The 113424-nt window shown below is 67.7% G+C and carries 102 protein-coding genes, 1 tRNA gene and 3 pseudogenes (2 of these 106 cut by a window edge); 43 read left to right on the top strand and 63 right to left on the bottom strand.

Translation table 11 applies throughout. The annotated features are described in order from the left end of the window. Window positions 1–860, bottom strand: the 5' portion of a protein-coding gene (locus tag ACNQVK_RS18295; RefSeq protein ID WP_418030624.1) for an adenylate/guanylate cyclase domain-containing protein. The gene continues 28 nt to the left of window position 1, outside the view; the window shows 860 of its 888 coding nt (coding positions 1–860); it begins with the start codon at window positions 858–860; its stop codon lies off the left edge, out of view. A gap of 228 nt (window positions 861–1088) precedes the next feature. On the opposite strand from ACNQVK_RS18295, the gene ACNQVK_RS18290 reads away from it, so the two are divergent. Then, window positions 1089–2108, top strand: coding sequence for an oxygenase MpaB family protein (locus ACNQVK_RS18290; RefSeq protein WP_418030623.1), 1020 nt, complete (start codon window positions 1089–1091; stop codon window positions 2106–2108). A gap of 27 nt (window positions 2109–2135) precedes the next feature. Beyond that, window positions 2136–3377, top strand: coding sequence for an acyl-CoA dehydrogenase family protein (locus tag ACNQVK_RS18285; RefSeq protein WP_418030622.1), 1242 nt, complete (start codon window positions 2136–2138; stop codon window positions 3375–3377). Here ACNQVK_RS18285 and ACNQVK_RS18280 read toward each other — a convergent pair. Genes ACNQVK_RS18280 through ACNQVK_RS18270 form a run of 3 tightly spaced genes read right to left on the bottom strand, consistent with a single transcriptional unit; the run spans window position 3374 to window position 5658 of the window. Continuing rightward, complete coding sequence (locus tag ACNQVK_RS18280; RefSeq protein ID WP_418030621.1) at window positions 3374–3778, bottom strand: RidA family protein; 405 nt, start codon at window positions 3776–3778, stop codon at window positions 3374–3376. The two genes, ACNQVK_RS18285 and ACNQVK_RS18280, sit on opposite strands and share 4 nt — an antisense overlap. Before the next feature lie 48 nt (window positions 3779–3826). Beyond that, window positions 3827–4573 (bottom strand): IclR family transcriptional regulator, encoded by a 747-nt coding sequence (locus ACNQVK_RS18275; protein WP_418030620.1) that lies wholly within the window; start codon window positions 4571–4573, stop codon window positions 3827–3829. Continuing rightward, window positions 4570–5658 (bottom strand): sugar kinase, encoded by a 1089-nt coding sequence (locus tag ACNQVK_RS18270; protein ID WP_418030619.1) that lies wholly within the window; start codon window positions 5656–5658, stop codon window positions 4570–4572. The genes ACNQVK_RS18275 and ACNQVK_RS18270 overlap by 4 nt, the downstream gene beginning before the upstream one ends. A gap of 170 nt (window positions 5659–5828) precedes the next feature. Here ACNQVK_RS18270 and ACNQVK_RS18265 point away from each other — a divergent pair, with 170 nt between their 5' ends. From ACNQVK_RS18265 to ACNQVK_RS18250, 4 genes are read left to right on the top strand one after another with little or no spacing between them, the layout of a single operon-like run. Beyond that, a complete protein-coding gene (locus tag ACNQVK_RS18265; protein WP_418034209.1) occupies window positions 5829–7136 on the top strand; it encodes an amino acid deaminase in 1308 nt (435 codons plus the stop codon). 12 nt (window positions 7137–7148) lie between these two features. Next, the gene (locus tag ACNQVK_RS18260; RefSeq protein ID WP_418030618.1) at window positions 7149–8756 is read left to right on the top strand and encodes an N-acyl-D-amino-acid deacylase family protein; all 1608 of its coding nucleotides are present in this window, start codon (window positions 7149–7151) and stop codon (window positions 8754–8756) included. Next, entirely contained in the window at window positions 8753–9382 is a 630-nt protein-coding gene (locus ACNQVK_RS18255) for a bifunctional 4-hydroxy-2-oxoglutarate aldolase/2-dehydro-3-deoxy-phosphogluconate aldolase (protein WP_418030617.1), read from the top strand. The genes ACNQVK_RS18260 and ACNQVK_RS18255 overlap by 4 nt, the downstream gene beginning before the upstream one ends. 44 nt (window positions 9383–9426) lie before the next feature. Further along, window positions 9427–10818, top strand: coding sequence for a GntP family permease (locus ACNQVK_RS18250; protein WP_418030616.1), 1392 nt, complete (start codon window positions 9427–9429; stop codon window positions 10816–10818). Between the two features lie 15 nt (window positions 10819–10833). On the opposite strand, the gene ACNQVK_RS18245 is transcribed toward ACNQVK_RS18250, so the two are convergent. Genes ACNQVK_RS18245 through infC form a run of 5 tightly spaced genes read right to left on the bottom strand, consistent with a single transcriptional unit; the run spans window position 10834 to window position 13336 of the window. Continuing rightward, window positions 10834–11274, bottom strand: coding sequence for a hemerythrin domain-containing protein (locus ACNQVK_RS18245; protein WP_418030615.1), 441 nt, complete (start codon window positions 11272–11274; stop codon window positions 10834–10836). Window positions 11275–11303: 29 nt separating this feature from the next. Continuing rightward, window positions 11304–12056, bottom strand: coding sequence for a TrmH family RNA methyltransferase (locus tag ACNQVK_RS18240; RefSeq protein WP_418030614.1), 753 nt, complete (start codon window positions 12054–12056; stop codon window positions 11304–11306). A 23-nt stretch (window positions 12057–12079) separates the two neighbouring features. After that, window positions 12080–12469 carry a 50S ribosomal protein L20 gene (gene rplT / locus ACNQVK_RS18235; protein WP_003885175.1) on the bottom strand — a complete coding sequence of 130 codons (390 nt, stop codon included), beginning with the start codon at window positions 12467–12469 and terminating at the stop codon, window positions 12080–12082. A 40-nt stretch (window positions 12470–12509) separates the two neighbouring features. Beyond that, complete coding sequence (gene rpmI / locus ACNQVK_RS18230; RefSeq protein WP_036449598.1) at window positions 12510–12704, bottom strand: 50S ribosomal protein L35; 195 nt, start codon at window positions 12702–12704, stop codon at window positions 12510–12512. Window positions 12705–12727: 23 nt separating this feature from the next. Beyond that, on the bottom strand, window positions 12728–13336 hold the full coding sequence (gene infC, locus ACNQVK_RS18225; protein WP_409550764.1) for a translation initiation factor IF-3: 609 nt from the start codon (window positions 13334–13336) through the stop codon (window positions 12728–12730). Window positions 13337–13600: 264 nt separating this feature from the next. Between infC and ACNQVK_RS18220 the strand changes: the two genes are divergently transcribed. The 3 genes from ACNQVK_RS18220 (at window position 13601) to ACNQVK_RS18210 (ending at window position 18763) form a co-directional block, all read left to right on the top strand. Beyond that, window positions 13601–13960 carry a DUF1844 domain-containing protein gene (locus ACNQVK_RS18220; protein WP_044524055.1) on the top strand — a complete coding sequence of 120 codons (360 nt, stop codon included), beginning with the start codon at window positions 13601–13603 and terminating at the stop codon, window positions 13958–13960. A gap of 67 nt (window positions 13961–14027) precedes the next feature. Continuing rightward, on the top strand, window positions 14028–17354 hold the full coding sequence (gene lysX / locus ACNQVK_RS18215; protein WP_418030613.1) for a bifunctional lysylphosphatidylglycerol synthetase/lysine--tRNA ligase LysX: 3327 nt from the start codon (window positions 14028–14030) through the stop codon (window positions 17352–17354). Between the two features lie 74 nt (window positions 17355–17428). Then, window positions 17429–18763, top strand: a complete 1335-nt coding sequence (locus ACNQVK_RS18210; protein WP_418034208.1) for an alpha/beta hydrolase — start codon at window positions 17429–17431, stop codon at window positions 18761–18763. A gap of 3 nt (window positions 18764–18766) precedes the next feature. On the opposite strand, the gene ACNQVK_RS18205 is transcribed toward ACNQVK_RS18210, so the two are convergent. Beyond that, window positions 18767–19858, bottom strand: a complete 1092-nt coding sequence (locus ACNQVK_RS18205; RefSeq protein WP_418030612.1) for a hypothetical protein — start codon at window positions 19856–19858, stop codon at window positions 18767–18769. Continuing rightward, window positions 19855–21196: pseudogene (locus ACNQVK_RS18200) on the bottom strand (hypothetical protein). Before ACNQVK_RS18200 ends, ACNQVK_RS18205 begins: the two are co-directional and overlap by 4 nt. A 62-nt stretch (window positions 21197–21258) precedes the next feature. Between ACNQVK_RS18200 and ACNQVK_RS18195 the strand changes: the two are divergent. After that, a complete protein-coding gene (locus tag ACNQVK_RS18195) occupies window positions 21259–21702 on the top strand; it encodes a hypothetical protein (RefSeq protein ID WP_418030611.1) in 444 nt (147 codons plus the stop codon). Between the two features lies 1 nt (window position 21703). Here ACNQVK_RS18195 and ACNQVK_RS18190 read toward each other — a convergent pair whose 3' ends face one another. From ACNQVK_RS18190 to ACNQVK_RS18180, 3 genes are all read right to left on the bottom strand, one after another. After that, window positions 21704–22900 carry a CHAT domain-containing protein gene (locus ACNQVK_RS18190; RefSeq protein ID WP_418030610.1) on the bottom strand — a complete coding sequence of 399 codons (1197 nt, stop codon included), beginning with the start codon at window positions 22898–22900 and terminating at the stop codon, window positions 21704–21706. Then, complete coding sequence (locus ACNQVK_RS18185; RefSeq protein ID WP_418030609.1) at window positions 22897–24642, bottom strand: hypothetical protein; 1746 nt, start codon at window positions 24640–24642, stop codon at window positions 22897–22899. Before ACNQVK_RS18185 ends, ACNQVK_RS18190 begins: the two co-directional genes overlap by 4 nt. A 71-nt stretch (window positions 24643–24713) precedes the next feature. Beyond that, window positions 24714–25208: a lipoprotein LpqH gene (locus ACNQVK_RS18180; RefSeq protein WP_418034207.1), complete on the bottom strand. Its 495-nt coding sequence runs from the start codon at window positions 25206–25208 to the stop codon at window positions 24714–24716. Window positions 25209–25301: 93 nt separating this feature from the next. Between ACNQVK_RS18180 and ACNQVK_RS18175 the strand changes: the two genes are divergently transcribed. The 3 genes from ACNQVK_RS18175 to ACNQVK_RS18165 are packed head-to-tail and all read left to right on the top strand — an operon-like array spanning window position 25302 to window position 27409. Beyond that, the gene (locus tag ACNQVK_RS18175; protein WP_418030608.1) at window positions 25302–25679 is read left to right on the top strand and encodes a hypothetical protein; all 378 of its coding nucleotides are present in this window, start codon (window positions 25302–25304) and stop codon (window positions 25677–25679) included. A 3-nt stretch (window positions 25680–25682) separates the two neighbouring features. Further along, a complete protein-coding gene (locus tag ACNQVK_RS18170; protein WP_418030607.1) occupies window positions 25683–26843 on the top strand; it encodes a winged helix DNA-binding domain-containing protein in 1161 nt (386 codons plus the stop codon). After that, the gene (locus ACNQVK_RS18165) at window positions 26843–27409 is read left to right on the top strand and encodes a hypothetical protein (protein WP_418030606.1); all 567 of its coding nucleotides are present in this window, start codon (window positions 26843–26845) and stop codon (window positions 27407–27409) included. Before ACNQVK_RS18170 ends, ACNQVK_RS18165 begins: the two co-directional genes overlap by 1 nt. A 9-nt stretch (window positions 27410–27418) precedes the next feature. On the opposite strand, the gene uvrA is transcribed toward ACNQVK_RS18165, so the two are convergent. After that, window positions 27419–30313: an excinuclease ABC subunit UvrA gene (gene uvrA, locus ACNQVK_RS18160; protein ID WP_418030605.1), complete on the bottom strand. Its 2895-nt coding sequence runs from the start codon at window positions 30311–30313 to the stop codon at window positions 27419–27421. Between the two features lie 73 nt (window positions 30314–30386). Here uvrA and ACNQVK_RS18155 point away from each other — a divergent pair, with 73 nt between their 5' ends. Next, window positions 30387–31070 (top strand): MBL fold metallo-hydrolase, encoded by a 684-nt coding sequence (locus tag ACNQVK_RS18155; protein ID WP_418030604.1) that lies wholly within the window; start codon window positions 30387–30389, stop codon window positions 31068–31070. Between the two features lie 19 nt (window positions 31071–31089). Here the strand turns inward: ACNQVK_RS18155 and ACNQVK_RS18150 are convergent, their stop codons facing one another. Next, the gene (locus ACNQVK_RS18150; protein WP_044524035.1) at window positions 31090–31533 is read right to left on the bottom strand and encodes a universal stress protein; all 444 of its coding nucleotides are present in this window, start codon (window positions 31531–31533) and stop codon (window positions 31090–31092) included. A gap of 356 nt (window positions 31534–31889) precedes the next feature. Here ACNQVK_RS18150 and ACNQVK_RS18145 point away from each other — a divergent pair, with 356 nt between their 5' ends. Continuing rightward, window positions 31890–33425 (top strand): glycosyltransferase family 39 protein, encoded by a 1536-nt coding sequence (locus ACNQVK_RS18145; protein ID WP_418030603.1) that lies wholly within the window; start codon window positions 31890–31892, stop codon window positions 33423–33425. Window position 33426: 1 nt separating this feature from the next. Here ACNQVK_RS18145 and ACNQVK_RS18140 read toward each other — a convergent pair whose 3' ends face one another. The 5 genes from ACNQVK_RS18140 to uvrB form a co-directional block, all read right to left on the bottom strand. Next, window positions 33427–34272 carry an acyl-CoA thioesterase gene (locus ACNQVK_RS18140; protein WP_418034206.1) on the bottom strand — a complete coding sequence of 282 codons (846 nt, stop codon included), beginning with the start codon at window positions 34270–34272 and terminating at the stop codon, window positions 33427–33429. Between the two features lie 60 nt (window positions 34273–34332). Further along, window positions 34333–34403: transfer RNA gene (locus ACNQVK_RS18135), tRNA-Cys, on the bottom strand. Between the two features lie 61 nt (window positions 34404–34464). After that, complete coding sequence (locus tag ACNQVK_RS18130) at window positions 34465–35232, bottom strand: DUF899 domain-containing protein (RefSeq protein WP_418030602.1); 768 nt, start codon at window positions 35230–35232, stop codon at window positions 34465–34467. 178 nt (window positions 35233–35410) lie between these two features. Continuing rightward, complete coding sequence (locus ACNQVK_RS18125; protein ID WP_418030601.1) at window positions 35411–36802, bottom strand: MFS transporter; 1392 nt, start codon at window positions 36800–36802, stop codon at window positions 35411–35413. Window positions 36803–36847: 45 nt separating this feature from the next. Further along, window positions 36848–39007 carry an excinuclease ABC subunit UvrB gene (uvrB, locus tag ACNQVK_RS18120; protein WP_418030600.1) on the bottom strand — a complete coding sequence of 720 codons (2160 nt, stop codon included), beginning with the start codon at window positions 39005–39007 and terminating at the stop codon, window positions 36848–36850. A 68-nt stretch (window positions 39008–39075) separates the two neighbouring features. Between uvrB and ACNQVK_RS18115 the strand changes: the two genes are divergently transcribed. Both ACNQVK_RS18115 and ACNQVK_RS18110 read left to right on the top strand, forming a co-directional pair. Further along, a complete protein-coding gene (locus ACNQVK_RS18115) occupies window positions 39076–39582 on the top strand; it encodes a DUF402 domain-containing protein (RefSeq protein WP_418034205.1) in 507 nt (168 codons plus the stop codon). Between the two features lie 11 nt (window positions 39583–39593). Next, window positions 39594–40169, top strand: coding sequence for a hypothetical protein (locus ACNQVK_RS18110; protein ID WP_418030599.1), 576 nt, complete (start codon window positions 39594–39596; stop codon window positions 40167–40169). Window positions 40170–40171: 2 nt separating this feature from the next. On the opposite strand, the gene ACNQVK_RS18105 is transcribed toward ACNQVK_RS18110, so the two are convergent. From ACNQVK_RS18105 to rpsA, 3 genes are all read right to left on the bottom strand, one after another. Continuing rightward, window positions 40172–40906 carry a FadR/GntR family transcriptional regulator gene (locus tag ACNQVK_RS18105; protein WP_418030598.1) on the bottom strand — a complete coding sequence of 245 codons (735 nt, stop codon included), beginning with the start codon at window positions 40904–40906 and terminating at the stop codon, window positions 40172–40174. A 106-nt stretch (window positions 40907–41012) separates the two neighbouring features. Beyond that, window positions 41013–42176, bottom strand: a complete 1164-nt coding sequence (coaE, locus tag ACNQVK_RS18100; protein ID WP_418030597.1) for a dephospho-CoA kinase — start codon at window positions 42174–42176, stop codon at window positions 41013–41015. Between the two features lie 75 nt (window positions 42177–42251). Then, complete coding sequence (gene rpsA, locus ACNQVK_RS18095; RefSeq protein ID WP_055114791.1) at window positions 42252–43697, bottom strand: 30S ribosomal protein S1; 1446 nt, start codon at window positions 43695–43697, stop codon at window positions 42252–42254. Window positions 43698–43936: 239 nt separating this feature from the next. Here rpsA and ACNQVK_RS18090 point away from each other — a divergent pair, with 239 nt between their 5' ends. Further along, a complete protein-coding gene (locus tag ACNQVK_RS18090) occupies window positions 43937–45127 on the top strand; it encodes a PrsW family intramembrane metalloprotease (RefSeq protein ID WP_418030596.1) in 1191 nt (396 codons plus the stop codon). 10 nt (window positions 45128–45137) lie between these two features. Here ACNQVK_RS18090 and polA read toward each other — a convergent pair whose 3' ends face one another. Together polA and ACNQVK_RS18080 are read right to left on the bottom strand one after the other, a co-directional pair. Continuing rightward, window positions 45138–47810, bottom strand: a complete 2673-nt coding sequence (polA, locus tag ACNQVK_RS18085) for a DNA polymerase I (RefSeq protein WP_418034204.1) — start codon at window positions 47808–47810, stop codon at window positions 45138–45140. Between the two features lie 76 nt (window positions 47811–47886). After that, window positions 47887–48774, bottom strand: coding sequence for a LysR family transcriptional regulator (locus ACNQVK_RS18080; protein ID WP_418030595.1), 888 nt, complete (start codon window positions 48772–48774; stop codon window positions 47887–47889). A 70-nt stretch (window positions 48775–48844) separates the two neighbouring features. Between ACNQVK_RS18080 and ACNQVK_RS18075 the strand changes: the two genes are divergently transcribed. Both ACNQVK_RS18075 and ACNQVK_RS18070 read left to right on the top strand, forming a co-directional pair. Further along, window positions 48845–49975: an FAD-dependent monooxygenase gene (locus tag ACNQVK_RS18075; RefSeq protein ID WP_418030594.1), complete on the top strand. Its 1131-nt coding sequence runs from the start codon at window positions 48845–48847 to the stop codon at window positions 49973–49975. After that, a complete protein-coding gene (locus ACNQVK_RS18070; RefSeq protein ID WP_418030593.1) occupies window positions 49972–50667 on the top strand; it encodes an alpha/beta fold hydrolase in 696 nt (231 codons plus the stop codon). The genes ACNQVK_RS18075 and ACNQVK_RS18070 overlap by 4 nt, the downstream gene beginning before the upstream one ends. Here ACNQVK_RS18070 and ACNQVK_RS18065 read toward each other — a convergent pair. Together ACNQVK_RS18065 and ACNQVK_RS18060 are read right to left on the bottom strand one after the other, a co-directional pair. Then, a complete protein-coding gene (locus ACNQVK_RS18065; RefSeq protein ID WP_418030592.1) occupies window positions 50582–52051 on the bottom strand; it encodes an FAD-dependent monooxygenase in 1470 nt (489 codons plus the stop codon). The two genes, ACNQVK_RS18070 and ACNQVK_RS18065, sit on opposite strands and share 86 nt — an antisense overlap. Then, window positions 52048–52617, bottom strand: a complete 570-nt coding sequence (locus tag ACNQVK_RS18060; protein WP_418030591.1) for a TetR/AcrR family transcriptional regulator — start codon at window positions 52615–52617, stop codon at window positions 52048–52050. The genes ACNQVK_RS18065 and ACNQVK_RS18060 overlap by 4 nt, the downstream gene beginning before the upstream one ends. A 109-nt stretch (window positions 52618–52726) precedes the next feature. Here ACNQVK_RS18060 and ACNQVK_RS18055 point away from each other — a divergent pair, with 109 nt between their 5' ends. From ACNQVK_RS18055 to ACNQVK_RS18045, 3 genes are read left to right on the top strand one after another with little or no spacing between them, the layout of a single operon-like run. Continuing rightward, window positions 52727–53164, top strand: coding sequence for a Zn-ribbon domain-containing OB-fold protein (locus ACNQVK_RS18055; protein WP_418030590.1), 438 nt, complete (start codon window positions 52727–52729; stop codon window positions 53162–53164). Next, the gene (locus ACNQVK_RS18050; protein WP_418030589.1) at window positions 53161–54363 is read left to right on the top strand and encodes a lipid-transfer protein; all 1203 of its coding nucleotides are present in this window, start codon (window positions 53161–53163) and stop codon (window positions 54361–54363) included. Before ACNQVK_RS18055 ends, ACNQVK_RS18050 begins: the two co-directional genes overlap by 4 nt. A 12-nt stretch (window positions 54364–54375) precedes the next feature. Continuing rightward, window positions 54376–54603, top strand: coding sequence for a DUF167 domain-containing protein (locus ACNQVK_RS18045; RefSeq protein WP_418030588.1), 228 nt, complete (start codon window positions 54376–54378; stop codon window positions 54601–54603). Here ACNQVK_RS18045 and ACNQVK_RS18040 read toward each other — a convergent pair. The 3 genes from ACNQVK_RS18040 to ACNQVK_RS18030 all read right to left on the bottom strand — a co-directional run bounded on the left by ACNQVK_RS18040 (window position 54581) and on the right by ACNQVK_RS18030 (window position 60186). Next, a complete protein-coding gene (locus tag ACNQVK_RS18040) occupies window positions 54581–56590 on the bottom strand; it encodes a phosphotransferase (protein ID WP_418030587.1) in 2010 nt (669 codons plus the stop codon). The two genes, ACNQVK_RS18045 and ACNQVK_RS18040, sit on opposite strands and share 23 nt — an antisense overlap. A 45-nt stretch (window positions 56591–56635) precedes the next feature. After that, window positions 56636–58573, bottom strand: a complete 1938-nt coding sequence (locus ACNQVK_RS18035; protein WP_418030586.1) for a primary-amine oxidase — start codon at window positions 58571–58573, stop codon at window positions 56636–56638. A 74-nt stretch (window positions 58574–58647) separates the two neighbouring features. Next, complete coding sequence (locus ACNQVK_RS18030) at window positions 58648–60186, bottom strand: carboxylesterase/lipase family protein (RefSeq protein ID WP_418030585.1); 1539 nt, start codon at window positions 60184–60186, stop codon at window positions 58648–58650. Window positions 60187–60262: 76 nt separating this feature from the next. On the opposite strand from ACNQVK_RS18030, the gene ACNQVK_RS18025 reads away from it, so the two are divergent. Continuing rightward, entirely contained in the window at window positions 60263–60979 is a 717-nt protein-coding gene (locus ACNQVK_RS18025; protein ID WP_418030584.1) for a hypothetical protein, read from the top strand. Here ACNQVK_RS18025 and ACNQVK_RS18020 read toward each other — a convergent pair. Continuing rightward, entirely contained in the window at window positions 60976–61317 is a 342-nt protein-coding gene (locus ACNQVK_RS18020; protein ID WP_044523993.1) for a hypothetical protein, read from the bottom strand. The genes ACNQVK_RS18025 and ACNQVK_RS18020 overlap by 4 nt on opposite strands. A 124-nt stretch (window positions 61318–61441) precedes the next feature. On the opposite strand from ACNQVK_RS18020, the gene rbpA reads away from it, so the two are divergent. After that, entirely contained in the window at window positions 61442–61780 is a 339-nt protein-coding gene (rbpA, locus tag ACNQVK_RS18015) for an RNA polymerase-binding protein RbpA (protein WP_011559900.1), read from the top strand. Between the two features lie 81 nt (window positions 61781–61861). On the opposite strand, the pseudogene ACNQVK_RS18010 reads toward rbpA, so the two are convergent. The 7 genes and pseudogenes from ACNQVK_RS18010 to cobN form a co-directional block, all read right to left on the bottom strand. Continuing rightward, window positions 61862–62596, bottom strand: a pseudogene (locus ACNQVK_RS18010) (polyprenol monophosphomannose synthase); the annotation flags it as partial. Window positions 62597–62659: 63 nt separating this feature from the next. After that, window positions 62660–64570 carry an apolipoprotein N-acyltransferase gene (gene lnt / locus ACNQVK_RS18005; RefSeq protein WP_418030583.1) on the bottom strand — a complete coding sequence of 637 codons (1911 nt, stop codon included), beginning with the start codon at window positions 64568–64570 and terminating at the stop codon, window positions 62660–62662. Then, window positions 64560–66155 (bottom strand): amidohydrolase, encoded by a 1596-nt coding sequence (locus ACNQVK_RS18000; RefSeq protein WP_418030582.1) that lies wholly within the window; start codon window positions 66153–66155, stop codon window positions 64560–64562. Before ACNQVK_RS18000 ends, lnt begins: the two co-directional genes overlap by 11 nt. Window positions 66156–66172: 17 nt before the next feature. Continuing rightward, complete coding sequence (locus tag ACNQVK_RS17995; protein ID WP_418030581.1) at window positions 66173–66667, bottom strand: FxsA family protein; 495 nt, start codon at window positions 66665–66667, stop codon at window positions 66173–66175. 6 nt (window positions 66668–66673) lie between these two features. Beyond that, window positions 66674–67102 (bottom strand): PPOX class F420-dependent oxidoreductase, encoded by a 429-nt coding sequence (locus tag ACNQVK_RS17990; protein ID WP_418030580.1) that lies wholly within the window; start codon window positions 67100–67102, stop codon window positions 66674–66676. Window positions 67103–67107: 5 nt separating this feature from the next. Next, window positions 67108–67491, bottom strand: coding sequence for a PPOX class F420-dependent oxidoreductase (locus ACNQVK_RS17985; protein ID WP_409550499.1), 384 nt, complete (start codon window positions 67489–67491; stop codon window positions 67108–67110). A gap of 20 nt (window positions 67492–67511) precedes the next feature. After that, window positions 67512–71135 carry a cobaltochelatase subunit CobN gene (gene cobN / locus ACNQVK_RS17980; RefSeq protein WP_418030579.1) on the bottom strand — a complete coding sequence of 1208 codons (3624 nt, stop codon included), beginning with the start codon at window positions 71133–71135 and terminating at the stop codon, window positions 67512–67514. A 382-nt stretch (window positions 71136–71517) separates the two neighbouring features. On the opposite strand from cobN, the gene cobG reads away from it, so the two are divergent. The 5 genes from cobG to ACNQVK_RS17955 all read left to right on the top strand — a co-directional run bounded on the left by cobG (window position 71518) and on the right by ACNQVK_RS17955 (window position 76663). Further along, window positions 71518–72678: a precorrin-3B synthase gene (gene cobG, locus ACNQVK_RS17975; protein WP_418030578.1), complete on the top strand. Its 1161-nt coding sequence runs from the start codon at window positions 71518–71520 to the stop codon at window positions 72676–72678. Window positions 72679–72698: 20 nt separating this feature from the next. Beyond that, the gene (locus ACNQVK_RS17970) at window positions 72699–73325 is read left to right on the top strand and encodes a precorrin-8X methylmutase (protein ID WP_418030577.1); all 627 of its coding nucleotides are present in this window, start codon (window positions 72699–72701) and stop codon (window positions 73323–73325) included. Continuing rightward, window positions 73322–74857 carry a precorrin-2 C(20)-methyltransferase gene (locus ACNQVK_RS17965; RefSeq protein WP_418030576.1) on the top strand — a complete coding sequence of 512 codons (1536 nt, stop codon included), beginning with the start codon at window positions 73322–73324 and terminating at the stop codon, window positions 74855–74857. The genes ACNQVK_RS17970 and ACNQVK_RS17965 overlap by 4 nt, the downstream gene beginning before the upstream one ends. A gap of 97 nt (window positions 74858–74954) precedes the next feature. After that, window positions 74955–75593 carry a TetR/AcrR family transcriptional regulator gene (locus ACNQVK_RS17960; RefSeq protein ID WP_418030575.1) on the top strand — a complete coding sequence of 213 codons (639 nt, stop codon included), beginning with the start codon at window positions 74955–74957 and terminating at the stop codon, window positions 75591–75593. A gap of 14 nt (window positions 75594–75607) precedes the next feature. Beyond that, window positions 75608–76663, top strand: coding sequence for a phosphotransferase family protein (locus tag ACNQVK_RS17955; RefSeq protein WP_418034203.1), 1056 nt, complete (start codon window positions 75608–75610; stop codon window positions 76661–76663). A gap of 7 nt (window positions 76664–76670) precedes the next feature. On the opposite strand, the gene ACNQVK_RS17950 is transcribed toward ACNQVK_RS17955, so the two are convergent. The 5 genes from ACNQVK_RS17950 to ACNQVK_RS17930 are packed head-to-tail and all read right to left on the bottom strand — an operon-like array spanning window position 76671 to window position 81653. Further along, the gene (locus ACNQVK_RS17950; protein WP_418030574.1) at window positions 76671–78215 is read right to left on the bottom strand and encodes an adenylate/guanylate cyclase domain-containing protein; all 1545 of its coding nucleotides are present in this window, start codon (window positions 78213–78215) and stop codon (window positions 76671–76673) included. Between the two features lie 27 nt (window positions 78216–78242). After that, window positions 78243–78974, bottom strand: coding sequence for a cobalt-precorrin-6A reductase (locus tag ACNQVK_RS17945; protein ID WP_418030573.1), 732 nt, complete (start codon window positions 78972–78974; stop codon window positions 78243–78245). Next, the gene (gene cobM / locus ACNQVK_RS17940) at window positions 78974–79729 is read right to left on the bottom strand and encodes a precorrin-4 C(11)-methyltransferase (RefSeq protein ID WP_418030572.1); all 756 of its coding nucleotides are present in this window, start codon (window positions 79727–79729) and stop codon (window positions 78974–78976) included. Before cobM ends, ACNQVK_RS17945 begins: the two co-directional genes overlap by 1 nt. Further along, entirely contained in the window at window positions 79726–80898 is a 1173-nt protein-coding gene (gene cbiE / locus ACNQVK_RS17935; RefSeq protein ID WP_418034202.1) for a precorrin-6y C5,15-methyltransferase (decarboxylating) subunit CbiE, read from the bottom strand. Before cbiE ends, cobM begins: the two co-directional genes overlap by 4 nt. Next, window positions 80895–81653 carry an SDR family NAD(P)-dependent oxidoreductase gene (locus tag ACNQVK_RS17930; protein ID WP_418030571.1) on the bottom strand — a complete coding sequence of 253 codons (759 nt, stop codon included), beginning with the start codon at window positions 81651–81653 and terminating at the stop codon, window positions 80895–80897. Before ACNQVK_RS17930 ends, cbiE begins: the two co-directional genes overlap by 4 nt. Before the next feature lie 35 nt (window positions 81654–81688). Here ACNQVK_RS17930 and ACNQVK_RS17925 point away from each other — a divergent pair, with 35 nt between their 5' ends. After that, a complete protein-coding gene (locus ACNQVK_RS17925; RefSeq protein ID WP_090431035.1) occupies window positions 81689–82114 on the top strand; it encodes a F420-dependent biliverdin reductase in 426 nt (141 codons plus the stop codon). A gap of 69 nt (window positions 82115–82183) precedes the next feature. Continuing rightward, on the top strand, window positions 82184–82999 hold the full coding sequence (locus ACNQVK_RS17920) for a hypothetical protein (RefSeq protein WP_418030570.1): 816 nt from the start codon (window positions 82184–82186) through the stop codon (window positions 82997–82999). Here the strand turns inward: ACNQVK_RS17920 and ACNQVK_RS17915 are convergent. Next, window positions 82996–84123 (bottom strand): M24 family metallopeptidase, encoded by a 1128-nt coding sequence (locus tag ACNQVK_RS17915; RefSeq protein WP_418030569.1) that lies wholly within the window; start codon window positions 84121–84123, stop codon window positions 82996–82998. The two genes, ACNQVK_RS17920 and ACNQVK_RS17915, sit on opposite strands and share 4 nt — an antisense overlap. Before the next feature lie 10 nt (window positions 84124–84133). Next, window positions 84134–84529 carry a VOC family protein gene (locus tag ACNQVK_RS17910; RefSeq protein WP_418030568.1) on the bottom strand — a complete coding sequence of 132 codons (396 nt, stop codon included), beginning with the start codon at window positions 84527–84529 and terminating at the stop codon, window positions 84134–84136. 22 nt (window positions 84530–84551) lie between these two features. On the opposite strand from ACNQVK_RS17910, the gene ACNQVK_RS17905 reads away from it, so the two are divergent. Together ACNQVK_RS17905 and ACNQVK_RS17900 are read left to right on the top strand one after the other, a co-directional pair. Further along, entirely contained in the window at window positions 84552–85412 is an 861-nt protein-coding gene (locus ACNQVK_RS17905; RefSeq protein WP_418030567.1) for a hypothetical protein, read from the top strand. Next, the gene (locus ACNQVK_RS17900; RefSeq protein WP_418030566.1) at window positions 85409–86398 is read left to right on the top strand and encodes a 5'-3' exonuclease; all 990 of its coding nucleotides are present in this window, start codon (window positions 85409–85411) and stop codon (window positions 86396–86398) included. Before ACNQVK_RS17905 ends, ACNQVK_RS17900 begins: the two co-directional genes overlap by 4 nt. Before the next feature lie 86 nt (window positions 86399–86484). On the opposite strand, the gene ACNQVK_RS17895 is transcribed toward ACNQVK_RS17900, so the two are convergent. The 6 genes from ACNQVK_RS17895 to ACNQVK_RS17870 all read right to left on the bottom strand — a co-directional run bounded on the left by ACNQVK_RS17895 (window position 86485) and on the right by ACNQVK_RS17870 (window position 93375). Continuing rightward, a complete protein-coding gene (locus tag ACNQVK_RS17895) occupies window positions 86485–87279 on the bottom strand; it encodes a DUF4333 domain-containing protein (protein WP_418030565.1) in 795 nt (264 codons plus the stop codon). 38 nt (window positions 87280–87317) lie between these two features. Next, window positions 87318–90092, bottom strand: coding sequence for a DEAD/DEAH box helicase (locus ACNQVK_RS17890; protein ID WP_418030564.1), 2775 nt, complete (start codon window positions 90090–90092; stop codon window positions 87318–87320). After that, window positions 90082–91026, bottom strand: coding sequence for a twin-arginine translocase subunit TatC (gene tatC / locus ACNQVK_RS17885; RefSeq protein WP_044523936.1), 945 nt, complete (start codon window positions 91024–91026; stop codon window positions 90082–90084). Before tatC ends, ACNQVK_RS17890 begins: the two co-directional genes overlap by 11 nt. 76 nt (window positions 91027–91102) lie before the next feature. Then, on the bottom strand, window positions 91103–91351 hold the full coding sequence (gene tatA / locus ACNQVK_RS17880) for a Sec-independent protein translocase subunit TatA (protein ID WP_044523934.1): 249 nt from the start codon (window positions 91349–91351) through the stop codon (window positions 91103–91105). A 30-nt stretch (window positions 91352–91381) separates the two neighbouring features. Next, entirely contained in the window at window positions 91382–92389 is a 1008-nt protein-coding gene (locus ACNQVK_RS17875; protein ID WP_418030563.1) for a helix-turn-helix transcriptional regulator, read from the bottom strand. Continuing rightward, the gene (locus tag ACNQVK_RS17870) at window positions 92386–93375 is read right to left on the bottom strand and encodes a helix-turn-helix transcriptional regulator (RefSeq protein WP_418030562.1); all 990 of its coding nucleotides are present in this window, start codon (window positions 93373–93375) and stop codon (window positions 92386–92388) included. The genes ACNQVK_RS17875 and ACNQVK_RS17870 overlap by 4 nt, the downstream gene beginning before the upstream one ends. Window positions 93376–93534: 159 nt before the next feature. Between ACNQVK_RS17870 and ACNQVK_RS17865 the strand changes: the two genes are divergently transcribed. Beyond that, window positions 93535–94047 (top strand): hypothetical protein, encoded by a 513-nt coding sequence (locus ACNQVK_RS17865; protein WP_418030561.1) that lies wholly within the window; start codon window positions 93535–93537, stop codon window positions 94045–94047. 11 nt (window positions 94048–94058) lie between these two features. Here the strand turns inward: ACNQVK_RS17865 and pafA are convergent, their stop codons facing one another. Next, complete coding sequence (gene pafA, locus ACNQVK_RS17860; RefSeq protein WP_276129326.1) at window positions 94059–95417, bottom strand: Pup--protein ligase; 1359 nt, start codon at window positions 95415–95417, stop codon at window positions 94059–94061. Between the two features lie 115 nt (window positions 95418–95532). Next, window positions 95533–96222, bottom strand: coding sequence for a TetR/AcrR family transcriptional regulator (locus ACNQVK_RS17855; protein WP_418030560.1), 690 nt, complete (start codon window positions 96220–96222; stop codon window positions 95533–95535). A gap of 81 nt (window positions 96223–96303) precedes the next feature. Here ACNQVK_RS17855 and ACNQVK_RS17850 point away from each other — a divergent pair, with 81 nt between their 5' ends. Beyond that, the gene (locus ACNQVK_RS17850; RefSeq protein WP_418030559.1) at window positions 96304–96756 is read left to right on the top strand and encodes a hypothetical protein; all 453 of its coding nucleotides are present in this window, start codon (window positions 96304–96306) and stop codon (window positions 96754–96756) included. A 19-nt stretch (window positions 96757–96775) separates the two neighbouring features. On the opposite strand, the gene ACNQVK_RS17845 is transcribed toward ACNQVK_RS17850, so the two are convergent. After that, window positions 96776–98290 carry a PucR family transcriptional regulator gene (locus tag ACNQVK_RS17845; RefSeq protein WP_418034201.1) on the bottom strand — a complete coding sequence of 505 codons (1515 nt, stop codon included), beginning with the start codon at window positions 98288–98290 and terminating at the stop codon, window positions 96776–96778. A 205-nt stretch (window positions 98291–98495) separates the two neighbouring features. On the opposite strand from ACNQVK_RS17845, the gene ACNQVK_RS17840 reads away from it, so the two are divergent. Next, a complete protein-coding gene (locus ACNQVK_RS17840; RefSeq protein ID WP_418030558.1) occupies window positions 98496–100436 on the top strand; it encodes a primary-amine oxidase in 1941 nt (646 codons plus the stop codon). 3 nt (window positions 100437–100439) lie between these two features. After that, on the top strand, window positions 100440–101291 hold the full coding sequence (locus ACNQVK_RS17835) for a universal stress protein (RefSeq protein WP_418030557.1): 852 nt from the start codon (window positions 100440–100442) through the stop codon (window positions 101289–101291). A 4-nt stretch (window positions 101292–101295) separates the two neighbouring features. On the opposite strand, the gene ACNQVK_RS17830 is transcribed toward ACNQVK_RS17835, so the two are convergent. After that, window positions 101296–102357, bottom strand: a complete 1062-nt coding sequence (locus tag ACNQVK_RS17830; RefSeq protein ID WP_016895231.1) for an IS630 family transposase — start codon at window positions 102355–102357, stop codon at window positions 101296–101298. 58 nt (window positions 102358–102415) lie between these two features. Here ACNQVK_RS17830 and ACNQVK_RS17825 point away from each other — a divergent pair. Together ACNQVK_RS17825 and ACNQVK_RS17820 are read left to right on the top strand one after the other, a co-directional pair. After that, window positions 102416–103925 (top strand): annotated as a pseudogene (locus tag ACNQVK_RS17825) (APC family permease). A gap of 101 nt (window positions 103926–104026) precedes the next feature. After that, entirely contained in the window at window positions 104027–104884 is an 858-nt protein-coding gene (locus ACNQVK_RS17820; RefSeq protein WP_418030556.1) for a DUF559 domain-containing protein, read from the top strand. Window positions 104885–104932: 48 nt separating this feature from the next. On the opposite strand, the gene ACNQVK_RS17815 is transcribed toward ACNQVK_RS17820, so the two are convergent. From ACNQVK_RS17815 to ACNQVK_RS17800, 4 genes are all read right to left on the bottom strand, one after another. Beyond that, on the bottom strand, window positions 104933–106123 hold the full coding sequence (locus ACNQVK_RS17815) for a serine hydrolase domain-containing protein (protein WP_418030555.1): 1191 nt from the start codon (window positions 106121–106123) through the stop codon (window positions 104933–104935). 47 nt (window positions 106124–106170) lie between these two features. Next, window positions 106171–107043 (bottom strand): hypothetical protein, encoded by an 873-nt coding sequence (locus tag ACNQVK_RS17810; RefSeq protein WP_418030554.1) that lies wholly within the window; start codon window positions 107041–107043, stop codon window positions 106171–106173. A 148-nt stretch (window positions 107044–107191) separates the two neighbouring features. After that, the gene (locus ACNQVK_RS17805) at window positions 107192–108223 is read right to left on the bottom strand and encodes an agmatine deiminase family protein (protein ID WP_418030553.1); all 1032 of its coding nucleotides are present in this window, start codon (window positions 108221–108223) and stop codon (window positions 107192–107194) included. Continuing rightward, on the bottom strand, window positions 108220–109203 hold the full coding sequence (locus ACNQVK_RS17800; protein ID WP_418030552.1) for a nitrilase-related carbon-nitrogen hydrolase: 984 nt from the start codon (window positions 109201–109203) through the stop codon (window positions 108220–108222). The genes ACNQVK_RS17805 and ACNQVK_RS17800 overlap by 4 nt, the downstream gene beginning before the upstream one ends. A gap of 81 nt (window positions 109204–109284) precedes the next feature. Between ACNQVK_RS17800 and ACNQVK_RS17795 the strand changes: the two genes are divergently transcribed. Then, window positions 109285–109908 carry a TetR/AcrR family transcriptional regulator C-terminal domain-containing protein gene (locus tag ACNQVK_RS17795; protein WP_418030551.1) on the top strand — a complete coding sequence of 208 codons (624 nt, stop codon included), beginning with the start codon at window positions 109285–109287 and terminating at the stop codon, window positions 109906–109908. A gap of 111 nt (window positions 109909–110019) precedes the next feature. After that, window positions 110020–111144 carry a hypothetical protein gene (locus ACNQVK_RS17790; RefSeq protein WP_418030550.1) on the top strand — a complete coding sequence of 375 codons (1125 nt, stop codon included), beginning with the start codon at window positions 110020–110022 and terminating at the stop codon, window positions 111142–111144. Here ACNQVK_RS17790 and ACNQVK_RS17785 read toward each other — a convergent pair. After that, complete coding sequence (locus tag ACNQVK_RS17785; protein ID WP_418030549.1) at window positions 111124–111723, bottom strand: TetR/AcrR family transcriptional regulator; 600 nt, start codon at window positions 111721–111723, stop codon at window positions 111124–111126. The genes ACNQVK_RS17790 and ACNQVK_RS17785 overlap by 21 nt on opposite strands. Window positions 111724–111778: 55 nt before the next feature. On the opposite strand from ACNQVK_RS17785, the gene ACNQVK_RS17780 reads away from it, so the two are divergent. After that, entirely contained in the window at window positions 111779–112504 is a 726-nt protein-coding gene (locus ACNQVK_RS17780) for an SDR family NAD(P)-dependent oxidoreductase (RefSeq protein ID WP_418030548.1), read from the top strand. On the opposite strand, the gene ACNQVK_RS17775 is transcribed toward ACNQVK_RS17780, so the two are convergent. Further along, window positions 112494–113231, bottom strand: coding sequence for a YqjF family protein (locus tag ACNQVK_RS17775; RefSeq protein ID WP_418030547.1), 738 nt, complete (start codon window positions 113229–113231; stop codon window positions 112494–112496). The genes ACNQVK_RS17780 and ACNQVK_RS17775 overlap by 11 nt on opposite strands. A 5-nt stretch (window positions 113232–113236) precedes the next feature. Beyond that, window positions 113237–113424, bottom strand: partial view of a proteasome subunit alpha gene (gene prcA / locus ACNQVK_RS17770; protein WP_211154769.1) — the 3' portion only. It continues 538 nt past the right edge of the window; 188 of the gene's 726 nt are visible here — the last part of the coding sequence; its start codon lies off the right edge, out of view — the gene reads right to left on this strand; its stop codon occupies window positions 113237–113239.

Genomic DNA, 113424 nt, shown 5'->3' with positions numbered 1-113424 from the left:
TTCACCCGGTACATCACCAGATCGTCGGGCACGCCTTCCGGCTTGGTCGAGAACATCTGCCGTCGTTGACGTTTGACACTGACCCCGAGTTCGGCAAGCTCCTCTTCGGAGATGCCCTCCAGCGTGGTGTGGGACACAACGAGCCCGCCGTTGGCGGCCCGCTCCATCACCCGGGCCGTGATGTTGACGTCGACCCCGAGCCAGTCCGACCCGATGCGCTGTGGACGCCCGGTGTGGATACCGACCCGCATGCGCGGTGCGTAGCCGTCCATGTCGATGCCCTTCACACCGTCGAGCGCGACGAGCATCGCCCTCAGGGCGGTAGCCGGATCGGAAAACACCGCCATCATGCCGTCGCCCATGCGTTTGACGATGTGACCGCCGGCCTCCAGCACCGGGGGCTCGATCACCTGCGCCACTCGTCGCAGCAACCGCAATGTGGCGTCGTCGCCGGAGCGCAGCGACCACGAACTGAAACCGACCAGGTCGGTGAACACGAGGGTCACCTCGGGATTGGCCGGAGTTCCCGAGACACGTTCGGTCAACGCCTGCCAGACCTGCAATGCCCCCAAGCTGACCTCACGCGACGCGGCGTCACGGTCCAGCAGGCGGTCAGCCACCCGCGCGGCCGCCCGGGGACCGCCCTCTCCCGAAACCGAGAGGCGGTCACCGAAATCCGGATCCCCGGGCAGCGCCCGCCGCACCCGCCGGACCAGATCGATGACGGCCGGGCTGCGGTTGGTGCGCTGCACCCACCCCAGCGGACCCGGCAACCCGGGTGTCCTCACCGCGCGCTGCTGCGGCGCCTGCTCGACATCCCCGACTCGGCCGGACGGGTCATCGAACGGCTCGCCATCCACAGCGCAAGAGTAGGTGGCGCGCGGACCGGGCGGCAATCACGCCACGAGCGGGTTTGCCCACACTTCTCGGGCATCGGCAAACCCGGCTGGTCACAGCGCTGTGGCGCGACGATACCCACCGAATAACAGTGCGCGGCGACGCGCCGCGGCGTCGTAGACAACGTACGTTGTCAATACTATCGTTGAGCCCAGCTGTGATTCACGTCATGACGAGTCAACGAGGACGCAATGACCACACGAACCACCATCGCCGGCGAGCACGATCCCCTCGGCCCGGATTCGCTCACCTGGAAGTACTTCGGCGACCTGCGCACCGGGATGCTGGGCGTCTGGATCGGCGCGATCCAGAACATGTATCCCGAACTGGGCGCCGGCGTCGAGGAACATTCGATCCTGCTGCGGGAGCCGCTGCAGCGCGTGGCGCGGTCGGTGTACCCGATCATGGGCGTGGTCTACGACGGCGACCGCGCGGCGGACACCGGCGCGCAGATCAAGGGGTTCCACACCACCATCAAGGGGGTCGACGGCCAGGGCCGGCGCTATCACGCGCTGAACCCGGAGACGTTCTACTGGGCACACGCCACCTTCTTCATGCTGATCATCAAGACCGCGGAGTATTTCTGCGGTGGCCTCACCGAGGCCGAGAAGCGTCAACTGTTCGACGAGCACGTGCAGTGGTATCGCCAGTACGGCATGAGCATGAGGCCAGTCCCCAAGGACTGGGAGGAGTTTCAGGAGTACTGGGACGCCAAGTGCCGCGACGAGCTCGAGATCAACCGGGCCACCCTCGACATCTTCACCATCCGGATCCCCAAGCCGTGGTTCGTGTTGATGCCGACGCCGGTGTGGGACCAGCTGTTCAGGCCTCTTGTCGGAGCGCAGCGCTGGATCGCGGCCGGCCTGTTCGACCCGGCGGTGCGGGAGAAGGCCGGGATGCGCTGGACGCCCGGCGACGAGGTACTGCTGCGGGTATTCGGGAAGATGGTCGAACTGGCATTCGTGGCGGTCCCCGACGAGATCAGGCTGCACCCGCGCGCCTTGTCGGCCTACCGCCGTGCGGCCGGCAAGCTGCCGATCGACGGCCCGCTGGTCGAAGCGCCCAGCTTCATGGACCCGCCCCGAGACCGACGCGGGCTTCCCATGCATTACGTGTCGCGGCGCAAAACCCTGCTGGACCGCGCCGGAGCCCTGGTACACACCACATTCTCACTACCGGCGCTGCGCCCGGCCCGACGCCCCGCGGCCTGACTTTTGACACGTGTCTAAGCTGTCGAGATGCTTGATTGGTCTGATGTCGACATAGCTGTCCGGGACGCGGTACGCGAGTTCGTGGACAAGGAGATCCGGCCCCACCTCGATGAGCTCGAGAGCGGCGACATGGAGCCGTACCCGATCGTGCGAAAGCTGTTCGCCACGTTCGGAATCGATGCCCTCGCCAAGGAATCGCTGGACAAGCGGCTGGCGAAGCTGCGCAGCGGCGAGAGCAAGTCTTCGGGTGCCCGGGGCGGGATGTTCGGCGGCGGGTCGCCGGGCATGGGTTTCGTCGTGATCAGCGAACTGTGCCGGGTATCGATGGGCCTGGTCACCGGGCTCGGCGTCAGCCTGGGCCTGACCGTGTCGACCATCCAGAGCCGCGGCACCCTGGCCCAGCAGGAACGCTGGCTGCCCGGGCTGGTGACCTACGAGAAGATCGGTGCGTGGGCGATCACCGAGCCCGATTCGGGATCGGACGCTTTCGGCGGCATGAAGTCGTGGGTGGCTCGTGCCGCCGATGGATCAGGCGACTACATCCTCAACGGACAGAAGACCTTCATCACCAACGGGCCCGACGCGGACGTCGTGGTGGTCTACGCCAAGCTCGACGAGGGTGACGGTGCGGACAAGCGCAACCGCAAGGTGCTGACCTTCGTGCTCGACCGCGGCATGGAGGGCTTCGAGCAGTCGAAGCCGTTCCGCAAGATGGGCATCCACTCCTCGCGCACCGGGGAGCTGTTCTTCAACAACGTCCGGCTGGGACGCGACCGCCTGCTCGGCGAGACCGAAGGGTCCGAGGGGCCCGACGAGGGCCGGGCCAGCGCCCGATCCAACTTCTCGGCCGAACGCATCGGAGTGGCCGCGATGGCGCTCGGCGTGATCGAGGAGTGCCTGCGGTTGAGTGTCGACTACGCCAAGACCCGCACCCTGTGGGGCCAGGAGATCAGCCAGTTCCAGCTGATCCAGCTCAAACTGGCCAACATGGAAGTGGCCCGGATGAACGTGCGCAACATGCTGTTCCGCGTCATCGAATCCGGCGAGAAGGGAGAGCCGATCTCCCTCGCCGAGGCCTCTGCGATCAAGTGGTACTGCTCGCAGGCCGCCACCGACGTCGCCATGGAAGCCGTACAGCTGTTCGGCGGCAACGGCTACATGACCGAGTACCGGGTGGAGCAGTTGGCCCGCGATGCCAAGTCGTTGATGATCTACGCCGGCAGCAACGAGGTGCAGATCACCCACGTCGCACGCGGTCTGCTCAGTTAGCCCACGGCGGCCAGCGCGTCGATCTCCACCAGCATGACCTCGTGCGGGAGGTCGACGAATACCGTTGTCCGGCATGGAAGCTGGTCGGACTTGACGTTCTCGGCGATGAATTCGCCGTACACGTCGTTCATGGCGGCGAAGTCTTCACGCTTGGTGAGGTAGACCCGGAACATCAGGACATCGTCGACACCGGCGCCGCCGGCGGCCAGAATCGCCTTGACGTTCTCCAGCGTGCGACGGGTCTGCACCCGCACATCACCCTCGCCGATGTAGGTGTTGGTCGCGGGGTCCATCGGACCCTGGCCGGATACCTGCAGGAGTCCGCCCTTACGGATGCCCTGGCTGAAGGTGTGGGCCGGCGCCGGGGCGTCATCGGTACGGATGACCTGGGAATCGGACACGGTGGAATCTCCTCTGTTTTCGGTGGTTTTCGATGATTTGCCGTCGACTTACGACGGCCGATACCCGCATTCGGCCGAGATGCGTTCGCACACCGCCTGCAACGGCGGCAGAAGTTCGAGGACCTGTTCGAACGGCAGCACGACGTCGGGCACCGACACCGAAACCGCCGCGACGACACGGCCGTTCGCACCGCGGATCGGTGCGCCAACGCAATTGATCGACGGCTCGTTCTCTTCGCGGTCGTGCGCCCAGCCCTGGACCCGCACGGCCTCGATCTCTCGCAGGTACGCCTCGGGCGTCGTGATGGTGTTGGCCGTGCGCCGGGTGAAGTCCATCGCCGCGACGATCCGCCGCAGTTCGGCATCGGGCAGGTCGGCGAGGATCACCTTGGCGACGGCCGTGGAGTTGAGGTTGGCGGTCAGGCCGATTCGCGAGTACATGCGGATCTGATCGTGTGATTCGAGCTTGTCGATGTACACGATGTCGCCGCCTTCCATCGCGGCGAGGTGGGTGGTGCGGCCGTATTCGCGGTTGAACTCGACGAGATGACGCGAGGCGATCTGACGGATCTCCCGCTGATCGGTGCCGTGGGCGGCGAGTTCGAAGACTCGCGAACCCAGGTGATAGCGATTGTTGTTGTCACGGAACGTGAACCGCTCGTCGGACAGTGTGCGCAGCAGCCTCATCACGGTGGTCTTGTGCACATCGGTGGCTGCTGCGAGCTCGTCCAGGCTGGCCGGGCCGTTGCCCAGCTGAATCAACAGATGCAGCGCCCGTGCGACGCTCTGGCTCACCGCCTGCTCCCGCACACGGTGAACCCGGCCTCGCTCACCGCCGTCGCGGCCCACTCTCCGTCCGTGCAGATGAGCAGATGCTCGATCGACGCGTCGGGCGGTGGCGGCGCCGAATCCGCTACGACGGTCAGGGTGACGGCGGCTCCGATGTGGCCGCGCCGCAGGCATGATTCCGGATCCTCATCAAGCACAACGCCACTGAGGAATCCCGCCGCGAAGGCGTCACCCGCACCCACCGGCTCGACCACGTCGACGCGCAGAGCCGGGACGACGATCACGTCGCCGGTCCGATCCACCGCGATCGCCTGCTCCGCACCGTCCTTGATGACCAGTGTCTCCGGGTTCGGCAGGATGCGACGCAGCGCCACCGGATCGTCGGTGCCTGCGACGCGGATCGCCTCGTCGGCGCCCACCAGCACGATGTCGGCCAGGTTGGCCAGGGCGATCACCTCGGCCGGATCGCCGTCGGGCCACAGCTGTTCGCGCCAGTTGACGTCGAAGCTCACCAGTCCGGTGATGCCGGGCCGGTCCGTCAGCAACCGGCGCATCATGGCCCGACAGGTATCGGACAGGGCGGGCGTGATGCCGCTGCAGTGCACGACCGATGCGCGCCCGAATGCGGATACGACCGGTGCCGAGTCCAGGAATCCGGGTTCCATCGCGGAGGCCGCCGAGCCTGCCCTGCTGTATCTGCTGACGCTGCGCGGCTCCCCCACCTCGTCGGGTGCGGTGACTTTCGAGTAGTGCCCGGTGGGCCGGATCGGGTCGATCTCGACCGCGGAGATGTCGACGCCGCGATCCGCCAGCTCCGATCTGATCAGCGCTCCGTGCGCGTCGTCGCCCAGCCGGCCGACGAAGGAGGCGGGGATGCCCCAGGCGACGAGTCCGGCCGCGACGTTGGCTTCCGCACCGGCCAGGTGCAATTCGGCCTGAGCACCGGCCAGGTGCAGTTCGGCCTGAGCACCGGCCAGGTGCACTTCGGCCTGAGCACCGGCCAGGTGCAGATCTGTCTCTGCACCGGCCAGGACCAGCGGTTCGCCGAGGCAGGCGACTCCGCCGACGGGGTCTGTGGGCAATTCGGGCACTGCCGTCCTTCGGGATCGAGACGGATCGAGACGATTGACGCGGTGTCGTCTGTCATGTTAGACAGGTCACACCACAAAATGCAACCCTAATTGCAACATGTGCAACGTAGCAGCTCACACCGTTCTGAGGCGCTCAACGCACCAGAATCACCATGGAGGACACGATCGGCATGACGACGCGAGGCGAGCCCACGCCGGACAGTCGGGCGTGGGACACGCTCCGCGCCGAACGCCTGTCGGAATTGGACAAGGCCCTTCCGGTCGAGGCCGACGGCCTCACCACCGCGGAGTTCCTGGCCACCCGGCCCCGCCTGTCGGCTTTCACCACACCGGTGATGACGCTGGACGATTCGGCCATCGAAGACAACGTGGCCGCCATGGCGGCCTGGTGCACAGCTCACGGGGTCGAACTGGCACCGCACGGGAAGACCACCATGTCGCCTGTGCTGTGGGACCGCCAATTGCGCAGCGGCGCATGGGGTATCACCCTTGCCACACCGAGCCAGGTACGCGTCGCGGTGAATTTCGGCGTTCGGCGGATCCTGCTCGCCAATGCACTGGTCGATCCGGCCGCGCTGCGCTGGCTGGCCGGCGAGATGGCCGCCCGATCCGATCTTGAGGTGCTCACCTGGGCGGACTCGGCAGCCACGGTCGATGCGATGGACGCGGCACTCTCCGACACCGGGGTGGCCCGACCGATTGCGGTATTGGTCGAACTCGGTGAGGCCGGTGGGCGGACCGGAGCCCGCTCGGTCGACGAGGCCGCAGCGGTGGCCGCACGGATAGCGGCCTCCGACAATCTGCGCCTGGCCGGCGTGTGCGGCTACGAGGGATCGCTGGCGCACGACGCGTCCGAGGCGTCGCTGGCCCGCGTCAAGCACTACCTGGAGGAGATGGCCCGGCTGCACCGGCTCATCGAAGCCGAGGGCCACTACCCTACCGACGCCGATGTGTACGTAACCGCCGGTGGCAGTGCCTATTTCGATCTCGTGGCAGAAGTTCTGGCCCCGCTGGCCGGCGGCCGAACGCACGTCGTGGTCCGTGCCGGGGCCTACATCATCCACGACGACGGCTTCTACACCGGGATCACGCCGTTCGGCCGCGGTGGCGAAAGCTACCGGCTGCGCTCGGCCATGCACACCTGGGCGCGGGTGGTGTCACGACCCGAACCCGGGCTGGCACTGCTGGACGCCGGCAAGCGGGATGTCCCATTCGACGAGGGGTTGCCCACGCCCCAGCTGGTCGCCTCCCAGCTCGGCGCACCCGCACGTCCGCTCACGAATGCGGAGATCGTGGCCGTCAACGATCAGCACGCCTTCCTCACCATCCCGCCCGACTCCGACATTCGCGTGGGTGACGTTGTGCGACTGGGGCTTTCCCACCCGTGCACAGCCTTCGACAAGTGGCGATGGATCCCCGTCGTGGCACAGAACGAGACCGATCCCGTCGTCGTCGACCTGATCCGCACCTACTTCTGAGCCGGACCTGTGATGCGCACGTTGATCCGCTCCGCCACCGTCATCGACGGCACCGAGTCCGCTCGGTATGCCGCCGACGTGCTGATCGATGATGACCGCATCGCCGCCATCATCACCGATCCCGGTGATTCACCGGCGGCCGACCGCATGATCGACGCCTGCGGGCTGGTGCTGGCGCCCGGATTCATCGACATGCACGCACATTCGGATCTGCAGATCCTGCTCAACCCGGTGCATCCGTCACGTATCACCCAGGGCGTCACCACCGAGGTACTCGGACAGGACGGGCTGTCGTACGCACCGGTGACCTCCGAGGTGCTCGCCGTCGTCCGACGCAAGATCGCCGGCTGGAACACCGACCCGATCGACTTCGACTTCGACTGGCGGTCGGTGGCCGAGTATCTGGACCGTCTCGATCGCGGAATCGCCACCAACGTGGCCTATCTCATCCCACACGGAGTGGTGCGCGCACTGGTGGTCGGCTGGGACGACATTCCCGCCACTGCCGAACAGATCGCGCAGATGCAGACCATCGTGGCCCAGGCCATGACCGAGGGCGCCGTCGGCTTGTCGGCCGGATTGACCTACACGCCAGGCATGTACGCCGACAACGACGAACTTCTCGCCCTGTGCCGGACGGTGGCGTCCTACGGCGGCTACTTCTCCCCACACCATCGGTCCTACGGTGCCGGCGCGATGGAGGCCTACGCCGAGATGGTCGAGCTCGCCGAAAGGTCCGGCTGCGCACTGCACCTCGCTCATGCCACGCTCAACTTCGGCCCGAACAAGGGACGGGCGCCCGAACTTCTGGCCCTGCTCGAGGCGGCCACCACCGCCGGTGCCGACATCAGCCTGGACACGTACCCCTACCTGCCCGGGGCCACCACGCTGTCGGCGATCCTGCCCAGCTGGGCGTCGGCGGGCAGCACCGACGAGACCATGGCCCGGCTGACCGATCCCGCCGCGCTGGCCCGGATCCGCGAACATCTGGAGGTCAGTGGTTCCGATGGCTGTCACGGCGTGATCGCCGAGTGGGACACCATCGAGATCAGCGGAGTCGCCCATCAGGAGCTGGATCACTACGTGGGCCGCACCATCGCACAGATCGCCGCGGCAGAGGACCGCGATGCGTTCGACGTGTGCATCGACATCCTGCTGCGCGACGAACTCGGTAGCGGGATCCTGCAGCATGTCGGGCACGAGGAGAACGTGCGGGCGATCATGCGGCACCCGCGGCACACCGGGGGCAGTGACGGGCTGCTGATCGGGTCGAAGCCGCACCCCCGCGGTTGGGGAACCTTCGCGCGGTACCTGGGTCACTACTGCCGCGACCTCGGACTGTTCTCACTGGAGGAGTGCGTGGGCCACCTCAGTGGACGGGCGGCGACCCGGCTGCGGCTGACCGACCGCGGATTCATCCGTCCCGGTTTCGCGGCCGATCTGGTGCTGTTCGACCCGGATACGGTGGCCGACACCGCCACATACGACCAACCCCGCTCGGCTGCAACGGGATTCACTCATGTCCTGGTGCGCGGGCAATTCGCGCTCGATGACGGCGAGCTCACCGGGGTGACAGCTGGACGGTCGCTGCGACGCGGCCCAGACGGAGGTGTGCAATGACAGCGCTGGACGTGTTGCGGGCGGATCGTGTACTCAGCGTGGTCCGCGCCGAGACCATTCCCGACGCGGCCGATCTGTGCCACGCGATCGCGGAGGGCGGTATCCGCACCGTCGAGCTGACTTTCACCACCCCCGGGGTGCTGGACCACCTGAGGTCCTGCGCCGAATCGGTGTCCGAGGCCGGGATCATGCTGGGTGTCGGCACCGTGATGACGGCCGATCAGGCCCGCGCCGCCATCGACGCCGGCGCACGGTTCCTGGTCACCCCCGGCCTGCGCCCCGAGGTCGCCGAGGTCGCGACCGCCAATGCGGTGCCGGTGTTCCTCGGTGCCCTCACCCCCACCGAGGTCGCGCAGGCGGTGGATCTCGGGTCCGCGGCCGTGAAGATCTTCCCGGCCGGCAGTGTGGGCCCCAAATACCTGTCCGACCTGCACGGGCCGTACCCGGAAGTCGAGTTGCTGCCGTCCGGCGGAATCAACGAGGGCAATGCCCGGGCGTATCTCGACGCGGGCGCCCTCGCCGTCTGTGCGGGTACCGGCGTGGTCCCACCGGCCCATGTCGCCGCCGGAGACTGGGGCGAGATCACCCGCCGGGCGGGCAGTTTCGTCGCCGCGCTGTCCCACTGAGACTGTCCCACCAACCGAGTCCCCGTCCACGTCCCGGAGGATCCATGACCTCGTTCGTGCACTGGCTGCAACATGACACGGCCGGCCTGTTGACGCTGGCCGCGGTGTCCATCGCGGTGCTGCTGTTGTTGATCATCAAGCTCAAACTGGAACCGTTCATCGCACTGATCGTGGTCAGCATCGCGGTCGCGCTGATCGCGGGGATCCCCGTCACCGACCTGGTCGGGACCCCGGCGAAGGCATCGGACTCCTTGTTGGAGAAGGGTTTCGGCAGCATCCTCGGTCACATCACCGTGATCATCGGGCTCGGCACCGTGCTCGGGGCGATGCTCGAGAGGTCCGGCGGTGCCGACGCGCTGACCACCCGGTTGCTGAACCTGTTCGGCCCCAAGGGCGCTCCGCTCGCCATGGGCCTGACCGGTGTGGTGCTCGGCATCCCGATCTTCTTCGACATCGGCATCTTCATCCTGGCTCCGCTGGTGTACGTGGCGGCCAAGCGCGGCGGCAGATCGCTGGTGATGTACGCGATGCCGATGCTCGCCGGCCTGTCGATGACGCACGCCTTCCTGCCACCGCACCCTGGTCCGGTCGCTGCCGCCGGCCTGCTGCACGTCAGCCTGGGCTGGATCATCATCATGGGGCTGGCCTGCGGCATCCCCGCCTGGTTCGTCAGCGGCGTGGCGTGGGGCTCGTGGATCGGCAAACGGGTCCAGGTCGAGGTGCCCGACGAGTTCATCCCGGAGGAGGACGAGGCCGACACCGCCGATCCCCCGTCGATCGGGCTCATCGCGTTCATCATCCTGGCTCCGATGGCACTGATCCTCGCCGCCACCGTCGCCGACGTCATGCTCGACGGCGGCCGCCTGCAGTCGATCCTGACCCTTGTCGGCACCCCGGCCGTCGCTTTGACCATCGCGGTGCTGCTCGCGCTCTACCTCCTGGGAATCCGCCGGGGCATCTCCGCCACGGAGCTCGGCAAGATCAGCGCGGCCTCCCTGCGCCCGGTCGGCATGATCCTGCTCGTGGTGGGTGCCGGTGCGTTCTTCGGTGCGGTGTTGCGCGCCACCGGAATCGGCACCGCGCTCGCCGATTCCATGACCGCGATCGGCCTGCCGGTGATCCTGTCGGCCTACCTGATCAGCTGTGCGCTACGCATCGCGCAGGGCTCGGCGACGGTGGCGATCGTGACCACGGCCGGCATCATCGAGTCATCCATCGCCGCCGCAAACTACAGCCCGGCTCAGATCGCCCTGATCGTGGTCGCCGTGTCCGCCGGCTCCATCGTCGCCAGCCACGTCAACGACGGCGGATTCTGGATCGTGTCACGGTATTTCAACATGTCGGTGAAGGACACCCTCAAGACATGGACGGTGCTGGAAACCATCCTGTCCGTGGTCGGGTTCGCCATGGCCGGGCTGATCTGGCTGGTGGTCTGACCCCCGAGCGGCCGGCTAGGAGATCATCTCGCGGCCCGGATGCGCGTCGCGCCACCCGGCCATCGCGGCATCCCAGTCCGCACCGTCGAGTGAGGTCAGCGCGGCCGGGAACAGCCCGTCCTCTTCCTTGGCGATGTGCACGTAGAGCTCCTCGACCTCGTCGCGCACCCGTTGTCGGTGGTCAGGGTCGGACAGGTCGACGACCTCGAGGAAGGCAGCCAGCTCGCGGTGTTCGGCCACCAAGGGGTCGATGTGCTCGGCGTAGAGATCGTCGGTGTGCATCACCGCGAACAGACCGTTCTCCTCACCCTGCCAATGCGATCGCAGCTCCTCGAACATCGCCGTCAGCAGCTGACCGGCCACGTCCAACTCACCGCGGTCGAGGGCGCGCACCGCTTCACGGCCGTGATCGACGGCCCGCTCGTGCTCGGCGATGTAGTCCCGCAGAAGAGGCATGTCCCGGCATCCGCAGTATTGGCACATGCTCAATCACTAGCACTGCGGTGGGCGCGGGCGCTCTGATACAGGCAGATCGACGCCGCCGAGGCGATGTTGAGACTTTCGGAATGTCCGGGCATCGGAATGTGCACCCGGTGATCGGCGGCAGCGGCCAATTCGGTTGGCAGGCCGTGGGCTTCGGGGCCGAACAGCCAGGCTGTTGGCGGCGTCAGGTCGATGTGGTCGAGGTCGGCCTCGCCGTCGATCGTGGTGGCCAGCACCTGCAGGCCCGCGGCCTGCAGCCGGGTAACGGTGGCGGCCTCGTCGGGCTCGCTGATCACGGGTACCGAGAAGATGCTGCCGGCCGACGCCCGCAGGCACTTGCTGTTGTAGGGGTCGACGCTGTTGCCGGCCAGCACCACCGCGTCGGCGCCCATCGCGTCGGCAGCGCGGATCAACGTACCGGCGTTGCCCGGCTCCGAGATCTGCACGGGTACCGCGATCAACCGGGGCGCGGCGGCCAGAACCTCGTCGAGTGAGACCTCCGGCACCCGGCATACCGCCACCAGACCGACCGGGGTCACGGTGTCGGACAAGGATTTCGCCGCACGCTCGGTGACCAGCTGCACCGGTGCGTCGGCGAGCAGCGCACCGAAGCGGTCGAGTGCGGCCTCGGTCGCGAACACCTCGGAAACAAGTCCGCGCCGCAACGCGGCCTCGACGAGGTTGGGACCCTCGACAAGAAAGCGTGCGGCGCGGCGGCGCCCGATGTGGCGCTGCAGTTTGACGGCAGCAGCCACCCGGGCAGAACGCTCGGTGAGCGTCAGGCGGCCTCTCCGGAGGGCGCGTTGACGTCCTCGGGCAGGGCAGCCTTGGCGACCTCGACCAGCGCGGTGAACGCGGCGGCATCGCTGACGGCGATCTCGGCCAGGTTCTTGCGGTCGACCTCGACGCCTGCGGCCTTGAGGCCCTGGATCAGGCGGTTGTAGGTGATGTCGTTGGCGCGGGCCGCGGCGTTGATACGCGAGATCCACAGCTTGCGGAACTCACCCTTGCGGGCCCGGCGGTCCCGGTAGGCGTAGGTCAGCGAATGGAGCTGCTGCTCCTTGGCCTTGCGGTAGAGCCGCGACCGCTGACCGCGGTAGCCCTTCGAGGCCTTGAGGACTGTGCGCCGCTTCTTCTGGGCGTTGAGTGCGCGCTTCACGCGTGCCATGGGATGTTCCTATTCTCGTTCGGTACGGGGAGCGGCAGATCTAGCCGTTGAGCAACTTGTTGACACGCTTGGTGTCGTTGGCAGCAACCACGGTGCGGCCGTCAAGCCGGCGGGTGCGCTTGGTGGCCTTGTGCTCCAGCAGGTGGCGTCGGCCGGCCTTCTGGCGCACGATCTTTCCGGTCCCGGTCTTGCGGAAGCGCTTCGATGCTCCGCTGTGGGTCTTCGCCTTGGGCATGAATCCTCAGTTCTGTGTTGAAACTAGTTCTGCGTTACGTCTGGTTCGTCTGGTGCGGCTGGTGCGGCCTGCTGCCCGCCGGGGCGCTCGGCCTGCTCTGCCGCCTTGGCGCGAGTCTTCGCGCCGCGGTGCGGTGCCAGCACCATCGTCATGTTGCGGCCGTCCTGCTTGGCTGACGTCTCGACGAAGCCGTAATCGGCCACATCGGCGCCCAGCCGCTGCAGCAACCGGTACCCGAGTTCGGGGCGGGACTGCTCACGACCACGGAACATGATGGTCACCTTGACCTTGGACCCGGCTTCGAGGAAGCGGACCACATGGCCCTTCTTCGTCTCGTAGTCGTGGTCGTCGATCTTGGGACGCAGCTTCTGTTCCTTGACGACGGTCTGCTGCTGGTTCTTGCGAGACTCGCGCTCCTTGAGTGCCGTCTCGTACTTGAACTTGCCGTAATCCATGATCTTGCAGACCGGGGGTTTAGCGGCTGGTGCAACTTCGACGAGGTCGAGATCGGCATCCGCGGCGACGCGGAGAGCATCTTCGATGCGCACGATCCCTACCTGCTCGCCGTTCGGTCCGATCAGGCGGACTTCAGGTACGCGGATGCGCTCGTTGATGCGGGTCTCAGTGCTGATGGGGCCTCCTATGTTGGGTCTGCTGAGGAGAACCGCCCATCCGCACTTCTGCCCTGTGAGAACAGAAAAGCCCTGCTCAAAGCAGGGCCCAATGCCGACCGATCACGGCTTACGCCGCCTGCAGCTCCAACGCTGAAGCACAGAACCGGCGTCCGAAGACGCCGGCGACCGGACCGTTGTACCTTGTGGCCAACGGTGGGAGTGGGACTCCACTTGCTGTCCCTGACATAAGCCGGGACGGTCGCGCATGACAGTCTAGCAGCTATGACGGATCCGACCGAAACGCCCGACGAAGCGACGCCGCAGCTACGGGAGCTGGCCGACATTCCCGCGGTGGAAGTGATCACCCGGGCGGCGGTCATGTTGATGAGTGCCGCAGCCGAGAAGATCGGGCTCTCGGCCGAGGACCCCGACGATAGTCCCCACCGTGATCTCGACGAGGCGCGCCGCCTCATCACCGCGCTGGCCGGTCTGGTGACCGCCTCCGCCGAGTACCTCGGACCCCACGCGGGCCCCGTGCGCGACGGTCTGAAGAGCCTGCAGCTGGCGTTCCGCGAAGCCAGCGCGGCTCCCGAAGAACCAGGCAAAGGCCCAGGAGAGAAGTACACCGGCCCGGTCTGGTAATCACCTGGGCGGTGTCTGTGCGCGCGATCGACCCAATTGACGGTTTGACCGCCTATTCTCCGGGCGTATGACCGTTATCAGCCGCGGCCGCCGCACCGGGGTCCAGCCCGCGTCGAGGTTCTCCTGGGTTCCCGCAGCAGCCGGTTGGACCGTCGGCGTCATCGCGACCCTGTCGCTGATCGCCAGCGTGTCTCAAACGGTGCGCTGGCTGATCCAGGTGCCGCGAGAGTTCGTCAACGACTACATCTTCAACTTTCCCGACACCAGCTTCTCGTGGGCCTTCGTGCTGGCGCTGCTGGCCGCGGCACTCGCCGCCCGCAAGCGGATCGCCTGGTGGATCCTGGTGCTCTACATGGTGGGCGCCGTCGGCTGGAACCTCGGGGATCTCGCCACCGGTGGCGACCCGCTGGCCGAGGATGTCGGCGAGGTCATCGGCCTGGCGTTCCACGTGGTCGCCATCGTCTGCCTGGTGTTGGCCCGCAACCAGTTCTGGGCCAAGGTGCGCCGGGGCGCACTGCTCAAATCCGCCGTCGTCCTGGTCGCGGGCATGGCGATCGGCATCCTGGCCGCGTGGGCACTGCTGGAACTGTTCCCGGGCACCCTGGCGCCGGAATGGCGACTGCTGTACGCCGTCAACCGGGTGAGCGGCTTCGCCACCGTCCCGACCGAGGTCTTCGAGGGCTACTCGCATCCCTTCCTCAACGCGATCTTCGGCTTGTTCGGCGCGCTGGCACTGATGGCCGCCGCGGTCGTGCTGTTCCAGTCGCAACGCGCCTCTAATGCGCTGACCGGTGAGGACGAATCGGCGATCCGCGGATTGTTGGAGGCCTACGGCAAGAACGACTCGTTGGGGTACTTCGCCACCCGTCGGGACAAGTCGGTGGTGTTCGCCCCTAACGGGCGTGCTGCGATCGCCTACCGCGTCGAGGTGGGTGTGTGCCTGGCCGGCGGCGATCCGGTCGGCGACCCCAAGGCGTGGCCGCAGGCGATCGCGGCCTGGCTGCAGCTGTGCCAGACCTATGGCTGGGCGCCGGGCGTGATGGGCGCCAGTTCGGGAGCGGCCGAGGCGTTCCGGGCGGCCGGACTCAACGCGCTGCAACTCGGCGACGAGGCCATCCTGTATCCCGACAACTTCCGGCTGTCCGGACCCGACATGCGTGCGGTGCGCCAGGCGGTCACCCGGGCCCGGCGGGCCGGGACCTCGGTGCGCATCCGACGCCACCGGGAGCTGGATCAGGCCGAGATGGCTGACGTGATCAAGCGTGCCGATGCCTGGCGGGACACCGAGACCGAACGCGGCTTCTCGATGGCGCTGGGCAGGCTCGGCGACCCGGCCGACGGTGACTGCCTGCTCGTCGAGGCCGTGCAGCAGCGCGGGGACAACCCGGAGCCCGAGGTGGTCGCGTTGCTGTCGCTGGTGCCGTGGGGCGCCAACGGCGTCTCGCTCGACGTCATGCGCCGCTCCCCCCAATCCCCCAACGGCACCATCGAGCTGATGGTCAGCGAACTGTGCATGCAGTCCGAAGGCATTGGGGTCAGCCGGATTTCATTGAACTTCGCCATGTTCCGGTCGGCGTTCCAACAAGGCGCGCAGCTGGGTGCGGGTCCGGTGGCCCGGCTCTGGCGGGCGCTGCTGGTGTTCTTCTCCCGGTGGTGGCAGCTGGAGACGCTGTACCGCTCGAACATGAAGTACCAGCCCGAGTGGGTTCCGCGGTACGCCTGCTACGAGGACGCCCGGTTGATCCCACGGGTCGGGGTGGCCTCGGTGATCGCCGAGGGTTTCCTGGTGCTGCCGTTCTCCCGGCGAAACAAGCAGCACACCGGTGAACACGTCGCGGCCCCGGCCGATCTGGTGGATTCGGGCCGGTTGCATCACGACGGCAGCGCTCCGGACCGCAGCGGGCTGCGGGACGATCTCACCGACGACGAGCAACAACGGCTACCCGAGCAGGTCCGGGTCCGGATGGCCAAGCTGCGCCAGTTGCAGGCCGACGGTGTGGACGCCTATCCCGTGGGCCAGGCCCCCAGCCATACCGTCGCGGCCGCACTGGAATCCGCCGACGGTGACAGCGTGAGCGTGGCCGGGCGGATCCTGCGGGTCCGGGACTACGGCGGCGTGCTGTTCGCTCAACTGCGCGATTGGTCGGGTGAAGTCCAGCTGTTGCTCGACAACGCCCACCTGACGCAGGCCGGCACCGCCGACTTCACCGCGACCATCGACCTCGGCGATCTGATCGAGGTCAGCGGTGCGATGGGGCGGAGCCGCAACGGCACCCACTCGTTGCTGGTCGACAGTTGGCGATTGATCGGGAAATGCCTCCGGCCGTTGCCGGACAAATGGAAGGGCCTGACCGACCAGGAGGCCCGGGTACGGGCCCGCTACGTGGACCTGGCGGTCAACACCGAGGCGCGGGACTTGATCCGGGCCCGTAGCGGCGCCCTGCACGCCATCCGGGAGACGTTGTACGCCAAGGGTTTCCTCGAAGTGGAGACCCCGATCCTGCAACAGATCCACGGCGGCGCCAACGCCCGGCCGTTCCTGACCCACATCAACGCCTACGACCTGGACCTGTATCTGCGGATCGCACCCGAGCTCTACCTCAAGCGGTTGTGCGTCGGCGGTGTCGAGCGGGTCTTCGAACTCGGCCGGGCCTTCCGCAACGAAGGCGTGGATTTCAGCCACAACCCGGAGTTCACCCTGCTGGAGGCCTACCAGGCCCACGCCGACTACAACGTGTGGATCGACGGCTGCCGCGAGCTGATCCAGAATGCCGCCCAGGCCGCCAACGGCGCCCAGGTCTTCCAGCGGCCGCGGGCCGACGGAGTTCTCGAACCCGTCGACATCTCGGGTCCGTGGGCGGTCAAGACCGTGCACGACGCGGTGTCGGAAGCCCTCGGCGAGCAGGTCACCGTCGAGACGGATCTGGCCACGCTGCGCCGGCTCTGCGATGCGGCGCACATCCCCTACCTGACCCACTGGGATGCGGGGGCCGTCGTGCTGGAAATGTACGAGCACCTCGTCGAAGACCGCACAGAAGAACCCACGTTCTACAAGGATTTCCCGACGTCGGTATCGCCGCTGACCCGGCCGCACCGCAGCGTTCCCGGGGTTGCCGAGCGCTGGGACCTGGTGGCCTGGGGCGTCGAGCTGGGCACTGCCTACAGCGAACTGACCGACCCCGTCGAACAGCGCCGGCGGCTGCAGGAACAGTCTTTGCTGGCCTCCGGCGGTGACCCCGAGGCAATGGAACTCGACGAGGATTTCCTGCAGGCGATGGAGTACGCGATGCCGCCGACGGGCGGTCTCGGCATGGGTGTGGACCGCGTGGTCATGCTGATCACCGGCCGCAGCATCCGCGAGACACTGCCCTTTCCGCTGGCCAAACCCCGTTAGCAGGAGCTTCACAGCCGATCCCAAGATTCGGCGGCGACGATGTGGTTGTGACGTTCACTCACCACCTGTCCTTGATGCACGGCTGGGTTCCGACCAGCGTCCAAGTCATCACCGCCGTGGTACTGATCGCCGCAATCGGCTGGCGTACCCGCCGCTGGGCGCTCATCTGGCTGCCGTTGGCCGCCGCGGTGGGCGGCGTCTTGGTCGCCGGCACCAACTGGTACATCGATTCCGAGGGGCTGGCGGGCAACCCTGCGCCCCGCTCGCTGTGGGTGTGGATCGCGCTGACCGGCGTGGCGATCGTGGTCATGCTCGCCGGGTGGCGCGGCAGCCGCTGGTGGCGGCGTGGCACCGCGGTCATGGCGGTACCCCTGACCCTGCTGTGCACGGCACTGGCGCTGAACCTGTGGGTGGGTTACTTCCCGTGGGTACAGACCGCCTGGAACCAGTTGACCGCCGGTCCGCTACCCGATCAGACCGATGAGGTCACCGTCGCCGCCATGCAACGGCAAGGCACCATCCCGGCCAAGGGCAGTGTCGTTCCGGTCGAGATCCCCAACACCGCTTCGGGTTTCCGGCATCGTGGTGAATACGTCTATCTGCCGCCGGCGTGGTTCGCCACCAATCCAGCACCGCAGCTGCCGACAGTCATGATGATCGGCGGCGAGTTCAACACCCCAGCCGACTGGATGCGGGCCGGCAACGTGATCAAGACGATGGACGACTTCGCCGCGGCCCACCACGGGTACGCGCCGGTGATGGTGTTCGTCGACCCGGGCGGCACCTTCAACAACGACACCGAATGTGTCAACGGCAAACGCGGGAACTCCGCCGACCACCTCACCAAAGACGTTGTGCCTTATATGAACAGCCACTACGGTGTCAAGCCGGCCGCTGCCAACTGGGGCATCGTCGGCTGGTCGATGGGCGGCACCTGCGCGGTGGACCTGGCAGTCATGCACCCGGAGTTGTTCAGTTCATTCGTGGACATCGCCGGCGATATCGGTCCGAACTCCGGCACCAAGGCACAGACCGTCGACCGGTTGTTCGGCGGGAGTTCCGCGGCCTGGGACGCCTTTGACCCGAGCACCGTGATCAACCGGCACGGCCAGTACGGCCAGACGGCCGGCTGGTTCGACGTCAACGACACCTCAACGGCGGGCAAGCCCGCCGGTCGCGCCAACGATCAGGCCAAGGCGGCCAACGCACTGTGTGCGCTCGGCTCGAAACACGGCATCTCCTGCGCGGTGGTGACTCACCAAGGCACCCACGACTGGCCGTTCGCCAGTCACGCGTTCACCGCGGCGCTGCCGTGGCTGGCCGGCGTCCTCGACACCCCGCAGGTGCCCGCGATCGGACTGCCCCAGTCATCGCCCTCGGCGGCCTTCATCCAGACCGCCGCCAAGTAGCGGTCAGTAGTCGGATTCGGCCGCGCGTATCTCGGCAAGGAACGCAGCTCTGCCGGGTCTCGCCAGCCGGGCCCGCGCGAACGCACGCACCCGGTCCCGATCCGCCGCGGACTCGTCGACGCCGTCCGCGCCGACCCGTACCGTGGCCTGTGACCAATCCAGGTTCCACGCGCGGGTCTCGCTGAGCGGCTGCCCATCTGGGGCGTGCAGCGGCAGTACAGCGCGGCCCGTGGCATCGAGGACACCGGAGCCCTCGCAGCCGCCGCCACGCATCTCCACACCGATACCTGCCGGTGAATCCGAGCCCGACAGCGCCACCTGCACCACCGCGCCGGTTGCCTCCCCGACGGCGGTCACCGACCACTCGATCGTGTCCTCGGCAGCGTCGAACACCCAGGGCGGTACCGCCGCCCAGTCGACGGTCGCCATGCCTCGGGCGATCAGGCCGGCGTCATCGGATCCGTCGCCTGCGCCGGCCGCCAGCGCATAGTCCTGCTGCCGCGCCGCCGAGATGACGGTGCCGGGCCAGTCCAGCCCGATCTCAGCGGCCAACTCCCGACACTTCCCGACCAGCTCGGCAACCCTCGAATCACCTTGACCGGCGAGGAAGTTCAGCGTCTCCACGTGGGGCGCCAGCAGGTCCACCGCATCGGAATCCAGGGTGTCGTCGGTGAAGAAGTCCTCGGCGGCCACCGTCAGCACAGCGAGTTCCGCGTCGAGCACCGGACGTTCCAGTGCCGCGATGCCGTCCCGGTCGCTGGCGGGCCACCACCGGCGAATCCAGTGGCCGATTGCCAACCGGCGCAACGCATCCGTCGAGCCGGGCAGCAACTCCACACCGGGCAGGTCGAGCGGTTGACCCGGTTCCCCGTGACGCACCGCGTCCAGAACAGCGACATGGCCGGGCTCCCCGAGCACGCGCCACAACCAATCCGCACGCTCAGGGTCGGTGAATGCGATCGAAGGTGGTTCGCCTGCGTCCCCATCCACCACCCACGACAGCACCGCGCCGCCGACCTCCAGCACCGCGACCAACGGCGCGCCGTAGTCCAGCGGGCCCGTGCTCCACAGGCCGGCATCTGCACCCAATTTCACTCTGCCACCTGCACTTCCAGCATCGCCTTGATCCGCTGCCGATGGTCGAGACTGACCGATCTGGCCACCCCCTCCAACAGGGACCGCAGGTCATCGATGTCCGCACAGGACTCCTGCCACACGTCGCGGCCGTGCAGCCGTGCCCACAGCCGGCTCAGATAGGGACGGGCGAACCCGCCGAGATCGTCGATCACCTGCTGTTGGCGCGGGTGCACCGCGGTGCCTGCCGCCAGATAGCGGCGGGCATGCAGCACATAGGCCTCCTTGGCCAGCCGGGCCTGGATGCGTGCCGACAGTTGATAGCGCCCCGATACCGACGCGTCGAGCGGGTGCAGGTCGGCGGCCACCTCGATACCGGTCAGGAGCGCGGCTTGCTTGTCCTCGGCGAGCAACCCCCACGGCGCGCAGGCGCGGTCCACCTCCTCCGCGCACAGCAGCGGAAGATCGGGCAGTTCGTCGCGATCCAGTGCCCGGCGCAATGTCGCCCGCACCCGGTCCACCACGCTGCGGTCCAGCGGACGGTCCCCCGCCCCCTGACCGCTGATCGACGGCGGCCGTTGCGGCTCAAACGAACTCAGTCCGATGCCGACGATCGACCATGGCAGGCCGGCCTCGGCACGTCGCGCTCCCGCGCCCAGGTTGTACGGCGTCGCGTCGGCCACCAACGCCGACCACACCCGCTGCCCGGGCCGCCTCGGCACGGTGGCTGTCGGCGGGACCGAGCACGGTGGTCAGCCCGGCGAAGAACGGGCCGGTGATCGCGTCCGACGGGACCACGTCATCCCAGCTGCGCTCGAGTTGGCTGCGCAACCGGTCGACGACCTGAGGATCGGCCACATATCCGTTGAGCGCCTCGATCGCCGTGCGGTCCCGGCCCTCGTGCAGACCGGCCAGCACCTCTGCCGCCACCTGCGCGCTGTCGACCGCCGGTGCGCCACGGTTCACCGCGAGTTCGAAACAGACCGGGAAATAGAGCTCCTGGGCGTTGCCCGTGGTGATACGGAGGCGCCGGCGTTGCTGCTTGAGTTCGGTGAACCAGGCTGCGGCGGCGCGCAGATGTGGCCCGCTGCGCGCCATCTGTTGGTGCAGTTCGGCGGCCACGTCCGGAGCCAGCACCGGTGCCGAATAGTGGGTGTTGCTGCGCAGCCTGAGCACCAGGGGGTCGATGATCCGTTTGACGGTCCGGCGCAGCGGTCCGCCGTCGTCACCGCTGAACACCTCGACTCCCGGCCCGAGTGCCCGCCAGGCCCGGTCGATCACGGCGCGGCGCGGCTGGGCCGAATTCATGCCCGAATCTGGGCCGGCCTCAGCCCCAGCCGTGTCGGACCCGATGCTCACCGGCACCAGGATAGAGCCGAAGTTGGGTTCGGTAGCCGTGGCCCGGCCGGACCCTTGGCGTCATGACCGACGCCGTGCTGATCACCATCCTGTGCCTGTTGTGCACCGGCGCCGCGTTGACCGCCGCCCGCCGGCCACGATGTGTCAGCCCGGATGACGAGGCCGACGAGCGGCTGGTCACCCTGGGCGAGCTGGTGGCCGAGTTCGACCACATGCTGGTCCGCAAGGGATTGCTGACCGGGACACAACTCGCGCTGATCCGTACCGGAACCCGGTCGCGCGGCGTCATCACCGGGATGCGCGCCACCGGCGCGATCCGGGAGGACTACAGCGAGGTCGAACTCGACCTGATCGTCAGCCGCCGCGGCGGCGGTCAATTCCCGGTTCGTGAGCGGACGATGGTCCCGGCGACAGCTCTGGCGAAGGTGTCACCCGGCAACGTGGTCGACACCTACTACCGGCCCGGTGACGAGAGCACCGTCGCTGTCTGTGTGACCCCGGCCTGATTCAGCGAGCGCCGTCGACGGCGAACGTGGCCATCGCGGCCCAGTGCAGCGGAGTGGCCGTGGCGTCACCGTCGCGCCAGCGGCGCATCGCGGCGCGCTGCCAGCGGTTCACCGCCAGTCCCGCGTCGGCGTCGCGATGGGCCAGATCCACCCCGACGATGGTGTCCGCCATCGGATCGGCTTCGGGCGCATTGCCGAACTGCCGGAAGCCGGCGGTGGTCGGCAGCGACCACAGCGTCGCGGTGACCACCTGCGCGCCGCCCAGGATCATGGCGGCCACCAGTCCGGCCGCTTCGTCGAACCGGTAGTCACCCCCGGATGCGCACGCCAGCAACGCTACTCGGGGTGGGATTCGCAGCCGCGCGGCGATCATCTCCCCCGCTGTCAGCGGCCGGCCTTCGGCCAGATGCAGCGCAGCGCGGTCGGCATGCCCGGTGGCACCGTCGGCGGCGCTGGCGTGCCCGACGTAGAGCAGCCGGCTCGGGTCCTGGGCACAGGTGTCGGCCAACCAGCGCCGGTCGGTATCGGTGCGACGGAAGAGCTCGACGGTCTCGGCGACCTTCGGCAGGACGGCGTGGCCGGCCATCAGGTCAGCGAAATGCTCCGACAGCGGAGTCTGCGGCGACGGGCGGCCCAACACCGAGCCCAGGGCCGAATCCGGCCGCTGTCCGGGAATGCGTGGATCCAGCACCAGCACCGGCGGGCGGCCGCGGCGGTCCTGCCAACGGGCCGGGGTACGCGGTGCGTGAACGATGTTGGGCGGCACCGCCATCAGCACGTCGACCAACTCCATCAACCGGAAGCCGTCGGGACCCGGCATCGCCAGCTGCCCCCAGGGCACCCGGCCCAACCGCGGGCTCGGCGTCACGAACAGCACGGGCCGCACATCGGCGACGCAGTCGGCCAGCAGCTGCCAGCCGTCGATCCCGATCAGGTGCGAGCCCAGCAACCGGGCCAGGTCGAACTCCGCCTCGGCGGTGGCGAACGCGCCTGTGGTCACGGCCCGTTCAATCGCGTCGCCGTGGGTTTCGGTGCCGATGGGGTCCGGCAACGCAGGGTTGAGAGCTGCCTCCACCGCCTGCATGTGTGGTTCCTCGATCACCCAGGTGACCGAGCGCTGCGGCTCCCCCACCACGCGCAGGCTCACATAGGTCGCGATGCCGACATCGGCGAACCGCAATACCAGCGTCTCGGTCATGGCCACGTCGTCCATTCCCCGCCGGGCGCGGTGACATCCTGGCCGTACCGCTGCAGCGCCAGCTCCCGGTAGTGGCTCATGATCGGACCCGAACTCGGGTCCATCCGTAACGGGGGCAACGGTCCGAGCCGGCTCAGCGCGCCTTCGCCGCCGACCGGCTCTGCGGCAGCCGCAACCGCGAGTTGCGGCGCGAGTTCGGCTTCGACCGGAATCACCGCCGTGGCGGTTCCGGTCCAATCTGCGGCCGAGCCCGGCTCAGCTGCCGGATCTGTACTGAAAGTTCCTCGTGCGCTGTGGTATTCGACAAGTTCACAGGTCAGCTCGGTATTGTCCGATTCCCAAGCCACCGCGAACGCGCCCGCCAACAACGGAGCCGAGACGCCGCTTGCCCAGCGGGCCCTGGCCCCGGCATCGGCGATCGTGTAGCGCACCGAATCGACTGCCAGCGCGGCGGGAACCTTCAGATCGGCGGCACGGTCGAGCTTGACCATCGCACGGCGGTACTCCGGCGTGCCCGGGGCGCAGTCGACCACGCCGAGTCCCGCCGCGTGCCGGGCCTCGACCTGGTTCCAGTCCTGGCCGGGCTCGCCGACGCCGTCGAAACCCATCTCGACGAGCGCATCGGCCCGCCAGATGTTGCCGAGGTGCGCATCGAGCCGGGCGTACTGCAGCCAGCTGTGCCGCGGCGAAGCATCCAGGAACTGCCGGGCCTGCTCCACCAGCTGTACCGCCTCTTCGAACGCGCCGCGGAAGATGGCGATCCAGCTGCGCTGCAACAGAATCCGATGGATGTGGATCGGCTTGCCCAGCTCCCGCCAGTGCCGCTCGGCGTGTTCCCAGCACTCATCGGCTTCCTTCAAGCGACCGAGTCCCACCCGGATCAGCCCGAAATACAGCCAGCTCCGGGAGACGTCGTGGGCGCGGGCATGGTCGGCGATCACCGGGTAAGCGGCGGTGACCAGATCCTGGGTCTCCGCGTAACGACCGGCCGACCAGGCCGAAGCCCCTCGCTCGAGCTGAGCGCGGGCGGTCGCGAGTTTCCAGCCGCGGGCCTCGGCGCGGGCGCCGGCCCGGCGTAACCACGGTTCGGCCTCGTCGAGACGACCGGACTCGATGCAGAACCGGCCGTAGCCCAGGGCGCCTGTGACGAAGAGATGATCGATCTCGGCGTCGTCGGTGCCCGGGCGAACATTCTGCAAGGTGTCGAGCACCTGGGTCCACACCGGCACCGATGCGGCGTACAGATCGTCGTCGCACAAACTGCTCGCGATCAGAATCCTGGCGTGGCAGATCAGGTTACGGCGCTCGGGTGCCAAATCCGGGTAATCTCCCGGGGCTTCGATCAGCGCCTCCAGATATGCTGCGGCACTGTCATGATCACCGCGAGCCGCGGCGAGTCCGGCGGCCAGAAACTCGACCCGCCGGGTGTACCGGCAGATCATGCGATCGATGGCTCGGTCGGACATGGTGACCTCGGCGGCGAGGTCGGGGCGCTCCCCCGAACGGATCGCGACGTAGATCGCCAGACAATCGCGGATGCGGGAAATACTTTCCACCACACCCTCATACGCGGTGCGTACCAGGTAGATCTCACCGAGTTGGGCGAACACCTCGAGCGCGTAGTCGTCGCGGTCGGCCTGCTCTATCAGGGGCAGCTGTGAGACCAGCAGGTCGCGCGCAGCAACCTCTTCGGCAGACAGCGTCAGGTGACGGGCGCGGTCGAGTTCGCCGGCGATGGTCACCTCTGCACCATATAAAAGCGGCGGACGTGCCCGGCAGAAGGTCTGCCGGGCACGCCCGCCATGTCGGGAGATCAGCTGCAGGACACCGTGATGGTGAACGGCTTGTTGATCATCCCGGCCATCGGGTTCTTCATGTCGGCGCCCGACGCCTCACCGGTGATGGTGTAGGTGTCCCCGTCGACCTTGACCTCGGCCGAGCCGACCTTGACACCCATCGCCTCGCTGACGGCCAGTGCGCTGCCGTCGTAGACCAGTCCGAGCGACTCGACCTTCGGTGTGGCCTCGTCGGTCATCACCACGCCCAGGCCCTGCTGGCCGCCGATCGCGGCGCTGGCCACGTTGATCTTGCCGCCCTGCTTGACACAGGTGACCGAGTTCAGGTCGAGGCCGGCCAGTTCTGATCCATCGACCTTGACCTGGGCGTTGCTCCCCGAGCTGACCTTGGTGTCGGCCGCCGCCGCGGCCGGCTTGTCCGCGGGCTTGTCGGCCGGCTTGTCGTTCGAGCAGCCCACCAGCACCGCACCGGTGGCGAGCAGTCCCATGGCGCCTGCGATAACTCGATTCATGGTCATTGCGTCTTCCCCTTCGTTCCGCGTTGCCCCGATGGCTCCGTCGTGTCCTGAAGTCTTGGCGGACCCAAGTGCTACCGATCCCAAGAAATGTCGGTTCCCGCAGGTAACGTGGGTTTCGTGACGAAGGACCCAGAGCAGCCGGACCAACCCGAGGACGCCTCACCAGCCGAGGAGCCCGTTGTGGTGGAGGGTGAGATCGTTCCCGCAGCTCCGCCCCCGGCCCCGCTGCCGGCGCCTGTGTCTGAGCCGGCGGACACCGGCTACACCGCCGCCGGGGTGCCGACGTTCGACGCGGTGCGGGAGAAGATCGAGACCCGCTACGGCACCGCCATCGGGGCGTCGGAGCTGGCAGCGGAGACCCCTGAGGGCCGCTCGATCGAGGAGCAGTACGAGAAGCGCCAGGAAGCGGCGGCCGAGCGTTTGAAGCAGATCCGCGAGTCCATGCACAAGACGGACGACGCCTGATCCGTGCGGACGTTCACACTCGCCGAGCGCCGGGCTCGGCTGGCCCGGCGTCACTTCCTGAGCCGGCCGGCGTCGTCGGTCGCCGACACCGCGGGCTCCTTCGTCGGCCTGCACGCGACCGATCCCTGCACTCCCTATTTCTCCCTGTGGGCGCGGTTGCCCGGCTTCACCATCGATGATCTGGACCGCGAACTGTACGAGCGGCGCACCGTGCTCAAACACCTCGCGATGCGCCGCACCCTGTGGGTGGTGCGCGCCGGTGACCTTTCGCTGATCCAGGCCGGCGCCAGTGACCGGGTGGCAGGCAATGAGCAGCGAAAGCTCATCGGCGATGTCGAGAAGGGTGGTGTGGCGGCTGACGGGGCCCGGTGGCTCGACGCCGCGCGCCAAGCGGTGCTGGCCCATCTACACGAGCACGGCCCCACCCCTGCGGCACAACTGCGCGCCGCCTTGCCCGAACTCGCCGGCAGCTTCGACCCGGCACCGGGAAAGCGCTGGGGCGGTGAGACTCCGCTCTCTCCAAGGGTTTTGACCGTGCTCGGGGTGCGCGGTGAGATCGTGCGCGGCCCCAACGACGGCGCCTGGAACACGTCGCGGCCACGGTGGACCGTCGCGTCCGCGTGGCTCGGGGCTTCGGTGCCCCCGGCCGAACCCGACCATGCCCGCGCCGAACTGGTGCGGACCTGGCTGCGGACGTTCGGCCCGGCCTCCGTCACCGACATCAAGTGGTGGTTCGGCAACACCCTGACCTGGGCCCGCCACGCGCTGCGCGATATCGGCGCCGTCGAGGTCGACTTGGACGGAGTAACCGGGTACGTCCTGCCCGACGATCTCGAGGTCGAGCCGGAGCCCGAGCCGTGGGCGGCCCTGCTGCCGGGTCTGGATGTCACCACGATGGGCTGGTTCGACCGTGACTGGTACCTCGGCGAGCATCGCCCCCACGTGTTCGACACCAACGGCAACGGCGGGCCCACAGCATGGTGGAACGGCCGGATCGTGGGCGGCTGGGGTCAGGACGCCGACGGCCGCATCGAGTTGCACCTGCTCGAGGAGATCGGCCGCGACGGCACCCGCGCGCTGCAGCAGCGGGCCGACGCGCTGACCGAGTGGCTGGCCGGCGTGCGTACCAAACCCAGGTTCCCGTCACCGCTGTCCAAGCGCTGATGCGCATCGCGGCCTGGACGCTGTTGGTCCTGACCGGATGCGCCGTCCTCGGCCAGCTCTACGGAGCAAGCTTCCCCGGTGAGCCTTCCGGGGCCTTCTATGTCGCAACGTTCGCACTGATCCCGCTGTTCGCCATCTGGTGCGTCGTCGGTGTCGTGCTGCGACGGCCGGCCGGCCGCCGGGGCTGGGCGGTGATGCTGGCAAGTCCCGTGCTGGTGATCGTGGGCATCGTGTTGATCTGCACAAGCGTTCCGCTGCAACTGCATTGGCTGGCGGTGCGGCCGTCGTTCGAGCGGGCCCTGCAGGAGTTCAACGACGATGTGAGCGTCGGCGCGCGTCCCCACCGCGTCGCCGACTACCCGATCGAACGGGTCGCCCGCCGCACGGACAACTTCGTCGACTTCACCTACCGCAACGACCAGAACGGCTGGGACGGCTTCGCCTACAGCGCCGACGGCAGCGCACCGCAGACCGTGCACCAGCCGTCCGGCGACTATGTGATCGCCTCGGCGAAACGGCTTGGCCCGCACTGGTTTGCGTTCCAGAGCTACCACACGATGCGGTGACCGCGATCGTCAGGCACTGACCTTGCGCCGCTTGGTTTTCGGAGCGGGCACCTCGACCAGCTCGGCGAGGAACTGGCCGGTGTAGCTGTCCGGGTTCGCCGCCACATCCTCGGGCGTGCCCTGCGCGACGACCGTCCCGCCCCCGGCCCCTCCCTCGGGACCCATGTCCACGATCCAGTCCGAGGTCTTGATCACATCGAGGTTGTGCTCGATGACGATCACCGTATTGCCTTTGTCGACAAGGCCGTTGATCACCTTGAGCAGCTTGCGGATGTCCTCGAAATGCAGGCCGGTAGTCGGCTCGTCGAGGATGTAGACGGTGCGCCCGGTGGAGCGCTTCTGCAGTTCGGCGGCCAGCTTGACGCGTTGAGCCTCGCCGCCGGACAGCGTCGGTGCCGGCTGCCCCAACCGCACGTACCCCAGCCCGACATCGACGAGGGTCTTGAGGTAGCGGTGGATCGAGCTGATCGGCTCGAAGAACTCGGCGGCCTCCTCGATCGACAGGTCCAGCACCTCGGCGATGGTCTTGCCCTTGTAGTGCACCTCAAGGGTTTCCCGGTTGTACCGGGCGCCCTGGCAGACCTCGCACGGCACATAGACGTCGGGCAGGAAGTTCATCTCGATCTTGATGGTGCCGTCACCCGAGCAGGCCTCACACCGGCCGCCCTTGACGTTGAACGAGAACCGGCCGGGCTGGTAGCCGCGGACCTTGGCCTCGGTGGTGGCGGCGAACAGTGACCGGATCTTGTCGAACACCCCGGTGTAGGTGGCTGGGTTCGACCGCGGTGTGCGGCCGATCGGCGACTGGTCGACGCGGACCAGCTTGTCCAGCTGGTCGAGTCCGTTGACCCGGGTGTGCCTGCCGGGCACCTGCCGGGCACCGTTGAGCTTGTTGGCCATCACGGAGGCCAGGATGTCGTTGACCAGGGTCGACTTGCCCGAACCGGACACCCCGGTGACCGAGGTGAGCACGCCCAGCGGGAACGCGACGTCGATCTCCTTGAGGTTGTTCTCCCTCGCGCCGACCACGGTGACCTGACGACGCTTGTCGGTGGGCCGCCGGATGGCGGGGACCTCGATGCTCTCCTTGCCGGAAAGATAAGCGCCGGTGATGGATTCGGGATTGGTCAGCAGATCCTGATAGGTCCCGCTGTGCACGATCTGGCCGCCGTGCTCACCGGCCGCCGGGCCGATGTCGACGACCCAGTCGGCGTGCGCGATGGTGTCCAGGTCGTGTTCGACGACGATCAGGGTGTTGCCCAGGTCGCGCAACCGCACAAGGGTGTCGATCAGCCTCCGGTTGTCCCGCTGGTGCAGGCCGATGGACGGCTCGTCGAGCACGTACAGCACGCCGACCAGCCCCGAGCCGATCTGGGTGGCCAACCGGATGCGCTGGGCCTCACCACCGGACAGCGTGGCGGCGGCCCGCGACAGCGACAGGTAGTCCAGCCCGACGTCGAGCAGGAACCCGAGCCGCGACTGGATCTCCTTGAGCACCTGCCCGGCGATGGCCTGCTCGCGATGGCCGAGTGTGAGGTCGTTCAGGAAGTCAGCGCAGTCGGCGATCGACAGCTCGGCCACCTCGGCGATGGATTTCGCGCCGTGGTCCCCCGCGGACATCGTCACCGCGAGGATCTCGGGCTTGAGCCGCGTGCCGTTGCACTCCGGGCACGGGATGTCGCGCATGAAGCCCTCGTAGCGTTCCTTCATCTGCTCCGAGTCGGTCTGCTCCATCCGGCGCTGCAGGAACGCCATCACGCCCTCGAAATCGGCGTAATAGGACCGGGTGCGGCCGTAGCGGTTCTTGTAGCGGACGTGGACCTGGTGGTCGGAGCCTTCCAGAATCGCCTTGCGCGCCTTGGCAGGCAGCTTCTTCCACGGGGTGTCGATGTCGAACCCGAGCTGATCGCCCAGCCCCGACAGCATCCTGGTGAAGTACTCGGCGCTCTGCCCGACGGCCCACGGCGCGATGGCGCCGCCGGCCAGGGTCAGGTCCGGGTCGGGCACGACCAGTTCGGGGTCGACCTCCTTGCGGATGCCCAGGCCCGTGCACTCCGGGCAGGCACCGTAGGGCGAGTTGAACGAGAACGACCGAGGTTCAAGATCATCGACGGCCAGCGGGTGACCGTTCGGGCAGGCCAGCTTCTCGGAGAAGCGCTGCTCGCGGTGCGGATGGTCGTCCTCGCGGTCGACGAACTCCAGCACCACGATACCGTCGGCCAGGTTCAGCGCGGTCTCCACCGAGTCGGTAAGCCGCTGCTTGGAGCTGGCCTTGACCGTCAGCCGGTCGACGACCACCTCGATGTCGTGCTTTTCCTGCTTTTTGAGCTTGGGCGGATCGGTGAGCGAATGCACCACGCCGTCCACCCGCACTCGGCTGTAGCCCTGGCTGTTGAGCTTCTCGAACAGGTCGACGAACTCGCCCTTGCGGGTACGGACCACCGGAGCCAGCACCTGGAAGCGCAGCCCCTCGTCCATGGCCAGGACCTGGTCCACGATCTGCTGCGGGGTCTGGCGGGCGATGCGCTCACCACAGACCGGGCAGTGCGGGGTGCCCGCGCGGGCGTACAGCAGACGCAAGTAGTCGTAGACCTCGGTGATGGTGCCCACGGTCGAGCGCGGGTTGCGGTTGGTCGACTTCTGATCGATCGACACCGCAGGCGACAGGCCCTCGATGAAGTCCACATCGGGTTTGTCCATCTGTCCGAGGAACTGCCGGGCGTAGGCCGACAGCGACTCGACATAGCGGCGCTGGCCCTCGGCGAAGATGGTGTCGAACGCCAACGAGGATTTGCCGGACCCGGACAGGCCGGTGAACACGATCAGCGCATCACGCGGCAGATCGAGGTCGACACCTCGCAGATTGTGCTCGCGGGCACCCTTCACGATCAGGCGGTCAGCCACGCGTTTCCTTTCCCACGACAGACTTCACGCCCATGCTATGTGCGGCCACCGACAAGCCCGATACGGTGGCGCTATGACCAGCCCTCACATCGCGGTTGCCGACACCTACACCGGTCACCAGGAGCCGGGAACAGCCGCCCGGCGCACCCTGCCCAACGCCTCGATCATCAAGGTGTCGGTCGGGCCCATGGACAACAACGCCTACCTGGTGACCAGCAATTCCACCGGCGAGACCCTGCTCATCGACGCCGCGAACGACGCCGATGTGCTGCTCGACGTGATCAAGCAGCAGGTGCCGAAACTGTCCCTGATCGTCACCAGCCATCAGCACTTCGATCACTGGCAGGCCCTGGCGGCTGTGGCAGAGGTCACCGGGGCACCCACGGCCGCGCATGCACTCGACGCCGAACCTTTGCCGGTCACCCCGGACCGGATCCTGGCCGACGGGGACACCGTGCGTATCGGTGATCTCACGTTCGACGTGATCCACCTGCAGGGGCACACCGAGGGATCGGTGGCGCTGGCGCTCAAGTCACCCGACGGTGTCACGCACCTGTTCACCGGCGACTGCCTGTTTCCCGGCGGTGTCGGCAAAACGTGGCAGCCCGGTGACTTCGAGCGGCTACTGGGCGATGTGAGCACCAAGGTGTTCGACGTATACGACGACCGCACCGTCGTGTACCCCGGCCATGGAGACGACACCACGCTCGGCGCCGAACGTCCCCATCTCGGGGAGTGGCGCGAGCGCGGTTGGTAGTCGGTCTGCCCGTACGGGCTCAGCTGGTGTGGACGATGAGCACGTCGGTCTTGGACCGGCGTGCCACGTTCGCGGGCACGGAGCCCAGCAGACGGCCTGCGATCGTGCTCAGGCCGACGTTGCCGACCACCAGCAGATCCGCCTGGACGTCCTCAGCCAGCTCGACGAGCGCATCGACGGGAGCGCCGACGACCGGGCGCTCCTCGATGTCGGTGGCGCCGGCGGCCTTCGCGCGGTCGGTCGCCTCGCGGAGGATGGCGTAGATCGGCGCATTGCCGGCCATCTTGTAGCCCTCGTCCTTGAGCACATCGGCGGCACGCTGGTCTTCGCTCTGCGGGAAGTACGCGGTTGCCACGATCAGCTTGGCATTCGAGCCGGCGGCAATCTGACCGGCGCGGTCGACTGCACGCAACGACGAATCAGATCCGTCCGTGCCGACCACCACGGTTCGATACGCGCTCATCAATACCCTCCCACTGTCAGTTGCAACGCCACCCGAGACAGTAACCCGTTGCCCACTGACCACGGGTGCGAATCACGACACCCACACGGCCAACCGACAACTGGACCCATTATTCGGTCCCGAACGGCGAATCGGCACTGATGTTAACCCTCGGAACCGAAAAATCGGTGCTGACCGTGACGTAGTCGACGTCGTTCGAATCCGGGTTGTCGCCAGGACGATTCACCGCGGTAGTGATCCAGCTCATCCACCCGCGACCGGGTCGCCCCGCTCGGCAATAACACTGTCGGAGAGAGCGAGTCGGGTGCCTCAGGTTAATCTTTGCCATCGGTTGAGGGGGTGACACGGTCGCTGACGTGGATCTATCGCTGAATGAACGTGCCGATGGCGCGGACCGGCGGGTCGATCGAGAAGCCCGATTCGACGCCCTGGCAGTGGCCGCATTCGCCATCGTGCTGTCCGCTGCGGGGGCAGCCCGGCCCTCACTGTGGTTCGACGAGGCCGCCACCATATCGGCGGCCACCCGATCGGTGTCGCAACTGTGGGACCTGATCGGCCACATCGATGCCGTGCACGGGCTCTATTACCTGGGCATGCACGGCTGGTTCACCATTCTCCCGGCAACCGAGTTCTGGTCCCGGTTCTCCAGCTGCCTGGCCGTCGGTGGCGCCGCGGCCGGAGTGGTGGTTCTGGGCCGGCAGTTCGGCAACCGGACGGTATCGGTCTGTGCGGGAGTTCTTTTCGCGATGCTGCCCCGGATCACCTGGGCGGGTATCGAGGCCCGTTCCTATTCGTGGTCGACGCTGGCGGCGGTTTGGCTGACGGTTCTGCTCATCTCCGCCATCCGGCGTGACCGCGCTGCGCTGTGGGCGTCATACGTTGCGCTGCTGGTGGTTTCGGCGGTACTGAACATCTTCGCGGTGCTGATGGTGGTTCCGCACGCCGTCGCCGTGACAATGCTCGGCGACCGCCGTGCCCGAGCCAGATGGGCAGCGGTCACCACAGCCGCGGTGTTGATCGTGGCTCCCTTCTTCGTGTGGTGCCGTTCGCAGAGCTTCCAGGTCGGCTGGATCTCACCGCCGGGTCTGCACACGGTCACTGAAGTCGTCTTGGAGCAGTATTTCGACCACAGCGTGGCTTTCGCGCTGCTCGCGGCCGCCGCGCTGAGCGCGCCACTGCTGGTCCCACGGCTGCGGCCCACTGACGAGGACACCCGGCGACTGGTCGCCATCGCGGCCGTGTGGGCGATCGCCCCGACCGCGGTACTCCTGGTGTATTCGGCTGCCGCCCAACCGCTTTACTACCCGCGCTATCTGTGTTTCACGACACCGGCGATGGCTCTGCTGCTCGCCGTGTGTGTGGTGGCGGTGGCCCGCAGCCGGGAATGGATCACCGCGGCCCTGGCGGTGTTCGCGCTGGCCGCGACACCGAACTTCATCACCGGGCAACGCGGCCCGTACGCCAAGGAGGGCATGGATTTCAGCCAGGTCGCAGACGTCATCGCGGCGCACTCATCCCCCGGCGACTGCGTGATCTTCGACAACACCACCTCGTGGAAGCCGGGTCCGATCCGGCCCATCACCGCTGCCCGGCCGGCTGCGTACGCCGACCTCGTCGACCCGGGCCGGGGTAAGCCTGCCCGGCAACGAAATCGGTTGTGGGATGCCCACCTCGGGATCTGGGGCGTCGCCGACGAGGTGCGCCGGTGCACGGTCCTGTGGACCGTGTCCGAACGCGACCCTTCGGTGCCCAGCCGACAGAGCGGGCAACGGCTTCAGCCCGGACCCCGGCTGGACCGCGCCCCGGCCTATCAGGTACCCGAAAGCATGGGTTTCCACATCGTTGAACGCTGGCAATTCAACTTCGCCCAGGTGGTCAAGTCCACCCGCTGAGTCAGTCGCGGCGGCGGCCGAAGTACATCTCCTGGGTCGACGAGCACACCAATTGCCCGGCCCGGTTGTAGACGGTGGCGCTGGCCAGGCCGCGCCCGTTGATACCGCTGGGTGAAACCTGGTCGGACAACACCCAATCCGTCAGATCGGCGGGACGGTGGAACCAGATGGCGAGATCGATCAGTGCGGAGAACGTGGTCACGTGGGTGCCGCGCCGCATCGACAGCGTGGAATCCAGCAACGCGGTGCCCGAGAAGTACGTCAGCAGACAGCTGTTGACGATCGGATCATCGGCGACCGGCTCGGCAGGACGCCACCACATCCGGGTGCGTTCCGGCGGTTCAGGCAGGTCGATCGCCAACCGTGGTGGCGCGTCGACGTAGCGTCGCTCGATCCACTGCGGGCGGACCCAGAACCCGTTGGCCTCATCGGCGAACGCCTGCAGCTGCTCCTCGACCGGGGGCAGGGTTTCGGGATCGGGCACCGCGGGTCGGGGTTGCTGGTAATCCGCGGCGTCCATGGGGACGCTGAACGAGACGAGCGCTTCCAGCAACACCTCGTCACCTTGGCGGCCGATCACCCGGCGGGTGGACAGCGATCCACCATCGCGCAGGTTGTTCACTTCCATCTGCACCGGATAGCGGGCATCCCCGGCGCGCAGCAGGTAAACGTGCAGGCTGTGCGGGAATCGGCCAGGGACGGTGCGGCTGGCCGCCATCAGCGCCTGGGCCGAGATATGACCGCCCACGATGTGGTGGCTGGAGTTGTCCCGCTGTTCCGCGACGAAATTGCCGTCACCCGACTCCACGAGGTCGAGCGTGGACAGGATGTCGGCAAGAGGCAGCATGGGCACCGCAGCATTATTCGATGCAGCCCCCGCCCGTTAACGGGCGGGGGCTCTCATCCGAGCGAGTGACGGGATTCGAACCCGTGTAAACGGCTTTGCAGGCCGGTTCCTAGCCACTCAGACACACCCGCATCGATTGGCTACTCTGCCAGCCAATCCGGCGCCCGCCAATGGTTTCGATCTCAATGATCACTAACCGTCGCAGTCCCCCACCGGCCTGCCGACCACCGGCCCGCCCTGCGGCCAACCGGCCGGCGAGTCCTCCCACGGTTCCTGCCGCCCGTACGGGGTGAGATCGAGGAACGGGTATCCCACCGCAGTGTGATCGAGGCCGCGCGCGAAGGTCGAGTACGTGTGGAAGACCTCGTCGCCGCGACGCAGGAACACACTGGCCCCCGGCCAGTCGCCCCGGAGGTCGTCATCGCTGAAGCCGTCGGCTCTCAGCTCCTCGGCGGACTTGTAGTTGTATTCGATTGGGGCACGGGCCGGATCGAGCGTCACGTGGTAGTCGTAGGTGAAGTCGCCGTCGCGCGACGAGTACCACGGAAACGTCCAACCGTGCTCATCGCGGTACGCCGCGATGCCGGCGTAGGGCGCCCGGGACACACAGGCGAACGTGACATCCTTGCCGTACAACAAGTCTCGATCCTGTGCGGTGAAGGTCAGATCGGCCGCGGCCGTGCAACTCGGGCAACCCCGGTCGATCGCGTCGATCCACATGAAGTGGTGGATGTAGAGCTGGCTGCGGCCCTCGAACAGGTCCACCAGTCGGACTTCGCCGTTCGGCCCCTCGAACGTGTAGTCCTTGTCCACCTTCACCATCGGCAGCCGGCGCCGCTGGGCGTTGACCGCGTCGCGCAGGTGCGTCACCTCGCGTTCGGCGGCCAGCAGTTTCTTGCGCGCCTCGAGCCAATCGTCCCGAGTGGCGACGTCTGGGTAGGCATTGAGCGTCAGCGGCATGCGAATCACTCCTCGTGTCGGTCCTATACGAGTTCGACTCGCGCCGCCGGAGAAACTCATCGCGTGGGTGGGCACGCACGAGCGACCGCAAATGGTCGCCGATTCACGGCGTGTCGCGGTACAGACACGGTCGCTCGCGGGGCAAGTCGCGGGGCAACCAGGTGAGCTGCGGGACCGATCAGGCCCGGCGACCGGACCGGAACGAAGCGACCGCGCCGAGCGCAGCGAGGACCGCGAATGTGGCGAACAGCCAGCGCGCTGCGGCCGCATCTCCGGTATCGCGGAGGTTGACGACCACGCCGGCCAGGCCCGCTCCGAACGCACCGCAGATCAGCTGCACCGTGTTGATCGCCGCCGCGGCGGCCGGCCCCTCGACCGGATCGTCCACGCTGCTCATCGCCCAGGCGGACAGGTGGGGCCAGGCGATACCGATACCGGCGCCGGTGACCGCCAGCGCCGCCGCCCACATGAGCACCAGCCACGACGCCATCCCGTCGCGGATCAGCACCGCCCCGGCGACCAGGCCCACCGCCATCACCACGGGGGCGAACGCCACCGTGCGCACGATCACCCGCCGGTTCTGCAGCGATGCACTGACAATCTCCCCCGTGGTCCAGCCCACCGACAACACCGCAGCGAAGAACCCGGCCATCACCGGCGTCAGATGCGCCAGCCGTTGGCCGAACAGCGGCACGTACATGTCGACCATGGTGGCGGCCATCAGCACACCCAGGCTCAGGTAGATCCATTTGAGCGGCCCCGGACCGAATGTGCTGGGCGGCAGGACCGATGCACCGGCGCGCCGGTCGACGAACAGGAACACGGCCACCAGCGCCACCCCGAGGGCGAGCAGTGCCGCGGTGGCCCGCCAGTCGTGAGGAATGCCGGCGACGCTCACTGCCATGGCCGCCGCGCCCAGCACGGTCAGCGACCCCACCGGAACGCCGGGTGCCGGAGCCGATGCACCGCCGTCGCGGCCGGGCAGTGCGACCGGCACCAGCACGGCCATCGCGACTGTCAGCACAACGAGCACGCCGAAGGCCCACCGCCAGTGCCCGAATTGCGCGAAGAGCCCACCCGCCGCCGGGCCGATTACGGTGCCGACCCCCCACATCGCCGAGACCAGTGCAGAGGCCTTGGTCCACAACGTATTCGGCAGCGCGGTGTTGATCACCGCGTACCCCAGCCCGGCGAGCAGTCCGCCGGCGAACCCCTGCACGGTCCGTCCGGCGAGCAGCACCTCCATGCTCGGCGCCAGTGCACAGCCCAGGCTTCCGGCACCGAACACCGTGAGGCCCAACAGATATGCCTGCCGCGGGCCCAGCCGCATCAGCATCGAGTGGACCGTGGTGGCCGCGATCACCGAGGCGACCAGGTACACCGTCGTCACCCAGGCGTAGAACCGCTGCCCGCCGATGTCGACCACCGCGCTGGGAAGCAGGCTGATGGTGAGGAACTCGTTGGTGGCATACAGCAGCACGCCGCCGGCCAACACGGTGGACGCGCCCAGATGCCTGGCGCCCAACAACTGCCGCCAGGTCCCAATGTCGGGCGTCACGGTATCGGTCACATCGATGACGCTAGAAGCTGAACCGCTGTTGAGGTCAACTCCGGCCTACTTCAGGCCGGCCGCGTCCATCCCCCGCAGCTCCTTCTTCAGGTCCTGGATCTCGTCCCGGATCCGCGCCGCGAGCTCGAATTGCAGATCCCGTGCGGCGGTCATCATCTGCTCGGTCAGATCCTTGATCAGATCGGCCAATTCGGCCCGCGGCATGTTCGTGGTGTCGCGGCCCTCGACGATGCCGGCACTGACCGCCCGCCCCGGTTCACCCTGAGCGCGCCGGCCCCGCGAGGCGTTTCGTCCCGAGCCACCGATCTCGACCGACTCTGTGTCGTCGGCCTCGCGATACACCTGATCGAGGATGTCGGCGATCTTCTTGCGCAGAGGCTGCGGGTCGATCCCGTTGGCCTCGTTGTAGGCGACCTGCTTGGCGCGGCGGCGTTCGGTCTCGTCGATCGCCTCCCGCATCGAGTCGGTGATCTTGTCGGCGTACATGTGCACTTCGCCGGACACGTTGCGCGCCGCACGGCCGATGGTCTGGATCAGGCTGCGCGTGGAACGCAGGAAGCCCTCCTTGTCGGCGTCGAGAATCGCCACCAGCGACACCTCGGGAAGATCCAGACCCTCACGCAGCAGGTTGATGCCGACGAGCACGTCGTACTCGCCGAGGCGCAGCTGCCGCAGCAATTCGACCCGCCGCAGGGTGTCGACCTCGGAATGCAGGTACCGGACCTTGATGCCGAGCTCCAGCAGATAGTCGGTGAGGTCCTCGGCCATCTTCTTGGTGAGCGTGGTGACCAGCACGCGCTCGTCGCGCTCGGTGCGGGCCCGGATCTCGCCGATCAGATCGTCGATCTGACCCTTCGTCGGCTTCACCACCACCTGGGGGTCGACCAGACCGGTCGGGCGGATCACCTGTTCGACGAACTCACCGCCGGCCTGGCTGATCTCGTACGCGCCAGGAGTCGCCGACAGGTACACCGTCTGCCCGATCCGGTCGGCGAACTCCTCCCAGGTCAGCGGCCGGTTGTCGACGGCCGAGGGCAGCCGGAAACCGAAGTCCACCAGGTTGCGCTTGCGCGACATGTCGCCCTCGTACATGCCGCCGATCTGCGGCACCGTGACGTGGGACTCGTCGATGACGAGCAGGAAGTCCTCGGGGAAATAGTCGATCAATGTCGCCGGGGCGGTACCAGGACCCCGACCGTCGATGTGGCGCGAATAGTTCTCGATGCCCGAGCAGAACCCGACCTGCTTCATCATCTCGACGTCGTAGTTGGTGCGCATCCGCAGCCGCTGGGCCTCCAGCAGCTTGCCCTGCCCCTCCAACTCGGCGAGCCGCGCCTCCAGCTCGGCCTCGATCGTCGAGATCGCATGCTCCATCCGTTCCGGTCCCGCCACATAGTGGGTGGCCGGGAAGATCCGCAGCGAGTCGACCTGACGGACGATGTCACCGGTCAGCGGGTGCAGGTAGTACAGCGCCTCGATCTCGTCGCCGAAGAACTCGATGCGCACGGCGAGCTCCTCGTAGGACGGGATGATCTCGACGGTGTCCCCACGCACCCGGAACGTCCCGCGCGTGAACGCCATGTCGTTGCGGTTGTACTGGACATCCACCAACAACCGCAGCAGCCCGTCGCGCGGCACCTCCTGACCGACCTCCAGCTCCACCGAACGGTCGAGGTAGGACTGCGGCGTGCCCAGGCCGTAGATGCACGACACCGAGGCCACCACCACCACATCGCGTCGCGACAGCAGGCTCGAGGTCGCCGAGTGCCGCAACCGCTCGACATCGTCGTTGATCGAGCTGTCCTTCTCGATGTAGGTGTCGGTCTGGGCGATGTACGCCTCGGGCTGGTAGTAGTCGTAGTACGAGACGAAGTACTCGACTGCGTTGTGCGGCAACATCTCCCGCAGTTCATTGGCCAGCTGCGCGGCCAGCGTCTTGTTCGGCGCCATCACCAGGGTGGGCCGCTGCAGCCGCTCGATCAGCCACGCCGTGGTGGCCGACTTTCCGGTACCGGTCGCACCGAGCAGCACGACGTCACGCTCGCCCGCCTTGATGCGGCGCTCCAGCTCGTCGATGGCGGCCGGCTGGTCACCGGCAGGGTCGTACTCACTGACCACCTCGAACCGGGCACCGGTCCGGACGATCTCATCGACAGCCCGGTACTCCGAATGCGCGAGCACGGGATGTTCGGTCGCGAAGGCCATGCTCACCAGCGTAGAACTGTGCACCGACAACTTCCTCCCGCGTTCGCTCCCCGCGTAGGCTTGGCCCCATCCACCCGCCCAAGCACGAGACATTCGACCTGGTGGCCCGCACGAACACCGACCCAAAGGGCATCGTGCGGGCCGTCGACGTCTACACCGTCGAGCCGTGGGGCCTCTACATGGCCCGCCCGACGCCCGGCCGGGCCCAGTTCCACTACCTGGAATCGTGGCTGGTCCCCTCACTCGGGCTGCGGGCCAGCGTGTTCCATTTCAGCCCCGGCCACGAGCGGGACCAGGACTTCTACCTCGACGTCGGCGCCTATTCCGCCGGCCCGACCGCCTGGCATTCCGAGGACCATTACCTGGACCTGGTGATCCGCACCGGGCGCGGCGTCGAACTGTGCGATGTCGACGAGTTGCTGACCGCGGTTCGGCACGGTCTACTGAGCCCAGAGGTAGGCGAGCAGGCGGTGCAAACCGCAGCCACGGCCATCGAGGGCCTGGCGAGCTGCGGCTATCAGCTTGATCGGTGGCTCTCCGGCAACGGAATGGCCCTGACGTGGCGGGGAGCGTAAGGTCAGGATTCATGAGCTCAGCTAAGTACGCCTGGGGAGTCCTCCCCGCGCTGGCAGGACTCCTCACCGGCGCGCTGTTGATCCCCGCTGCGGCACAGGCCGACCCAGAAGCGCCGCCCCAGGTGGAACCGCTGCCCGACCAGCAGCTACACAACGTCACCTACCGCGCCAGGATCGACGGGGTGTCGCGCAACGCGACCATCGCCTACAAGATCGACGACGCCAACATCAACACCGCCGACCCGTCCATGCTGCCGGGCCGGGTCTTCGAGGCCACCGGTGTGGTGACCAATCCGGAGACCGCCGGGATGGCGGTGCGCATCGACTGGCCGTATTCGGCGAACCTGCACTGCGAGATCCTGGTGGACGACCAGGTCATCGCCCAGGCCGACACCTTCGTCGGCCCGCGGCTGACCCGGCCCAAGGACGATCCGAACTACGGCAGCCTGCCCTGTGGCGCCCCGCTGAACAACGCGGTACCGGGCACTGGCATCGACACCGCCCCGGCCGGAACCGATGCCGGGATGCCGCCGGCGGCCGACCCGGCCGTCCCGCCACCCGCGGAACCCGCACCACCGGCCACCTGACCTCAGCGCTTCAGCCAGGACTCGACCGTGTGCCGGGTGTCGTTGATGTGCGCCGCCATCAGGGCAGCGGCCAGTTCCGGATCACGGTTCTCGATCGCTGCGAGGATCGACTCGTGGTAGTCGTTGGCATTGGGCTCCAGATGCCCGAAGATCGCGCCGACCGGTAGCCACATCCTCCGGCGGGCATCGGCCACCGCCTCCATCAACCGGCCATTCTGCGAAGCCTGGGCAATGCCGAGATGAAACGCCGAGTCCAGGGTCTGGAAGTCCGTGGTGTGCCGCGCCGACGGTTCGTCCATCCCGGTCCGCAGCGCGGATTCCATGCCTTTCAGCAGCCTGCGCAGCTCGCTCACATCGGTGGCGCGGCGGCGCTCGGCCGCCAGCCGGGTGGCCCCGGTTTCGACGATGACCCGGTAGTCGAAGGCATCGCGGATCTCCCGCTTGTTGCGGCGCAACTCCCGGCGCATCGCGGCCGGGTCGTACTGCGGCGCCTGGACGGTGAACCCGCCGCCCCGCCCGCGCCGCACCGTGATCAGCCCCTCCCGCTCCAGAACCGCCACGGCAGCGCGCACGGTGGTGCGGGACACGTCGAGCATGTCGGACAGTTCGCGTTCGGTGGGCAGCCGGTCACCGGGCCGGAACTGACCGAGTTCCAAGGCCCGCCGCATCTGGTCGACCACCAATTCATGTGCGGCGATCTGTCGCACCGGAACCAATGCCGGCTTGGCAGTTGGCATGCGTCCCCCCTTCGGACGCCCCAAACGCTACCGCACGGTAGGGAGGCACGGTCCAAACACTTGACCGTTGGGCCTTTTTGCGCGAAACCTGTTGCGGCCCAGGGGTCTAGGGCCGCCAGTCCGTCGCGTCCGCCCACTTCCACGCGCGGTTGTAGGCATCCAGGAACCACGGCTCCTTGGCCACGGCATAGTCAGGTGTGGCCAGCGCGGCACGCTTGGCGGCCAGGTAGTCGGCTTGCGCGCTCGGGTTGGCCCGTAGCCAGTCGACGAACATCCGGGCGAACCTCTGGTTGGGCCGGCCGTCGACCCGGATGTGCACATTGGTCGGCCTACCCGGGTCCGCCGACGCATGGAAACGCTTGTGCCACAACGCTGAATCCTCATCGTGCGGGGTGTCCGCAGTAATACCCGGCACCACCGGATAGCCGGCCGTCAGCAAGGCATCGGCGAGTTCGTCGGCGACCGCCATGGACTCAACCGTCACCTGCACGTCGATGACGTCCTTGGCATCCATCCCCGGCACGGCGGTCGAGCCGATGTGGTCGATGCGCACCGCACGGTGTCCGCATGCGGTGTTGAGCCGGGCCACGATCCGGCGCGCCTGATCGGGCCAGCTCGGGTCATAGGGCACCACCGCGGCATCGCGACGGGCCGGCTGCCCGATCTTCAGGTTGTGCGCGAACGGCAGGATTCGCTCGTGCCAGAGGGCACGGGCCTGTTCGACGACGGCGCCGGGGCTGCCCGAGTTGTCCAGCCACACATCGGCGACGGCGCGGCGCTGCTCCTCGGTGGCCTGCGCCGCGATGCGGGCGCGGGCATCCTCCTCGGTGAATCCGCGGTATTCGATGAGCCGCTTGACGCGTAGTTCCGGGTCGGCGTTGACCACGATGACCAACGGGAACATCGGTGCCATCTGGGATTCCACCAACAGCGGGATGTCCTCGACGATCACCGCATCTTCGTGGGCCGCGGCGATGAGCTCCGATCGGCGGTGCGCCACCAGCGGATGCACGATGCCGTTCAGGGTGGCGCGCTTGTCGTCGTCGCTGAAGGCGACCGCCGCCAGGGCTGGACGGTTCAGCGCGCCCTCGGGCAGCAGGATCCCGTCCCCGAACGCCTCGACCAGCTTGGCCAGCCCCTCGGTTCCCGGCTCGACCACCTCACGTGCGATGACGTCACCGTCGACGATGATGCCGCCCAGATCACTGAATGTGGCCGACACTGTTGACTTCCCGGCGCCGATACCGCCGGTTAACCCGATGCGAAGCACGCCCAACAGTCTGTCAGGCCCCCGGAACGACGAACGCCCCGACCCAATGGGCCGGGGCGTTCGTTGTCTTACTTCTTAGGCGTTGCCTGCGAGCTTCTCACGCAGAGCAGCCAGCTGTGCGTCGCTGGCCAGCGTGCCACCGGTGGATTCTTCGCGACCAGCGCCGTTGGACGACGACGAGGTCGGACGGGCAGCTTCCTCGGCCTCGGCCGCGGCGAACTTCTCCATCTGGGTGGTGTGCATCTTGTGCCGGCGCTCGGCCTCGGCGTAGCGAGCCTCCCACTCCTCCCGCTGCTTGTCGAAGCCTTCGAGCCATTCGTTGGTCTCGGCGTCGAAGCCCTCGGGGAAGATGTAGTTGCCCTGCTCGTCGTAGCTGTCGGCCATGCCGTACTTCGACGGGTCGAACTCCTCGGTGTAGTCCTCGTTGGCCTGCTTGAGGCTCAGCGAGATCCGGCGACGCTCCAGGTCGATGTCGATGACCTTGACCATCGCGTCGTCGCCGACCTGGACCACCTGGTCCGGGACCTCGACGTGGCGCTCGGACAGCTCCGAGATGTGCACCAGGCCCTCGATGCCCTCCTCGACGCGGACGAACGCGCCGAACGGCACCAGCTTGGTGACCTTGCCCGGCACGATCTGACCGATCGCGTGGGTGCGGGCGAAGTGACGCCACGGGTCTTCCTGAGTCGCCTTGAGCGACAGCGAAACCCGTTCGCGATCCATGTCGACGTCGAGCACCTCGACGGTGACCTCGTCGCCCACCTGAACCACCTCGGACGGGTGATCGATGTGCTTCCAGGACAGCTCGGAGACGTGCACCAGGCCGTCGACGCCGCCGAGATCGACGAAGGCGCCGAAGTTGACGATCGAGCTGACGACACCCTTGCGGATGGCGCCCTTCTGCAGCTGGTTGAGGAACTCGCTGCGCACCTCGGACTGGGTCTGCTCCAGCCAGGCGCGGCGGCTCAGCACCACGTTGTTGCGGTTCTTGTCCAGCTCGATGATCTTGGCCTCGATCTCCTTGCCGATGTACGGCTGCAGATCGCGGACACGACGCATCTCGACCAGCGATGCGGGCAGGAAGCCACGCAGACCGATGTCGAGGATCAGGCCGCCCTTGACGACCTCGATGACGGTGCCCTTGACGGCCTCGTCCTTCTCCTTGAGCTCCTCGATGGTGCCCCAAGCACGCTCGTACTGAGCGCGCTTCTTGGACAGGATCAGGCGGCCTTCCTTGTCCTCCTTGGTGAGAACGAGGGCCTCGACCTCATCGCCCACGGAAACGACCTCGTTGGGGTCGACATCGTGCTTGATCGAGAGTTCGCGGGAAGGAATGACACCTTCGGTCTTGTAACCGATGTCGAGCAGGACCTCGTCACGGTCAACCTTGACGATGGTTCCCTCGACGATGTCGCCATCGTTGAAGTATTTGATGGTTTTGTCGATGGCGGCGAGAAAATCCTCAGCCGAGCCGATGTCGTTGACGGCTACTTGCGGCGAGGTGACGGAGGGAGAGGGCATGTGGTGGGTTGCTCCGGACAGGTTTACTAGTAGGGACAGTGGTATTGCTGTAATGCGTTCGTACTGATCCGTGGCAGTGACCAGACGGTGTCAAGCTGTGCACACAGATACGTAACGAGGGTACTCGACCAGGCACACGCAGGACAAACCGCCCCTGCGACGGGGGTGTCAGAGGCGCGCCGGACCGTCGTCCGAATTTGTGCCGGGCACGCAGCCTACCCACGGCTACGCTTCTGCAGGTGGCGTACTCCCCGACCCCCGGCCCGGCCCATCGGCCGTGGTTTCCGATCACCCCGCCGATGCCCCGACCGGTCCGCAAGGTCGGCGCGCCGCTGGCCGCGATCATCGCCTGCGGCGTCGTCATCGGGGCGCTGGTATTGCTGTTCACCGCACTCAACCCGGTCGGCGCGATCATCGGGTTCACGCTGTCCAGCATCGTGATGACCGGGGCGGTGTTCGCCTACCTGTGGCTGGACCGCTGGGAACCGGAACCGCCCAGGCTGCTGCTGCTGGCCTTCGGCTGGGGCGCCGCGGTCGCCATCGTGTTGTCCCTGGTACTGAGCTTGTTCACCGACGCGCTGCTGGCACCGGGGGTCGACTCGGCCGAATCGGCGCACAGCTTCGCCTCGGTGGCGATCCGCGCGCCGTTCATCGAAGAGGCCGCCAAGGGCCTGTTCCTGCTGATCATGATGACCGGGCGGCGCCGCAACGAGCTCAACTCGCTGACGGACTGCCTGGTGTACGCCGGCCTGGTCGGTCTCGGTTTCGCGTGGCTCGAAGACATCATGTACATCTCCAGCGCCGATTCGCTGGCCGGATCGCTGCTGACAGCGGCGTTGCGCCTGATCATGGCGCCGTTCGCCCACTCGCTGTTCACCACGATGACCGCGATCGGGGTGTACTTCGCGCTGCAACGGCGCAGCACCGGCGCCAAAGTGCTCTGTGTACTGGCCGGCTACCTGGGTGCGGTGTTCATGCACGGACTGTGGAACGGTTCGTCGCTGGTGGGCGCCGGAACCTACTTCATCGTGTACGCGGTCTGGATGCTGCCGATCTTCGTCACGATGATCGTGGTGGCGGTCATCAGCCGTCGCCGCGAGCAGCGTGTGGTGGCCGCCAAACTGCCGGGCATGGTCGCCGCCGGGTTGATCACCCCCAATGAAGCCACCTGGCTCGGGTCGCTGAAGACCCGCCACGGCGCGATCAAGCAGGCCACGCTTGCCGGCGGGCGCCCCGCGGGCAAGGCCGTCGCGGCATTCGCCGCCGCGGTCGTCGAACTGGCCTTCGTCCGGGACCGCATCGACCGTGGCTTCGGCAACGCGCAGGTGTACGCGTTGCAGCAGGAAGAGGTGTATGCGGTGACCGCCGCGCGGTCAGCCGCTCCGATCCTGCACTGGATGGCGCGCTACCAGGCGCCCGTCCGCTGGTAGGCGGACGCCGCTAATGCGCGGCGGCGTCCCAGCTGCGGCCGTATCCGACCGACACCTCCAACGGCACATCCAACGGGTAGGCGTTACCCATGTGCTCGCGCACAAGAGCCTCCAAGGCCTCCCGCTCGCCGTCGGCCACCTCGAACAACAACTCGTCGTGCACCTGCAGCAGCATCCGCGACGTCAGCCCGGCTTCCTTGATCGCCTCGTCGACGTTGATCATCGCCACCTTGATGATGTCGGCGGCGCTGCCCTGGATCGGCGCGTTGAGCGCGGCCCGCTCGGCCGCCTCGCGCACATTGCGGTTGCTGCTGTCGAGTTCCGGCAGATAGCGACGACGGCCCAGCACCGTTGAGGTGAACCCGTCCTTGCGGGCCTGGTCGACCACGTCACGCAGGTAGTCACGCACCCCGCCGAACCGGTCGAAGTACTGCTCCATCTGCACCTTGGCCTCTTCGGTGGAGATCTTGAGCTGGCTGGCCAACCCATAGGCGCTCAGCCCGTAGGCCAGGCCGTACGACATCGCCTTGACCCGTCGGCGCAGCTCCGGGGTCACCTCGTCGATCGGCACCGAGAACGCCCGCGACGCCACGAACGAGTGCAGGTCCTCTCCGGTGTTGAAAGCCTCGATCAGGCCCTCATCTCGCGACAGGTGCGCCATGATCCGCATCTCGATCTGGCTGTAGTCGGCGGTCATCAGCTCGGCATACGGCCCGTCCGGCCCGGCCCCGACCACGAACGCGTCGCGGATGCGCCGGCCCGCCTCGGTGCGGATCGGGATGTTCTGCAGATTCGGCTCGGTCGACGAAAGCCGGCCGGTCGCCGCGATGGTCTGATTGAACGTGGTGTGGATCCGCCCGTCGGAGGCCACCGCGTTGAGCAAGCCGTCGACGGTGACCTTGAGCCGGGTCGCGTCCCGATGTGCCAGCAGATGCTGCAGGAACGGATGACCGGTCTTGTCGAACAGTGACTGCAGCGCATCGGCATCGGTGGTGTAGCCGGTCTTGGTGCGCTTGGTCTTGGGCATCTCGAGCTCGTCGAACAGCACCGCCTGCAGCTGCTTGGGCGACCCGAGGTTGATCTGCTTGCCGATCACCGCGTACGCGGCCTCGGCGGCGTCACGGATCTGGTCGGCGAACTCGCTCTGCAGCTCCTGCAGTTTGTCCAGGTCGACGGCGATGCCGATCGACTCCATCTCGGCCAGTGCCCGCTGCACCGGCAGCTCCATCCGGCCCAGCAGGGACGACGAGTCGATCCGGGCCAGTTCCTCGTCCAGCGCATCGGCGAGGTCGAGGACCGCGCAGGCCCGCAGGATCAGCGTCTGCACCGCCTGCTCGTCGACTCCCTCAGAGTCGTCCAGCAGTGAAAGCTGTTGCTGCTCAGGCGTTTCGGCGCGCAGCTCGCGACGCAGGTAGCGCACCGCCAGATCGTCGAGGGCGAAGCTGCGCTGCCCCGGCCGCACCAGGTAGGCGGCGAGCGCGGTGTCGGAGGTGACCCCGCGCAATGTCCAGCCGCGCCCGGCCAGGTCATGCATGGCTAGCTTGGCCTCGTGCAGCGCCTTGGGCGGACCGGGATCACCCAGCCAGCGCGCCAGCGCCTCCTCGTCCTCGGGGGTCAGCGTCGCGGTGTCGATGTAGCGCCCGTCGCCGTCGGCCGCCACGATTGCCAGTGCGGTGGCGTCGGCGTCGTACGCCAGGTGTGTGCCGACCACGGCCAGCCCGAACCGGTTACCCAGGCTGTGCTCGGCGAGCCAGGCGGCCAGCTCACCGGGCTCCAATGCCCGGCCGCGCACGTCGAACCCATGCTCGACCTCGGGCTCGGAGGCGACCAGCGTCTCGAACAGCCGGTCGCGCAGCACCCGGAATTCCAGGTCGTCGAACAGCCGGTGGATTTGGTCGCGGTTCCAGGGTTGCATCCGCAGGGTGTCCGGCGTCTGGGCCAGCGGCACATCGCGCACCAGGTCGGTGAGCTCCCGGTTGAGGATCACGCCGGACAGGTTGGCCCGCAGCGAGTCCCCCACCTTGCCCTTGACCTTCTCGACATTGTCGACCAGCGACTGCAGTGAGCCGTACTCGACGATCCATTTGGTCGCGGTCTTCTCCCCCACCCCGGGAATGCCGGGCAGGTTGTCGCTCGGGTCCCCACGCAGGGCCGCGAAATCCGGATACTGCGTCGGCGTCAGCCCGTACTTCTCCACCACTGCGTCGGGCGTGAAACGGGTCAGCTCGCTGACTCCCTTGCGCGGGTAGAGCACGGTGACGTTGTCGGTGACCAACTGCAGCGAGTCACGGTCGCCGGTGACGACCAGAACCCGGTAGCCCTCCTGCTCGGCCTGGGTGGCCAGGGTGGCGATGATGTCGTCGGCCTCGAAACCGGGTTCGGCCATCGCGGTGATACCCAGTGCGCCGAGCACCTCTTTGGTGATGTCGATCTGGCCGCGGAACTCGTCGGGCGTCGCGGAGCGGCCCTCCTTGTATTCCGGGTACTTGTCCTTGCGGAACGTCTGCCGCGACACGTCGAACGCGGCGGCCACGTGGCTGGGCTGTTCGTCCCGCAGCAGGTTGATCAGCATCGAGGTGAACCCGTAGACCGCGTTGGTGGTCAGCCCGCCCTGGGTCTTGAAATTCTCGGCCGGCAACGCGTAAAACGCCCGGAAAGCCAGCGAATTGCCGTCGAGCAGCATCAGTGTGGGCTTGTCGTCGGCGGTCGGGTTCGGTGCGTTCTTCGTCTCGGTCTTCGCGGGGCTCACGGCCCTCACTCTATGCGGGGCCACTGACGCGCAGACGGCGACGAGCCATCTCGATCAGGACCCTGGCGGCCGGACTCATCGGCCCCTGTGCCCGCCACGCGAACACCAACCGGCCGCGCAACTCGGGTGTGATGGGCAGGGGGTGCAGGGCGGTCCGGGCGACGGCCACCGATTCCGGCAACACCGCGACGCCGAGACCTCGCTCGGCAAGCTCGGCCAGCGCGTGCGGGGTGCTCGCCTCGAACGCGACCCGTGCGGCCACCCCGGCCCCGCGGCAGGCCTGGTCGAACTGGTGGCGGATGCCGGCGCCGGTCGGCAGCGCGATGACCGGGTGGTCGGCGAGATCGCGCAGCGTGACCGTGCGCCGCCGGTGCCACGGATGGTCACCCGCCACCGCTGCGACGATGCGCTGATCGGTCACCACCTCGGCGGTCAACGCGGCGGGCAGTTCGGCACCGACCGACACGATGGCCGCATCGAGGCGCCCCGAGTGCAGCCCGTCCAGCAGGGCGTCGGACTCGTCGGTGGTCAGCGTGATGTCGACAAGTGGGTGTGCCGCGTGGAACTGAGCGAGCAGTCCCGCCATGTCGAAGTCGTGGGCCGTCACGGTGCCCACCACCACTGAGCCCCGCACCAATTCGCCGAGTTCCTCGACCGCGGTACGGGCGGCGGTGACGGCGGCCAGCGCCGCCCGGGCGTGCGGCAACACGGCTTCGCCTGCGGCGGTCAGCCGAACCGCACGCCGGCTGCGATCGAACAGTTGCTGACCGAGTTCGCGCTCGAGGTGACGGATCTGGGCGCTGACCGCCGGTTGCGCGACATGCACCCGCTCGGCGGCACGGGTGAAGTTGGCCTCTTCGGCCACCGCCACGAAGTATTCGAGCTGCCGCAATTCCATAAGCAATCACAATAGTTTGTGGATGCACTATGTATTGGACTTATCATTCAGCACTGACGAGGCTGGAGTCATGTCCACACGACAGATCGTCATCGCCGGAGCCGGCATCGGCGGCCTCACCACCGCACTCACCCTGCACGCCAGAGGTTTTCCCGTCACGGTCCTGGAGAGCGCCCGCGAGCTCCGCGCCCTCGGCGTTGGCATCAACCTGCTGCCGCACGCGGTACGCGAACTGACCGACCTCGGCCTCGGCGAGGACCTGCTGGCCATCTCGGCGACCCCGGCCGTCATCGATTTCTATCGCTCCGACGGCGCGCTGCTGTTCCGTGAGCCCCGCGGAATCGAAGGCGGATACGGGTACCCGCAGTGCTCGGTGCACCGCGGCCGCCTGCAGATGCTGTTGCTCGACGCAGTCCGGTCCCGGCTGGGTACCGACGCGGTGCGCAGCGGCGCAGCGGTCACAGGCTTTGAGGAATCCGACGATCATGTGCGCGTGACCAGCGGCGACGGCGAGTTCACCGCCGACGTGTTCGTCGGCGCCGACGGGGTGCACTCGAAAGTACGCGGGCAGTTGCATCGCGGCGCCGACCCGCTGGTCTGGTCGGGGGTTCGGATGTTCCGCGGCGCCAGCCGCATTCGGCCGTTTCTGGACGGCCGCACGATGGCCATCGTCAAGGGTGACGACGGTGTCGAGCTGGTCACGTACCCGATCGGCGGCGATCAGGTGAACTGGGTGTTGCAGGTCACCGAGGCCGCGCCGGGTCGGCTTCCCGGGGACGCGAACTGGAACGCCCAGGTCGATCCCGCGGCGGTGACGGCCCGCATGTCCGGCTGGAACCTGGACTGGATGGACCCGGCCGAGCTGGTGGGCCGATCCGAGGCGGTTTTCGAGTACCCGATGGTCGACCGGGAGCCGTTGCCCCACTGGGGTACTCGACGCGTCACGCTGCTGGGCGACGCCGCGCATCCGATGTATCCCGTCGGCGCCAACGGTGGTTCGCAGGCCATCCTCGACGCCCGCGCCCTTGCCGATGAACTGGCCGCGGGCCGCGGCGTCGCCGGCTATGAGGCCCGTCGCATCCCCGAGACCACGGCAGTGGTGCACGCCAATCGCACGATGCATGCCAGCGATCCCCAGGAGCTGGCCCGGGTCACCGCGGACTATCGACGAAACACACTCGCAGACAGGAGTTCCCGATGACCACATACGTTCTGATCCCGGGTGCGTGCCATGGCGGCTGGTGCTTCGACGATCTCGCCACCGCACTGCGCGCCGAGGGCCACCGGGTGTTGACGCCGACCCTGACCGGGGTGGCCGAACGCGCGCACCTGGCCCACGCCGGGGTCAACCTGGAAACCCACATCGCCGATGTGATCGCGGAAATGCAGGCCCGGCAGGTGACCGATGCGGTACTGGCCGGGCACAGCTACGGCGGCATGGTGATCACCGGCGTCGCGGATCGCCTTCCGCAACAGGTCGATTCGCTGGTGTACCTGGACGCTTTCGTTCCGCGAGACGGCGACTCGGTGTGGACGCTGACCGACGACGGACAACACATGTGGTACTCCGGCGTCGATGCCACCGGCTACGGCGTCCCGCCACTGCCGTTTTTCGACGACCGCGCCACGGCGCATCCGCTCGCGACGTTGATGCAGCCGATCCGGCTGCAGGACGACCTGTCCCGCTTCCGGCTCGACTATGTCTACGCCACCAGGTGGGAGGGTGAATCACCGTTCACCGCGACCTTCGAGCGAGTGCGCACCGATCCCGCCTGGCGCACACATGTGCTCGACGGAGCACACAACCTCATGCGCGACAACCACTGTGATCTGGTCCGCATCCTGCTGGGCGCCGCCGGCCGGCCCCAGTCTGGTCAAGCTGGTCGCGGATGACCTCTGCCCGGGTGCTGATCGCGCCGACATAGCCGTCGGGCCGGACCAGGACATAGGAGCCGACAGGGACGTCATAGTCGGCCCCGGGTGTGAGACTCACTTGCGGGATCCCGAAATCGACTGGTTCGGCATCGAATCGCAGAACAGTCCAGTGCGGGCCGCGGAACACGTCGAACAGTCTGCGACCGTCTGGCAGCAGGCCGTCGGGCGCCCGGTCGCCGGCCCGCAACGCACCGGTCGGATCGGTGTCGAGGGCGAGCGGTCCGCCCCGGTAATTGATGTCCAGCTGGTGGATGGCCGCCGGCGCGGGCCCCGTCGCACCGAAACCCTGGCGGTGCAACAGGCCGCTGAGGTGCAGCACCTCTGCAGCGACGGGCAGGCGTTCCGCCTCATAGCTGTCCAACAGGGCGTCAGGCGCTCCGGCCGACACAGCGGCCAGTTTCCAGCCGAGGTTGTAGGCATCCTGCACTCCGGTGTTTACGCCTTGCCCTCCGGCGGGCGAATGGACGTGGGCGGCGTCTCCGGCCAGGAACACCCGGCCCATCCGGAAGCGTTGCGCCATAAGCAGATTCACCCGGTACAGCGATATCCACCGCAGATCCGAGAGTGTCACGTCCCGGCGACCCGACCGGTGCTGCAGCACTTCCTGCATGCCCTCGAGGGTCAGCGCGGGAATCTCGACGCCCGGCGCCATCGTCACCACCAGTTGGTAGTGCTCACTGCCCGGCAGGTTCCACAGCGAGAACCGCGTGGACTGGTCGCCGTCACGGGTCAGGAGGTGACAGCACCGGCCGTCGAGGCCGCGGGCCCGCACGTCACCCACGATGATCTGTTCCTCGGTGAGCGCACCGCCGAGGAAGTCGACCCCGGACGCCTTGCGGACGCTGCTGCGGCCACCGTCGGCGCCGACCAGGTAGTCGGCGTGGATCGATCCTCGTCGGGTGTGCACCGTGACACCGTCGTCGACCTGCGTGAAACCCGTTACCTCGGTGCCGAACTCGATGGTCCCGCCGAGTTCGGCAAATCGCGCCGCCAGGATCTGGTCGGTGCGCCACTGCGGGATCAACCACGTGTACGGGTACGGCACCGCCGGGGTGGGTTCCAACTCGGGCAGCCCCAGCAGGTCGTAGATCGGCTTCTCCCAGACCACATCCTCGCCGCGGTAGAGCCGCATGGGCGGAAAGGACTCCCCGGCGGCCAGCACGGCGCCGATCACGCCGAGGTCGTCGAATACCTCCAGGGTGCGCGGCTGCAGTCCTTTGCCGCGGGAGCCGGGGAACAACGTCGCGGCTTTGTCGAGCACCCGGCAGGGCACGCCGCGCCGGGCCAGGTCGATGGCCAGGGTCAGTCCGGTGGGCCCGGCGCCCGCGATCACGACGGTCATCGGCGGGCACCTCCGAGCAGGACCAACAGGACGTCGTCGATCAGCCGTGCGCTGAAACCGGGGTCGACCGGCAGGTCGAGGTGGACCTGGCGCAGGATCATCGCCTCGGCCACGTCATGGATGAGTTCGACATCGGTGTCCGCGGCGATATCGCCGCGGGCGATGGCCCGTTGCAGCGCATCGTGGAACGGCGAGAGCTCCTCTTTTCCGAGATGTTCGCGGATGGCCTCGGCCAGCTGTGCGTCGTGGCGCATGAGGGTTGCGAGTTCCGCGGTGACCCGGGTCAAGGGGTCGGCCACATTCGCCGCGACCGCGTCCATGACGGCGAACAGATCACTGCGCAGCTCCCCGGTGTCGGGTACCGATGCATTGCGTGCGGCGTCCGCCGCGTCCAAGGTCGCACGGACGAGCTGGGCCTTGTTCGGCCACCGGCGGTAGATGGTGGCCTTGCTGGCGCCGGCCCGTGCGGCCACCGCATCGGTCGTCAGTGCCTGGTATCCCCGTTCCACCAGCAGCTCGGCTGTCGCGGCCAGGACGGCCTGCTCGCGTTCCATACCTCGAACCATGATCGAAGAGTACGAAACAGTTTCGTACTCTTCAAGCGATTATCTTGGTCGGCGGGACAAAACTGCAACACGTTTCAGTTCTGCGGTCTTGATCGTTTAGGCTGGCCGCGTGCCAGCAGCATCTTCGCAACCCGCGATCGAAGGGTGGTTCGCCACCGACGACGCCGGTGCCACTCACCTGATCGGCGGCAAGTGCACTCAGTGCGCCACTTTCGTGTTCCCGCCGCGCGAGAACAACTGCCCCAACCCGGCCTGCGACAGCGACACCCTTGACCTGGTCCCGCTGTCCCGCCGCGGAAAGGTGTGGAGCTACACCGAGAACCGGTATCTCCCGCCCGCACCGTATCCGAAGACCGACCCGTTCGAACCCTTCGCGATCGCCGCGGTGGAGTTGGTCGACGAAGGTCTGATCGTGCTCGGCAAGGTCGTCGAAGGCACCCTCGCCGCCGACCTCAAGGTCGGCATGGAGATGGAGCTGACCACCATGACGCTCTACACCGACGACGAGGGCATCGAGCGCACCACCCACGCCTGGAGGATCCCGTGAGCACTCCCGAACCGCTGTACATCCTCGGCGCGGGCATGCACCCGTGGGGCAAGTGGGGCCGCGACTTCACCGAGTACGGCGTCGTCGCCGCCCGCGCCGCGCTGGCCGAGGCCGGCCTGGACTGGCGCCAGATCCAGCTGGTCGCCGGGGCCGACACCATCCGCAACGGTTACCCGGGCTTCATCGCCGGGTCGACGTTCGCCCAGAAGCTGGGCTGGAACGGTGTGCCGGTGTCGTCGAGCTACGCGGCCTGCGCGTCGGGCTCGCAGGCACTGCAGAGCGCCCGCGCCCAGATCCTGGCCGGGTTCTGCGATGTGGCGCTGGTGATCGGCGCCGACACCACGCCCAAGGGCGCCTTCGCACCCGTCGGTGGCGAGCGCAAGAACGATCCCGACTGGCAGCGCTTCCACCTGCTCGGCGCGATGAACCCGGTGTACTTCGCCTTGCTGGCCCGGCGCCGGATGGACCTCTACGGGGCCACCTCCGAGGACTTCGCCCAGGTGAAGGTGAAGAACTCCCGCCACGGCCTGCAGAACCCGAATGCCCGCTACCACAAGGAATCCTCGATCGAGGACGTGCTGGCCAGCCCGGTGGTTTCCGACCCACTGCGCCAGCTCGACATCTGCGCCACCTCCGACGGTGCCGCTGCGCTGATCGTGGCGAGCAAGTCGTTCGCCGAGAAGCACCTGGGCTCCCTGGAGGGCGTCCCGTCGGTGCGCGCGATCTCGACGGTGACCCCGCGGTACCCGCAGCACCTGCCCGAATTGCCGGACATCGCAACGGATTCCACCGCCGTGGTGCCGGCACCGGAGCGCGTGTTCAAAGATCAGATCCTCGACGCGGCGTACGCCGAGGCCGGCATCGGCCCCGAGGACGTCAGCCTGGCAGAGGTCTACGACCTGTCCACCGCACTCGAGCTCGACTGGTACGAGCACCTGGGCCTGTGCGCCAAGGGTGAGGGCGAGCAGCTCCTGCGTTCCGGCGCGACGACCATCGGAGGCCGTGTCCCGGTGAACGCGTCCGGCGGCCTGGCCTGCTTCGGCGAGGCCATCCCGGCCCAGGCCATCGCGCAGGTGTGCGAGTTGACCTGGCAGCTCAAGGGCCAGGCCATCGGCCGGCAGGTCGAGGGAGCCAAGGTCGGCGTGACCGCCAACCAGGGCCTGTTCGGCCACGGCTCCTCGGTGATCGTCGCGCGGTAGAAGAATGGCGGTGTGAGCGAAACCGTCGTCGTCCGCGTCAAGCCCGGCAGCCGCAAAGGCCCGCTGGTCGAAGTCGCTGACGACGGCGCGCTCACCATCTACGTTCAGGAACGCGCCGTCGACGGCAAGGCCAATGACGCCGTCACCAAGCTGCTTGCCCAGCATCTGGGTGTTCCGCGCAGCCGCGTGGAGTTGATCTCCGGAGCGACTGCGCGGCTCAAGCGTTTTCGGGTGGGCTGACGTTGCGGTTCCACTCCAGCCAGCCGATCCCGCTGCGACCGTCGGCGGTGCGAACCTTTGCCCAGGCGCGGGGGAACTGACTGACCCGGCCGTCGGCAGCCACCAGCAATACCGGCGCGTGGCCCTGGATGTCGACGGTGACCTCGATGTCGCCGGGTTGCAGGTTCAGCGTCGTCGAAACCGGCAGATCGTCGGCACCCAGCGCGTATTGCGCTGTCACCGACTGCAATTCGACGATCGGCTCGCCCGCGCGCTGCGAATAGCCGATCCCGATCGGCGGCATCCCGGGGATCCGGATGTCCACGCCGTGCAGATGGGTGCCGTCGTCGAGATGGATCGCACTCCAGACCCAGTTCATCGACCACCAATCGCGCACACCCCACGAATGGTCGCGCTGGCCCGCGACGGCGTTGACGTCGAAGGTCCGCTCCCCGACGGTCACCGTGCCCGAGACCGTGCACGGAATCTCGTAGCGCGGCGTGATCCGGTACTGGTACGGGATTCCCACCGTGTTCCAGGTCAGGTCCACGGTCACCGGAACCGGCCGGCCCGTTTCACCACGCAGCAGCGCGGCCGGATCGTCATGGGCCTGCCCGGTACCCGCTGCGGTGACCCGGTAGGTCTTGAGCGGCTCGCCCGGTTGCAGGCTCAGCTCGACCCCGTCCCCCTTGATCAGCTCCGGTTCGGCCGGCACGGCATGAAAGTCGTTGAGCGCCACGGTCGGCATCCCCGGACCGCAGAACAGCACATTCACCCACGCGGTGTCCTGGTTGGGGATCAGCCCCAGGCGGACCCAACCGCCGAAACCCGCGTCGGCATCGGCGAAATCGAGATACCAGCTCTCGTTCCACAGTTCCTCGCCGGTCGGCGGATGCGCGAACTCGTCCTCGACCGCGGGAACCAGCGGTTCCGGGATCGCCGGTGGCGCGAGGATATCCAGGGCCTCGGTGTCCAGCACATGGCTGCAGTGCCGGTCGAGCATCGTCATGAACATCTGGTCACCGCGATCGGTGCGCTCGACCAGCATCGAGGAAATGATGGCCATCATCACGCCGAAGAAGCTCTGCCGGCGCACACCGTCACGCACCTGATCGAGCGTCAGCGCGGAGTCCGGTCCGAGCGCCCGGTGATAGGCCGTCAGTAACTCGTCGTAGTGCGCACGGCGCTGCTCGACGGGCAGGGCACAGCCGATGAAATACGCGACGTCGGTGAACGCCGGTCCCTTGGTGACGGTCTGCCAGTCGACCACGGTCAGGGTCCGGTCGGCACCTGAGTCGCCGAACAGCATGTTATCGAGCCGGTAGTCACCATGTACCAGACCCTGGGGCCGCTCGGACGCGCCTTCGTCGGCCAGGTAGGCGTCGAAACTCTCGACGAGACGCTCGCACACGTGGCGCTGCTCGGGCGTGATCAGGCCCGCGTAACGGTCGACGAAGGCCGCATACAGGCCGGCGATCAATCCCTGGTTGACCGGCGCCTCACGGTTGAGCCATTCAGCCTGGTTCAGCGCCTCGGCACCGGGTGCCGACCCGTGCATGCGGCCCAGCTCGGTGAGCGCCACAGACGCCTGTTCGGCTGTGGCGCCGCGGATCTCGTCACCCACCACGGCGGGCACGGCGTCGCCGAGCAACAGGTCGAACGCACCGGTCTTGGTGTCGATCGCGGCGTGGTAGCACGGCGCCACGGGCCCGGGCACCAGGGCGGGCGCGATGTCGGTGTAGAACCGCACCTCACGCTCGTACAGCCCGAGCGCCAGTCCGGTCTGGCGACTGCTGGGGTCCGTGGCGGCGACCTTCAGCACGACCGACGCCGGCCCGTCCGCCTCTGCGGCGTAGCTCAGCGAGACGCGGTAGCACTCGCTCATCTGGCCCGTTCCGATCCGCTCGAAACTGAACCCACTGACCTGGCCGGCGCCGAGTGCGGCGGTCAGCCAGTCGCAGGTCAGGTCTTCAGGGCGGTCGAGTACGGCGGTCTGAGTCGGTTGCACACAGGCAACCTAGCAGTGTTCCGCGTCACATATGACAGGTGTCAACTAATGATGTGCCGCCTTGGCATGACCGTGGGCGCAGGCGTCCGGCGGGGTGGGTGCCACGTCCAACGCCGGGTTGCGGTCGAAGAAGCCGAAAGGCTTGAGCCAGAACGACACCACGTCCACCGGCATCACGGGCCAGTCCTCCGGACGGGTGATGTGGTGGATGCCGAACACGTACCAGAGCACCACGTCGGTGTTGTCGATCGACCGGTCGGCCCTCGTCCATTCACCCAGCCCGGTATCAGCCACCGACTGGTTGACGAACTCCCCCGCCGGCCAGCGTTCGTCCGGGCGGTTCGGGGTCACCCACAGCGTGTGGGTGATGACGTTGGCGCGTTGCACCACCGGCGAGGAGGGATCGAACATCGCGGGGATCGCGCCGGTGGGAACCAGCTTGTAGGACGGGTGCGTGCCCAGGCCGTTGACAACGTTGGTGTTGACCACCTTCCACGCCCGCTGCGTGGCGAAGCTGACGTCCTGTTTGCCCTCCTGCTCGGTGCGCAGCGCCTGATTGCGCACCACCAGCGACAGACCGTACGGGTTGTCGGGACTGATCGGTTCGGCGTACGACTCCGTCATGTAGACGGTGTTGTCGGGGCCGTCGACGTCCAGGTCCAGACGGGCGATCAGGAAATGTTGGTGGAACGGCGCATAGGTGCGCTCGTCGACCAGGGTGCCGTTGGGATGCGGCTGCCCCGCCGGAACGGGCGTGGTGACCATGATCCCGGTGGCGCGGACCTCGCACTCGATGTTGCCGTCCTGATACAGCCGCCAGTAGACCAGGTACTCGTAGTTGGCGACGGTGACGTGGAATGACAGTGTGAGCCTGCGCATCCGGCGCACCTCGGCACCGGCGTCGTGGTCGACGTGCTTCCACAGCACGGCGTTGTCCTCCTCGTGGATGCAGATCGCGTTCGTGATGGTGTATGGCTCACCCTTGCTGTCGTGCAGAACCGCGTCCAGGTAGCGGATCTCACCGAGGCAGTCGCAGCCGAGCTCCAGCGAGGTGGTCATGAATCCCAGGCCCCACTCGCCGATGTCGAACGCGGTCCGCCGGTAATGGTCGACCGAGGAGTCCCGATACGGCACCACCATCTCGGCGAACGACATCCGGTGGGCCACCGAACGATCCACCTCGCCGTCGCGGTACCGCACGGTGTGCAGCGTCATCCCCTCACGGTGGTTGAAACCGACCCGCAACGACCAGTTCTGCCACTTCAGCAGGTTGCCGTCCAGCGCGAACGACGGACCATCGGGCTGGGTGATGTTCAGTGGCTTCAGCGGCTCGCGGCGCGAGGCCGACCGGATCCGCTCGGGGATGTGGTGCGGTACGTATTCGCCCATCACATCGGGCTTTTCGGAACTGCCGTCATCCTCGACGCGCAGCACCTCCATGGTGTTGATGTCGATCACGCAGTGCAGACCGCTGACCGGGTGGGCGTAGGGATTGGCGCCGGGGGCGTCCTTGTACCAGGTGTCCGACCAGCCGATCCGACGGTCGCGGTACTCGGGCGGCGCGACTGCGTCACCGTAGGTCCAGGTATCCATGAACACGTTGTCCAGGTCGGTGATACCGCGTTTGGCGAGTGCGGCGATCACGTCGGGATGCCTGCGCAGCACCTCGTCGCATTCGATGAACTCGTCGACGGTGAAGTTGGCCTGGACGCCCGGTACGTGGTCGAAGTTCTCGATCCGGTCGTCGGTCAGCGACACCACGCCCTTGTAGGTGGCGTTCGCCGACCGGTCCAGGCAGATGACAGCCGCGCGGCGGCCCGGTGCCGCTCCGCCGCCGTCGAAGGCGGCCAGTTCGGCCTTGGACGGTTCGACGAGTTCCACCGAGGCGACCCGCCAGCCCTCCCCGACCCCGTGCTCGCGCCGCAATATCGCTGCCACCGCGCGAAACTCGTCGGCGGACAGCGGATCCAAGGGATAGTCCACGTCAAATACGCAACCACACCGGAGGATTCCGTGCAGCAAATCGCTCAGAGTGAATCGGCCGAACTCCGACCGGCTCAGCGCTCGGCGAGGGTGAACCCTTCCCAGGCCTGGCGTCGCACCGCCCGGGGGTCGTATTCGACGCGGGGCCGGCGGTCGAACACGAACACCGCGCGGTCGGCGCTGTCGTAGGCCGGCCAGCCAGGGCCCGGCTCACCGGTCCGGCTGAACTCACGCCATCGCCGCTGCACGTCGCGGCTGACCCGGCGGGCCGACGTGCGGTCACCCACGGCCGTCAGCAGCGCTCCGTAAGTCGTGTGGTACGTGTCGAATACCGCGAGCAGTTCCATCGCGTGCGTCGCCCCCAGTCCCGCCCAGTGCAGGGTGCGCGGCGCGTAGTCGTAGCGGTACACGTAGGTGGGCGCGTGCCGGCTGTGCGCCTCGGCGATCTGCCAGGTGGCCGAGGCGAACGCGAAATCGCCGCCCAGCCGCACGCAGGCCGCGCTGCTCGGATAGTCCGGGTAGGCCGCGACGATCCGGCGACGCTCCTCGGGATCGGTACGGGCGAACAACTTTTCGATCATCGGCTCATTGGTCGGCAGCAGCGGCAGGAAGCGGGTGAACAGCCTGCCCTCGTCGGCGTTGTTGCCGACGATCAACGGCACCCGGTGCGCGGTGCCTTCGGCCATCGCCGTCACCGGATCGACCGGCAGGTACTCGGTGCCGAACGTCGGGCCGACCGGAAACGCGCCGGGCATATCCGTCTGTCCCCGCATGATGAGCTTCTCCAGGGCCCGCCCGAGCTCGGCGGGGCGGGCGGACATCAGCGCTGCGGCCGCCGATCCCTCACCCGGACCGACCAATTCGGCAAGCTGATCGGCGAGCCGGGCGGCGGCGTCGGCGGAACTGACCATCCCGCTGGCCGGGCTCTCCGAGATCACCCGGGCGAACAGTCCTTCGGCGTCGGGCACCGTGAGCAGGGTCGCGACCGCGTGCGCACCCGCACTCTCGCCGAAGATCGTCACGTTGTCGGGGTCCCCGCCGAACACCGCGATGTTGTCGCGTACCCACCGCAGCGCCAACACCAGATCGCGCAGGAACAGGTTGTCGTCGATCGGATGCTCCGGTGTCGACAGCGACGAGAGCTCGACACACCCGAGCATGCCGAGCCGGTAGTTGACCGAGACAAACACACAGCCGCGGCGGGCCAGCGCGGCACCGTCGTATACGGGTGTGGCCGAGCTGCCCATGATGTAGCCGCCGCCGTGCACGAAGAACATCACCGGCAGCGGACCATCGGCGCCGTCGTTCTGTGCTCCTCGCGTGCGCGGTGGTTTCTCCGGCGCCACCACGTTGATCGTCAGGCAGTCCTCGCTCATCGGCTGGTGCTTGCCCAGCCCGACGAGCGTGTAGCGATTTTGCTGGGGCGCGCAGTAACCGAACCCGTGGCAGTAGCGCACCCCGGGCCACGGCTCGGCCGGCTCGGGTGCCCGAAGACGCAGCCGGCCCACCGGCGGCTTGGCGTAAGGGATGGAGCGCCAACGATGTACGCCGTCCCGCGTGAACCCCTCGACGATGCCGGTACTGATCTTTGCCCGGACAGTCCGCTCGTGCATGAACCGACCGTATCGAACTACACCGGTGTAGGCGGACACGCGGTGGGCGTGACACGCGACCGCTAGCCTTGCGGGTATGCGCACCGTTGTGACTGTTGGGGCTGCTGTGCTTTCGGCGGCCCTCGTGGCGGCCTGCTCGTCGGGAGGGGGGCACGAGTCGCAGCCGAACTCGCAGCCCCGGATGTCGATGCCGGCCGGCGCCCCACACACCAAGACCACCACGCCCACCACGACGACGACCTCGCCGCTGCCCACCACGGCGCCTGCCCCCGGGACCCCGATGAACCGGGTGATCAAGTGGGTCGAGGCGGGCACCCCGGTCGAACCGTCCGGCTTCCACACCGCCACGCGTGACGGCCAAACCACGAGCCTGGGCGATGATGTCGCGTTCGTCGTGCCGTCGGGCACCGCTCGCTGTGCCACCGACAAGAACGTCGAAGGCCAGCTGGCCTGCCTGATCAAGGCCGACGACCTGCCGTCCAAGCCCGCCGACGTCGAGGGCCAGTGGATTCCCGGCTGGGTGGATTTCACCGGGGAAACCGTGGATATCGGCTCACTGCACGGAGATCCGGGGCGGTTCGGCTACGGCGACGGCGCCGAACTCACCGAGGGCAAGTCATTGGCATTCGGCGACTACCGGTGTCGCGCCGACGCCACCTCTTTGGTGTGCGTCAACTATGCGCACCAGTCCGCGGTGCTGCTGAACTCCTCCGGCGTCGAGCCGCTGGGCTGTCTGAAGCCGGTTCCGCCGCCGGTGGGCATCGGCCGTCAGCTCAGCTGCCCGCCCGACTAGCGCCAGCCGTCGGCCGCCTTGGCGGCCTCCATCAGGGCCTCACACAACTGCCGCAATTCATCCGTCCCGGCACCCTCGTCGACCGCGATGGCCACATCCTCGGCCGCACACCTGACCTGGTACACCCGATCGGACAGCTGGGCCGCCTCGTCGGCGGTGAGCACCACCGAATCCGGGGCCAGCGACGTGCCTTTCACCATCGCGCGTTGTTCGTAGGCCCGCTGCCGGCAGGACTGCCTGCAATACTGGCGACGGCGGCCCATCTGCGCATCGGCGACCTCACGTCCGCACCACCGACACGGCTGCGGACGGTCGCGTCTGTGGTTACCGATCGCCATGGGTCACGACTGTAGACTGCCCGACGCCTCGACCCGCGTATCATCAATGGTCGAGTCGGGAACTTGGCAACGCCGTGCAGCGTTGATACATCCGGACTAAAACGCCAAATAAGGAGTGTTGACGATGGCTGATCGTGTCCTGAGAGGCAGTCGCCTCGGAGCCGTGAGCTACGAGACCGACCGCAACCATGACCTGGCGCCGCGTCAGGTGGCCCGGTACCGCACCGACAACGGTGAAGAGTTCGACGTCCCGTTCGCCGACGACGCCGAGATCCCCGGCACCTGGCTGTGCCGCAACGGGCTCGAGGGCACCCTGATCGAGGGTGACGTGCCGGAGCCCAAAAAGGTCAAGCCGCCGCGGACCCACTGGGACATGCTGCTGGAGCGTCGTTCCGTCGAGGAGCTCGAGGAGCTGCTCAAGGAGCGTCTCGACCTGATCAAGACCAAGCGTCGCGGCAGCTGAACCGCGCAAAAAAACCGCGATATGCCCTCGTGGGCGTATCGCGGTTTTTTTGTATCCGGAGCGCTAGCGCACCACACCCCGGGCGCGGTCAAGGCGCCCACGGATGCCCCACTCCGCGACCTTGAACATCGCCTCGCGGATGTTGGAACCGCTCATCTTGGAGACGCCGAGTTCACGCTCGGTGAACGTGATGGGCACCTCGACGACCTTGAACCCGTTGTTGATCGCACGCCAGGTCAGGTCGATCTGGAAGCAGTAGCCCTTGGAATCGACCGCGGACAGGTCGATCTTCTCCAACACCTCGCGCCGGTAGGCGCGGTACCCGGCGGTGATGTCGTGGATGCCGACGCCCAGCAGGAGCCGGGAGTAGGTGTTGGCGGTCTTCGACAGCACCAGGCGGCGCACCGGCCAGTTGCGCACCGTGCCGCCGGAGACATAGCGCGAACCGATGGCCAGATCGGCCCCGGCGTCGACCGCATCGAGGAGCCGGTTCAGCTCCTCGGGTGCGTGGCTGCCGTCGGCGTCCATCTCGACCAGGACCGAGTACCCGCGGCCCAGCCCCCAGGCGAAGCCGGCCAGGTAGGCCGCGCCGAGGCCCGCTTTGCTGGTGCGGTGCATCACGTGCACGCGGTCGGGGTCGGCCAGGGCCAGTTCATCGGCCAGCTGGCCGGTGCCGTCGGGACTGCCGTCGTCGACCACGAGGATGTGCACCTCTGGGCTGGCGTGGTGCACACGCCCGACGATCAGCGGCAGGTTCTCCCGCTCGTTGTAGGTGGGAATGATCACCAGAGTGCGCTGACTCGGGCGCTCACCGTCCTGGCGAGGGCTGGATCCCCCCTGCCGCTGCGCTCCGTCACCAGGGACTGTCATGTGGCTCCTTCATCGTCGCGGGCCTTCGCCGGTGCGACGCCTCAACATTCTTTGCACGAACCCTCCATTGTGCATTATTCCGGCCAGCAACGCCCCAAATCCAATCGTGACCAGCACCACTTGCAGAGTCGGCCCCCACTCGGTGGCGGGCGTCAGCTCGGATTTCAGCCTGATCTGGCTGTCCAGGTAGGCGGGCTGGAAGAACTCGGTACGGGCCAGCTCCCGTCCGTCCGGGGCGATCACCGCACTGATGCCGGTCGTCCCGGCGACTACGAGGTACCGGTCGTGCTCGACGGCCCGCAGTTTGCCGAACGCCAACTGCTGTGCGCTCATGTTCTCGTCGAATGTCGCGTTGTTGGTGGGCACTGTCAGCACCTGGGCACCGCTGAGCACCGATTCCCGCGCGGCCCGGTCGAAGATGACCTCCCAGCAGGTGGTCACCCCGATCGGCACGCCTGCCGCATGCACGACGCCGTTGCCCTCGCCCGGCACGAAGTAGCCGGCCCGGTCCGCATAGGACGACAGGTGCTTGAAGAATCCGCGCCACGGCAGGTACTCGCCGAACGGCTGCACGATCTTCTTGTCGTGACGCTCGCCGGGCCCGTGTTCGGGATCCCAGACGATCACGGTGTTGGTGGCCACCGGGTTGTCCGCGGTGTAGCCGTCGGCCTTGGTGACGGTTCCCACCAGGATCGGCGCGCCGATGGCGTCGGCCGCCGCGGTGATCTGTGCGGCGGCGTCGGCATTGGACAGCGGATCGATGTCGGAGGCGTTCTCCGGCCAGACCACGAACATCGGCTGCGGAGCCCGGCCCGCGCGCACGTCGTCGGCCAGCCGCTGCGTCTCTTTCACGTGGTTGTCGAGCACCGCGCGGCGCTGGGCGTTGAACTCCAGTCCGAGCCGGGGCACGTTGCCCTGCACGGCGGCCACGGTGACGGTCTGCTCGTCGCCGGCGCCGGTGCCGGAATGCCGGACCTGCGGCCACAGCACGGCGGTGGCCAGCAGCACCACGGTGATGCTCAGACCGGGCAGCATGACCGCGGGTGCCGGGAAGCCGGGCTTGTGTCCGTGATGCCACCACTGCACGATCTCGTACGCCAGCAGTGTGGCGCTGAAGCCGACGAGTGCCACCGCGAGCGACAGCAGCGGCGCGCCACCCCACCGCGCAAGGGCCAGTAGCGGTCCGTTGGTCTGGCCGAATCCGAGGACACCCCAAGGGAATCCGCCGAATGGGACAGTGGATTTCAGCCATTCCTGAGTGGTCCACAGCGCGGCGAACCACAGCGGCCAACCGGGCAATCGCCTGACCACGACCGCCGCGAGGCCGAAGATCCCGCAGAACAGCGCTTCCATGGCGGCCAGGGCCAGCCACGGCACCGCCCCGACCAGACCGCTGATCCACGGCAGCAACGGAACATAGAACGCCAGGCCGAACAGGAAGCCGTAGCCGAAGCCGCCGGCACGGGTGGTGGAGCGCAGCGTCAGCACCCAGCCGATCAACGCCAACCCGACGAACGCCGCCCACCACCAGCCGGTCGGTGGATAGCTCAGGCACAACGCGAGCCCGCCGCCGACCGACGCGCTCAACTGCGCCCACCGCGCAGCGGCGGCCCGGCCGAAGCGCGACGCCCAGACCGCCACCACAGACCACCGGTCGGGTGTGCCCGCCGCGGTCAGGCGATACCCACGCTCCTCGGGTTCCTCGTCGGGATCGATGTCGGCAACCGGATCGCCGGTGACGTCCTCATCCAGTTCGCCGAAAGCCTCATCGTCGAGTGCGTCGAGTTCAGCGAGCTCGTCTTCGACGATGGCGGGGATCACTTCGGTGGTCTCGTTCGGACCCGGCCTCACCGGCCGCGGGCGGTCTGCGCTCACCGGCCGCGGGCGGCCCGATTTGTCTCTGGGACGGTCACTGCCCATGGATGACGACACCCCGGTGAACGGTCTGACGGCAACGCGGCAACTCCGCATCGACGGCCAGCCGCGGCAGAGCGGGCACCCGTGAGCGCGGGTCGGTGGACCATCGCTGGACGGCGTTGGCCGGTGCGCTGACCTCCAGGTCGTCGGCCTCCCACACCGCGTAGCTGGCCGGGGCCCCAGGGGTGAGCGTTCCCGTGACGCCGTCGCGCACCCCACCGGCGCGCCAACCGCCGCGGGTGGCCGCAGCGAATGCGGCACGAGCCGAAATAGCACTGCCCGCGCTCTGGTGCGACACCGCCGCACGCACGGTTTCCCAGGGGTTCATGCTGGTGACCGGGGTGTCGGAGCCGAAGGCGAGGGGCACGCCTTCGGATGCTAACAGCGCGAACGGGTTGAGCCCGTGAACTCGATCAAGCCCGAGACGCTGGGCATACATACCGTCGTCCCCGCCCCACAGGGCGTCGAAGTTGGGCTGCATGCTGGCCATCACACCCCACGCCCCCAGTTGGGCGGCCTGCGCGGCGTCGACCATCTCCAGATGTTCCAGACGGTGGCCGCAGCGGGCCACGGCCGGGCCGCCCAGTCGCTGGGCGACAGCGGAGAAGCCCTCGATGACGGCGGCGACGGCGGCGTCGCCGATCACATGGAACCCGGCCGGGATTCCGGCCTCGGTGCAGGCCTGCACGTGCCTGGTGATGGCCTCGACGTCCAGGTAGCAGTTGCCGCAGGTGTCGGGTGCGTCGCGGTAGGGCGCGCGCAGCCATGCGGTGCGCGAGCCGAGCGCACCGTCGACGAACAGGTCTCCGGCCAGGCCGCGGGCCCCGGTCTCGGCGATCAGGTGGCGGGCATGTTCGGCGTCCCGGGCCGGCTCACCCCAATAGCCGACGACCTCCACGCCGTGCTCCAGAGCGCGCAGCTCCTGCCAGTCGAGCAGACCGCCGATCTGCGGGCCCGCGCACTCGTGGACCGCGGCGATGCCCATCCCGGCGGCGTGATCGAGCGCCGCGACCCGGGCGGCGTGCCGTTGCTGCGGGGTCAGTTGCTCACGCGCGGCCGCGCGTACGTGGTGATGGGCCTCGGCGCTCAGCGGGCGCTGCGGGTCGAACCCCGCGGCCTCGGCCAGCGCGGGCACCGACCGGCGCAGTGCGGAGGTTGCGGCGGCCGAATGCACGTCCACCCGCGCCAGATAGGCCGGCCGATCCCCAAGCACAGAGTCCAAGTCGGCGGTGCGCGGTGGGGTTTGGTCGGGCCAGCCCGACTCGTCCCAGCCGTGTCCCCACACCGGGCCGTCCGGATGCCGGCGCGCGTATTCGTCCACGAGACGCAGGCAGTGCTGCAGCGAGGTGGCCCCACGGAGGTCCAGGCCGTCCAGGTTGAGCCCGGTGGCGGTCAGGTGGACGTGGCTGTCGACGAATGCGGGGGCGACGAAGCCGCCGTCGAGGTCGACGATCTCGGCATCGGGAAACTGCGACCGGCCGACGTCGTCGGTACCCAGCCACGCCACTACGCCGTCGCGCACGGCGAATGCGGTGGCGTCGGGGTAGCTGGGGCTGTGGATGCGCCCGTTGATCAGAAGTGTCGTCAAGCTGTTTCGACTGGCTGTTAGGCCTTGGGAGGCAGGCGGTACGGATCGACGTCGTTGACGTCGATTACTTCGCCGTCAATGTAGTCGCCTGTCCCGTGTCGATAACCGGCGGACCCGGTGGGTGCACCGAAACCGGCGGGCGCCGCGACGATGATCGGCATCCGCCGGGCGACCAGCCCCGTGAGCACCGGCCGGGCGGCCGCCCGCGTCGGTGGCAGCAACAACAGCGCGCCGGCGACCGAGCTGGCCAGTCCGGGAATCACCACCAGTACGGTTCCCAGCGCCACCAGCAGGCCGTCGGAGACCGCACTCTGCGGGTTGGCCAGGCCACCGGACAGGCCCGTGCGCAACCGGCGGATGTGCCGGTTGAGCTGCGAACCCGCCAGTACCAGCCCGATCACGAACGAGGCCAACAGCAACAGCACGGTGTAGCCGAACCCGATGGTCGCCACCAGGGCGACCATCACCGCCATCTCGACGAGGAGATAGATCAGAAACAGCCGTTTAGCCATGCTCGGTCAACGGTTGGGCGGGCGGTTCGGTTCCTGACCGGGTGCCGGGGCGTCGACGGCGCGGACCTCGATGGCGCTGTGCACTTTGTCGATGCCGCCGAGCAACAGGGCCCGCGGGACGAAGTACCAGGCGTGGTTCCAGTACCGCTTGACGACGGCCTCGAACACCCGTCGGGTCTCGGACTTCGGCAGGTTGCGGGCCACCGCCTCCACCGGATCACCCTTCGGGGCGCCGAGCACACCGCATTTCTGGATGGTGACCCTCGGGGTGTTGTTGATGCGCTTGGTCTTCCACGATCCGTCGTCGGTGATGATCAGCAGCTTGTCGCCGTCAGGTACTCCCCACACCGCGGTCGGCTTGGGCTTGCCGTCCTTGGTGAAGGTGGTCAGCAGCAGATACTTCTCGCGGTAAACGTCCTCGAAGGTCGGTGCCATGGGACTCAATTCACCGGTTTGAGCAGAAGCGAAACATTGTTCTGCATGCCACCGCGCAGCTTGGAGAACACGTTGAACGTCTTGCCCAGCAGGCCGTAACGCTTGCCGATCGCGTCGTAGGTGGCACCGTTGGCCGACTTGGGCAGGATCTCGGCGACGGCCTCGACCGCCTCGCTCTTCGGATTGCCGCGCACGTCACACGCCGCCACCGTGATCCGCGGGGTGTTGCGAATCCGTTTGACCTTCCAGGACGACTCCTGGGTGATGACCACCAGTCCGTCCGGTGACGGCGCGGCCCAGATCGCGGTCGGTTTGGGCCTGCCGTCCTTGGTGAACGTGGTCAGCAGAACATAGTTGGCCTTGGCGACATCGGCGAAGGTGAGAGCCATGGCACGAATCTACTGTCTGGCTACCCTTCCAGCTCGCCTTCGGTTTCCAGCAGCACCTGCCGGAGCCCGTCGAGGGTGGCCTGCTCGGGCTCGGCCCACATACCGCGGCCCGCGGCCTCCAGCAGCCGCTCGGCCATCCCGTGCAGCGCCCACGGGTTGGATTCGGACATGAACTTGCGGTTCTCGTCGTCGAGCACGTACTCGGCCGAGAGCCGTTCGTACATCCAGTCGGCCATCACGTGTGCGGTGGCGTCGTAGCCGAACAGATAGTCGACGGTGGCCGCCATCTCGAACGCGCCCTTGTAACCGTGCCTGCGCATCGCGTTGATCCAGCGCGGGTTGACCACCCGGGCACGGAAGACGCGATTGGTCTCCTCCGACAGCGTGCGGGTGCGGACCGCGTCGGGGCGGGTGTTGTCGCCGATGTAGGCGGCCGGGGCCTGCCCGGTCAGCGCCCGCACGGTGGCGACCATGCCGCCGTGGTACTGGAAATAGTCGTCGGAGTCGGCGATGTCGTGTTCGCGGGTGTCGGTGTTCTTGGCCGCCACCGCGATTCGGCGGTAGGCCCGGTTCATGTCATCGGCAGCGGGTGCACCGTCGAGTCCGCGGCCGTAGGCGAATCCGCCCCATGCCGTGTACACCTCGGCCAGGTCGGCGTCGTCGCGCCAGTTGCGGCTGTCGATCAGCTGCAGCAGACCCGCTCCGTAGGTTCCCGGCTTGGAGCCGAAAATTCTTGTGGTAGCCCGTCTTTGATCGCCATGTTCGGCCAGGTCGGCCTGGGAGTGGGCGCGCACGTAGTTGTCCTCGGCCGACTCGTCGAGGCCGGCGACCAATGCCACCGCATCGTCGAGCATGGTGACCACGTGCGGGAAGGCGTCACGGAAGAACCCGGAGATGCGCACCGTGACGTCGATGCGCGGCCGGCCGAGTTCGGCGAGCTCGATCGGCTCCAGGTTCACCACCCGACGCGAGGCGTCATCCCACACCGGCCGCACTCCCAGCAGGGCCAGCACTTCGGCGATGTCGTCACCGGCGGTGCGCATGGCCGAGGTGCCCCAGACCGACAAGCCCACCGACTGCGGCCAGCGGCCGTAATCGGTGCGGTAGCGGTCCAGCAGCGAATCGGCCATCGCCACACCGGTTTCCCAGGCCAGCCGGGAGGGCACCGCCTTGGGGTCCACCGAGTAGAAGTTGCGCCCGGTGGGCAGCACGTTGACCAGGCCGCGCAGCGGTGATCCGGACGGTCCCGAGGCGATGAAGCCTCCGGCCAGGGCGCGCAGCACCTGGTCGATCTCCCCGGAGGTGCCCGCCAGCCGGGGCACCACCTCGGTGGCGGCGAACCGCAGGATGCGAGCCACCTCGGGGTTGTCGGTGATCTTCTCCACCGCAGAAGCGTCCCAACCGGATTCCTGCAGCGCGGCCACCAGCTCGCGGGCGCCGGCCTCGGCGGCGTCGACGGCCGCGCGATCGTCACTGCCGTCCTCGGTGAGGCCGAGCGCCTGACGCAGCCCGGGCACGGCCTGCTCGCCGCCGAACAGCTGCCGGGCCCGCAGGATGGCCAGCACCAGGTCGAGTTCGCCTGCGCCGGTCGGCTTCTGGCCCAACACATGCAGGCCGTCGCGGATCTGGACATCCTTGATCTCGCACAGCCAGCCGTCGACGTGCAGCAGCATGTCGTCGAACGACTCCTCGTCCGGGCGGTCCTCCAGGCCCAGATCGTGGTCCATCTTGGCGGCGCGCATCAACGTCCAGATCTGCTGGCGGATGGCGGGCAGCTTGCCCGGGTCCAGCGCCGAAACGTTGGCGTGCTCGTCGAGCAGCTGCTCGAGTTTGGCGATGTCGCCGTAGGTTTCGGCGCGCGCCATCGGCGGGATGAGGTGATCGACGAGGGTGGCGTGCGCCCGGCGCTTGGCCTGGGTGCCCTCCCCCGGATCGTTGACCAGGAACGGGTAGATCAGCGGCAGATCGCCGAGGGCAGCATCGGTGCCACATGACGCGCTCATGCCGAGCGTCTTGCCGGGCAGCCATTCCAGGTTGCCGTGCTTGCCCAGGTGCACCACGGCGTGGGCACCGAACGAACCGGGGAACGACGAGTCCAGCCAGCGGTAGGCGGCCAGGTAGTGGTGGCTGGGCGGCAGGTCGGGGTCGTGGTAGATCGCCACCGGGTTCTCTCCGAAGCCGCGGGGTGGCTGAACGATCAGCACCACATTGCCGGTCTGGATGGCCGCGATGACGATCTCGCCCTCGGGATCGCGGCTGCGGTCGACGAAGAGCTCACCCGGTGGCGGGCCCCAGTGCTCGACGACGGCATCGGCCAATTCGGCGGGCAGGGTGGCGAACCAGGCCCGGTAGTCCTCGGCCGGGACCCGAATCGGATTGGCGGCCAGCGCCTCGTCGGTCAGCCAGTCCGGGTCCTGTCCGCCGCGTTCGATCAGAGAGTGGATCAGTGCGTCCCCATCGCCTGAGTCGACGATGGTGGCGAGGTCGCCCGGAGCGGCGGCATCACCGATGTCGTAGCCGGCGTCGCGCATGGTGCGCAGCAGTGCCACCGCACTGGCCGGGGTATCCAGGCCGACGGCGTTGCCGATGCGGGCGTGCTTGGTGGGATAGGCCGAAAACACCAGAGCGACACGCTTTTCCGCGGCAGGAATGGCGCGCAGCCGGGCGTGGCGCACGGCCAGGCCCGCCACCCGTGCGCAGCGCTCGGGGTCGGCCACATACGAGATCAGCCCTTCGGAGTCGATCTCCTTGAAGGAGAACGGCACCGTGACGATCCGGCCGTCGAACTCGGGAACGGCGACCTGGGTGGCGACGTCCAACGGAGACATGCCGTCGTCATTGTCGGCCCAGTCCGACCTCGAACTGGTCAGGCACAACCCCTGCAGGATCGGAATGTCCAGTGCGGCAAGGTGAGCGACGTTCCACGAGTCGTCATTACCGCCGGCGCCGACGGCTGCCGGGGTGGCACCTCCGGCCGCGAGCACCGTGGTGACGAGCACATCGGCGGTGCCGAGCAGCTCGAGGAGTTCGGGTTCGGCAGTGCGAAGGGATGCGCAGAACACCGGCAGCGCGCGGCCGCCGGCGTGTTCGACGGCGTCGCAGAGCGCCTCGACGTAGCCGGTGTTTCCGGCCAGTTGCTGGGCGCGGTAGTAGAGCACCGCGACGGTCGGGCCCTCGGTGCCGGCTACGTCGCGCTCCAGGACCCCCCAGCTCGGGGTGGTCACCGGGGCCGCGAAGCCGAAGCCGGTCATCAGCAGGGTGTCGGACAGGAACGAGTGGAGGTTCGCCAGGTTCGCCAGACCGCCCTGAGCGAGGTAGATGTGGGTCTGCAGGGCCGCACCCTGCGGGGCGGTCGAATGTCCCATCAATTCGGCGTCGGGCGCCTGCTCACCGCTGACCACGACCGTCGGCAGGCCACTGGCCACCACGGTGTCGATGCCGTCCTGCCAGGCCCGGTAGCCGCCGAGAATGCGGATCACCGCGATGTCGGCGCCGTCGAGAAGCTCCTCGAGTTCACCGGTGACCAGCCGCGACGGGTTGGCCCAGCGATACCGGGCCCCGCTGGAGCGGGCAGTGATCAGGTCGGTGTCCGAGGTCGACAGCAGCAGGACGGTGGGAGCGGCGGCATCAGCGGCAGCGGTCACCGCTGGCACTTCAGAGGGGTGGGACACCCCCCATTCGTACCGCACCGGCTACCCCATCGGGGCAGCCGGTGCGGCGCGATCGGCAAACGGTCAGGGCTGGGTCTCGCCGAAGCGGTCGTGCCACGACTGCCGGTACGGCGAGCCTGCGGCCGCGACGAGCACCAGGACGAATGCGGCAAATGCACCAAAGGCAAGCATGGATCGCTCCTTTCATCAGAGCCTCGGTCAAACGTTTTCAACTTCCCGGTACCGGTGGTCCCGGGAATCCTCATAAACGGTACGTTCCGACGCCGCGAAAAACGCCGATCTGTAAGCGACCGAACAGGTTTCCGAACCTGTGACCGATGTCACAACAATCACTGAAAGTAAGATGGCGGGCGACATGACCAGGACCCGCGACCAGGACGCCTGCCCCGGTGCACTCACGGTGCACCAGGCCGCCGACGGTGCCCTGGTGCGGATTCGACTTCCCGGCGGGATGCTCACCGCGACCCAATTGACGGCGCTGGCCGAGGTGGCCGAGCAGTTCGGCTCTCCGGCAATGGAACTGACCTCTCGCGGCAACCTCCAGATCCGGGCGGTGACCGACACCGGCGCGGCCGCCGCGGCGCTGGCCGACGCCGGCCTGCTTCCGTCACCGACACATGAGCGGGCCCGCAACATCGTGGCCTCGCCGTTGTCCGGACGCTCCGGCGGCGTCATCGACGTCCGCCCCCTGGTGACCGACCTAGACCGCGCCATCCAGGCCGACCCTGCCCTGGCCGGGTTACCCGGCAGGTTCTGGTTCAGCCTGGACGACGGGCGGGGCGACGTATCCGGCATCGACGCCGATGCCGGTGTGCACGCCCGTGATGACGGCACCTGCGCGCTGCTGCTGGCCGGGCGCGACACCGGGGTGCGCCTGGACACCGGTGACGCGGTCACCACCTTGATCACGGCGGCCAGACGTTTCATCGACATCCGCGGAAAAGCCTGGCGGATAATCGAACTCGATGACCATTCGGCACTGTTGGACGGCCTGACCGCCGATGCCGCGGCCGGCGCCACCTGGCCACCGACGGTGACGCCGCCGGTCGGCTGGATCGAGCAGCGCGACAAGCGGGTGGCGCTGGGAGCGGCCGTGCCGCTGGGGGTACTGCAGGCCCGGACTGCCCACTTCCTCGCCGCGATCGAGGCTCCGCTGGTGATCACCCCGTGGCGTTCGGTGCTGGTGTGCGACGTCACCGAGGGCGTCGCGGACGCCTCCCTGCGCGTGCTGGCGCCCCTGGGGCTGGTGTTCGACGAGAACTCGCCGTGGCTGCGGGTCAGCGCCTGTACCGGCAGCCCCGGGTGCGCCAAGTCCGCCACCGATGTGCGTGCCGACGCCGCCGACGCGGTCAACGCGACCGCCCAGGCCGAGTCCGCCGGTCCCGGGCGAGAATCCCACCGGCATTTCGTCGGCTGCGAGCGGGCCTGCGGCAGCCCACCCACCGCCGAGGTCCTGATCGCCACTGAGGACGGATACCGGCAGCGTTCCGCGCACGCGAGGAGCAAATCAACCTGAGGCCGCCGTAAGGTATGCGCGTGCTCGACTACATCCGTGACGCCGCCGAGATCTACCGGCAGTCATTCGCGACGATCCGCGCCGAGGCGAACCTGTCGCGCTTCCCCGACGATGTGTCGCGGGTGGTCGTCCGGCTGATCCACACCTGTGGCCAGGTGGATGTCGCCGATCATGTGTCCTACACCGACGACGTCGTGACCAGGGCGCATGCCGCGCTCGCCGCCGGCGCCCCGGTGTTGTGCGACTCATCGATGGTCGCGGCCGGGATCACCCGCTCGCGGCTGCCCGCCGACAACGAGATCGTCTCGCTGGTGGCCGATCCGCGCGCCCCGGAGCTGGCGGCGAAGTTGGGATTCACCCGCTCGGCGGCCGCGGTCGACCTGTGGGCCGACCGCCTCGGCGGCGCGGTGGTGGCGATCGGCAACGCGCCGACCGCACTGTTCCGGCTGCTGGAACTGCTCGACGAGGGCGCGCCCGTCCCGGCGGCGGTGCTGGGCGGACCTGTCGGTTTCGTCGGGTCGGCGCAGTCCAAGCAGGAACTGATCGAGCGCCCGCGTGGCATGTCCTATCTGGTGGTGACCGGCCGGCGCGGTGGCAGCGCCATGGCCGCGGCCGCCGTCAATTCGATTGCGAGTGAGCACGAGTGAGCACAACGGCGTCAGAACCTGAAACCCGGGGCACCCTCTACGGCGTCGGGCTGGGCCCGGGCGATCCCGAACTCGTGACGGTCAAGGCGGCCCGGCTGATCGGTGCGGCGGACGTGGTGGCCTACCACAGTGCCAAGCACGGTCACAGCATCGCCCGGGGCATCGCCGAGCCGTACCTGCGCGACGGTCAGCTCGAGGAACACCTGGTCTATCCCGTGACCACGGAGACCACCACGCATCCCGGCGGGTACGTCGGCGCGATGGAGGACTTCTATGCCGCCGCTGCCGAGCGCATCGCCGCCCACCTGGAGGCCGGCCGCGATGTGGCCTTGCTCGCCGAGGGCGATCCGCTGTTCTACAGCTCCTACATGCACATGCACACCCGGCTCACCGAACGGTTCGACGCCGTCATCGTTCCCGGCGTCACCTCGGTGAGCGCGGCCTCGGCGGCCACGGGCACCCCGCTGGTGCAGGGCGACGACGTGCTGACGATCCTGCCCGGCACGCTGCCCACCGCAGAGCTGGAGCGACGCCTGGCCGACACAGACGCCGCCGTCGTGCTCAAGCTGGGCCGGTCCTACAACCGGGTGCGTGAAGCCCTGGAGGCGACCGGACGGCTCGATGAGGCGTACTACGTCGAGCGGGCCAGCACCGACCGGCAGCAGGTGTCCCCGGCCCGCGAGGTGGGCAGCGAAGGCGGCGCGGATGTCAAGGTGCCGTACTTCTCGCTGGCCATGGTTCCCGGTCGGTCCCGGTCCACCGCACCGCAGGGCAGCGTGGTGGTCGTCGGCCTCGGGCCGGGTGACTCGGACTGGATGACCCCGCAGAGCCGTCGTGAGCTCTCCGCAGCCACGGACCTGATCGGCTACGGCCCGTACCTCGACCGCGTCGGGGCCCGCGCCGGGCAGCACCACCACCCCAGCGACAACACCGACGAGCCGGCCCGCGCGCAGCTGGCCTGCAAGCTGGCCCAGGAAGGCCGGACGGTCGCGGTCGTGTCCTCCGGTGATCCGGGGGTGTTCGCCATGGCCACGGCGGTGCTCGAAGAGGCCAAACAGTGGCCCGGCGTCGAGGTCCGGGTCATTCCGGCGATGACGGCGGCGCAGGCGGTCGCCAGCCGCGTGGGTGCCCCGCTGGGCCACGACTACGCGGTGATCTCCCTGTCCGACCGGCTGAAGCCGTGGGACGTGATCGCGCAGCGTCTCACCGCCGCGGCCAAGGCCGACCTGGCGATGGCGATCTACAACCCGGCCTCCAAGACCAGGACCTGGCAGGTGGGCGCCATGCGTGAACTGCTGCTGGAGTACCGCGATCCGAGCACCCCGGTGGTCGTCGCGCGTGCCGTCTCGGGTGCGGAGGCCGGCCCCGGTGAGCGGGTGACCGTGGTGCGATTGGCCGATTTGGATCCGGCCCAGGTGGACATGCGCACCATGCTGATCATCGGCTCGTCGCAGACGCAGTGGTACACCGGTTCGGCCGCCGGAGACTCCACCGCGGACCGGGTGTTCACCCCGCGCCACTACCCCGGCTGAACCCATCGACTGACTCGCGTCGAGTTTTATTGACTGCTGTCAGAATGCCCGATAATGTCCGGCGTCACACCCGTTGAAAATGGGAGGGCCGGCCAGCATGCCGACGGCACCACAGGGGGCACCCGCACGGTCCCCGATAGACCGGCGTCAACCGCAGCGCAGTGACCAGCGGCGCACCGCGATCTTGGCGGCGCTCAACGAGCACCTGCAGAAGACCGGGTTCGACGCGCTGAACATCGCCGAGGTGGCGCGGCAGGCCGGCGTGGGCCGGTCGGCGTTCTACTTCTATTTCGAGAACAAGGCGGCGGCGGTCGCAGCTCTGATCGAGCCGATGTACGACGCGTTGTTCGCCGCCAACAACATCCTGGCCGACACCACCCGGTCACCCCGCGATCGAGTCCACGACACCATCGAGGCCGTCCTTCGGACCGCCGAGGATCACCGCTATCTGGTGCAGGCCATGTTGGAGGCGCGTGGGTCCAGCGGCGCCGTCCGCGATCTGTGGGACGGTGCGCGGGAGTCCTTCGTCCCCACTGTCTCAGCGGTGATCGACGCCGAGCGCGTCGCGGGCCGCGCCCCCGGCGGCGCCGACCCGGTGGTACTCGCGAGCCTGCTGATGGAGTTCAACGATCGACTGCTGGAACGGTTCATCCTGGGTGGGCCGCTGTCGCGACAACAACTACTGGAAGGCGCAGAGGCGATGTGGATGGGCTCGATCTACGGAACAGTGCAGTGACCGCGGCAGGGTCGATCCCCAGGTCCATTCCGGGCAAGCCCGCCGAGGTTACCGCCGGATGGCTGTCGCAGGTCCTGGGTATCGAGGTGGATTCGGTGCAGACCGCGCCGATCGGCACGGGCCAGACCGGTGCCACCTACCGGGTCACCGTCACCTACCGCGACGACGCCGCCCTGCCGGGCACCTTCGCGGTCAAGCTGCCGTCGCAGGACGACACCGTGCGTGACCGCGTCACCATCGGATACCGCTCAGAGCACGCCTTCTACACCAATGTGGCCCGCCACGTCCGGATCCCGGTCCCACAGTGTCACCACTGCGAAATCGCCGGCGAGGGAGCCGATTTCGTGTTGCTCCTGGCCGATATGGCACCGGCCGAGCAAGGTGATCAGATCGCCGGGTGCACGCCGGCCGAGGCCACCCTGGCAGTCTTGGCACTCGCCGATCTGCACGGGCCGACCTGGGCCGACCCGCAATGGGCGAACTTCCCCGGTATCGCCATGCCCAAGCCGGAACCCGACTCCGCCAAGGGATTCGGGGACGTCGCCAAGATGGCCGCCGACATCACCCTGGACAAGATCGGCGCACGACTGAGCGCCGAGGACCAGGACACCATGCGCGCGGCGATGTCGGTCGTCACCCCGTGGCTGCTGGCCGAACCGGACCGGTTCGCCGTCCTGCACGGCGACTACCGTCTGGACAACATGCTGTTCGACCCCGACCGCACCCGGATCACCGTGGTGGACTGGCAGACGCTCGGGTCGGGCCTCCCGGCGCGCGACCTGTCGTATTTCACCGCGACCAGCCTGGACCCGACTGTCCGGGCCGCCGCCGAAGCCGATCTGGTCACGGCCTACCACGACCGGCTGCTGTCGCACGGGGTCACCGGTTATGATCGCGAAACCTGTTGGCAGGATTACCGTTTGGGCATGCTGCAGGCGCCGCTGATCACCGTGCTCGGCACGGCATTCGCCAGCTCCACCGAACGCGGCGACGACATGATGGTCGTGATGGCGCAGCGCGGTTGCCAGGCGATCCGCGAGCTGGGCACGCTGGATCTGATCGACGCCTGACCGGTGGTCATCTGCTGAAGCGGGCACCCGGGGTGACCCGGGCCATCCCGCGCATGAGGCTGGGCATCCGTCTCGCCATCACCGCCATGGCCTGATCCGACCGGCGCATCGTGGGCCTGGGCCCGGGCGTCGGCACCGACGCCAGTTCGGCTTCGGGTGTTCCGGCCCGGGCGCCATGACGATCCACCGCCAGAAGCCTCCAGGTACCGGGCACGCCACGCAGCTCGACATCGCCGCGGTCCTCGAAGCCGGTTCCGGAGCCGACGACGAGATCGCGGACGGTGCTGGACACCAGGATCTCTCCCGCGCCGGCCCGGCCGAGGATGCGCGCCGCGATATGGACCGCGATTCCGCCGATATCACCGTCCAGCAGCTCGCATTCGCCGGTGTGGATACCGGCTCGGATCTCGATGCCCATGGTCTCGGTCTGATCGCGTAGGGCTTCCGCGCAGCGAATCGCCTGCGTCGGACCGTCGAATGTGGCCAGGTGTCCGTCGCCGGTGCTCTTCACCACGACACCGCCGAAACGACCGGTCAGGTCTGCGGTGATCTCCCCCATGCGATGGAGCACCGCCCGCCACCGCTCGTCCCCGGTCGCCGCGGCGTGCTGGGTGGAGGCGACCATGTCGGTGAACAGCACGGTGCGCAGGGCCCGGTGGGACTGCGCCGGAGCGGCATGACTGCCGGTGAGGAACTCCTCGATCTCGCCCATGATCTCGTCGGGGTTGGTGATCCACGGTGCGTGGTCGGTACCGGCGATCTCGAACATCCGCGCTCCGGGGATGTGGTTCGCGAGATACCGGCCACCCTGGACCGGAACCAGATCGCCGGCGGCATGGGCGACCAGGGTCGGCGCCGTGATCGTCGACAAGATCGGCCGCACATCGATCCGGAACAGCGCTTCCAGGGTGGCCCGGGCCATTCCCGGGCTCGCACTCATGCGCTCGAACATCCCGAGTTGGCGGACTGTCCCGGCATCGGGGAGCAGCCGTTTGAGTGCCGCGCCGGTCCCCCACGCCGAGCCGCTGGCGCGGCCGAACTCCTGAAAGGCGACGATCTGCCCGATGGACGGCGTGTAGTCACCGCCCATCTCCGGCAGCATCCGCGCGTGCAGTTCGGCCGGGTCGCGTTCGAAGTCAGCCCACTCGGTGATGCCGAAGTACGCGAAGGTGCCGGTGAGGATCAAGGCCCGCGTGCGTTCCGGCCGGGTGGCCGCGAACAACATCGCGGCCGGACCGCCCTCGCTCAAGCCGAACAGCACGGCCCGCCCAAAGCCGGCGGCATCCATCACGGCCTCGATCTCGGCCGCCCGCTCTTCGAGAGTGCGGACCTGTGGCACCGGGTCCGACAACCCGACACCGGCCTTGTCGAACAGCAGGACGCGGCAGAACGTCGAGAGCCTCTCCATGAAGGCCTCGAATTCCGGCATGGTCCAGAACAGCTCGAGGTGGCTGACGAACGACCCGGCATAGACGAGCTCGACGGGCCCGTCTCCGAATACCTGATAGGCGAGGCTCAGACCGCCGCACGGTGCGTATGACGTCTCCGCCACGTTCGGAGCCTACTGCTGTGGGGTGGCTCAGCCTGCGGTTTTGGCCTCAACCCAGCCTGCAGCCTCCTCGACTGTGGTAACCGTCTGTACTCCCGGCGGGAGTGGCGGACGGTCCACCATCACCACAGCCACGCCCGCCGACTCGGCGGCCCGCAGCTTGGGTTCGGTCATCGCGCCGCCGCTGTTCTTGGTCACCAACGCATCGATGTGGTGGTCGCGTAGCAAGGCCAGCTCTCCGTCGTAGTCGTAAGGGCCGCGGGACAGCAGCAGTTGATGATCGACAGGCAGGGTGTCGGGATCCGGCGGGGTGACCGCCCGGATCAGGAACCAGGCGTCGACGTCCTTGAAGGCCCGGGTGCCAGACCGCCCGGTGGTGAGGAAGACCCGCGAATAGCCGTTCTTCGCCACCGTTTCAGCGGCTTCGGTGTCCGATCCCACCACGATCGCCGACCCTGACGCCCAGGCCGGCCTGGCCAACACGAGATGCGGCACCCCGAGTTCGGTGCACACCTGTGCCGCGTGCGCGGTGATGGTGGCAGCGAAGGGATGGGTCGCGTCCACCACCGCGTCGACGCCCTCGGCGACCAGCCACTGCCGCATCCCGTCCACGCCACCGAACCCGCCGATACGTACCGGACCGACCGGCAGCGCTGGATCGGGAACCCGCCCGGCCAGCGAGCTGATCACCTCGACCTCCGGATGCAGCGCGGCGGCCAGGGCCCGAGCCTCGCCGGTGCCACCGAGCAGCAGGACCTTCATCAGTGGGTGGCTCCGCGACGGCGGCCGGAGGAGTACAGGTAACTGTCGGAGAAACCTTCGGCGGCAAGAACATCGCCGACGACGATGACCGCGGTTTTGGTCACCGATGCGGCATGCATCTTCTCGGCGATGTCGGCGAGCGTTCCGCGCAGCACGATCTCCTGCGGCCAGCTGGCGAATGCCACAACGGCACAGGGAGTTTCGGGACCGTATCCACCGTCGAGCAGTTGCGGGACGATGTTGTCGATCTGGGCTGCGGCCAGGTGCAGCACCAACGTCGCCCCCGGGGCGGACAGCGTGCGCAGATCCTCACCGTCGGGCATCGCCGTGGACAGGGTGGCCACCCGGGACAGGGTGACGGTCTGAGCCACTCCGGGGACGGTGAGCTCCCGGCCCAGCGCGGCAGCGACTGCGGCGAATGCCGGTACACCGGGCACGATCTCGTATCCGATGCCCAGTTCGTCGAGTCGGCGACACTGCTCGGCCAGCGCGCTGTAGATCGACGGATCACCGGAATGCAGCCGTGCCACATCGACACCCGCCCGATCCGCAGCGACCAACTCGTCGATGATCTGGTCCAGATTCAGCGGCCCGGTGTCGATGACCCTGGCGTCGGGCGGACACAACGCCAACAGGTCGTCGGGCATGATCGACCCGGCGTACAGGCACACGGGGCAGCTGCCGAGCAGTTTGGCGCCGCGCACGGTGATGAGATCGGCGGCGCCCGGGCCGGCGCCGATGAAGTACACCGTCATCCCTTGACCACCGCCCACTGGGTCACCGGCAGCGCCGGCCGCCAGCCGGTGAAACCGCCGATCGCGCCGCCCTGGTAGTGCTGATAACGCCGCACCTCGCCGCCTTCCTTCGAATACCATTGCGCCACAACCGCTTCAGATTCCAGCGTGACCGCGTTGACCACCAGTCGGCCACCCGAGGGCAAGCGGTCGAAGCATGCCTGCAGCAGTCCTGGCTGGGTGACGCCGCCGCCGACAAAGATCACCGAGGGCTCGGGCGCACCGTCGAGGGACTCGGGAGCGCCGCCGCAGACGTCCACCCGAACCCCGAAAGCCGTGACATTGCTCAAGATCCGATCGCGGCGCTGCTCGTCGCGTTCGAATGCGACCGCCGAGCAACCCGGGGCGCTGCGCGACCATTCGATCGCGATGCTGCCAGACCCCGAGCCGACATCCCACAACAGTTCCCCGGGCCGCGGCCCGAGTGCCGCCAGCGTGACCGCCCGGATGGACTGCTTGGTGAGTTGTCCGTCGTGGGCGAACGCCTCGTCGGGCAGCGCCTGGGCCCGGCGCTCGTCCGGAAGGTAGGCCACCGCAACCACGTTGAGGTCGTCCACGTCGACCGGGGCCGTCGCCCAGTCCAGGGCCGTGCCGTCGTGGCGGCGCTCCCCCGGCCCGCCCAGCTGCTCCAGCACGGTCAATTCCGAGTCGCCCCGACCGGATTCGTTCAGCAGCCGCGCCAGAGTCGCGGGGGTCTGCGCGTCGCGGGACAGCACGATCGCCCGGCCGCCGCGACGTACCGCGGTGTGCGGCGCGGCGGTGACGAGGCTGATCACCTCGGTGTCGGGCACCGTCCAGCCCAACCGCGCACAGGCCAGCGTCACACTCGACACGTGCGGCAGCACCCGCACCCGCTGGGCGCCGAACAACCGGATCAGCGTCGCGCCGATGCCGTGCAGCAGCGGATCCCCGCTGGCCACCACGTGCACATCGGCGTCGCCGAACAGTGTCGGCAGGGCCGGCAGCATCGGAGACGGCCATTCTCGACGGTCCGGCGTCACGCTGTCGTCGAGCAGCTCCAGTTGCCGTGGCGAGCCGTAGACCACGGTGGCTTTCGCCAACTCCTCACGGGAAGTCTGTGACAACCCCGCCATTCCGTCGGCCCCGATGCCGACCACGGTGATCGTCATCGCGGCATCTTGCGCCAGATCGGCCGCGGCACGAACCGCGTCACGAAGATCATCGGCCGGATCACCCACGGCACCCACACCGCGCGCTTACCGCGGGCCAGTGCCTTGGCCGCGGCGTCGGCCACTTGGGCGGGCGTGCTGGAGAACGGGGCCGGCTCCATACCCTCGGTCATCCGGCCGATCACGAAGCCGGGCCGCACGATCAGCAGTTGCACGCCGGTCCCGTGCAGGGCGTCGGTCAGCCCGGAGGCGAACGCGTCCAGGCCGGATTTGGCCGAACCGTAGACGTAGTTGGCGCGGCGAGCCCGGGCTCCGGCGATCGAGGAGAACACCACCAGCCGGCCCCGGTCCCTGACGCGCATGCGCTGTGCCAGCACGGTGAGCAGGCTGACCTGCGCGACATAGTCGGTGTGCACGACAGCCACGGCGTGGGCCGCGTCGACCTCGGCCCGGTCCTGATCGCCCAACACGCCGAAGGCCAGCACCGCGGTGTCGATCGGCCCGTGTGTGGCTTCGATCGCGTCGATGATGCCGGCGTGGCCCGCGACGTCGTCGGCATCGAACTCGGCGGTATGGACCGCGGCGGCACCGGCGGCCTGCACCGCCGCGACCTGCTCGACGAGCTGTTCGGTGCGGCGGGCGGCCAGCACCACGACTGCACCGGCCGCGAGCCGGACCGCGAGTTCGACACCGATCTCGCTGCGGCCCCCGAAAATCACCACGACACGAGGATCCGTGCCAGCCGTGTCATCCATGGCAGCGATTATGTCCTGCGCTAGCGTGGACCCCGATGGCTACATCTCGTGGCAAGGCAACCACCAAGCTCACCAGCGAAGCACTGGCGTTTCTCACCGAACGCCACCTGGCGATGCTCACCACGCTGCGCTCGGACAATTCCCCGCATGTGGTGGCGGTCGGTTTCACCTTCGATCCCAAGACGCACATCGCGCGGGTCATCACCAACGGCGGCTCGCAGAAGGCGGTGAACGCGCACGAACGCGGCATCGCGGTGCTCAGCCAGGTCGACGGTGCGCGGTGGCTGTCGCTGGAGGGCAAGTCCACGGTGAGCAGCGAGGCCGACGCGGTCCGCGACGCCGAGCTGCGGTACGCCCAGCGCTACCGCACGCCGCGGGTGAACCCCCGCCGCGTGGTGATCGAGGTACGGATAGAGCGCGTGCTGGGCTCCTCGGAGCTGCTGGACCGCAGCGAAGGGTGAGCCGCCCACCACACTGAGCAACCCGCTGGACGGGTTCACATCGCCATCTCTGCGAGGGGGAGGTCGACGATGACGCAAGATGTCTCGCATGCAGAAATCATCAGGGATGGACGCGGTTTTTACGGTTCGCCTTTAAATGCCGCCGCCCTGGTCTGCGAGTACGTCTCGGAGGCTGCCGGCTATTATTCGCTACACAATCTGTGGGGCTTTCCCGCAGAAACAGATGACTACATTCTCAATGACCCTGACATCTACCCGTATGTGTTACGCGTGCCCAATCACATACTCACCGCAACAGCAAGCCTGGTGGTCTCCCTCTGCGACGCGAGCCGGTCAGAGAATTCCAGTCAACTCAGCATCGGTGTCCTCGCTCGCTCCCTCGCCGAGTATTCGGCGCTGGTTTGGTACCTCTGCGATTCAGCAGAAGATTTCGAAATGCGCTACCTCAAGTGCTGCGACACCCTGCGGGATTCACTGGTCAAGTCCGGCGCGGGACGCCCAACTGGACCAGAAGTCCTCAAAGAGGTGCTGTGCCACCTGGATGAGATCGGCTCGAACTTGCGCAAACGAATGTCGTCCAGCCCAAAGAAATTCAACAATGCCAATGTAATTGGGCAGATGGACCCGCTCAACGGGCACTCAGCCTACGACCATCTCTCGAAGTACACCCACGCGAATGTTCTCGTGTGTGACGGTTTGTACTCGCGTCCACCAGAGCGCGATCTGTGGATGCTTCTGATGCGATCGGCCCAATGGGTGATAACGGCATTAGACAGGGCGTCGCGTCTCAGCCACGTCGGTCACATATTCTCCGAAAGGGCGCAAGCCTTTTGGCACGAAATCAACTTTCTGTACCAGGATTTTTGGATCGACGGCGAGGCCTAATTCACCGGCACCACGACGAGATCGTGCGGCTGGTTGTTGACCGACAACGCACCGTCCGCGGTGACCACGACGATGTCCTCGATCCGCGCGCCCCACTGCCCCGGGAAGTACACGCCGGGCTCCACGCTGAACGCCATCCCGGCCTCCAGCGGCAGATCGTTGCCCTCCACGATGTAGGGCTCCTCGTGCACCGACAGCCCGATGCCGTGCCCGGTGCGGTGGACGAATGCCTCGGCCAACCCTTCGGCGGCCAGCACGTCGCGGGCGGCCGCGTCGATCTGTTCGGCCGTCACGCCGGGGCGCACGGCCGCGACGGCCGCCTGCTGGGCCCGCTGCAGCACCGCGTAACGACGCGCCACCTCGGGATCCGGCTCGCCGATGCTGTAGGTGCGGGTCGAGTCGGAGTTGTAGCCGGGCTGATACGGCCCACCGATGTCGACGACGACGATGTCGCCGGCGCTCAGCTCACGCTCCGAGCATTCATGGTGCGGGTCGGCACCGTTGGGCCCCGATCCGACGATGATGAACGCCACCTCTGAATGCCCTTCGGCGACAATCGCTTCGGCGATGTCAGCGGCCACGTCGGCTTCGGTACGGCCGGGCACCAGGAACTCCGGAACCCGGGCGTGCACCCGGTCGATCGCCGCGCCGGCCTTGCGCAGCGCGTCGATCTCGGCGGGGTCCTTGATCATCCGCAGGCGCCGCAGCACATCGGTGGCCAGTACCGGAACCACACCGAGCAGGTCGGCGAGCGGCAGCAGGTGCAGGGCGGTCATGGAATCCGTGACAGCCACCGCACTGCCCGGCCCGCCGAGTGCATCGGCGACCATCTGGTACGGGTTCTGTCCGTCCACCCAATCACGCACCGCCACACCGAGTTCAGTGACCGCCGACTCGCGCAGCGCGGCCAGCTCCAGGCGCGGCACCACAATGGTCGGGTCCCCGGTGGCGGGCAGCACCAGCGCGGTGAGCCGCTCGAAGGTCTGCGCACGGGAGCCGACCAGGTACCGCAGGTCATAGCCGGGGGTTATGACGAGACCGGCCAGCCCCGCATCCGCTGCGGCTGATGCTGCCGAGGAAAGGCGGTGGGCGTACACATCGGTGCTGAATCGGCTGACCGTCATGGCTTCGAGGCTAGTGGTGCGGTAGATAACTGGCGATCTCGATCAGGTTGCCGTCGGGGTCGCGGCAATAGTGTGAGGTCATCGGGCCCAATGCGCCGGTCTTGGGAACGGGGCCCTCGGCGATCTCGACGCCACACGCTCTCAGATGCTCACCGACGGCCTCCGGTTCGACGTCTGCGATGAAGCACAGATCCAGTGAACCCGGGGCGTCGACGGCGCCGGTCACCCAGTTGGCCGAACCGGTCGGCCGCACGTTGAGCTTCTGATCGCCGAACACCAGCGCGATACGGCCGTCACCGAACACCTCCCTGCGCATGCCCAGCACCCGCACATAAAACGCGACGGTGGCGTCGCTGTCCCGGCAGTTCACCACGACATGGTCAATACGGTTGACGGCAAAGGTCATACCTCACGCTACTGTCGCTGGAATGTTGCGTGATATCCGCGATCTCACCGACGATCCCGAGGCGTACGCCGCTGAGCTGCGCCGGCGCTGGGGCGGCCTGCTGAGTTACCGCTACCTCGGCCGTTCGTACTCCTCGATGGACCTGGGTCCGGCCGACGACACGGTGACGCTGCGACGCGACATGCGAAACCCGGCGGGCGGACTACTGCTTGCGGTGCTGGGCATCTCCTCACCGGACAGCGGCGGCGTGAGCGATCTGGAAGCCGTACCCAACCCCGTGATCCACTCCTGCCAGGTCCTGGACCCGGCTGTGGATGTGGCCCGGATCCGGGTGGACACCGAGGTACTCAAGCAGGGCAGGCAACTGGCGTACAGCCGGTCGGTGATCGTCGACGCCGACAACCCGGACCGGATCATCGCGCTCACCGAGGGGCAGGGCATCTCGATCGGGGTACCACCAGAGGGCCTGGAGAAGATGCCGGTGGACCCGATCGACGTCATCGACGGCCCGGACCTGCCGCCGCTGTGGCAGGTGTTCGGCGGCCACAAGCGGTCCAGCGGGCATTGGTCTCTGCCCGAGCTCGCGGTCGAGGTGGCCTCACCCGACGCCGCGCTGCACATTGGCCCGCAGTTCGTGATCCTGGAGACGGCCGCGGCGGACGCCGCTGCTGGTGCCGCAGAAACCGATACGCTGCAAGGCCTTTCGTCGCACGTGATGTTCCTGGCACGCGGCAAGACCGGCCCGTTCCGGGTCGACACCCGGGTGCTGCCCGGGGCGGGCGGCACCATCGCGGTGCGGGCCACCCTGTACGACGAGGGCGCCGGCGGCAAAGCCGTCACGGCTGCCTCCTATGTGTTCGGACGGATGGAGGAAACCCGATGAGCGATCCCGTTCTGCTGCTCGACGGCGCCAGCATGTGGTTCCGGTCGTACTTCGGCGTGCCGTCGTCGATCAAGGCACCTGACGGCCGGCCGGTGAACGCGGTGCGCGGGTTCCTGGACTCGGTCGCCACCCTGGTCACCCGGGAGCGGCCACGCCGGCTGGTGGTATGCCGCGACGATGACTGGCGGCCGCAGTGGCGGGTCGACCTGGTGCCGTCGTACAAGGCGCACCGGGTGGAACAACCCCAACCTGTGCCGAATGTCGCCGCCGGAGCGGCTCCGGCGGCCCCCCCGTACGTCGAAGAAGTTCCCGACGACCTCACACCGCAGGTCGACATGATCATGGAGCTGCTGGACGCGTTCGGCATCGCGACGGCCGGGGCACCCGGGTTCGAAGCCGACGACGTGCTCGGCACACTGGCGACGCGCGAACAGCACGATCCGGTCGTGGTGGTCAGCGGCGATCGCGACCTGCTTCAGCTCGTGCGTGACGAACCGTCTCCGACCATCCGCGTGCTCTACATCGGACGGGGACTGGCCAAGGCCACGAAATTCGGCCCGGAGGAAGTCGCCGAGCAGTACGGGGTGCCCATCGACCGCGCGGGTCCGGCGTACGCGGAGCTGGCCCTGCTGCGCGGTGACCCGTCCGACGGGCTTCCCGGTGTCGCCGGGATCGGCGAGAAGACGGCCGCGACACTGCTGGCCCGGCACGGCTCGCTGCGGGGTATCCAGGCGGCCGCCGAGGACCCGAAATCCTCACTGACCAAAGCCCATCGGGCCAAGCTGCTGGCCGCCGCCGACTACATGGCCGCGGCCGAACCGGTGGTCCGGGTGGCCACGGATGCCCCGGTGACACTGTCCGCCGCGACCGACGATCTGCCGCTGGCCGCCGGCGACCCGGGTCGGGTCGCCGAACTGGCCGCGGCGTACGGGGTGACCTCGTCGATCAGCCGGTTGCAGTCGGCGCTCGACCGACTGCCCGGCTGAGCACACCTCGATCCGCACGTTTTACGAAAGGGCCGCCTGCGCGGTAGCGCAGACGGCCCTTTCGTACAAGCGGCAGCTGGTAGGGCCTACTTGGGCCGACCGACCTCGTAGGTGCCCTTGTCGTCCTTGAAGGTCACTGTCACCTTGCGCTTGGTGCCGTCGATGGTGACCTCGCAGTCGAAGGTCGAATCCTTCTTGACCGTCGGGTTCTCACCGTCGTTGCACTTGACCCCGGTGACCTTGGTGGCGCCGTAGCCATTGGTCTTGTCGGTGAGGATCTGCTCGACGCCGCTCTGTGCCTTGTTGATGTCGAGCTTGGTCGTCACCGCCCATCCGGGCAGCCAGAACGCGGTCACCGCGAGGATTACCAGCAGCAGGGCCACCAACCCACCGACGATGACACCGATGGTCGCCAGTGAACGCTTGGAGCCCGCGTCGGCACCCGGAACGCCGTACTGCCCGTACTGGCCGGGAGCGCCGTACTGGCCGGGCTGACCGTATTGCCCCGGCTGGCCGTACTGCGGCGGCTGGCCCGGCTGCCCGTACTGGGGCTGCTGCCCGTAGCCCGGCACCTGCCCGTACTGCGGCGGCTGGCCGGGAGGCGGGTAGGCCTGCTGGCCGTACTGCTCGGGCCCGGGGTACTGCGGCTGTTGCGGCTGCGAATAATCCGGCTGCGGAACGCCCTGGGCAGGCGGCTGATACGACGGGTACTGCTGCGGCGTGTATGCCGGTGGCTGCCAGGCCGGAGCTTGAGTGCTGGGGTCCTCGGAAGCGGGGGTCGGCGGCTGCCATGCCTCGGCACCCTGCGCCTGCTCCCCCGCAGGCTCAGGCTGCTGACCGGGCCACTGCTGTCCCTGGTCAGATCCCTGCGGTCCGCTCATGGTTCTCCTTGATCCTGTTCGGTAACGCCTGCCACACCTTACCCCGCATCAACAGCAACAACACCGCGCCGAACGTCGTTGACAGCGCGTTTCGCGCTATTGCGCAGGGCAGTTGCGGGTGCGGCATTGCGCACCTGGTCGAGCAAGTCGAGCACCTGGCGGCACCACCGCACGAAATCGCCTGCCGACAACCCCGACCCGTTCACATCGGAGGCCGCGAGCGCGGCGGCCAGATCGCCGGTGGTCGCCCATCGGTAGACGGCGGTGACGAAGCCTTCGTCGGGTTCCCGGCTCGGCGCGAGCCGGTGCCGCTGCTCGTCGCCGCGCAGGTCCGCCGACACCCGCCGGGTCTTGGCCAGCGCGCGGCGCAGGCCCTCGGTGGGAATGTCGACTCCCAGTACCCCGCCCGCGGCATCCCCGCGCGATTCGAACAGCACTGCCGAGAGCACGCCGGCCAGTTCCGCCGGCTGCAATCCGTCCCACAGCCCGGCACGCAGACATTCGGCCACCAGCAGATCGCTCTCGCTGTAGATCCGGGCCAGCAGGCGACCGGCGTCGGTGACCCTGGGTTCACCCGAGTTGGCCTCGATGAAGCCGCGTTCGCTGAGCAGCGCAACGATCCGGTCGAAGGTGCGGGCCAGCGAGTTCGTCGCCGCGTTCACCTTCTGCTGGATCTGGGCATTGTCACGCTCGATGCGCAGATAGCGTTCGGCAATCCGGGCCTTGACTTCGCGGTCCGGGAGTTGGTGCGCCGGGTGATGACGCAGTTCCTCGCGCAGCCCGGCCAGTTCGGGATCGACGTCGCGTTCGGGAGCCCCGGCGCCCCTGCTCGCGCGCTTCGACGGCACCGACAGGTCGGCCGCCGCCGAGCGCAACGCCGACGCCAGGTCCCGACGCACCCGTGGCTGCCGGTGTTCGACGCGCTTGGGCAGAGTCATCGCACCCAGTGGATCCGACGCACCCGAATAGTCGGCCGACGAAATCCGGCCGGCCCATTTGTGTTCGGTCAACACCAACGGTCTCGGGTCGTCACTGTCTCGTTCGGCGGGCTCGAGTACCACCGCCAGACCTCCGCGGCGACCGTGGGTGATGGTGATGATGTCGCCGCGACGCAGCGCGGCCAGCGCATCGGTGGCTGCCCTGCGTCGCTGCAGCCGCGACGCCCGCGACTGCGCGCGCTCGCGTTCACCGATCTTGGTCCGCAACCGGACGTAATCGAGGATCAGCGGCTCGGTCCCCGGCTCCTCGCGCGAGCGCTCGTCGGCGCCGCCGAGTTCGGCCGCCAGCTCGCCCATCATCCGCTCGCCGCGCGCGATCCCGCGCACCAACCCGACCACCGACCGGTCCGCCTGGTACTGGGCGAACGAGCGCTCGAGCAGTTTGTGGGCCTGTTCGGGCCCCATCTGCTGCACCAGGTTGATGGTCATGTTGTAGCTCGGCGCGAACGAGCTGCGCAGCGGGAACGTCCGCGTCGAGGCCAGCCCGGCGACCTCGGCGGGCTCGGCATTGCTGTCGTCGGGCCGCCACAGCACCACGGCGTGGCCTTCGACGTCGATGCCGCGGCGCCCGGCCCGTCCGGTCAGCTGGGTGTACTCCCCCGGCGTCAACGGAACGTGCTGCTCACCGTTGAACTTCACCAGCCGCTCCAGCACCACGGTGCGAGCGGGCATGTTGATGCCAAGGGCCAGTGTCTCGGTGGCGAACACCGCCTTGACCAGGCCCGCGGTGAACAGCTCCTCGACGGTGTGCCGGAACACGGGCAGCATGCCGGCGTGGTGGGCGGCCAGTCCGCGCAGCAGGCCTTCGCGCCATTGGTGGTAGTCCAGCACGATCAGGTCGGATTCGGCCAGGTCGGCGCAGCGCCGGTCGACGATCGCCGAGATCCGGGCACGCTCCTCGTCGGTGGTGAGCCGCAGCGGCGCTCGCAGGCACTGCTGGACCGCCGCGTCGCATCCCGCCCGCGAGAACACGAAGGTGATGGCGGGCAACAACCCCGCGGCATCCAGGGTGGCGATGACGTCGGGCCGGCTGGGCGGCCGGTACAGCTGGGGCCTGCCTCCGCCCCGCCCACGCCCACGCGGCTGCCAGTCCGCCAGCCGGTCGGCCTCACGCCGATGGCTGATGTGGCGCAACAGGTCCGGGTCCACGAGCGTGCTGTTGGTGCCCTCGAACAAATCGAACAGCCGCCTGCCGACGAGCATGTGCTGGGACAGCGGGACCGGCCGGTGTTCGTCGACGACGACGGTGGTGTCGCCGCGGACGGTCTGGATCCAGCCACCGAATTCCTCTGCGTTGCTGACCGTGGCGGACAGGCTGACCAGCAGCACGTCCTCGGGCAGGTGCAGGATGACCTCTTCCCACACCGCGCCGCGCATCCGGTCGGCCAGGAAGTGCACCTCGTCCATCACCACGTAGGAAAGTCCGTGCAGTGCAGGCGAATTCGCGTACAGCATGTTGCGCAGCACTTCGGTGGTCATCACCACGATGTCGGCGTCACCGTTGATGGACTGGTCGCCGGTGAGCAACCCGATCTTGTCCGCGCCGTAGCGGGCCACCAGATCGTTGTGTTTCTGGTTGCTCAGTGCCTTGATCGGGGTGGTGTAGAAGCACTTGCCACCGGCGGCCAGCGCCAGGTGCACGGCGAACTCGCCGACGACGGTCTTGCCCGCACCGGTGGGGGCACACACCAGCACGCCGTGACCGTTTTCGAGTGCGCGGCAGGAACGCAGCTGGAAATCGTCGAGGGCGAACGGATACTCGGCGGTGAACTTGGTCAGTTCGCCACCGTTCTGGCCACCCGACTCAGGTGGCATCGTCGTCGATGTCGATCCGCGATGCGCCCGCCACCGGGGCCGGCCGCTCGACCGGCTCCACCGTCGGGATCGGCGCGGCCTCGTCCTCGGGCACCTCCAGTGCCTCGCGCCGGGCCTTGCGCTTGTCGTTGATCCGCGCCGTCTGGATGGCGAACTCCAGCAGCAGGCTGAGCGCGCAGGCCAGCGCCAGCATCGTGAACGGGTCCGACCCGGGGGTGGCGAACGCCGCGAACACGAACAACCCGAAGATCAGTCCGCGTCGCCAGGCCTTGAGCCGCTCGTAGCTGAGCATGCCGACCAGGTTGAGCATGATGATCAGCAGCGGGAACTCGAAGCTGATGCCGAACACCAGCAGCAGGTTGATCAGGAATCCGAAGTATTGCTCGCCCGACAGCGCGGTGACCTGCACATCGCTGCCCACGGTGAGCAGGAAGCCCAGGGCGGTGGCCAGCACCACGTAGGCCAGGATCGCGCCCGTGATGAACAGCAGGGCGCCGACGCCGACGAACGCCATCGCGAACCGGCGTTCCTTCTTGTACAGACCCGGCGTGATGAACGCCCACAGCTGGTAGAGCCACACCGGGCAGGCCAGTACCAGCCCGGCCGCCAGCGCCACCTTGAGGCGCAGCATGAACTGGTCGAACGGGCCGGTGGCCAACAGGCGGCACTCGCCGTCCGGGGCGATTGACGCGCGCGCCGAATCCGGCAGCGCGCAGTAGGGGCCGCGGAGCCATTCCCCCAAGCTGTGGAAACCGAAGAAGCCGTGGGTGTACCAGAGGAAGCCGAAGATCGTCGTCAGCAGAACGGCGGCCACGGCAATCAGCAGACGGTTGCGCAGCTCGTGCAGGTGGTCGACCAACGACATCGTGCCGTCGGGGTTGACCCGCGAACGGCGGCGGCGGGGATCGAGCTTCTTGATGAATCCGGAGGTCACGGGCGTGTTCTAGCAGCCTGGTGGTGGACGCGACGCGTCATCGCGGGGCGATGACCGCGATCGGGCGCCGGACCGGTCAGGCCGTGTGGCGGTCCGGGGACTGCTCGGGAGCAGGAGAATCGACCCGCTCGGAGGCGATCGGCTTGGCCGGTGGGGTCTCCGCGGAGGAGGCCGCAGAATCCGACTGCATCTCCTTGATCTCGGACTTGAAGATCCGCATCGACTTACCGAGCGACCGCGCCGCATCCGGCAGCTTCTTGGCGCCGAAAAGCAGCACGAACACCGCGATGACAATGATCCAGTGCCAGGGTTGTAGACCACCCAATTTGGTTACCTCCAGACGTCCGTGATGAGTCTACCCGCGTGCGTCGCCGGCGTCGTAGGCGTGCGGCGCCGCGGTGTCGTAGACGCGCAGCGCCTCTCCGGCCGACTCCCGCACCCGCTGTGCCAATACCTCCGGGGCCAACACCCGCACCGCCGAACCGAATCCGAGCAGGAAGCGCGCCATCCACTCCTGGGAGGCGTACGTCATCACCGCTTCGCACGCTCCGTCGGGCAACTCGCTGACCACCCGCAGCGGGTAGTAGTCGAACATCCACGACGCGGAGCGGTCGATCACCAGGGTGGCCGACGGCAGCGACGGGTCAGCGGTGTCGGGATCGAACAGCGAGGTGTCTGTACCGGCCTGGACCGCCGGTGACGGCGGCGCGGAGGGGTCGGTGAGCAGTTCCGCCGCGACGATCCGGTCGAACCGGAACATCCGTACCGCCTCGGCGGTACGGCACCATGCCTCCAGGTAGGTGTTGTCACCGATCAGCACCACCCTGATCGGGTCGACGGTGCGCGAGGTGAGGGAGTCGCGCGACGCCGAGTAGTACTCCAGGGTCAGCGCGCGTGCGTCACGCACGGCGGCCCGGACCGCCGCGGCCGCACCGGTTTCCTGAGGCACCGTCTCCTCGAGACCGGATTCCTCGAGGGACGCACGCTGGGTGCCTGCCGCCGATTCGATCTTCGCGATGGCGCTGCGCGCGGCCTCGGGGTCCACCATCCCGGGCACGTCGACCAGCGACCGCAACGCCACCAGGATGCCGGTGGCTTCCGTGGACGTCAGGCGCAACGGGCGGTCGACGCCCGCACTGAACGTGACTTCGACTGTGTCCCCTTCGAAGTCGAAGTCGATGAGGTCACCGGGACTGTAGCCGGGCAGCCCGCACATCCAGAGCTGTTCGAGATCGGAGTCCAACTGTTTGCGGGTCACCCCCAGCGCAGCCGCGGCCTCGTCGCGCGTGACCTTCGGATTTGCCTGGAAGTACGGAACCATGTTCAGCAGCCGGACCAGCCGGGTCGACACCTGACTGCTCATGCCGTACCCGCCTGCGCCCGCAACCGGCTCACCACGTCCTCGCGCAGCGACCGGGGTTCCAGTGCGACGGCGTCGGCGCCGTGGCTCGCGATCTCGCGGGCCAGCCGGTCGGACATTCCGATGTCGACGGTGATCTCCTCTCCCGCGCGCCCACCCAGCTTGCGCGGCACGGTCTCGATGGCCTGCCTGCGCAGAGCGGTGGCGCGTCCCCCGGCGATCCACACTCTGGCCTGTTCACCGGTGGGCAGTTCGGCCACCGCGCGGGCGACGATCTCCCGCAGATTCACCCCGTCGGGCTTGGCCACCGCACCGGCCGGCCCGACGGGGCTCACGTCGGCGTCGATGCGCGACAGCCGGAAGGTACGGGTGTCGTCGCGGTCGCGATCATGTCCGACCAGATACCACCGGCCGCGATGGGTGACGACGCCCCAGGGCTCGACATTCCGGCTGGTGTACTCGGCATTGCGTGAGGCCCGGTGCCGGAATCGCACGGCATGCCCGGAATCGATCGCGGAGAGCAGGATTCGCAACACCTCTTCGGAGCCGCGCAGCCCGGGCAGAGTCGCGGTCGACGCGATCGCCACCCCGGCCCCGTCGGCGTCGACGTCGACTCCCGCGGCGCGCAGCTTCAGCAGTGCGCCCTGCGTCGCGGTGACCAATTCCGGGGACTCCCACAGCTGGGTGGCCACCGCCACCGCCGCGGCCTCGTCGGCACTCAACTGCACCGGCGGCAGCGCGTAGGAATCCCGATTGATCCGGTAGCCCTCGGTCGGATCGAACTTCGACACCCGGCCCGTCTCCAACGGGATGCCCAAGTCGCGCAATTCGTTCTTGTCGCGCTCGAACATCCGGGAGAACGCTTCGTCACTGGGACTGTCGGCGTATCCGGCGACGCTGGCGCGGATCTTGTCGGCAGGCAGGAACGACCGGGTGGACAGCAGGGCGATGACGAGGTTCATCAACCGCTCGACTTTGGATACCGCCACGAGATGAAAGCTTAGGGCCTGCGCACGGCGGATCCTGTCAGCGGCGGCCGGGCGGGGCGGGCGTCGGCACCCGAAAAAGGTGCACCGGCCGATGCGTCACGAATGCGATGCTGGAGCCGCGGCGAGATCGCCTGCACCCTCGATGCCCGGGAGGACGGCATGCGCAGATTCGTTTGCGGCATGTCGGCGACGGCTGCGCTTCTCGGTGCGGTCGCATGCACCCGCATCTCCGGCGGGGTACCCGTCGCCGCTCCGGACGCATTCCCCGACCTGTCGAACTATCCCGTCGTCGGGAACGTCTACGGAACCGAGAACACCCGGCAGTACTTCAGCGGCGACACGTTCACCACGCCCGACGGTCAGCGGTGCTCCATCAACGTGCGTGACTACTTGCACCGGCTCTGGTGTTCGGGGCCGCGGCCGGACCGGGGCGGGTACTGGGACACGTCGTTCGGGCCGAACACCCCGGCGACGATCAAGCCCGCTGATCCACCGGCACCCGACTGGAAACCGCCACCCGGCGAGTTCCGGCCGCTGCCGCCGGCGCACAAGATCAATCTTCCGGCGGGCATGGTGTGCGCGGTCGGACCCGACCCGGCGACAGGGATGTTCGCGTGCCGCGCGGGTGAGCACGGCTTCGTCTTCACTCGGACCGCGACCCGTCTGTTCTGACCCGGGACCGCTTACATGCTGGCGATCAGCCGCTTCACCCGCTCATCGACCGACCGGAACGGATCCTTGCAGAGCACGGTGCGCTGAGCCTGGTCGTTGAGCTTGAGGTGCACCCAGTCGACGGTGAAGTCCCGCCCGGCTTCCTGTGCGGCGCTGATGAACTCGCCGCGCAGCTTGGCCCGCGTGGTCTGCGGCGGGGTGTTGACCGCGGCGTCGATCTCCTCGTCGGTGGTGATCCTGGAGGCCAGACCCTTGCGCTGCAACAGGTCGAACACGCCGCGACCGCGCTTGATGTCGTGGTAGGCGAGATCGAGCTGACTGATCTTCGGATCGGACAGCTCCATGTTGTAGCGGTCCTGGTAGCGCTGGAACAGCTTGCGCTTGATCACCCAGTCGATCTCGGTGTCGACCTTCGCGAAATCCTGGCTCTCGACCGCGTCGAGCTGGCGGCCCCACAGATCGACCACCTGCTCGATCTGGGTGCTCGGTTCGCGGGTCTGCAGGTATTCGACGGCCCGGCCGTAGTACTCGCGCTGGATGTCCAGGGCGCTGGCCTGCCGCCCGCCCGCCAATCTGACCGGACGCCGCCCGGTCAGGTCATGGCTGACCTCGCGGATGGCACGGATCGGGTTGTCCAGGGAGAAATCGCGGAACGGCACACCGGCCTCGATCATCTCCAGCACCAACGAGGCGCTGCCCACCTTGAGCATCGTGGTGGCCTCGCACATGTTGGAGTCACCGACGATGACGTGCAGGCGGCGGTACTTCTCGGCGTCGGCATGCGGCTCGTCGCGGGTGTTGATGATCGGACGCGACCGGGTCGTCGCGCTGGAGACACCCTCCCAGATGTGCTCGGCGCGCTGGCTCAGGCAGTAGGTGGCGGCCTTCGGCGTCTGCAACACCTTGCCCGCACCGCAGATGAGCTGGCGGGTGACCAGGAACGGCAGCAGCACGTCGGAGATCCGGGAGAACTCACCGGCCCGCACGATCAGATAGTTCTCGTGGCAGCCGTAGGAGTTGCCCGCCGAGTCGGTGTTGTTCTTGAACAGGTAGATGTCGCCGCCGATGCCCTCGTCGGCGAGCCGCTGCTCGGCATCGATCAGCAGGTCCTCCAGGACGCGCTCACCGGCACGGTCGTGGGTGACCAGCTGGGTCAGGTTGTCACATTCGGCGGTTGCGTACTCGGGGTGGCTGCCCACATCCAGGTACAACCGGGCTCCGTTACGGAGGAACACGTTGGAACTGCGGCCCCACGACACCACCCGCCGGAACAGATAGCGGGCAACCTCGTCGGGGCTGAGCCGGCGATGGCCATGGAAGGTGCAGGTCACACCGAATTCCGTCTCGATGCCCATGATTCGTCGCTGCACGCTAACGAGCTTACGGGGTGGTTCACCGCAACGGTGGACAAGCGCGCGCTGACGGGGCGGCAAAATCTGGATGTCGTGCCCGTGACGGCCTCGAGCCAGATCGATTTCGACCCGGCTACGTCCCGCGTGGCGTACCGGTAGGCCCCTCGGCAACGGACGCCAGCGAACCGTCGGGCAATCCGAGGATGCGTTCGATCGCCTGTAGGTAAGCGCCGATCACCCGCTGCGCGCGGGGCCCGTCGGCGTCGATCCCGCGGGATCCGTCCTGTTCGATCCCGACGGCGAAGGCATCGGCGAGCACGCCGTCCAGGCCCGCGATGAACGTCGCCGCCTCGTGCGGGAACCCGGCGTCGAACACGCCTTCGTCGCAGCCCTGGCGGATGACGGCCTCGAGCATGGGCACCAAGGTACGCATGGACTCCTTGGCCAGCTTCTGGCGGAACAGCGCATTCTCGTCCCGCCACAGGATCATGAGGGTCGACACAGCGGCCGGGTTGTCGGCCTTCCACGCGGCCGACGCGGCGAAGTAGGCATGGAGCTTGGCGACGGCATCGAGGCTGTCATCGGCGACCACCGCCTCCAGGGGCGGCGTCGCGCTCTCCGTCATCGCATCGACGATCCCTTCCAGCAGCGCCTGTTTCGAGCCGAAGTAGTGGTAGAGCGCGCCTTTGGACATCTGCACCTTGGCCAGCACGTCCTCGATGGTCATCCGCTCATAGCCCTTGTCGTGGATGAGCTGCAGAGCGGCATCGAGGATCTCCCGACGCCGGGCCGCGTACTCATCCGGCTTGACCCGACGGGCCACGGACACCTCCCATTGACGACCGCTCAGGAACGAGCCTAACCTAATAATAGACCGTCCGTCGGTTTATTGATTGGAGCAGCGATGCCAAAGGCCACCCCCGAAGCCCGGCGCCGCACCCGGGCGTTTGCCCGCGTCCTGGGCCCCTTCGTCGCGGCCGCGACGGTGATCATCGCGATTCGCCTGCCAGACCTCGCCGGGTTGCTCGGCGGACTGTTCGACAACCCGGTCCTGCCCTGGATCCTCGGCGCGGCGATGCTGATGATGGGCCTGATCGTGATCGCGTTCCACCAGTACTGGTACAGCGTGACGGCGGTGCTCATCTCGCTGTTCGGCTGGTTCGTGGCGCTGCGCGGATTGGCGATGATGGCCATCCCGTCGGTCATCGACTCCGGGGCGAACGCGACCGTCACCAGCCCGGGACCGATGCTGGCCGCCCGGATCTTCTTCCTGTTGTTGACCGCGATGGGCTTGTGGCTGACCTATGTCGGCTGGCGTCGCGAGCGCACAAGGGATGAAAGGGCGGTCACTGCCTGACCACGCCGCAGCGATGCGATCAGCCGCGCGCCAAGATCGCCAGCAGCAGTTCGGCCCGCACCCGGGCCACCCCGAGATCACAACCCAACAACGCCTCGGTCATCTCGATCCGCTTGCGCATGGTGTGCCGGTGCACGCCGAGGGCTGACGCGGCGGCCTCCCACTGGCCGTTGGCCTCCAAGAACGCCCGCAGCGCCGCCATCAGCCCGGTTCCATGCTGCGCGTCGTGGTCGGCCACCGGAGTCAGCACCGCCGCCCCTAGCGCCACCAGCACCTCACGGCTGGGCCCGGAGGACAACAGCGCACTGCCCGCCAGTGCGGCGAATTCCAAAGGGTAACAGCCTCTTTCGGCCACCGATGCGGCCAGTCGGGCGTCGTCGACAGCCTGCATCAACCGGGACAGCGGCTGCGCCCCGCTGAGCCCGCTGCGGCTCGACTTGCGCACTGATCGGTCCAGCCCACCCAGCAGCCCGGCAGCGTCGTCAACCGTCACGGTGCCCGGCAGCAACACCGTCAGCCGGTGATCGGCGCTGTGGACGAACACCGGATGCCCGGCCGCCTCCAGCTCTTTGACCACCGCCGCACTCGTGCGGCGCCGGTGGCCGGCGGACGTCACCTCGGCGTCGAACTCGACGACCAGTACGCGAATCCGGCCCTGAGCGTCGGTGACCGGCCCCAGCTGCGCATACACCGGATCCGCGTCGAGCTCACCGGTCAACAGCAGTCCCAGCGCCTGTTCGTTGAGCAGCCGCTGCACCTCCTGCAGCCGGGCCGGCTTCTCGAAATCCAAGGCCAGCAACGATGTCGCGTGCCCGAACAGAACCTGGTCGACCGGACTCAGTGCGCCCGGGCTGACCACGGCGAGCACGCCGTGCGAGCGGCCGCCGACCCGGATGTCCTGCTGGGCCACCGTGGTGCCGTCCGAGAGCACCCGCACGCCCGACGCGGCCCCCGGTTCGATCGAGTCACGGACCAGGTTGACCGTGGTGACGCTGAGGTTGCTCGGCTGCGACGCGATAACCGTCCCGGTCGGATCCAGCACCACCACGGCGGCTTTCAGCGCGCGGCCCAGTTCGGCCGCGACTCCGCGCGGGCCGTCGCTCACCACGGCTCGGGTGATGCGCGGCTGGGCCCGGGAAGCGCGCAGCACCGCGTCGTACTCCAGCTCGGCTACACGCGAACCGACCCGCTGCACCACTGCCGCGAACGGGGTCCGAAGCGGCACCTCGATCAGCGCCAGCCCGAGTTCCTCGGCAGCCTCCACCACTTCGTCCGGTACCGCGTCGAACGTCAGACCGATACCGAATCCAACTGCAGCAACACCACTTTCGGCCAGCAACTGCAGGTAGCGACGGCGTCCGCGACCACTGGCAGGCAGGCTGATTCCGGTGGTCAGCACCAACTCGCCACCGGAGAGCCATTCGGCCGGATTGGCCAGTTCGGTGGTCAGCACCAGGTTCACCTCGCGCCCGACACCGGCCGAGCCCGCCAGCAGACGCAGATGCAGGTCCGACTGCTCGATCACCCACCGCACCGGAACCGCCACAACAGGAATGTACAGAATGTCGAAAACCCACACGGAGAATCTCCAGAATGTCGGATGATCTCCGATGTGTTCCGCGACACACTTGGCCCGCCAGAGACCTGATGGATTTCACAAGAGATGGACGGTGCGTGATGCGGGATGGACCGCTGCAGACCTCGGTTGAGACGTACCCCCTGCCGACAGGAGATCACCGGTGACTGACACATTCCATCCGCTCGATCCACTCAGCGCTGCCGAATTCGCCCGGGTCGCCGACATCCTGAAGGCGGCACACGGCGTCGCGGCGGGCTGGCGATACACCTCGATCGAGCTGATCGAGCCTGCCAAGGGCGAGGTGGCGGCGTTCGATTCGGCGGCCATCGTCCCGGAGCGCCGGGCCCTGGCGGTGCTGCTGGACACCGGGACCAATCGCACCTACAAGGGCGTGGTGTCGTTGACCGCCGGCACGGTGTCGTCCTGGGACCACATCCCCGGCGTGCAGCCCAACTTCACCGTCGACGAGTGGGAAGAGGCCGACCGGGCGCTGCGCAGCCACCCCGATGTCATCGCCGCGCTGGCCAAACGCGGCATCACCGACATGAACCTGGTGTTCATGGACACCTGGACCTACGGCGACGTGGTGATGCCGGAGAAATACAAGGACCGGCGCCTGGGCTGGTCGGACACCTGGGTCCGGGCCACCGAGGGCGCCAACCCCTACGCCGGACCGGTCAACGGATTCCACTGCGTGATCGACATGAACACCATGGAACTGCTCGAGATCGAGGACAGCTTCACCGTCGAGCGGCCGGAGATGATGGGTGAGTATGTGCCGCAACATATTCCCGAACGCATCCGCAAGGCCGGCACCAGAGAGCCACTCCAACCGCTGAACATCACCCAGCCCGAAGGGGTTTCGTTCACCCTGGAGGGCAACCTGCTGAAGTGGCAGAACTGGTCACTGCGGGTGGGTTTCAACTACCGCGAAGGCATGACCCTGCATGCCGTCACCTACAACGACAACGGCCGGGTGCGCTCGGTGGCCAACCGGATGTCGTTCGCCGAGATGATGGTCCCCTACCGCGATCACTGCGTGGACCATTACCGGCGCACGGCGTTCGACATCGGCGAGTGGGGCATCGGCTTCATGACCACCTCACTGGAGTTGGGCTGCGACTGCCTCGGTGAGATCCGCTACCTGGATGCCGTGCTGCACAACAGCAAGGGTGAGCCGTACACCATCAAGAACGCCATCTGCATCCACGAGGAGGACAACGCCGTCCTGTGGAAGCACGTCGACCACCACAGCGGCGCCGAGGTGCGCCGGATGCGCCGACTGACGGTCTCCTTCCACGTGACCGTGGCCAACTACGAATACCTCACCTACTGGCGGTTCTATCAGGACGGCAGTATCGAATGTGAGGTCCGGGCGACCGGGATCATGGTGGTCAGCAACTTCGCGGAAGGGCAGGCGCACCCGCACGGCACCCTGGTCGACCAGCGCACGTACGCCCCGTACCACCAGCATTTCCTGGTGGCCCGGCTGGACCTGGACGTGGATGGCACGCAGAACACGGTGTACGCCACCGAGACCGAAATCGAGCCGATGGGCCCGGACAACCCGTACGGGCTGTCGTTGCGGCAGCGCAACACCCCGCTGCGCACCGAGTCCGAGGGCAAGCAGGACATGAACTTCCAGACCCAGCGGGCCTGGAAGGTGGTCAACGACAACGTCCGCAACGGTATCGGCACCGCGCCGGCCTACAAGCTGGTGCCCGGCGGGGCCTTCCCTGCCATGTTCGATCCGGACTCCCCCGTGCTGGCCCGCTGCAAGGCGATCGAGCACACCCTGTGGGTCACCCCCAACTCGGCGGAAGAGCGTTGGCCGGCAGGCGAGTTCGTCACTCAGAGTCGTGAGGACCGCGGCCTGCCGATGTGGACCGCCGCCGACCGCTCGATCGAGAACACCGATGTGGTGCTGTGGTACGTGTTCGGCATCCACCACATCACCCGCCCCGAGGACTGGCCGATCATGCCGGCTGACGTCGTCAGCTTCTGGCTCAAACCGGTCGGATTCTTCGATCGCAACCCATCCCTGGATGTGGCACCGGCACCGCCGAAAGCCTGTCACAGCACCGAATGCGCGGAGGACTAGTCGATGAGCACCTCACGAATCGCCGTCGCCTACATCGCCACACCGGGAGGTGATGACGCCGTCGCGGTCGGGGAACAGATCGCCCGCACCCTGGGCGCCGGCCTCGACCTGTGCATGGTCCTGCCCAGTGACCGCTCGGCACTCGCCCCCACCCCCGGAGACGTGTTGCACCGGGAAGCCGACGGCTGGCTGGCCGCCGCCGCGGCCGGGGTGCGCAACGACGTGCCGGTGACCACCCACCTGAGCTACGACGAGTCCAGCACCACGGGCCTGATCGCGGCGGCCGAGACCCTGGGCGCCGACGCGCTGGTGGTCGGTGGAGCCGGCGGCGGGATGGCCGGGCCCCTGTCTCTCGGCTCGGTGGTCAACGACCTGGTGCACGCCTCGCCGATACCGGTCGTGATCGCACCGCGCGGCGCCCGATTGCAGCGCAGCGAGCGGATTCGCGAGGTTACCTGCGCCATCGGCACCCGGCCCGGAGCCACCCTGCTGCTCAACACCGCCCTGCGGTTCTGCCGGGCCAGCCAGACGCCCCTTCGCCTGGTGTCACTGGTCGCCGTGGATGACGCCCGCCGGCTGGACGCCGCTCAGCAGCACGCACAGCGCGCTCTGGACCAAGCGAAAGACTTTCTGCCCGACGATGTTCCGGTCAGTTCACGGGTGGCCACCGGTCCGACCGTCGAGGAGGCGGTCAACAAGCTGGGCTGGAAAGACGGCGACATGATCATGGTCGGTTCGAGCCGGCTGGCCCAGCCGCGCCGCCTGTTCCTCGGGTCGACTGCGGCGAAGATGCTGCGTGTTCTGCAAGTCCCGATGTTTGTGGTACCCAAAGATGAAGGGGCAGAACATGTCTGAGCAACTAGTGTCGCGCGTCTGAATTTGTTTTACGGGCGTGGGGCAGGATTTCGTCGGCGGTCTTGGTCCACACGAATGGGTGGCAACGTTGGTTCCAACCGTCGATGAATGCGCCGATGGCTGCGATGAGTTCTTTGACGCTGTCGAACGATCCCCGGCGGATCGCTTGGCGGGTGATGATCGAGAAGAACACTTCGACCATGTTCAGCCAGGAACCTGATGTCGGGGTGAAATGCAGTGTCACACGCGGATTCTTGGCTAGCCACGCGTTGATGTCCGCATGCTTGTGGGTGTGGTAGTTGTCGCACACCACATGTAGCCGGCGCCTCGGATACGCCCGGGCCACGGTCTTGAGGAAGTCGAGGAACTCGGCTTTGCCGTGACGTTCATAGCAGCGGTCGGTCACTTTCCCGGTCGCGATCTCCAGTGCCGCGAACAGGGTCGCGGTGCCGTTGCGCTGGTAGTCGTGTGTGGCCTTCTCTGGCAGACCCGGGCGCATCGGCAGGATCGGTTGGGTCCGGTTCAGTGCCTGAATCTGCGATTTTTCGTCTACGCACAAAACGATCGCTTTCTCGGGCGGGTTCAGATACAGCCCGACGACGTCACGAACTTTGGCTTCCAGTTCGGGGTCGGTGGAAAACTTGAACGTCTGGCGGCGCCACGGTTTGACCCCGTAGCGTCGCCACGCCCGGGCCACGGTGGCATCCCCGACGCCGAGGTACTTACCCAGCAGACGACTCGACCAGTGCGTCACCGCCAACGAATCCGGCGGCGGATCGAGTGTGGCCGCCAGGATCGCCGCGTCATCGACAGTCTTAGGTCGACCACTACGGGGTTCATCGTCCAGACCGTCAATGCCTAACGCGGCGAACCGATCCCGCCACTTGATCACCGTCGGCCGCGACACCCCCACCAGTCGGGCCGCTCCCGACGTGCCCGCACCATCGCCCACGGCCAACACGATCCGGGCCCGCTCAACATGGCCGGCAGGCATCGTCGAGGACCGTGTCCACGACTGCAATGTCGCACGATCCTCATCACTGATCACCAACGCAGATGACGGCATACACCATCATCGCACACTGTAAACTAATTAATGACGCGCGACACTAGCCAGCACCGAACTGGAACGCGCCGAGCGCGAGGAGGGCTTGGTCGCCAAAGGCCTGGCACCGGGACGGATCGGCACCTTCACGGGAGCGATCCTCGGCATCTCGACGGTGGCGCCGGGCTACACCCTGACCGCCAGCATCGGGCTCATCGTCGCGGCGGTCGGCCTCAAGATGCCCGCGATCCTGATCGCCGGCTTCATCCCGATGTTTCTCACCGCCTACGCCTACCGCGAACTGAACTCCCGCGCACCGGACTGCGGCGCGTCGTTCACCTGGTCCACCAAGGCCTTCGGACCGTACGTCGGCTGGATGTGCGGTTGGGGCATGGTGATCGCCACCATCATCGTGCTGTCCAATCTGGCCTCGATCGGCGTCCTCTTCGGCTATGAGTTCCTGGGCAAGGTGCTGCACAACGACACGCTCGCGATGCTCCCTGCGGACAATATCGCCGTCAACATCGTGTCCACGGTCCTGCTGCTCGCCATCGCCACCTTCATCTCCTGCCGCGGCATCACCACCAGCGAGAAGGTGCAGTACGTTCTGGTCGGGTTCCAGATGATCGTCCTGCTGACGTTCGCGGTCGTCGCGATCGCGCGGTCCGGCGAGGTCGAGGGGCACCTGAGTTTCGACATCCAATGGTTCGACCCGTTCACCGGACTCACGATGAGCGCCTTCGTCATTGGGCTGATCGGCTCGATCTTCGCCTTCTGGGGCTGGGACACCTGCCTGACGTTGGGCGAGGAGAGCAAGGATCCCACCAAGGTGCCGGGCCGGATTGTTGTGTGTCATGTCCATCCTGCTGACCTACCTGCTGGTGGCGGTGGCGGTGATGATGTACGCCGGAGTCGGCACCACCGGGCTGGGGCTGGGCAACGAGGAGATCGCGGAGAACGTGTTCGGGGCGCTGGCCTATCCGGTGCTGGGTGACTGGGGCGGGCCCCTGCTGCTGCTGGCGGTGTTCGCATCGTCGATCGCGAGCCTGCAGACGACCGTCCTGCCCGCCGCCCGCACCATGCTGGCGATGGGTGCCTACGGCGCATTCCCCAAGAGGTTCGCCAGCGTCAACCCCCGATCACTGTCACCGGTGTTCAGCACCGTGGTCGCCGGTGTGGTCACCGCCTGCTTCTACACCATCGTGACACTGCTTTCCGAGCGGACGCTGCTGGATACCATTGCCGCCCTTGGCATCATGATCTGCTGGTACTACGGCATCACCGCGTTCGCCTGCGTGTGGTTCTTCCGCAAGGAGCTGTTCCTCAGCCCGAGAAACGTCATCTACAAGCTGGTGTTCCCGGCGGTCGGCGGTGTGATGCTGCTGTCGGTGTTCGTCAAGTCGGTGCTGGTGAGCATGGACCCGGAGGCCAGCGGTAGCGGCGCCTCGATCGGCGGCATCGGCCTGGTGTTCTATCTCGGATTCGGCATCCTGCTGTTCGGCGCCGTCGTGATGATCGGCCTGCGTTTCGTCCAGCCGGCATTCTTCCGGGGCGAAACCCTGACCATGGACACGCCGCCGATCCCCTGAGCCATGTTGATTTGTGCACGATTCTCCGCGGCGGGCGCGGAAAATCGTGCACAAATCACTGTCGGTGGAACCGAAGCGGCGGCGCAGACGTCCGATTCAGTGTGCTCGACGACTACCTTCGCAATCACGATGGCGTGATCACCCGGGCACAAGCCCTGTCGGCCGGGCTCAGCGACGACGCCATCAGCCGTCGCGTTCGTTCGGGCCACTGGCTGCGTTGCGCGCCCGGAGTGTTCTTTGTCGACGATCGTCCATTCACCGATTCGGCACGGGTGCGCAGCGCGGTCTGGTCGTACGGGCCCGCTGCCACCGCCAGCGGACTGGCCTCCGCATGGTGGCACGGCGTCACGCGCTACCCGCCGAAAAGCGTCGAAGTCACCGTGCCCAGGGTGAGCAATCACCGCAAGCGCGACGGGATCCGGGTCCGACGCCGCGATCTGTCCGGCTCCGACATCGTCGAACGCAATGGACTCCGGGTAACCGCACTCCCACTTTCGGTCATCGAAGCCGCGACCCGCCGCGGGGGTGGCGCCACGCTGATGGATGCGGCATTGCAGCGGCACGTCGAGCTGAAACAACTATGGGATGCGCACCTGCGCAACAAGGGCAGGCATGGGTCGCCCGCGGCCCGGATACTGCTGCTGTCCGCAGCAGATGGCGCCCGTTCCGAGGCCGAGCGCCTGCTGGTGAAACTATTGCGTCGCAACAAGATCACCGGATGGAAGGCCAACCATCCCGTCGCGGGATACAAGATCGACGTCGTGTTTCCGGCGGCAAGGCTTGCCATCGAAGTCGACGGCTGGGCTTTTCACAGCAACGCGGACGACTTCGTGAACGACCGAAACCGGCAGAACGTCATCTCGCTGCTCGGCTATCAGATCCTGCGGTTCACCTGGCTCGATCTGACTGAATATCCCGATCGGGTCCTGGCCGAGATCCGCAACGCCCTCCTCGGGTGATTTGTGCACGGTTTTCCGCGACTGCCGCGGAAAATCGTGCACAAATCGCTAGAGCGTCGCAGCGACCGCGTCGAACGCCCGCAACGTGGAGAACAACATGTGCGCGTGCTGCGGCAGCGGCCAGCTGGACAACTTGGCGGCCACCACGCCGGCCCGCCGATTGATGTAGATCATCTGGCCGTGGATACCCAGGCACAGCAACACGTCGTTGCCCGGGTACGGCAGCCAGATCTGGTTGCGGTACATGCCGCCGGGCATCCGGTTGTCGCCGGGACTGTAGGTGAACGCGTCACGCGAATCCACTCCGCCGGCAAGGGTGTCGGCGACCCAGGCCGCGGGCAGCACCTGCTCCCCCAGCAGAGACACCCCGTCGTTGAGATACAGGGAGCCGAAGCGCACCAGATCGGACAGGCAGGCACTGATGCCGCCGTCGAACATGCCGGTGCCCATCGAGTCGACCCCGATGTTGGCGTCGTGGGCGGCGCCGATGCGGCCCCACACCAATTGCGACATCAGCTCGGGCATCCGGGCCCCGGCGGCAGCCTCGCACACCCAGCCGAGCACATCGGTCTCACAGGACCGGTACTCGAACGGCCCGCCGTGCAACGACTTCTGCTGCAGGGTGAGCAGGAAGTCGTACATGGTCGGTGGAATGCCCGGATGGGAACGGGGCGCCCAGTCGATGGCCTGCTCGAGCAGCCGCACCTCAGCGGACGGGTCCAGATACTCCTCGGAGAAGGCGATACCGGACCGCATGTCCAACAGGTGGCGGACCGTTGCCCCGTTGTAGCCGGAATTCACCAGGGCCGGAACGTAATCCGATGCCAGCGCATCGACGTTGAGGGCACCGCTGCCACGCAGCACACCGGCGACCGAGCCGATCAGCGTCTTGCTCACCGACATCAGCAGGTGAGGGGTGTCCGGGCGCATACCTCCGCAATACTGTTCGGCGAGCACCCGGCCCCGATGCGTGACCAGCCATCCGTCGGTCGCGGTGGCGCCCATGACGGCGCCCACGGTCGAGGGCGTGCCATCGGGCAGGCCGACCGCGATGCCGGCGATATCGTTGTGGTCGACGGCAGGCGGCGTCATCGCAGCTACCGGGCCGGCGCCCCGCGAAATGGTTGCGGTGGGCAGGAATTCGGCGATGTGCTGAAACGCCCAGTGCAGCTGCGGGGCCGACTGCCAATTGGCCAGCGACACCCCGGACGGTGTCCGCCCCGGGTCGCTACCCAGCATCGCTGCTCCCATCGCCGATCTCTGGCGCTCGCGGCGCCACCGCCTCATCATAGGGTTTTCCAGGCCGGAACCTCGATCGCGCGGGCGGGGTCGGCAAGCGGGACACCGGAGTACTGGGCCCGGATCGAATCGATCAGGTGCCGGGCCCGGATGGTCAGTGCGGTGCCGCCCTGGGCCGCGTCCCGCTGCAGCCGGCCCTTGGTCACCAGCACACCCAGATCGGCGCCCTTCCAACGGTAATCGCCGGCCTGGTAGATCCGCAGGAAGAATGCCTCCGATTCGTCCTGCAACTGATGCCAGTCCAGTGCCGCCTGGCGGAAGACCAGCGCGCCGCTGGCGTCCAACGCATAGTGCCCGGTAGCCGGTGTGGCGACCAATTGCTCCACAGCGTCGGCGGTCTCCTTGATCACCATCTGGCTCCACACGTCGGCAGCCGCCAATTCCTCCCAGCGGTCGTTGATCTCGTCGACGTCCAGTTCGAACTCGACGTCCATGTACTCCAGCAGGTGGAACAGGAACAGCGGCACATCGGCATAAGCGCCCGCGGTCACGTTGGTGATCGAGGTGGCGCCGCTGATCCTCGGGTTCAGTTCGCCCAGATACACCTCGCCGTCATCGGTGTCCACCAGGACGTCCACCTCGAAATAACCCCGGTAGCCTTCGGCGGCCAGCCGATCGCCGAGCCGGCGCACCAACTGGGTCGCCTTGGCCCGCCGCTCGGATACCAGAACATCAGGGAACATCTCGTTGCCACACCAGCCGCCGCGATACGGCGTCAGCTCGTCGTAGCCGGTCAGTTCGCTCATGAACGGACCGACCACGGTGCCGCACCGGGTCTGTGGGCGGCCGAGCTGGCCGGCAACAGCGATGAGGGTCAGCGCATCCAGGCGCTGCTGCAGGTGCGCGAGCTGGTCGAGCACCTGACGTCGTGGGTGTTGCGCAACGGGACCGGCAACCGCGCCCAGGTGAGCGCGGCGATCGGCCGGCTGATCACCACCGGCAAGCCGGCAATTTGATCACCGCCGGCAGGCCGGCAATCTGATCACGACCGGCAAGCCGGCAATCTGATCACGACCGGCGGGCCGAAGGCTGATGCTGAGTGATGCAGTGAATGCCGCCGCCGCGCTCGAACAGCGGGCGGGCATCGACGCTGAGGACACGGCGGCCCGGGTACTGCTCGGCCAGGATCGCCGCCGCGTCCGCATCCCTGGGATCGCCGAACGCGCAGGCGATCACGCCGCCGTTGACCACCAGGTGATTGATGTAGCTGTAGTCGACGAAGCCTTCGGCGTCGGTCAACTGGTCGGGCGCGGGTAACTCGACGATCTCCCACGACCGTCCGGAGACATCGTGGGTCTGCTCGATCGATGCCCGGATCTCCTTGCACACCAGGTGATCCGGATGAGAATCGGCGCCCTGCGCGTGCAGCAGCAGCCGGCCCGGCGAGGGAATGGCCGCCACGATGTCGACGTGTCCTCGGGTGCCGAAGCGCTGCGAGTCACGGGTCAGCCCGCGCGGCAACCAGACGGTGTGATCGGCACCGATGGTCCGGGCCAGTTCGGCTTCGATGTCGGCCTTGGTGGCGCCGGGGTTGCGGCCGGGATCCAGTTGCACGGTCTCGGTGACCAGGACCGTTCCCAGCCCGTCGACCTGGATCCCGCCGCCTTCGTTCACCAGGTTCGAGTCGACCACCGGCACGCCGGACCAATCCGCAACAGCTGCACCGATTTTCGAGTCGTCCTCCCACTGTGCCCAGTCCTGGGCGCCCCAGCCGTTGAACACCCAGTCCACCGCCGCCACCGAACCGTCCCCGGCGTGTACGAAGGTGGGGCCGATATCGCGCATCCAGGCGTCGTTCAACGGAGCCTCGACGATGTCGACAGCGGCGGACAGATAGCGCCGGGCCGCGGAGATCTCGGCGGGGTCCACCACCATCGTCACCGGTTCGAACTCCAGCACCGCGTGGGCGACCGCTGCCCAGGTGCTGCGGGCTTCGTGGTGTTCGGCTTCGGTGTCGCCCAGCGAGTAGCCGGCCGACGGGAACGCCATCCAGACACGATCCTGCGGCGCGCTCTCGGCCGGCATCCGGTAGGTGGTCATTTCACCACTGCCGTGGCTTCGTGGCCGACCCCGTACGGGTGCTCCACATCGACCGGCGCGGTCAGTGCGGTGTAGGTGTCGGGTCGCCGGGTGAGCAGAAACGGGAACAGCTCCAGCCAGTCCCGGCGCTGATCCAGATCCAGGTCGGCGACCAGCACGGCTTCTTCGTCGCGAGGTGCCTGCACCAGCACCCGGCCGAACGGGTCGGAGATGAACGACGAACCGTAGAAGCTGACCTTGCCCTCGTCACCGATCCGGTTGGGCACCACCATGAACAGTCCGCTGCTGATGCCGTTGGCGACGATCACGTGCTGCCACAACGGTTGGGTGTCGAAGGCCGGGAACACCGGCTCCGAACCGATGGCCGTCGGGTAGACCACAATCTCGGCACCGCCGAGTGAGTAGCTGCGCGCCACTTCCGGGAACCATTCGTCCCAGCAGGTCGGCAGGCCGACGCGGGCACCCAGGCCCTCTGGGTTGTACACGGGATACGGGTCGGCCTGCCCGGGGCCCGGACGGAAATAGGTGTCCTCGTAGTAGCCGGCCGAGATTGGGATGTGCAGCTTGCGGGTGTAGCCGGCCAGCTCCCCCGACGGGGTCACCAGGATTGCCGTGTTGAAGCCCAATCCGTCTTCGGCCGGTGCCTTTTCATACAGCGACGCGTGCACGAAGACGCCGTTGGCCCGGGCGGCCTCGGCGGCAAGGGCAAAGGTCGGCCCCTCGGTGAGACCCTCGGCGGACTCGCCGGGATTCGGTCCGGCCGGGGTGTCCGCGGGGTATCGCAGAAGGGTGATCTCCGGCAGGCAGACCAAGGCCGCACCTGCGCCGGCCGCCCGGTCGATACCGTCCCGCAGCACCCTGACCAGTTCCGTCGCATCCGGCCGCCACCGGTGCTGCACCAGCCCGACCCGCAGCGGAGGGCGCGTCGACTCGGCGCTTCGGGACAGCGACTCGGGCGCGGTGGCGGTCAGGGTGATCATCGGTCGACTCCTAAAACGAATGGTGTTCGTTTTATTGTGACCGCGCTGACACCGGTTGTAAAGAGGTAGTAGAAATGTGCCATGGGACGCCCGCCGGTACCGCTGCTCTCCCCCGACCGCATCACCAGTGCGGCAATGGATTTGGTCAATTCAACCGGTGGATTCAGCGTCCCCCAGCTCGCCCGGGCGCTGAAGGTCCGGCCGTCCTCGCTCTACAACCACGTCGCCGGACGCGAACAGATCGTCGAACTGCTCCGTGAGCGGGCCATGTCCGAGGTCACCCTCCCCGCCGATGACCCGGCCCGGCCCTGGACCGAGGTGGTCGCCGACATCATGCGGTCCTACCGGCAGAGCTACGCCCGCTATCCGCGCCTCATCCCGCTGCTCACGGCACACGCGGTGAACAGCGAACATGCCCTGACCATGTACAACACCCTGGCCGTCACCTTCGGCCGCGCCGGGTTCGACCCGTCCGACACGCTGCGCGCCATCACCCTGATCGACTCTTTCGTGCTGGGCTCGGCCTTGGACGTCGCCGCCCCCGACGAACCCTGGAGCACCGGCGCCGAGGTGGGGCCGGAGCTGACCGCTGCCCTGACCACCGGCAGCGCCAAGCCCGCCCGCGCCGACGACGCCTTCGAGTTCGGCATCGCGGTACTGCTTCACGGACTGGCGGCCGTCGCATCGGGCGCCGAGCGGAATTGAGGCCCGCGGTCGGCCCGATTCGCTCCGCGATGCCACCTTCTGGGACTTTTTACCCTGGTCAGCGGCCCCCTCAGGCATAAGGTTGGTAGCAGTCCGCGCGAAGGAGGGGCGATGACCCGCTACGACCTGCCCGATGTTGCCGACCTGATCCGCCTTGGCGAGCCTCATGAGCACGCCATCACGGTGTACGCCGAAACCGCACCGGGACCCGACGAGCGGGAAAAGAGTCTGCTGACCGCGAAGAGCGCCGTCGACCGGGCCCTGCGCACGATCCGCGATTCCGGTGCGCGGCACGCCGTCGAGGAAAAGTTGCGATCGCGCTGGACCGAGATCGCCGAATCGGATCTGTGGCTGAGCCTTTCCAGTTCGGTGGCCATCTTCATCGCCGACGACTTCCACGAGGTCTACGTGCTGCCCAACGAGCTGGAGAGCCAGTCGCAGGTGGGCAGTTACTTCGACATCGGCCAGCTCCTGCGCGCGGTCACCACGCCGCAGGAAGCCTATGCGCTGACCCTGTCGGCCGACGGCTGGAACCTGTGGCAGGCCACCGCGAGCACACGTGCCGAGGAACTGGAGCTCACCGGCGAATACGCGGCCGACGTGGCCGACGCGACCCATCGCGCAACCGTGCGCGACCGTGGACATGTGCGGCGCCTCGTCGGCGACGAGGGCAAGAAAGTGCTGTTGGAGCAGTACGCCAAGCGGGTCGCCGAGGCCGTGGACGCCGAACTGGGGCAGCTCGATCCGTCGTCGACCCGGCCGCTGTACCTGTTCGCGACCGACCCGCTGCTCGACATGTACCGCGGGCTCGACCACAAGCGCCGGATCGTGGCGGTGCCCGGCGCCGCTGACGAATTGCGGCCCGATCAGATCGACGGCGCCATCCGCGAGTCACTGCCCGCCCTGAACTCCGAACAGGCCAACGCGTGGGTCGAGGAGTTGGGCAACGACCTCAGCAAGGGGCTGGTGGCCACCGATCTGGGCGACATCGCGCGCGCCGCGGCGGCCGGCGCGGTGGACACCCTCGTATACAACTTCACCGTCGATGTCCTGGGCCGGATCGAGGCCGCGGACGGCGCGCTGCATTACGACGATTCCGGGTACGACGTGCTGTCTCGCATCGCAGTGGCGGTCCTCGAGCATCGTGGCGAGGCCTTCGCTGTGCGACCCGACGAGATCACCGCCGGCATCTGGAACCAGACGGCGGTCGCGAAGCTACGGTTCGCCCTGGGCTGACGGCCCAGGCTTCCGCTCGCCGCCGGCCGGGCTCTTCAGCCCGTCCAGCACAAAACCCAGGTGGCGCCGCCAGACAGTGTCGTCACCATCGGCCATCGCGATCACCTTCGACATCGCCCACATCAACGTTGCCAGGTCATCGGCGCCGAAGTCGGCTCGCAGCACCCCGGCATCCCTGGCCCGCCCGACGACGGCCTCCAGCAGTCCCCCGGCCCGGCCGCATTCCCCCGCGACGTCGACGGCGCCGACCGGATTGCGGGCCACCGCGTCGTTGATGCTGCGGTCGGATGCCTGCATCGCGAACAGGCTGTCGAGGAATCCGGTGAATCCCCGCCACGGGTCCGCATCGGCAAGCGCCTGCCGGGCCAGCCGGTCGATGACGGCCAATCGGTCGGACAGCACGACATCCAGCAGTGCGCCGCGGTTCGGGAAGTGGTTGTAGAGCGTGCCGATGCTCACGCCCGCCTTTCGCGCGACCTCGTCGAGAGGCACGTCCACTCCGCGTTCGGTGAAGAGTTCGGCGGCCGCCGCCACCAGGCGGTCCCGGTTTCGGACCGCATCCGCGCGCATCGCCGACATGCCCTTGAGCATATCGAAGTTGAGGGTGTACTCAACTTGTGCTAGTAAGTTGAGTATGACCTCAACTTCTTCCCCGGTCCTGGTGGTACTCGGCGTCGGCCCTGGCCTCGGCTTGTCGGTCGCACAGCGGTTCGGCGCCGCGGGATACCGCGTCGCGCTGATTTCGCGTTCGCCACAACGGCATTCGGACTATCTGGCCGCACTGGCCGACAACGGGATCGAGGCGGCCGCCTATGTCGCCGACGCGGCCCGGCCCGATCAGCTGCGCGGCGCCGTCGACGCGGCCCGTGCCCGGTTCGGCCGGATCGACGTGGGCTATTACGGCCCGGCCGCATTCGAAACGGCACCCAACGGCGACATCACCGACCTCGACGCCGCCGCCGCGAAGGCGGCGCTCGACAGCGTCGTACCCGCGGTCGACTTCGCCGCGCAGCTGCTACCCGAGATGCGGCAGCGCGGCAGCGGAGGACTGCTGTTCGCCGGCGGCCTGAGCAGTGTCGTGCCGATGCCCCCGCTCGGCGGGCTGGCGTTGGCGGCGGCAGCGCTGCGCAACTACGCGGTCACCCTGCATGCCGCACTCGCGCCCACCGGTATCTATGCCGGGACCCTCACCATCGGCGGCCTGATCGAGCGCGGCGACATCCACCGGGCGATGGCCGATTCCGGGCAGTTCGCCGGCATCGCGATCCGGACATTGAACCCCGACGAGCTGGCCGAGCAGATCTGGCAGCTCTACACCGACCGCACCGCCGCCGAAACCGTGGTCAACGTCATGGCCTAGGCGTGCCGGCCCGAACGGGAAACCCGAACCTGGCGGGAAGGCCGTCGCTGAATGCGACGTGCACGGGCGGCCCACCGCAGAGCCCGCCGAGGCCGACCGAGGCGAACAATCCCGACTCGTCGAACGCGAGCAGCTCCGCCGACCGCAACGACCAGGCCGGATGCTCGTTGGGCACGTACCAGGTGCGCCCGCCATGAGCGACGTGCAGACCCCAGCGCGCAGTCAGGAAATGCTCAAGCTGCCCAGGTACCAGTGCGTCGCCGGCTTCCACCTCGATCCGGCTGGACGCCCGGGTTCGCGGCCAGCGCACCACGGTCGTGTAGGCGTGGCGGTTCCCGTCACGGCGGTAGGACATCCTGGCCCACCGGTATCGGACCCCCAGCGCCGCGCGGGCGGCGAGCGCGACGTCGAGCCTCGGGGTGTCCAGGCTCAGGAACACGACGCCACGACGGCCGGTGCGGTCGACGGAGTACAGCCGCACATTGGTCTCCAGAAAACTGCCGAGCACGCCAGGGCCGTAGCCGAAACCGGTTCCCGTCATGCGGAAGGCGACCAGCCCGACGTAGCTGCTTCCGTCGAACGTATCCGGCTCAGTGCCCGCCGGATACAGATGTGCGATCTGCCGCGGTTCTACCGGCCAGTGCAGGAAGGTCAGGTCGACCCAGGACTGATGAAGGATCCGGACACCGGTCAGCCCTGGCGCTTCGGGGCTGACCGGCTCGACCACTGCAGCTACTCAGACGCCGCCGGTGGCTCCGATTCAGGCAGAACGGCTTCCAACGCTGCGCCGGTGATCCGGCGGAACGCCCGGCGAGGACGCTTGGCGTCCAGGATCGCCACCTCCAGGGTGGCCGGGCCCAGGGTGCGCGGCTCGGAACCGTTGCCGCTCGCGCTGAGTGCTTCGACGGCGATCTTGACCG

Source organism: Mycobacterium sp. 134 (genome assembly GCF_048282715.1).
Taxonomy (GTDB): Bacteria; Actinomycetota; Actinomycetes; order Mycobacteriales; family Mycobacteriaceae; genus Mycobacterium; species Mycobacterium septicum.
The sequence above is the reverse complement of the archived record's forward strand: the minus strand, read 5'-3'. Positions and strand labels throughout refer to the sequence as shown.

What these genes read in the sequence shown, in the direction of transcription:
- ACNQVK_RS17785 (WP_418030549.1), bottom strand. Translation starts at nt 111,723, where the DNA reads ATGTCGGCGATGCGCGCGGATGCGGTCCGAAACCGGGACCGCCTGGTG.
- cobM (WP_418030572.1), bottom strand. Translation starts at nt 79,729, where the DNA reads ATGACGGTGTACTTCATCGGCGCCGGCCCGGGCGCCGCCGATCTCATC.
- ACNQVK_RS18195 (WP_418030611.1), top strand. Translation starts at nt 21,259, where the DNA reads ATGACCGACGCCGTGCTGATCACCATCCTGTGCCTGTTGTGCACCGGC.
- ACNQVK_RS18255 (WP_418030617.1), top strand. Translation starts at nt 8,753, where the DNA reads ATGACAGCGCTGGACGTGTTGCGGGCGGATCGTGTACTCAGCGTGGTC.
- ACNQVK_RS17925 (WP_090431035.1), top strand. Translation starts at nt 81,689, where the DNA reads ATGGCTACATCTCGTGGCAAGGCAACCACCAAGCTCACCAGCGAAGCA.
- ACNQVK_RS17850 (WP_418030559.1), top strand. Translation starts at nt 96,304, where the DNA reads ATGCCAAAGGCCACCCCCGAAGCCCGGCGCCGCACCCGGGCGTTTGCC.
- ACNQVK_RS18250 (WP_418030616.1), top strand. Translation starts at nt 9,427, where the DNA reads ATGACCTCGTTCGTGCACTGGCTGCAACATGACACGGCCGGCCTGTTG.
- ACNQVK_RS17890 (WP_418030564.1), bottom strand. Translation starts at nt 90,092, where the DNA reads ATGCCACCTGAGTCGGGTGGCCAGAACGGTGGCGAACTGACCAAGTTC.
- ACNQVK_RS18210 (WP_418034208.1), top strand. Translation starts at nt 17,429, where the DNA reads ATGCACGGCTGGGTTCCGACCAGCGTCCAAGTCATCACCGCCGTGGTA.
- ACNQVK_RS17945 (WP_418030573.1), bottom strand. Translation starts at nt 78,974, where the DNA reads ATGAAGGTCCTGCTGCTCGGTGGCACCGGCGAGGCTCGGGCCCTGGCC.
- ACNQVK_RS18165 (WP_418030606.1), top strand. Translation starts at nt 26,843, where the DNA reads ATGCGCATCGCGGCCTGGACGCTGTTGGTCCTGACCGGATGCGCCGTC.
- ACNQVK_RS18290 (WP_418030623.1), top strand. Translation starts at nt 1,089, where the DNA reads ATGACCACACGAACCACCATCGCCGGCGAGCACGATCCCCTCGGCCCG.
- ACNQVK_RS17815 (WP_418030555.1), bottom strand. Translation starts at nt 106,123, where the DNA reads ATGCTGGGTAGCGACCCGGGGCGGACACCGTCCGGGGTGTCGCTGGCC.
- ACNQVK_RS18075 (WP_418030594.1), top strand. Translation starts at nt 48,845, where the DNA reads ATGTCCACACGACAGATCGTCATCGCCGGAGCCGGCATCGGCGGCCTC.
- cobG (WP_418030578.1), top strand. Translation starts at nt 71,518, where the DNA reads ATGACCAGGACCCGCGACCAGGACGCCTGCCCCGGTGCACTCACGGTG.
- ACNQVK_RS17920 (WP_418030570.1), top strand. Translation starts at nt 82,184, where the DNA reads ATGACGCAAGATGTCTCGCATGCAGAAATCATCAGGGATGGACGCGGT.
- ACNQVK_RS17905 (WP_418030567.1), top strand. Translation starts at nt 84,552, where the DNA reads ATGTTGCGTGATATCCGCGATCTCACCGACGATCCCGAGGCGTACGCC.
- ACNQVK_RS17895 (WP_418030565.1), bottom strand. Translation starts at nt 87,279, where the DNA reads ATGAGCGGACCGCAGGGATCTGACCAGGGACAGCAGTGGCCCGGTCAG.
- ACNQVK_RS17800 (WP_418030552.1), bottom strand. Translation starts at nt 109,203, where the DNA reads ATGATCACCCTGACCGCCACCGCGCCCGAGTCGCTGTCCCGAAGCGCC.
- ACNQVK_RS17910 (WP_418030568.1), bottom strand. Translation starts at nt 84,529, where the DNA reads ATGACCTTTGCCGTCAACCGTATTGACCATGTCGTGGTGAACTGCCGG.
- ACNQVK_RS18285 (WP_418030622.1), top strand. Translation starts at nt 2,136, where the DNA reads ATGCTTGATTGGTCTGATGTCGACATAGCTGTCCGGGACGCGGTACGC.
- ACNQVK_RS17930 (WP_418030571.1), bottom strand. Translation starts at nt 81,653, where the DNA reads ATGGATGACACGGCTGGCACGGATCCTCGTGTCGTGGTGATTTTCGGG.
- rbpA (WP_011559900.1), top strand. Translation starts at nt 61,442, where the DNA reads ATGGCTGATCGTGTCCTGAGAGGCAGTCGCCTCGGAGCCGTGAGCTAC.
- polA (WP_418034204.1), bottom strand. Translation starts at nt 47,810, where the DNA reads ATGCTGCTCGACGGCAATTCGCTGGCTTTCCGGGCGTTTTACGCGTTG.
- ACNQVK_RS18065 (WP_418030592.1), bottom strand. Translation starts at nt 52,051, where the DNA reads ATGACCGTCGTGATCGCGGGCGCCGGGCCCACCGGACTGACCCTGGCC.
- cbiE (WP_418034202.1), bottom strand. Translation starts at nt 80,898, where the DNA reads ATGACGATCACCGTGGTCGGCATCGGGGCCGACGGAATGGCGGGGTTG.
- ACNQVK_RS18110 (WP_418030599.1), top strand. Translation starts at nt 39,594, where the DNA reads ATGAGCTCAGCTAAGTACGCCTGGGGAGTCCTCCCCGCGCTGGCAGGA.
- ACNQVK_RS18245 (WP_418030615.1), bottom strand. Translation starts at nt 11,274, where the DNA reads ATGCCTCTTCTGCGGGACTACATCGCCGAGCACGAGCGGGCCGTCGAT.
- ACNQVK_RS18080 (WP_418030595.1), bottom strand. Translation starts at nt 48,774, where the DNA reads ATGGAATTGCGGCAGCTCGAATACTTCGTGGCGGTGGCCGAAGAGGCC.
- ACNQVK_RS17875 (WP_418030563.1), bottom strand. Translation starts at nt 92,389, where the DNA reads ATGAGCAGTCAGGTGTCGACCCGGCTGGTCCGGCTGCTGAACATGGTT.
- ACNQVK_RS17780 (WP_418030548.1), top strand. Translation starts at nt 111,779, where the DNA reads ATGACCTCAACTTCTTCCCCGGTCCTGGTGGTACTCGGCGTCGGCCCT.
- ACNQVK_RS18070 (WP_418030593.1), top strand. Translation starts at nt 49,972, where the DNA reads ATGACCACATACGTTCTGATCCCGGGTGCGTGCCATGGCGGCTGGTGC.
- ACNQVK_RS18150 (WP_044524035.1), bottom strand. Translation starts at nt 31,533, where the DNA reads ATGAGCGCGTATCGAACCGTGGTGGTCGGCACGGACGGATCTGATTCG.
- ACNQVK_RS18140 (WP_418034206.1), bottom strand. Translation starts at nt 34,272, where the DNA reads ATGCTGCCTCTTGCCGACATCCTGTCCACGCTCGACCTCGTGGAGTCG.
- ACNQVK_RS17865 (WP_418030561.1), top strand. Translation starts at nt 93,535, where the DNA reads ATGCGCAGATTCGTTTGCGGCATGTCGGCGACGGCTGCGCTTCTCGGT.
- rpmI (WP_036449598.1), bottom strand. Translation starts at nt 12,704, where the DNA reads ATGCCCAAGGCGAAGACCCACAGCGGAGCATCGAAGCGCTTCCGCAAG.
- ACNQVK_RS17795 (WP_418030551.1), top strand. Translation starts at nt 109,285, where the DNA reads ATGGGACGCCCGCCGGTACCGCTGCTCTCCCCCGACCGCATCACCAGT.
- lysX (WP_418030613.1), top strand. Translation starts at nt 14,028, where the DNA reads ATGACCGTTATCAGCCGCGGCCGCCGCACCGGGGTCCAGCCCGCGTCG.
- ACNQVK_RS17960 (WP_418030575.1), top strand. Translation starts at nt 74,955, where the DNA reads ATGCCGACGGCACCACAGGGGGCACCCGCACGGTCCCCGATAGACCGG.
- ACNQVK_RS18105 (WP_418030598.1), bottom strand. Translation starts at nt 40,906, where the DNA reads ATGCCAACTGCCAAGCCGGCATTGGTTCCGGTGCGACAGATCGCCGCA.
- ACNQVK_RS18130 (WP_418030602.1), bottom strand. Translation starts at nt 35,232, where the DNA reads ATGCCGCTGACGCTCAATGCCTACCCAGACGTCGCCACTCGGGACGAT.
- ACNQVK_RS18020 (WP_044523993.1), bottom strand. Translation starts at nt 61,317, where the DNA reads ATGGCGATCGGTAACCACAGACGCGACCGTCCGCAGCCGTGTCGGTGG.
- ACNQVK_RS18175 (WP_418030608.1), top strand. Translation starts at nt 25,302, where the DNA reads ATGTCGGTTCCCGCAGGTAACGTGGGTTTCGTGACGAAGGACCCAGAG.
- uvrB (WP_418030600.1), bottom strand. Translation starts at nt 39,007, where the DNA reads ATGGCCTTCGCGACCGAACATCCCGTGCTCGCGCATTCGGAGTACCGG.
- ACNQVK_RS18260 (WP_418030618.1), top strand. Translation starts at nt 7,149, where the DNA reads ATGCGCACGTTGATCCGCTCCGCCACCGTCATCGACGGCACCGAGTCC.
- rpsA (WP_055114791.1), bottom strand. Translation starts at nt 43,697, where the DNA reads ATGCCCTCTCCCTCCGTCACCTCGCCGCAAGTAGCCGTCAACGACATC.
- ACNQVK_RS17990 (WP_418030580.1), bottom strand. Translation starts at nt 67,102, where the DNA reads ATGGCACCGACCTTCGAGGACGTTTACCGCGAGAAGTATCTGCTGCTG.
- rplT (WP_003885175.1), bottom strand. Translation starts at nt 12,469, where the DNA reads ATGGCACGCGTGAAGCGCGCACTCAACGCCCAGAAGAAGCGGCGCACA.
- ACNQVK_RS17805 (WP_418030553.1), bottom strand. Translation starts at nt 108,223, where the DNA reads ATGACCACCTACCGGATGCCGGCCGAGAGCGCGCCGCAGGATCGTGTC.
- lnt (WP_418030583.1), bottom strand. Translation starts at nt 64,570, where the DNA reads ATGGGCAGTGACCGTCCCAGAGACAAATCGGGCCGCCCGCGGCCGGTG.
- ACNQVK_RS18220 (WP_044524055.1), top strand. Translation starts at nt 13,601, where the DNA reads ATGACGGATCCGACCGAAACGCCCGACGAAGCGACGCCGCAGCTACGG.
- ACNQVK_RS18265 (WP_418034209.1), top strand. Translation starts at nt 5,829, where the DNA reads ATGACGACGCGAGGCGAGCCCACGCCGGACAGTCGGGCGTGGGACACG.
- ACNQVK_RS17900 (WP_418030566.1), top strand. Translation starts at nt 85,409, where the DNA reads ATGAGCGATCCCGTTCTGCTGCTCGACGGCGCCAGCATGTGGTTCCGG.
- ACNQVK_RS18190 (WP_418030610.1), bottom strand. Translation starts at nt 22,900, where the DNA reads ATGACCGAGACGCTGGTATTGCGGTTCGCCGATGTCGGCATCGCGACC.
- ACNQVK_RS18180 (WP_418034207.1), bottom strand. Translation starts at nt 25,208, where the DNA reads ATGAATCGAGTTATCGCAGGCGCCATGGGACTGCTCGCCACCGGTGCG.
- ACNQVK_RS17995 (WP_418030581.1), bottom strand. Translation starts at nt 66,667, where the DNA reads ATGGCTAAACGGCTGTTTCTGATCTATCTCCTCGTCGAGATGGCGGTG.
- ACNQVK_RS18060 (WP_418030591.1), bottom strand. Translation starts at nt 52,617, where the DNA reads ATGGTTCGAGGTATGGAACGCGAGCAGGCCGTCCTGGCCGCGACAGCC.
- ACNQVK_RS17835 (WP_418030557.1), top strand. Translation starts at nt 100,440, where the DNA reads ATGAGCACCTCACGAATCGCCGTCGCCTACATCGCCACACCGGGAGGT.
- ACNQVK_RS17790 (WP_418030550.1), top strand. Translation starts at nt 110,020, where the DNA reads ATGACCCGCTACGACCTGCCCGATGTTGCCGACCTGATCCGCCTTGGC.
- ACNQVK_RS18155 (WP_418030604.1), top strand. Translation starts at nt 30,387, where the DNA reads ATGACCAGCCCTCACATCGCGGTTGCCGACACCTACACCGGTCACCAG.
- ACNQVK_RS17915 (WP_418030569.1), bottom strand. Translation starts at nt 84,123, where the DNA reads ATGACGGTCAGCCGATTCAGCACCGATGTGTACGCCCACCGCCTTTCC.
- ACNQVK_RS17985 (WP_409550499.1), bottom strand. Translation starts at nt 67,491, where the DNA reads ATGGCTCTCACCTTCGCCGATGTCGCCAAGGCCAACTATGTTCTGCTG.
- ACNQVK_RS18025 (WP_418030584.1), top strand. Translation starts at nt 60,263, where the DNA reads ATGCGCACCGTTGTGACTGTTGGGGCTGCTGTGCTTTCGGCGGCCCTC.
- ACNQVK_RS17830 (WP_016895231.1), bottom strand. Translation starts at nt 102,357, where the DNA reads ATGCCGTCATCTGCGTTGGTGATCAGTGATGAGGATCGTGCGACATTG.
- ACNQVK_RS18030 (WP_418030585.1), bottom strand. Translation starts at nt 60,186, where the DNA reads ATGCACGAGCGGACTGTCCGGGCAAAGATCAGTACCGGCATCGTCGAG.